At 47.1% G+C, this 115,343-nt stretch carries 102 protein-coding genes and 3 pseudogenes (1 of these 105 running past the window's edge); 53 read left to right on the forward strand and 52 right to left on the reverse strand.

The window, feature by feature from the left end; all coding sequences use genetic code 11:
* Positions 1–2,296, forward strand: a 2,296-nt coding sequence (locus ABWW03_RS18250) for a vWA domain-containing protein (RefSeq protein WP_353410797.1), incomplete at its 5' end; no start/stop codon positions are given.
* Positions 2,297–2,323: 27 nt separating this feature from the next.
* On the opposite strand, the gene ABWW03_RS18255 is transcribed toward ABWW03_RS18250, so the two are convergent.
* Positions 2,324–3,052 carry a TetR/AcrR family transcriptional regulator gene (locus tag ABWW03_RS18255; protein ID WP_353410799.1) on the reverse strand — a complete coding sequence of 243 codons (729 nt, stop codon included), beginning with the start codon at positions 3,050–3,052 and terminating at the stop codon, positions 2,324–2,326.
* 220 nt (positions 3,053–3,272) lie between these two features.
* On the opposite strand from ABWW03_RS18255, the gene ABWW03_RS18260 reads away from it, so the two are divergent.
* Positions 3,273–4,418, forward strand: a complete 1,146-nt coding sequence (locus tag ABWW03_RS18260; RefSeq protein ID WP_353410801.1) for an acyl-CoA dehydrogenase family protein — start codon at positions 3,273–3,275, stop codon at positions 4,416–4,418.
* A gap of 158 nt (positions 4,419–4,576) precedes the next feature.
* Here ABWW03_RS18260 and ABWW03_RS18265 read toward each other — a convergent pair whose 3' ends face one another.
* Together ABWW03_RS18265 and ABWW03_RS18270 are read right to left on the reverse strand one after the other, a co-directional pair.
* Positions 4,577–5,974, reverse strand: coding sequence for an aminotransferase (locus ABWW03_RS18265; RefSeq protein WP_353410803.1), 1,398 nt, complete (start codon positions 5,972–5,974; stop codon positions 4,577–4,579).
* A 196-nt stretch (positions 5,975–6,170) separates the two neighbouring features.
* Positions 6,171–7,001 (reverse strand): helix-turn-helix transcriptional regulator, encoded by an 831-nt coding sequence (locus tag ABWW03_RS18270; RefSeq protein WP_353410805.1) that lies wholly within the window; start codon positions 6,999–7,001, stop codon positions 6,171–6,173.
* 139 nt (positions 7,002–7,140) lie between these two features.
* On the opposite strand from ABWW03_RS18270, the gene ABWW03_RS18275 reads away from it, so the two are divergent.
* A complete protein-coding gene (locus tag ABWW03_RS18275) occupies positions 7,141–8,646 on the forward strand; it encodes a PQQ-dependent sugar dehydrogenase (RefSeq protein WP_353410807.1) in 1,506 nt (501 codons plus the stop codon).
* A 93-nt stretch (positions 8,647–8,739) separates the two neighbouring features.
* Here ABWW03_RS18275 and ABWW03_RS18280 read toward each other — a convergent pair whose 3' ends face one another.
* The 8 genes from ABWW03_RS18280 to ABWW03_RS18315 form a co-directional block, all read right to left on the reverse strand.
* Positions 8,740–9,885, reverse strand: a complete 1,146-nt coding sequence (locus ABWW03_RS18280) for an acyl-CoA dehydrogenase family protein (protein WP_353410809.1) — start codon at positions 9,883–9,885, stop codon at positions 8,740–8,742.
* A 159-nt stretch (positions 9,886–10,044) separates the two neighbouring features.
* A complete protein-coding gene (locus ABWW03_RS18285) occupies positions 10,045–11,205 on the reverse strand; it encodes an aromatic ring-hydroxylating oxygenase subunit alpha (RefSeq protein ID WP_353410811.1) in 1,161 nt (386 codons plus the stop codon).
* 35 nt (positions 11,206–11,240) lie between these two features.
* On the reverse strand, positions 11,241–11,861 hold the full coding sequence (locus tag ABWW03_RS18290) for a TetR/AcrR family transcriptional regulator (RefSeq protein WP_353410813.1): 621 nt from the start codon (positions 11,859–11,861) through the stop codon (positions 11,241–11,243).
* Positions 11,862–12,181: 320 nt separating this feature from the next.
* Entirely contained in the window at positions 12,182–13,465 is a 1,284-nt protein-coding gene (locus tag ABWW03_RS18295) for an NAD(P)/FAD-dependent oxidoreductase (RefSeq protein ID WP_353410815.1), read from the reverse strand.
* 229 nt (positions 13,466–13,694) lie between these two features.
* The gene (locus ABWW03_RS18300) at positions 13,695–14,546 is read right to left on the reverse strand and encodes a haloalkane dehalogenase (RefSeq protein ID WP_353410817.1); all 852 of its coding nucleotides are present in this window, start codon (positions 14,544–14,546) and stop codon (positions 13,695–13,697) included.
* 37 nt (positions 14,547–14,583) lie between these two features.
* A complete protein-coding gene (locus ABWW03_RS18305) occupies positions 14,584–15,360 on the reverse strand; it encodes an enoyl-CoA hydratase/isomerase family protein (protein ID WP_353410819.1) in 777 nt (258 codons plus the stop codon).
* Positions 15,357–15,995 (reverse strand): TetR/AcrR family transcriptional regulator, encoded by a 639-nt coding sequence (locus ABWW03_RS18310; RefSeq protein ID WP_353410821.1) that lies wholly within the window; start codon positions 15,993–15,995, stop codon positions 15,357–15,359. The genes ABWW03_RS18305 and ABWW03_RS18310 overlap by 4 nt, the downstream gene beginning before the upstream one ends.
* Before the next feature lie 118 nt (positions 15,996–16,113).
* Positions 16,114–16,845 carry an SOS response-associated peptidase family protein gene (locus ABWW03_RS18315; protein ID WP_353410823.1) on the reverse strand — a complete coding sequence of 244 codons (732 nt, stop codon included), beginning with the start codon at positions 16,843–16,845 and terminating at the stop codon, positions 16,114–16,116.
* Positions 16,846–16,947: 102 nt separating this feature from the next.
* On the opposite strand from ABWW03_RS18315, the gene ABWW03_RS18320 reads away from it, so the two are divergent.
* The 7 genes from ABWW03_RS18320 to ABWW03_RS18350 all read left to right on the forward strand — a co-directional run bounded on the left by ABWW03_RS18320 (position 16,948) and on the right by ABWW03_RS18350 (position 23,053).
* Positions 16,948–17,622 carry a hypothetical protein gene (locus ABWW03_RS18320; RefSeq protein ID WP_353410825.1) on the forward strand — a complete coding sequence of 225 codons (675 nt, stop codon included), beginning with the start codon at positions 16,948–16,950 and terminating at the stop codon, positions 17,620–17,622.
* A complete protein-coding gene (locus ABWW03_RS18325) occupies positions 17,607–18,092 on the forward strand; it encodes a hypothetical protein (RefSeq protein WP_353410827.1) in 486 nt (161 codons plus the stop codon). The genes ABWW03_RS18320 and ABWW03_RS18325 overlap by 16 nt, the downstream gene beginning before the upstream one ends.
* A 40-nt stretch (positions 18,093–18,132) precedes the next feature.
* Positions 18,133–18,543: a lactoylglutathione lyase gene (gene gloA, locus ABWW03_RS18330; RefSeq protein ID WP_353410829.1), complete on the forward strand. Its 411-nt coding sequence runs from the start codon at positions 18,133–18,135 to the stop codon at positions 18,541–18,543.
* Between the two features lie 4 nt (positions 18,544–18,547).
* Entirely contained in the window at positions 18,548–19,267 is a 720-nt protein-coding gene (locus tag ABWW03_RS18335; protein ID WP_353410831.1) for a response regulator transcription factor, read from the forward strand.
* An 88-nt stretch (positions 19,268–19,355) separates the two neighbouring features.
* Entirely contained in the window at positions 19,356–20,627 is a 1,272-nt protein-coding gene (locus ABWW03_RS18340; protein ID WP_353410833.1) for an ATP-binding protein, read from the forward strand.
* A 205-nt stretch (positions 20,628–20,832) separates the two neighbouring features.
* Positions 20,833–21,465, forward strand: a complete 633-nt coding sequence (locus ABWW03_RS18345; protein ID WP_353410835.1) for a hypothetical protein — start codon at positions 20,833–20,835, stop codon at positions 21,463–21,465.
* A gap of 34 nt (positions 21,466–21,499) precedes the next feature.
* Complete coding sequence (locus ABWW03_RS18350; RefSeq protein ID WP_353410837.1) at positions 21,500–23,053, forward strand: hypothetical protein; 1,554 nt, start codon at positions 21,500–21,502, stop codon at positions 23,051–23,053.
* A 56-nt stretch (positions 23,054–23,109) separates the two neighbouring features.
* On the opposite strand, the gene ABWW03_RS18355 is transcribed toward ABWW03_RS18350, so the two are convergent.
* The 3 genes from ABWW03_RS18355 to yghU form a co-directional block, all read right to left on the reverse strand.
* Positions 23,110–24,105 carry a CobW family GTP-binding protein gene (locus tag ABWW03_RS18355; RefSeq protein ID WP_353410839.1) on the reverse strand — a complete coding sequence of 332 codons (996 nt, stop codon included), beginning with the start codon at positions 24,103–24,105 and terminating at the stop codon, positions 23,110–23,112.
* Between the two features lie 45 nt (positions 24,106–24,150).
* The gene (locus tag ABWW03_RS18360) at positions 24,151–24,546 is read right to left on the reverse strand and encodes a MerC domain-containing protein (RefSeq protein WP_353410841.1); all 396 of its coding nucleotides are present in this window, start codon (positions 24,544–24,546) and stop codon (positions 24,151–24,153) included.
* A gap of 245 nt (positions 24,547–24,791) precedes the next feature.
* Positions 24,792–25,634, reverse strand: coding sequence for a glutathione-dependent disulfide-bond oxidoreductase (gene yghU / locus ABWW03_RS18365; protein ID WP_353410843.1), 843 nt, complete (start codon positions 25,632–25,634; stop codon positions 24,792–24,794).
* 374 nt (positions 25,635–26,008) lie between these two features.
* On the opposite strand from yghU, the gene ABWW03_RS18370 reads away from it, so the two are divergent.
* Positions 26,009–26,674 (forward strand): hypothetical protein, encoded by a 666-nt coding sequence (locus tag ABWW03_RS18370; protein WP_353410845.1) that lies wholly within the window; start codon positions 26,009–26,011, stop codon positions 26,672–26,674.
* 458 nt (positions 26,675–27,132) lie between these two features.
* Positions 27,133–28,191, forward strand: coding sequence for an AraC family transcriptional regulator (locus ABWW03_RS18375; protein ID WP_353410847.1), 1,059 nt, complete (start codon positions 27,133–27,135; stop codon positions 28,189–28,191).
* 124 nt (positions 28,192–28,315) lie between these two features.
* Here the strand turns inward: ABWW03_RS18375 and ABWW03_RS18380 are convergent, their stop codons facing one another.
* Entirely contained in the window at positions 28,316–29,518 is a 1,203-nt protein-coding gene (locus tag ABWW03_RS18380) for a serine hydrolase domain-containing protein (protein ID WP_353410849.1), read from the reverse strand.
* A gap of 168 nt (positions 29,519–29,686) precedes the next feature.
* The gene (locus ABWW03_RS18385) at positions 29,687–30,676 is read right to left on the reverse strand and encodes a helix-turn-helix transcriptional regulator (protein ID WP_353410851.1); all 990 of its coding nucleotides are present in this window, start codon (positions 30,674–30,676) and stop codon (positions 29,687–29,689) included.
* Between the two features lie 318 nt (positions 30,677–30,994).
* Here ABWW03_RS18385 and ABWW03_RS18390 point away from each other — a divergent pair, with 318 nt between their 5' ends.
* Positions 30,995–31,375 carry a hypothetical protein gene (locus tag ABWW03_RS18390; RefSeq protein ID WP_353410853.1) on the forward strand — a complete coding sequence of 127 codons (381 nt, stop codon included), beginning with the start codon at positions 30,995–30,997 and terminating at the stop codon, positions 31,373–31,375.
* Positions 31,376–31,379: 4 nt separating this feature from the next.
* Here the strand turns inward: ABWW03_RS18390 and ABWW03_RS18395 are convergent, their stop codons facing one another.
* Entirely contained in the window at positions 31,380–33,173 is a 1,794-nt protein-coding gene (locus ABWW03_RS18395; RefSeq protein WP_353410855.1) for a tetratricopeptide repeat-containing diguanylate cyclase, read from the reverse strand.
* Between the two features lie 705 nt (positions 33,174–33,878).
* On the opposite strand from ABWW03_RS18395, the gene ABWW03_RS18400 reads away from it, so the two are divergent.
* Together ABWW03_RS18400 and ABWW03_RS18405 are read left to right on the forward strand one after the other, a co-directional pair.
* Positions 33,879–34,685 carry a hypothetical protein gene (locus ABWW03_RS18400; RefSeq protein WP_353410857.1) on the forward strand — a complete coding sequence of 269 codons (807 nt, stop codon included), beginning with the start codon at positions 33,879–33,881 and terminating at the stop codon, positions 34,683–34,685.
* Between the two features lies 1 nt (position 34,686).
* On the forward strand, positions 34,687–35,466 hold the full coding sequence (locus ABWW03_RS18405) for a hypothetical protein (RefSeq protein ID WP_353410859.1): 780 nt from the start codon (positions 34,687–34,689) through the stop codon (positions 35,464–35,466).
* A 37-nt stretch (positions 35,467–35,503) separates the two neighbouring features.
* Here the strand turns inward: ABWW03_RS18405 and ABWW03_RS18410 are convergent, their stop codons facing one another.
* Complete coding sequence (locus ABWW03_RS18410; protein ID WP_353410862.1) at positions 35,504–36,526, reverse strand: LysR family transcriptional regulator; 1,023 nt, start codon at positions 36,524–36,526, stop codon at positions 35,504–35,506.
* Positions 36,527–36,608: 82 nt separating this feature from the next.
* Here ABWW03_RS18410 and ABWW03_RS18415 point away from each other — a divergent pair, with 82 nt between their 5' ends.
* The 5 genes from ABWW03_RS18415 (at position 36,609) to ABWW03_RS18435 (ending at position 39,955) form a co-directional block, all read left to right on the forward strand.
* A complete protein-coding gene (locus ABWW03_RS18415) occupies positions 36,609–37,775 on the forward strand; it encodes an MFS transporter (RefSeq protein WP_353410865.1) in 1,167 nt (388 codons plus the stop codon).
* 63 nt (positions 37,776–37,838) lie between these two features.
* Entirely contained in the window at positions 37,839–38,372 is a 534-nt protein-coding gene (locus tag ABWW03_RS18420) for a hypothetical protein (RefSeq protein ID WP_353410867.1), read from the forward strand.
* A gap of 95 nt (positions 38,373–38,467) precedes the next feature.
* Entirely contained in the window at positions 38,468–38,869 is a 402-nt protein-coding gene (locus tag ABWW03_RS18425; RefSeq protein ID WP_353410869.1) for a hypothetical protein, read from the forward strand.
* Entirely contained in the window at positions 38,862–39,452 is a 591-nt protein-coding gene (locus tag ABWW03_RS18430) for an SCO family protein (protein ID WP_353410871.1), read from the forward strand. The genes ABWW03_RS18425 and ABWW03_RS18430 overlap by 8 nt, the downstream gene beginning before the upstream one ends.
* A 98-nt stretch (positions 39,453–39,550) precedes the next feature.
* A complete protein-coding gene (locus ABWW03_RS18435) occupies positions 39,551–39,955 on the forward strand; it encodes a GFA family protein (RefSeq protein WP_353410873.1) in 405 nt (134 codons plus the stop codon).
* Between the two features lie 30 nt (positions 39,956–39,985).
* On the opposite strand, the gene ABWW03_RS18440 is transcribed toward ABWW03_RS18435, so the two are convergent.
* Complete coding sequence (locus ABWW03_RS18440) at positions 39,986–41,035, reverse strand: AraC family transcriptional regulator (protein WP_353410875.1); 1,050 nt, start codon at positions 41,033–41,035, stop codon at positions 39,986–39,988.
* A gap of 386 nt (positions 41,036–41,421) precedes the next feature.
* Between ABWW03_RS18440 and ABWW03_RS18445 the strand changes: the two genes are divergently transcribed.
* Positions 41,422–42,939, forward strand: coding sequence for a PLP-dependent aminotransferase family protein (locus tag ABWW03_RS18445; RefSeq protein WP_353410877.1), 1,518 nt, complete (start codon positions 41,422–41,424; stop codon positions 42,937–42,939).
* 89 nt (positions 42,940–43,028) lie between these two features.
* Here the strand turns inward: ABWW03_RS18445 and ABWW03_RS18450 are convergent, their stop codons facing one another.
* Positions 43,029–43,304: a hypothetical protein gene (locus ABWW03_RS18450; RefSeq protein WP_353410879.1), complete on the reverse strand. Its 276-nt coding sequence runs from the start codon at positions 43,302–43,304 to the stop codon at positions 43,029–43,031.
* 380 nt (positions 43,305–43,684) lie between these two features.
* Positions 43,685–44,593: a TetR/AcrR family transcriptional regulator gene (locus ABWW03_RS18455; protein WP_353410881.1), complete on the reverse strand. Its 909-nt coding sequence runs from the start codon at positions 44,591–44,593 to the stop codon at positions 43,685–43,687.
* Positions 44,594–44,662: 69 nt separating this feature from the next.
* On the opposite strand from ABWW03_RS18455, the gene ABWW03_RS18460 reads away from it, so the two are divergent.
* The 4 genes from ABWW03_RS18460 to ABWW03_RS18475 all read left to right on the forward strand — a co-directional run bounded on the left by ABWW03_RS18460 (position 44,663) and on the right by ABWW03_RS18475 (position 49,218).
* Positions 44,663–45,166 carry a nuclear transport factor 2 family protein gene (locus ABWW03_RS18460; RefSeq protein ID WP_353410883.1) on the forward strand — a complete coding sequence of 168 codons (504 nt, stop codon included), beginning with the start codon at positions 44,663–44,665 and terminating at the stop codon, positions 45,164–45,166.
* 55 nt (positions 45,167–45,221) lie between these two features.
* Entirely contained in the window at positions 45,222–46,583 is a 1,362-nt protein-coding gene (locus ABWW03_RS18465; protein ID WP_353410885.1) for an NAD(P)/FAD-dependent oxidoreductase, read from the forward strand.
* A 120-nt stretch (positions 46,584–46,703) separates the two neighbouring features.
* Entirely contained in the window at positions 46,704–48,083 is a 1,380-nt protein-coding gene (locus ABWW03_RS18470; protein WP_353410887.1) for an amidase family protein, read from the forward strand.
* A gap of 181 nt (positions 48,084–48,264) precedes the next feature.
* Positions 48,265–49,218, forward strand: coding sequence for a LysR substrate-binding domain-containing protein (locus ABWW03_RS18475; protein WP_353410889.1), 954 nt, complete (start codon positions 48,265–48,267; stop codon positions 49,216–49,218).
* Positions 49,219–49,224: 6 nt separating this feature from the next.
* Here the strand turns inward: ABWW03_RS18475 and ABWW03_RS18480 are convergent, their stop codons facing one another.
* The 7 genes from ABWW03_RS18480 to ABWW03_RS18510 all read right to left on the reverse strand — a co-directional run bounded on the left by ABWW03_RS18480 (position 49,225) and on the right by ABWW03_RS18510 (position 56,943).
* Complete coding sequence (locus ABWW03_RS18480; protein ID WP_353410891.1) at positions 49,225–50,703, reverse strand: amidase; 1,479 nt, start codon at positions 50,701–50,703, stop codon at positions 49,225–49,227.
* A gap of 50 nt (positions 50,704–50,753) precedes the next feature.
* Positions 50,754–53,033, reverse strand: coding sequence for a TonB-dependent receptor (locus ABWW03_RS18485; protein ID WP_353410893.1), 2,280 nt, complete (start codon positions 53,031–53,033; stop codon positions 50,754–50,756).
* A 144-nt stretch (positions 53,034–53,177) separates the two neighbouring features.
* Positions 53,178–54,071, reverse strand: a complete 894-nt coding sequence (locus tag ABWW03_RS18490; RefSeq protein ID WP_353410895.1) for a polysaccharide deacetylase family protein — start codon at positions 54,069–54,071, stop codon at positions 53,178–53,180.
* Positions 54,072–54,202: 131 nt separating this feature from the next.
* Positions 54,203–54,652 carry an ester cyclase gene (locus tag ABWW03_RS18495; protein WP_353410897.1) on the reverse strand — a complete coding sequence of 150 codons (450 nt, stop codon included), beginning with the start codon at positions 54,650–54,652 and terminating at the stop codon, positions 54,203–54,205.
* A gap of 33 nt (positions 54,653–54,685) precedes the next feature.
* Positions 54,686–55,363, reverse strand: coding sequence for an urea carboxylase-associated family protein (locus tag ABWW03_RS18500; protein WP_353410899.1), 678 nt, complete (start codon positions 55,361–55,363; stop codon positions 54,686–54,688).
* 28 nt (positions 55,364–55,391) lie between these two features.
* The gene (locus tag ABWW03_RS18505) at positions 55,392–56,165 is read right to left on the reverse strand and encodes an SDR family NAD(P)-dependent oxidoreductase (protein ID WP_353410901.1); all 774 of its coding nucleotides are present in this window, start codon (positions 56,163–56,165) and stop codon (positions 55,392–55,394) included.
* Positions 56,166–56,193: 28 nt separating this feature from the next.
* Positions 56,194–56,943, reverse strand: coding sequence for an SDR family NAD(P)-dependent oxidoreductase (locus ABWW03_RS18510; RefSeq protein WP_353410903.1), 750 nt, complete (start codon positions 56,941–56,943; stop codon positions 56,194–56,196).
* Positions 56,944–57,269: 326 nt separating this feature from the next.
* Between ABWW03_RS18510 and ABWW03_RS18515 the strand changes: the two genes are divergently transcribed.
* The 5 genes from ABWW03_RS18515 to ABWW03_RS18535 all read left to right on the forward strand — a co-directional run bounded on the left by ABWW03_RS18515 (position 57,270) and on the right by ABWW03_RS18535 (position 61,315).
* Positions 57,270–58,640 carry a cytosine permease gene (locus ABWW03_RS18515; protein WP_353410905.1) on the forward strand — a complete coding sequence of 457 codons (1,371 nt, stop codon included), beginning with the start codon at positions 57,270–57,272 and terminating at the stop codon, positions 58,638–58,640.
* Between the two features lie 210 nt (positions 58,641–58,850).
* Positions 58,851–59,285 carry a hypothetical protein gene (locus ABWW03_RS18520; RefSeq protein ID WP_353410907.1) on the forward strand — a complete coding sequence of 145 codons (435 nt, stop codon included), beginning with the start codon at positions 58,851–58,853 and terminating at the stop codon, positions 59,283–59,285.
* 266 nt (positions 59,286–59,551) lie between these two features.
* Entirely contained in the window at positions 59,552–60,004 is a 453-nt protein-coding gene (locus tag ABWW03_RS18525; protein WP_353410909.1) for a YybH family protein, read from the forward strand.
* Positions 60,005–60,337: 333 nt separating this feature from the next.
* Entirely contained in the window at positions 60,338–60,574 is a 237-nt protein-coding gene (locus tag ABWW03_RS18530) for a hypothetical protein (RefSeq protein WP_353410911.1), read from the forward strand.
* A 135-nt stretch (positions 60,575–60,709) separates the two neighbouring features.
* The gene (locus ABWW03_RS18535; protein WP_353410913.1) at positions 60,710–61,315 is read left to right on the forward strand and encodes a VOC family protein; all 606 of its coding nucleotides are present in this window, start codon (positions 60,710–60,712) and stop codon (positions 61,313–61,315) included.
* A gap of 63 nt (positions 61,316–61,378) precedes the next feature.
* Here the strand turns inward: ABWW03_RS18535 and ABWW03_RS18540 are convergent, their stop codons facing one another.
* The 10 genes from ABWW03_RS18540 to ABWW03_RS18585 all read right to left on the reverse strand — a co-directional run bounded on the left by ABWW03_RS18540 (position 61,379) and on the right by ABWW03_RS18585 (position 70,220).
* Positions 61,379–62,284: a LysR substrate-binding domain-containing protein gene (locus ABWW03_RS18540; RefSeq protein ID WP_353410915.1), complete on the reverse strand. Its 906-nt coding sequence runs from the start codon at positions 62,282–62,284 to the stop codon at positions 61,379–61,381.
* 168 nt (positions 62,285–62,452) lie between these two features.
* Entirely contained in the window at positions 62,453–63,151 is a 699-nt protein-coding gene (locus tag ABWW03_RS18545; RefSeq protein WP_353410917.1) for a GDSL-type esterase/lipase family protein, read from the reverse strand.
* Positions 63,152–63,230: 79 nt separating this feature from the next.
* Positions 63,231–63,893: an FMN-dependent NADH-azoreductase gene (locus tag ABWW03_RS18550; protein WP_353410919.1), complete on the reverse strand. Its 663-nt coding sequence runs from the start codon at positions 63,891–63,893 to the stop codon at positions 63,231–63,233.
* Positions 63,894–63,964: 71 nt separating this feature from the next.
* Complete coding sequence (locus tag ABWW03_RS18555) at positions 63,965–64,315, reverse strand: hypothetical protein (protein WP_353410921.1); 351 nt, start codon at positions 64,313–64,315, stop codon at positions 63,965–63,967.
* 20 nt (positions 64,316–64,335) lie between these two features.
* Complete coding sequence (locus tag ABWW03_RS18560) at positions 64,336–66,171, reverse strand: DUF255 domain-containing protein (protein ID WP_353410923.1); 1,836 nt, start codon at positions 66,169–66,171, stop codon at positions 64,336–64,338.
* A 57-nt stretch (positions 66,172–66,228) separates the two neighbouring features.
* Positions 66,229–66,681, reverse strand: coding sequence for a TlpA disulfide reductase family protein (locus ABWW03_RS18565; protein ID WP_353410925.1), 453 nt, complete (start codon positions 66,679–66,681; stop codon positions 66,229–66,231).
* A 252-nt stretch (positions 66,682–66,933) separates the two neighbouring features.
* The gene (locus ABWW03_RS18570; protein WP_353410927.1) at positions 66,934–67,608 is read right to left on the reverse strand and encodes a cupin domain-containing protein; all 675 of its coding nucleotides are present in this window, start codon (positions 67,606–67,608) and stop codon (positions 66,934–66,936) included.
* A gap of 123 nt (positions 67,609–67,731) precedes the next feature.
* Positions 67,732–68,502, reverse strand: a complete 771-nt coding sequence (locus ABWW03_RS18575; protein WP_353410929.1) for an SDR family NAD(P)-dependent oxidoreductase — start codon at positions 68,500–68,502, stop codon at positions 67,732–67,734.
* Positions 68,503–68,620: 118 nt separating this feature from the next.
* Entirely contained in the window at positions 68,621–69,193 is a 573-nt protein-coding gene (locus ABWW03_RS18580) for a TetR/AcrR family transcriptional regulator (RefSeq protein ID WP_353410931.1), read from the reverse strand.
* Positions 69,194–69,344: 151 nt separating this feature from the next.
* Positions 69,345–70,220 (reverse strand): LysR family transcriptional regulator, encoded by an 876-nt coding sequence (locus tag ABWW03_RS18585; RefSeq protein ID WP_353410933.1) that lies wholly within the window; start codon positions 70,218–70,220, stop codon positions 69,345–69,347.
* Between the two features lie 111 nt (positions 70,221–70,331).
* On the opposite strand from ABWW03_RS18585, the gene maoP reads away from it, so the two are divergent.
* The 3 genes from maoP to ABWW03_RS18600 are packed head-to-tail and all read left to right on the forward strand — an operon-like array spanning position 70,332 to position 73,778.
* Positions 70,332–70,694 (forward strand): DUF413 domain-containing protein, encoded by a 363-nt coding sequence (gene maoP, locus ABWW03_RS18590; protein WP_353410935.1) that lies wholly within the window; start codon positions 70,332–70,334, stop codon positions 70,692–70,694.
* 23 nt (positions 70,695–70,717) lie between these two features.
* Positions 70,718–71,752 carry a glutathione synthase gene (gene gshB, locus ABWW03_RS18595; protein ID WP_353410937.1) on the forward strand — a complete coding sequence of 345 codons (1,035 nt, stop codon included), beginning with the start codon at positions 70,718–70,720 and terminating at the stop codon, positions 71,750–71,752.
* On the forward strand, positions 71,736–73,778 hold the full coding sequence (locus ABWW03_RS18600) for a flavohemoglobin expression-modulating QEGLA motif protein (RefSeq protein WP_353410939.1): 2,043 nt from the start codon (positions 71,736–71,738) through the stop codon (positions 73,776–73,778). Before gshB ends, ABWW03_RS18600 begins: the two co-directional genes overlap by 17 nt.
* A 120-nt stretch (positions 73,779–73,898) precedes the next feature.
* Here the strand turns inward: ABWW03_RS18600 and ABWW03_RS18605 are convergent, their stop codons facing one another.
* Both ABWW03_RS18605 and ABWW03_RS18610 read right to left on the reverse strand, forming a co-directional pair.
* Positions 73,899–74,213: a hypothetical protein gene (locus ABWW03_RS18605; protein WP_353410941.1), complete on the reverse strand. Its 315-nt coding sequence runs from the start codon at positions 74,211–74,213 to the stop codon at positions 73,899–73,901.
* Between the two features lie 223 nt (positions 74,214–74,436).
* A complete protein-coding gene (locus tag ABWW03_RS18610) occupies positions 74,437–74,703 on the reverse strand; it encodes a hypothetical protein (RefSeq protein ID WP_353410943.1) in 267 nt (88 codons plus the stop codon).
* A 426-nt stretch (positions 74,704–75,129) separates the two neighbouring features.
* Here ABWW03_RS18610 and ABWW03_RS18615 point away from each other — a divergent pair, with 426 nt between their 5' ends.
* Together ABWW03_RS18615 and ABWW03_RS18620 are read left to right on the forward strand one after the other, a co-directional pair.
* A complete protein-coding gene (locus ABWW03_RS18615) occupies positions 75,130–75,405 on the forward strand; it encodes a hypothetical protein (RefSeq protein ID WP_353410945.1) in 276 nt (91 codons plus the stop codon).
* Between the two features lie 303 nt (positions 75,406–75,708).
* On the forward strand, positions 75,709–76,701 hold the full coding sequence (locus tag ABWW03_RS18620) for a serine hydrolase domain-containing protein (protein ID WP_353410947.1): 993 nt from the start codon (positions 75,709–75,711) through the stop codon (positions 76,699–76,701).
* A gap of 40 nt (positions 76,702–76,741) precedes the next feature.
* Here the strand turns inward: ABWW03_RS18620 and ABWW03_RS18625 are convergent, their stop codons facing one another.
* A complete protein-coding gene (locus ABWW03_RS18625) occupies positions 76,742–77,119 on the reverse strand; it encodes a hypothetical protein (protein WP_353410949.1) in 378 nt (125 codons plus the stop codon).
* Positions 77,120–77,308: 189 nt separating this feature from the next.
* On the opposite strand from ABWW03_RS18625, the gene ABWW03_RS18630 reads away from it, so the two are divergent.
* On the forward strand, positions 77,309–79,072 hold the full coding sequence (locus ABWW03_RS18630; RefSeq protein ID WP_353410951.1) for an ATP-binding response regulator: 1,764 nt from the start codon (positions 77,309–77,311) through the stop codon (positions 79,070–79,072).
* 37 nt (positions 79,073–79,109) lie between these two features.
* On the opposite strand, the gene ABWW03_RS18635 is transcribed toward ABWW03_RS18630, so the two are convergent.
* Entirely contained in the window at positions 79,110–79,898 is a 789-nt protein-coding gene (locus ABWW03_RS18635; protein WP_353410953.1) for a hypothetical protein, read from the reverse strand.
* A 112-nt stretch (positions 79,899–80,010) separates the two neighbouring features.
* Between ABWW03_RS18635 and ABWW03_RS18640 the strand changes: the two genes are divergently transcribed.
* On the forward strand, positions 80,011–80,634 hold the full coding sequence (locus ABWW03_RS18640) for a response regulator transcription factor (protein ID WP_353410955.1): 624 nt from the start codon (positions 80,011–80,013) through the stop codon (positions 80,632–80,634).
* A 91-nt stretch (positions 80,635–80,725) separates the two neighbouring features.
* Here the strand turns inward: ABWW03_RS18640 and ABWW03_RS18645 are convergent, their stop codons facing one another.
* Entirely contained in the window at positions 80,726–81,175 is a 450-nt protein-coding gene (locus tag ABWW03_RS18645; RefSeq protein WP_353410957.1) for a RidA family protein, read from the reverse strand.
* A 99-nt stretch (positions 81,176–81,274) separates the two neighbouring features.
* Positions 81,275–82,168 carry a LysR family transcriptional regulator gene (locus tag ABWW03_RS18650; RefSeq protein WP_353410959.1) on the reverse strand — a complete coding sequence of 298 codons (894 nt, stop codon included), beginning with the start codon at positions 82,166–82,168 and terminating at the stop codon, positions 81,275–81,277.
* A gap of 781 nt (positions 82,169–82,949) precedes the next feature.
* On the opposite strand from ABWW03_RS18650, the gene ABWW03_RS18655 reads away from it, so the two are divergent.
* The 4 genes from ABWW03_RS18655 (at position 82,950) to ABWW03_RS18670 (ending at position 87,026) form a co-directional block, all read left to right on the forward strand.
* On the forward strand, positions 82,950–83,756 hold the full coding sequence (locus tag ABWW03_RS18655) for a hypothetical protein (RefSeq protein ID WP_353410961.1): 807 nt from the start codon (positions 82,950–82,952) through the stop codon (positions 83,754–83,756).
* Positions 83,757–83,760: 4 nt separating this feature from the next.
* The gene (locus ABWW03_RS18660; RefSeq protein WP_353410963.1) at positions 83,761–84,540 is read left to right on the forward strand and encodes a hypothetical protein; all 780 of its coding nucleotides are present in this window, start codon (positions 83,761–83,763) and stop codon (positions 84,538–84,540) included.
* 100 nt (positions 84,541–84,640) lie between these two features.
* The gene (locus ABWW03_RS18665; protein ID WP_353410965.1) at positions 84,641–85,111 is read left to right on the forward strand and encodes a hypothetical protein; all 471 of its coding nucleotides are present in this window, start codon (positions 84,641–84,643) and stop codon (positions 85,109–85,111) included.
* An 886-nt stretch (positions 85,112–85,997) separates the two neighbouring features.
* Positions 85,998–87,026 (forward strand): GGDEF domain-containing protein, encoded by a 1,029-nt coding sequence (locus ABWW03_RS18670; RefSeq protein WP_353410967.1) that lies wholly within the window; start codon positions 85,998–86,000, stop codon positions 87,024–87,026.
* A 91-nt stretch (positions 87,027–87,117) separates the two neighbouring features.
* On the opposite strand, the gene ABWW03_RS18675 is transcribed toward ABWW03_RS18670, so the two are convergent.
* The 7 genes from ABWW03_RS18675 to ABWW03_RS18705 all read right to left on the reverse strand — a co-directional run bounded on the left by ABWW03_RS18675 (position 87,118) and on the right by ABWW03_RS18705 (position 93,246).
* Positions 87,118–87,831 carry a phosphate ABC transporter ATP-binding protein gene (locus ABWW03_RS18675; RefSeq protein WP_353410969.1) on the reverse strand — a complete coding sequence of 238 codons (714 nt, stop codon included), beginning with the start codon at positions 87,829–87,831 and terminating at the stop codon, positions 87,118–87,120.
* Positions 87,832–87,998: 167 nt separating this feature from the next.
* Positions 87,999–88,871, reverse strand: coding sequence for a phosphate ABC transporter permease PstA (gene pstA, locus ABWW03_RS18680; protein ID WP_353410971.1), 873 nt, complete (start codon positions 88,869–88,871; stop codon positions 87,999–88,001).
* Positions 88,864–89,718, reverse strand: a complete 855-nt coding sequence (gene pstC, locus ABWW03_RS18685; RefSeq protein WP_353410973.1) for a phosphate ABC transporter permease subunit PstC — start codon at positions 89,716–89,718, stop codon at positions 88,864–88,866. Before pstC ends, pstA begins: the two co-directional genes overlap by 8 nt.
* Positions 89,705–90,532 carry a phosphate ABC transporter substrate-binding protein gene (locus ABWW03_RS18690; protein ID WP_353410975.1) on the reverse strand — a complete coding sequence of 276 codons (828 nt, stop codon included), beginning with the start codon at positions 90,530–90,532 and terminating at the stop codon, positions 89,705–89,707. Before ABWW03_RS18690 ends, pstC begins: the two co-directional genes overlap by 14 nt.
* 33 nt (positions 90,533–90,565) lie before the next feature.
* A complete protein-coding gene (locus tag ABWW03_RS18695; RefSeq protein WP_353410977.1) occupies positions 90,566–91,405 on the reverse strand; it encodes a DUF547 domain-containing protein in 840 nt (279 codons plus the stop codon).
* Positions 91,406–91,563: 158 nt separating this feature from the next.
* Positions 91,564–92,346: a glycosyltransferase family 2 protein gene (locus ABWW03_RS18700; protein ID WP_353410979.1), complete on the reverse strand. Its 783-nt coding sequence runs from the start codon at positions 92,344–92,346 to the stop codon at positions 91,564–91,566.
* Between the two features lie 72 nt (positions 92,347–92,418).
* Entirely contained in the window at positions 92,419–93,246 is an 828-nt protein-coding gene (locus tag ABWW03_RS18705; protein ID WP_353410981.1) for a transporter, read from the reverse strand.
* A 639-nt stretch (positions 93,247–93,885) separates the two neighbouring features.
* Between ABWW03_RS18705 and ABWW03_RS18710 the strand changes: the two genes are divergently transcribed.
* The gene (locus ABWW03_RS18710) at positions 93,886–95,283 is read left to right on the forward strand and encodes a hypothetical protein (protein ID WP_353410983.1); all 1,398 of its coding nucleotides are present in this window, start codon (positions 93,886–93,888) and stop codon (positions 95,281–95,283) included.
* Positions 95,284–95,360: 77 nt separating this feature from the next.
* Here ABWW03_RS18710 and ABWW03_RS18715 read toward each other — a convergent pair.
* Positions 95,361–95,711 (reverse strand): annotated as a pseudogene (locus ABWW03_RS18715) (IS3 family transposase); the annotation flags it as partial.
* 172 nt (positions 95,712–95,883) lie between these two features.
* Here ABWW03_RS18715 and ABWW03_RS18720 point away from each other — a divergent pair.
* From ABWW03_RS18720 to ABWW03_RS18770, 11 genes and pseudogenes are all read left to right on the forward strand, one after another.
* Positions 95,884–96,231: pseudogene (locus ABWW03_RS18720) on the forward strand (leucine-rich repeat domain-containing protein); the annotation flags it as partial.
* 1,112 nt (positions 96,232–97,343) lie between these two features.
* Entirely contained in the window at positions 97,344–97,823 is a 480-nt protein-coding gene (locus tag ABWW03_RS18725) for a competence type IV pilus major pilin ComGC (RefSeq protein ID WP_353410985.1), read from the forward strand.
* Positions 97,823–100,513 (forward strand): putative bifunctional diguanylate cyclase/phosphodiesterase, encoded by a 2,691-nt coding sequence (locus ABWW03_RS18730; protein WP_353410987.1) that lies wholly within the window; start codon positions 97,823–97,825, stop codon positions 100,511–100,513. Before ABWW03_RS18725 ends, ABWW03_RS18730 begins: the two co-directional genes overlap by 1 nt.
* A gap of 251 nt (positions 100,514–100,764) precedes the next feature.
* Positions 100,765–102,117 (forward strand): annotated as a pseudogene (locus tag ABWW03_RS18735) (IS3 family transposase).
* 152 nt (positions 102,118–102,269) lie between these two features.
* Positions 102,270–104,795, forward strand: a complete 2,526-nt coding sequence (locus ABWW03_RS18740) for a hypothetical protein (protein WP_353410989.1) — start codon at positions 102,270–102,272, stop codon at positions 104,793–104,795.
* A 577-nt stretch (positions 104,796–105,372) separates the two neighbouring features.
* Positions 105,373–105,666: a hypothetical protein gene (locus tag ABWW03_RS18745; protein WP_353410991.1), complete on the forward strand. Its 294-nt coding sequence runs from the start codon at positions 105,373–105,375 to the stop codon at positions 105,664–105,666.
* Between the two features lie 247 nt (positions 105,667–105,913).
* The gene (locus ABWW03_RS18750) at positions 105,914–106,177 is read left to right on the forward strand and encodes an ATP-binding protein (protein ID WP_353411005.1); all 264 of its coding nucleotides are present in this window, start codon (positions 105,914–105,916) and stop codon (positions 106,175–106,177) included.
* Positions 106,178–106,377: 200 nt separating this feature from the next.
* Positions 106,378–112,506, forward strand: coding sequence for an RHS repeat-associated core domain-containing protein (locus tag ABWW03_RS18755; RefSeq protein WP_353410993.1), 6,129 nt, complete (start codon positions 106,378–106,380; stop codon positions 112,504–112,506).
* Between the two features lie 202 nt (positions 112,507–112,708).
* The gene (locus tag ABWW03_RS18760) at positions 112,709–113,059 is read left to right on the forward strand and encodes a hypothetical protein (RefSeq protein ID WP_353410995.1); all 351 of its coding nucleotides are present in this window, start codon (positions 112,709–112,711) and stop codon (positions 113,057–113,059) included.
* A 212-nt stretch (positions 113,060–113,271) separates the two neighbouring features.
* On the forward strand, positions 113,272–113,568 hold the full coding sequence (locus tag ABWW03_RS18765; protein WP_353410997.1) for a hypothetical protein: 297 nt from the start codon (positions 113,272–113,274) through the stop codon (positions 113,566–113,568).
* A 1,059-nt stretch (positions 113,569–114,627) separates the two neighbouring features.
* On the forward strand, positions 114,628–115,343 hold the 5' portion of the coding sequence (locus ABWW03_RS18770) for a hypothetical protein (protein WP_353410999.1). Its footprint extends 166 nt past the window's final position; the window shows 716 of its 882 coding nt (coding positions 1–716); its start codon is at positions 114,628–114,630; the stop codon falls past the right edge of the window.

Consider the following 115,343-nt stretch of genomic DNA (forward strand, 5'->3'; position numbering starts at 1 on the left):
TGATAATGCAGTGTTTGCGGTGGTCGTAGGTGATGCTGCATTGAACAGCCAGGTAGAACTTACTTTGATCTCCGGGTCCGCAGATACACCGGCTGACTTCAATGCAAGTTCGTTTGAATACCGCCTTGGTGATAGTGGCCCTTGGTTAGTGGTGCCCGCAAATGGAATCGTTGATTTGCCGAATGGCGGTGATCAATTAATTCAGGTTCGAACTGACACGGTTGCCGATACTGTCGATGAGCCGGATGAAAACTTCACACTGCGCGCGGAGTTGATCAGCAATGGCAGCAACGTTGTTGATACAGGTTTGGGCACTATTTTGGATAATGATGAAGCGCCCCACAATTTACAAGTTACGGCAACAACCGTTTCCGAAGAGGGCATTACTCCGGACGGCTTGACGGATTCTGTCGGGAGCCCGAGCGACATCAGCGATTCACCGACAGCCACTGGCAGCATTAGCTTTGACGATGCGGGAGACAACAATCCATTTAGCTTTATCTTAACCGGGCCAAGTGGTGTGACATCTGGTGGTAATGCCGTTGTTTGGAGTTACGACAGTGGCAGTGGGACATTAACGGGCAGTTACAACGAGGGCGGCTCTAATGTCACGGTGGCGACGGTTGTGCTTGGCACTTTGAGCAGCAGTTCAGGCAGCCACAGTATGGACTATACGGTGACCTTTGAACGCGCTATCGATCATCCTGGAGTGGATCAGGAGGACGTTGTTGACCTGCAATTTGGCATTACGGTTGATGATGGTGTAAATCCCGTTGCGAATAGTAATTTTATTGTGTCGGTAGAGGATGATTCGCCGAGAGTGGAAGATGTCACCCGTCAGGTGGAGGTGCCTCCAGCACAGACCAATCTGATGATCGTGTTGGATATCTCGGGCAGTATGGCCGGCAGCAATCTTACCTTGGCAAAGGAAGCGATCAACCGTTTGATCGACACCTATGAAGCAAATGGTGATGTCAGGGTAACCATAATTACCTTTGATACCTCGGCAAATGTGGAACAGCCTTATTGGCAAAGCTCGTCAACGGCTAAGGATGATGTGGATGCACTAACCGCAGGTGGGTGGACAAATTACGATGGGGCATTGGCACTTGCGCAAACGGCTTTCGATTCTGGAAACAATGGCAATATGTTGCCCAATGCTAAAAACGTGTTGTATTTCTTGTCTGATGGTGAACCTACCGCGGCCGATGGTGATACCTCGGTGTTGGCTAATTCTCCAGTGGTTACCCAGGGTAGCAATCCCGGTCATCCCGACTTTGGTATTCAGGCGGCGGAGGAAAGTGCCTGGATTACTTTCTTGAACAATAATGATGTTGATGCGTTTTCATTTGGTATGGGCCCTGGTCCGAGTTTGGCGAGTTTGAATCCCATTGCTTACGATGGTGAAAACGGTAGCGATAAAAATGCGATACAGGTTGATGATCTGAATGATCTCGATGACGCTCTGCAAAGTACCGTTGAAATTCCTCAGGTACAGGGCAACTTGTTGGGTAATTTGGGAGGACAGTTTGGTGCCGATGGTGGCGTTATTTTGGAATTTATTGACAGGCGCGATACGCCGAATGACACCAGCGATGATGTGCTTTATCGCTACAATCGTTCAACCGATCAAATTACCAATACCAATACCGGAGCCGTAAGCAGCGGACAGTTCCTGGTCATTACCACAGCGTTGGGCGCAACCTTGACCGTCGATATGGTACAGGGGGATTACTCTTATGATGCCAACTATCAAGTGACCAATGATGTCAGTGAATACTTTGGCTTTCGTCTGCATGATACTGATGGAGACGTTTCCATTAATACCGACCCAGGTGCGCAGGACCCCAATAATGCCATGCTGACATTTAATGTCGTCAGATCGAGCAGTGGCAGCAGCCCATTGAGAATTGCCCGGGAAGAATCTCAGCTGCAGAGCGGGCAGGACATTGGCGAGGCAGCATTCCATCCGGTGAGCTTTATGACTCCTTCGGCCGCTCTGTTCGCTGAACAAGCTTTGCTACCAGATTTCGAGCTTCCTCAATTGGCTTTACAGTTCGAAGCCTTTCAGGAATTTGAGGTTCCCGTAAGCTTGGAGTTTGGTGATATCCTGGAGAGTCTCGCGCCGGAAAGCTTAGAGCAATGGCTAAGTGACAGCACGGTGGAAACTGCTGTTCAAAGACAAACGCAGCCGTTTGACGCTACTGACCAAGCCGTGAACAATGTACATGATGTGTATATGTATGAGCACGCAATCAATAATGCCATTATGCAAGATGAGATAGCGTTATTTTAAAAGCGCAGCCTAGGCTGAGTGCCCAGCTTAGGCTTTCAGGTTTGACTCCAAGCGCTCTGCTACGCGCTCTAATCGTTCACAGAGCGCGAGTTCTCGACTGTCTTCAGCGTTTTCCCTAACCTTCATGCTTTCCCATATCGGGTGGCATAAGGTCTTGGCGTACTGCTTTAACTTGCGGTCACTCAGTTGTTTTTCTCCGGGCTCCAATTGAGCCAGCAAGCTTCTCACTCCATATTCCAAACTGCCAAAGAATAAGTCTCGCATGGCGCTCAGTTTTATATTGTTGCGTAATTCGTTTCGGGCGATACCTTCCCGAATGATCCGATCGAAGAGGCGGGTATAAGTTTTACTGTGTTTGAAGATGCTGGAATTCTGATAATCCAAGTAGAAATTGAAATGCTCACTGAAATAAACGGCAAGCAGACGCATCAATAGAAAATTGTCAGCAGCAATTAGTCGAATGTGATTTTCAGCAAGAAAGGTAAATTGCGCGAAGCCGTCGTGTTTTTCGTGCAGTCCGTCTTGAGCGGTTTCGGTCAAGCGGCTGTAGAAGCCCCTAACGATTTCCTCAAGCAAAGCGTTCTTGCTGTCAAAGTAATTGAACACTGTGCCTTCAGACACCCCAGCTGCTTTGGCAATTTGCCGGGTACTGCTGTGGTGGTAGCCTTGCTCGGAAAAGAGTTCAGTGGCCGCTAGCAGTATTTTTTGCTCTCTTTCCTGCTGTCGATTCATTGGTTTTGAGCGTTTAGAGTTCATGCTTTAGCTGCTTGTCAGATGGTTAATATATGCAATTTACCCGGATTTCTGCCTGGAATCGCAAGCGTAGAAGCGGATTTTGTACAGCTTACTTGACGTTGAGCAATGCATCAATATATTGTTGCATTGCTCAAGTTGGTTTTGTAGCGCAACTCACATGAAAAACCAGATGCCTTATTTGGGCACACCATCAAGCATATTTCAGAAAAGAGAGTAGCCCATGATTTTCACGGCGGAACATGAACAACTCAGGGAAACTGTGCAGCGTTTCGTAAGAGAAGAGATAAACCCATATGTTGACGAGTGGGAGAAGGGAGGAATGTTTCCAGCGAAGGTGCTGTACAGAAAGGCCGCTGCGCTGGGTTTGCTGGGCATCAATAAGCCGGAAGAATATGGTGGATTAGGGCTGGATTACAGCTTTCAGGCCATTTTTGCAGAGGAGATTGGTCGTGCAGATCACATGAGTTCTCCACTGGGGCTTGGGGTTCATACCACCATGGCAACACCGGCCTTGACCCATTTTGGTAGCCATGAACTCAAATCAGAATTTCTCGTGCCTGCGATTGCGGGTGAGCGAGTCGCGTGTATTGCGGTCAGTGAGCCTGGAGCCGGTTCGGATGTGGCTCAGTTGAAGACTCAGGCCAAACAAGTAGCTGACGATTACGTGATCAACGGGAGCAAGATGTGGATCACTAACTCCACACAATCCGATTTTATTTGTTTGTTGGCCAATACTTCCGAGGGGCCCGTCCATAAGAATAAATCATTGATTGTTGTGCCCAGTGATACACCCGGTATCAGTTTTTCGAAGCCGCTTGAGAAACTGGGAATGCACGCTTCCGATACGGCGCAGATATTTTTTGACAATGTTAAAGTCCCTGTGCGGCATCGTATTGGGGATGAGGGCAAGGGCTTCTTTTATCAAATGCAGCAGTTTCAGGAGGAGCGCTTGTGGTGTGCCCTGAGTTGCTTGAAGGTTTTTGAGAACTGTATTGATAAGACCATCGAATACACAAGTGAGCGACATATTTTTGGGGCACCTGTATTGCATAATCAATCGATTCACTATCATCTGGCTGAATTGCAGGCGGAAGTCGAGTTACTGCGATCGCTTTGCTATGACGCTGTTGAGAAGATGATGCACGGTGAAGATGTGACACGTTTGGCAACCATCGCGAAATTCAAGCTCGGAAAATTAACCCAGACAATTCCCAATGATTGCTTACAGTACTGGGGTGGCATGGGCTTTATGTGGGACAATTTTGTCGCACGTGTATATCGAGACATTCGCGCGGCTGCAATTGGCGGTGGTTCAGATGAAACCATGCTGGCGGTGTTATCCAAAATAATGGGAACACATCCCTGAATCCTTCACCTCTCGGAGGGATGGAGTTTTACCTTTACACCTTGGCCTGCCAACGATCATGATGACACCGTCCCCTGTGCCTTGAGAAAGTATGCCCCATGTGGGGCATAAAAGGACTTTCAACGAACTGTGTGACGGTTTTGCTAAGCTGCTTTGCGTTACAACAAACCTTCCTGCTTAAGATCTTCGATAGTGAGTTCAATACTCTTACGCAAGGTGCTGACGACAAAATCAACATCGGCCTTGCTCATTGTTAAAGGTGGTGACATCACATTCAGATGCACAATAGCACGGGTAATCAGCCCCAGTTCATCGGCGTGGTTAGAAACGCGTTTGCCGATGTCCTGCTCTTCAGGGAACAATGCTTTGGTCTCTTTGTTGGCTACGTATTCCACGCATACCATAAATTTTCGTCCGCGCACCTGACCGACGATAGGCAGGTCTTCCAGGGTTTTGAGCTGCTGTTCGAAGTAGGGACCAACTTCCATTACGTTTTCCAGGAGCTTTTCTTTCTCCAGGATTTCAATGTTCTTGAGTGCCGCTGCACAGGCAACCGGATGACCGGAATAGGTGAAGCCATGAGCGAAACAGCGACCCGAATCTTCGGCGTTTAATACATCCCAAATGGTGTCAGAAAAGAGCAGTGCGCCGAGAGGTTGGTAACCCGACGTCAGGCCTTTTGCGGAGGTGATCATGTCGGGCACGATGCCGAATTCACTTTCAGAGGCAAACCAGTGACCAAGGCGGCCAAAAGCGGTCACAACTTCATCGGCGACGAACAAAATGTCGTTCTTCTTACAAACGTCGTACATACGTTTGAGATAGCCCTCGGGTGCGACAATCACGCCACCGGCGCCCATAATTGGCTCGGCAAAAAAAGCGGCGACGTTATCAGCGCCTAACTCGGCAATCTTGTCTTCGAATTCCGTCACCAGCTCATCAACAAACTCAGCTTCACTTTGCCCAGCGGCCGCACAGCGGTAATAGTTCGGATAGGACAGGTGATGAATGATGTCGCTGATGTATTCAAACTCCGGTGGATGGTCACCCGGCTTACCGCCAATTGACATCGCTGCATAGGTCGAGCCGTGATAGGAATTCATGCGCGAGATGATGTGCTTTTTCTCATGCTTACCGCGACAATTCTGATAGTAGTGAATCATTCGAAAAGCGGTGTCTACAGCCGTGGAACCGCCGCAGGTGAAAAACACATGATTCAGTGGGCCAGGCGCCAGCTCAGCTAATTTGGCTGCCAATTTGGCGGCTGGCACATTGGTGAGATCCACAAAGGGGCTGGCGTAGGACATCTCATAGGCCTGGGCGGCGATGGCGTCAGCCATTTCTTTGCGGCCCAAGCCGATATTGTTACACCACAAGCCCCCAACAGCGTCGAAATAGCGTTTGCCATCGGTATCGTAGATATAGCAGCCCTCGCCACGGGCAATGGCCAGCGCGCCTTCTTCACGAAAGACATCAAATATTTGCCAGGGGTGCAAATGGTGATCTTTGTCCATTTGATTAATGGCTTGGCTGTCGTATTGCGCTTGCTGGCTCATAGTGTTCTCAATCTTGGAATTATCTTAAATCTTGTAGTGGATAAGGCTAAGCAAAAGCCCCGCTGCTGCCCATACCCCTATAGGGTAGGTTACCCAATAGGGTCAGTTGCGCCAATCAAACATGCGCCAATCAAACAAACGGAGCGTGCCATAAACTGGCCATTACACCGGTCAGTAATACTGGGCGTCGGCGTATTCAGGGCTTTGGGCGCTGGTGGTAGGCTTGTAAAGGATCGCCCATGTCTTGGGGTTCAAGGGTGCTGAGAGAATTCAGAAACAGCGAGAAAAGCTCTGACTGGGAGTTGATGTCCAGTTTATTATAGAGGTTTCGTTTGTGGACTTTCACAGTTTCCATGGAAATGCCCAGGCGCTCGGCCATGGACTTTGTGGAATGGCCCTGCAGCAGCAGGCGAGCAATTTCGGCTTCACGTTGGGTTAGAAAAGATTGCCCAAACTGGGCAAAGGCCTGTTGCAGACGCTGGTGCATATTGTCTGCGTTATCGCCCCGATTCACCTGGCCAACTTCCTGCCACTGTTGTGACATAACCGCCAGCACCCAGGGGCATAGGGTGTTCAGGGTTGCTCTGGCGTCCTCATCAAAAGGCGAGGTACGACACAGGGAAAGGTGGATATAGCCTTGCTCGATACGTTGCAGATACCCAATTTCATCGGCGAAATTGGCGTATTGAAAGTATTGCCGAAAATACTCACTTTGCTCGAAATCATCGGCGGCCAGTTCCTGCAGGCGATACAGGCCCGCAGGACGTTGTTCCTGGCAAGCTTGGAAGTAGGGGTCCAGAAGATAAGCGCCACTCATATAGCGGCTCATGCTGGCTTGTTTGGCGATAACGCCCTGATCGTAGATGTCCAACAGCAATTGCGGACGATCTTGTTCCAGAAAGGCAAAAGCGGCGAGGCTTTGCACCGGACAAATACGCTCAAACAGCTGCATCATGCTATCGGCAAAACGGTCCTGGCCAAGATGTTCTGTGACCCGGGCCATAGCCGGGATCAACGCTTCAAGCATGGTTTATTTCTCATACAGCCCGCAGTTGCGCGCAAAGCAACATTTCATACATTAGGGCCTCAATATAGGGAAATTATGGTAGTCTGCCAAGAACAAGTCCAAGCAAAATAATAAAAGGATTAAAACCGTGGCTTTCATCATGAAATTGATCAAGTGGTTATTACTGCTGCTTATCGTCTTGGCAATCGCGATTGCCGCACTGTTGCAGTTTGGCCCACTTTCTCTGGGCAGTGTAAAAGCCATTCTCAATGTACTGGGCGTTTACAGTGTTGAGGCACCACAGCAGAGCCTGATTGCGAAGCGCTTGAAAGTGCCTGAGGGATTTTCTGTGGGGCGTTATGCCGAGGGTCTGACCAAGGTTCGGTTTATCGAGTTCAGCCGACAAGGTGATTTGCTCGCGGTGTTGTCACGTGATGGCCAGTTGGTGAGATTAAAAGCCGACAAGGACGGGGATGGTCGTCATGATGGAAAAGACATTTTGATGGAGGGTTTGAAAGCCCCCAACGATCTGGAATTCTACGACGATTATTTGTACATTGCAGAATCCAACGCCATTGGCCGCGTGCTTTTTGATCATGACAGCGGCCAATTTGCGGGTGAATATGAAGTGATCATTCCCAACTTGCCCGACGACGGCAATCATCGCAGCAAATCGATTCGTCTGCACGATGGCAATTTGTATCTGAGTATTGGCTCAACATGCAATGTCTGTGAAGAAGCGGATCAACGTCGTGCCACTATCATGCGTTTCGATATCGATGGAAAAAATGGTGAGATATTCGCCGCCGGATTGCGCAACAGTGTTGGGCTCGATATCGCGCCTTGGGACAATGCCCTTTATGCTACCGACAATGGCCGTGACTTACTTGGTGATGATTATCCTGTATGTGAATTGAATAAAATTGAAGAAGGTCAGTTTTACGGTTGGCCTTACATCAATGGCTTTGGCGACCTGGATCCCGATTTTGGTGTCGGGCAGGAAGACCGCCAGGGGCTCTCCACTTCGCCTGTCTTTGGTTTTCCTGCGCACAACGCGCCTTTGGGGATTCGTTTTATCCGTCATGCGAAAGTGCCTGCGGAATACGGAAAAACCGCATTGGTCGCTTTGCACGGTTCCTGGAATCGGAGCAAAGCCGACGGCTACAAAGTCGTGGCTGTACATTGGCAGGAAGATGGCACACTGCGCAGTGAAGATTTCCTGAGTGGTTTTGAGAAGGATGAAGATATTATTGGTCGCCCGGTGGATATCGCCGAAGGTCCGGATGGCTGCCTCTATGTGTCTGACGATTATGCGGGTTCGATTTATCGTGTCTGTCATGGTCAGTCCCAAGACACCTTGGTGGATTTGAACAGCGAAGAAATGAGCGATAAAAGCTATGAGCAACTCAGCACGGAAGAAATGCGTGTTGCGCTGCGTGTCGGTGAAGGGCTGTACCAGGAATATCCCTGCGCGACGTGCCATCTATTACAGGGTGAAGGCACTCAGGGGGGCAAAAGCCTGGATAATCTGAAAGCACGCTACACACTGGATACACTCAGCGACTACTTCCTGCACCCCAATGCGCCTATGCCGACGTATCCCTTTGATGAAGCACAAAGGCGAGCACTGGCTGTTTATTTGTTGTCAGCAAGTGAGGCTTTATAAGCTGACGCGCGGGAAACCGAAGAAGAATGGCGGAGAGGTGTAGATGTTCCTTTGCCCTCAGCCTTACCAGGCTGGGGGCAAAGTTCGCTTTTATTACTTAAACAAACCTCGAGAAATCACTTCCTTCATGATTTCCGATGTGCCGGCATAAATCGTTTGAATACGCGCATCCACGTAAAAGCGTGAGATCGGATATTCCGCGGTATAGCCATAGCCGCCGAACATTTGCAGACATTGGTCCACCACATCCAGTTGCATTTCTGTTGAACTTAATTTCAGAATGGCGGCATCTTCCACGCTCATTTCACCGCGCTCGTATTTGTCCATGTTCTTTTCCAGCAGCGCACGGACCGTCTCAAGCTGAGTTTTGCATTCAGCCATCTTAAAGCGTGTATTTTGAAATTGGCTGATCGATTGACCAAAGGCCTTACGATCTTTCGTATAGTCGATCGCCAGCTCAATTGCGCCATCGGCCGCACCGACGGCTTGGCTGGCAACGCCCAAACGTTCGCGGGGCAATTCCTCCATCAAATAAATAAAACCACGCCCTTCCTCACCCAGCAACGCGTTGGCGGGCACGCGCATGTTTTCAAAAAACAGTTCTGCAGTATCACTTGAGTGTTGGCCAATTTTTTGGATTGATTTACCGCGATTGAAACCAGGTAGGGAAGTATCGACCAAAAACAGGGATACCCCTTTAGCGCCAGCACTGGGATCCGTCTTGGCGCAAACAATCACCAGATCCGCGTAGATACCGTTAGTGATAAAAACCTTGGAGCCGTTCAGAATCCAATCATCACCATCCCGCACGGCACTGGTACTCATGCCGGCCAAGTCACTGCCGGCACCGGGCTCGGTCATGGCAATTGCGCCCAGAACGTCACCGCTGACCATTTTAGGCAGCCATTGTTGCTTCTGCTCGTCCGTACCGATATTCAGAATGTAAGGCATCACAATATTGGAGTGAATATTGTAGCCACTGCCCAAGCCGCCAAAGCCCATGCGGGACATTTCATAGGTAATCATTTGAGCGACGCGGAACGATGCCGCTGCCGCACCGTACTCCTCAGGCAAATCTGGCCCTAACAGCCCGGCGGCACCCAGGGTTTGCCAGATTTCCTTGGGGGTAGCGTGGGCATCTTCCCAGGCCTCATAGTGTGGAGAAACCTCCTGTTCCAGGCAACGTACTGCCATTTCGCGAAACAAACCCAATTCAGAGTCATCAACATTCTGGGACATATCCTGGCCTCATTATTCAACTATTGCTAAATCGAGGATAATGGCAAGAAGCTCCAGGCAGGCCAATAGTATAAGGTGACTCTTTTAGTGTTTATTTCGCTCAAAGTGACAGTAACTCAGCGCCCCTGATCATTGCGTGGGGGACCTTGTAATCAATGATCAGTTAAGTGCTTCGCCGGCAATGGCCTGATCGATATAGTGTTCCAGCTTCGCCAGGCCGCCTTCAAACAGTCCAAAGCGCAGATGACGGTTTGCACCAGACAGAATACCGGACTGAATTGACTCACCCATCTCAAAGTCTTCGTCCAGTGTCATCTCCGTAATTTGGTGATTGCGATCCCAGTGAGCTTGCTCGCGTTGCTCAAATTCACCTTTTGGAATCAGCATCTGAAAGGTAATTTCAACCTTAGAGGCACTGATCGGCTTCATAATAAACATGGCAATGTGATCTTCTTGAACCAAGAGCGCCACATTCGGAAACAACTGATACACGATATGAGTATGGTCGCGAATTCGCCAGTCACTTTGAGCCTGTTCGCGTAAGGTGTTAATGGATTGGCGAGGCAGGATCAAGCGAAAATGAGGTGCAAACGCTTCTATATGTGAAGTGTTGCTGAAAAAATAAGGTGCGATGGTCTTCGCATGTGTTACCTGAAAATGATAGGACTCCAGGCCACCACCGGAAACAATTTTCCAATTGCTGTTCCAGGTTTTAGTCACCGGTCGATAAACCATCATGTCCTCAATGCGGTAGTCCTCCAGATCATTTTCCAGCGGCGCCCAGAACCGATCAAAATCAAACTCCAGGTCTATGGTTGGCAGCACAAAAATAAATCCGTTGCGCACCCAGAGTGATAATTCACTCAGCCCATTGTCACTCTTGATCAGATCAGGAAAACCGTTTTGATGAGGAACGGCTTTCAGTTCCCCTTTGTTGTTAAACATCCAGCCGTGGTATGGGCAGGTGAAACGGTTTTTACAGCCGCTCTCGGCATTTTCCAGGCGAGCGCCGCGATGCTTGCAGACATTAATCATGGCTTTAAAACTACGGTCGTCAGCCCCGTCATTCTGACGAGCGATAATGACGTTGGTGCCGTATAAGTCTCGGGTAATAAAGCCATGGCCTAACTCAATTTCACTGATATGCGCCACCATATTGGGCAGCTTTTTAAAGACGGCTTCCTGCTCCTTTTGGAAGTATTCATCATCATGATATTTATAAACCGGTGACAGATATTCCTGTTCATCGTGTTGAGTGCTTTTGCGGTCAATATAGTTTAAACACTGTTGCAGCAGCTCAACTTGCTGTTGGTGGTTCATATCAGGCATCCATTAGGTGGGTCGGTATTTTTGTGTTATTGAAAGAGCCGTATGGTGATGAGCTCAAGTAGTTCTTCACGTTGCTGTTTTAACAATGCTTTGAAATCACTGGCGCTCAGGATTTGCTTCAGCGTTGGCAGAGACACAACAAAGTAATGTTGTGCGCCGATCATGTTGTAGAGGAAAGCCATAGGCTCGAGGTTCTTAAAATGCCCATTTTGTTGGCCTCGCCGAATCAGTTCACACAACTGTTCCAACCATGGGGCTAAATACCAATTGTGAGCTGACGCGGCCCGTTGAGGGTTATCCAGCATTTCTCTCAAGATCAGTATGGCTTCGTCAGGCCGTTCTTTGCCCCAGCGGTAAAAACCGTCCATCACATTCAGCAATTGCTGTTTTTCGTTTTCAGTGCTGGCTATGGTGTGTTCCAGGTCTGCCATCAAGCGGCTGGAGACCTGTTCCAGTACCGCGCCATACAGTTTTTCCTTGCTGGAAAAGTGGTGGAGCAGGGATGGCTTTTTAATTTCTACGGCTTCGGCAATGCTGTTGATGCTGGTACCGTAAAAGCCGGTTTCTGAAAATGCTTGGGTGGCCGCCGCGAGGATTCGGCTTTTGGTATCCCCGCTGGGCGAGCTGACAGAGCGAAGTTTGGTCATGTTTTGTCTCAGCTATGTTGATTACCGTTCTTTCAAGGCTCGTTGTATGGGACTCATTGCATAGGGCTTGTTGCCATCAGTCAGCGGGAAGGCCTTGCCTGCTATCTGCCTATTAACTTTCTCTTTTAGCTTCCCTTTTAATTTTCCCTTCCCCTTTTCTCATGCAAGGCTACCGACCGGTTGGTAGGGTGAATATAAGACAAAAAATGGCGCTCATCAATCCTTTTTGTGCAAAGAGTGAGCGGCTGGAGCCGAGACAGAGTCAAAATAGAGGGAAAGGCTTTGCCCGGAGGATGGGATCCTGGCCGGGCTTGGCGGGATTAACGAAGTTTTTCCAGCAGCTGGTAATACCACATACCCAGCACCAGCGCTTGATTGCCAAGCCAATCGTTAATGGGAACGCGCAGGTGCTTGAAAGCGGCGAAGGTATCAAACTCTTCCATATGACCGGCAATAGCATTGGACATGATTTCAGCCATGATATGAGAACAGGCGACACCATGCCCGGAATAGCCCTGGCAGTAATACACTCGATCACTGACCTTGCCAAGTTGGGGGATTCGATTGATGACGATGCCGGCCATGCCTGTCCACTCAAACTCAATCTCAACACCTTTGAGCCTGGGGAAGGTGCGCTCCAGAGCTGGACGTAATTCAGTGGCAACACTGGCTGAGTCTTTACCGGAATAATTGGTACCGCCGCCAAACATCAATCGCTTGTCCGCAGTGAGGCGATAATAGTCCAGAACAAAACGGCAATCGTAAACGGCCAGGTCATGGGGGTTGAGTGTGTTGGCCAGTTCGTCGCCTAACGGGACCGTCGCCATATTGCCGAGGGAGGCAGGGAAGAGCATGCCGCCCAACTTGGGGCGCCCCAGCTTATGATAGGCATTGCCGGCGATCATGACGCGGTCGGCAAAGACCTTGCCGAGCTTGCTTTTCAGAACAACCTTGTCACCTTCTTCCATGGACAGCACTGGGCTGTTTTCAAAAATGCGGACACCCAGATTGCTCGCTGCTTTGGCTTCTCCCAAACAGAGATTCAATGGGTGGAGATGCATATTTCGGCGATTCAGTAAGCCACCATGGTAAATCGGGCTGTCGAGATAATCGGGGATCTCGGCAGCTGAAATCATGTGCACCTCGTCTGACATGCCACGAGACACCGCTTCGTCATAAAAGCGGTGCAGCTCATTCATATGACTGGGTTTGTAAGCGGTTTGCAGATGGCCGAATTTCAAGTCGCAATCGATCTGGTATTTTTCGACCCGCTTTTTGATGATGTCGTGACCTCGCCAGCGCAGTTGCCATACGAATTCTTCGGCATCGATACCCTGCTGCTTGCGCAGTTGTTTTAACATGGCTTGATCGCCGGAAAGGCTGCCGGTTACTTGCCCGCCGTTGCGTCCGGTGGCTCCCCAGCCAATCTTCTGGGCTTCCAGTAGAACCACTGAAAAGCCTTTTTCTGCGAGTTCCAACGCGGTTGCTACTCCGGTGAAACCGCCACCGATTATAGCGACATCGCAGTGTTGTTCGTCATGTAAACCGGGGTAATTGGATTCTTGGTTAATGCTGGCGGAATAGTAGGAATGGCAGCGGCTCATGCTATCACTTTTAGACTCTCTTTAAGGGCAGTTTATGGGAATAGGCTATTGGAAATAAAAGTCGCAGCATAACCAGTGGCGATTGTGCGGGTATATAACCCAAATGGTGCAGGCGACAAAGGCGGTAAAAACCAGCGTGAGTAGACATGGCGTTGAGGATTGAACGAGATTATGCGTATGAACCCGCTGTGGAGCCTGTGCAGCAGCAGCGGGTTAGTGGAGGTGGGAATCAGTCTATAGCGTTCAACCAGTTCGCGATGGCATCGCCAATTTCACGGCCGGAATCTTCTTGAATAAAATGCAGTCCTTTCACGGTGACTTCTTGCTGATTTGGCCAGCGGCGACAGAATTCTCTTTGTGGGCCTACGAGAATGGACCCGGGTTCGGCGTTGACAAATAATTTGGGCAGTGTGTTTTCCGCCATCCAGGCGGCATAACGGCTCACAACATCCACCATATGTGCTGGTTCGCCGTCAATGGGAATATCTCGTGGCCAGTCGAGCATAGGGCGACGATCTTCTTTATTTAAAAATGGGCGACGGTATTCATTGTGTTCTTCTTCGCTGAGTGTGCGAAGGATAGAACCGGGTAGCACCCCTTCGATGAACATATTGCGTTCCAAAATCAGGTCTTCCCCTTTTTCAGATCGAAAACCTTTGAATATACCGCGTGCCGATTCAGGCCAGTCGGCCCAGCTCACCGCTTTCACAATGCCTTCCATGTACGCAATGCCTTTAATGGCCGACTGGTTTTGGAAGGCCCAGTGAAAACCGAGAGCGCTGCCCCAATCATGGATCACGAGAGTGATGTTCCGATCCAGATTCAAAGCGGACATGAATCCACTGAGATATTCGTAGGCGCTGTTAAAACCGTAAGCGTCTTCGTTAGATAACTTGTCGGAATCCCCCTGGCCAATCAAGTCCGGGGCAATCAAGCGGCCTTTGCCGGCCAATTGTGGTATGACATCTCGCCATAGGTAGGATGACGTCGGATTGCCGTGCAAAAAGACAATAGGGTCGCCCTGACCTTCATCAATATAGGCGATACGTTTTCCCTGCACATCGATATAGTGTTTGTTCATGCTCGCTCCGTTTTTGTATTTGTTGCCAATCGGCCGTTTATTGCTTGCCGCTGAAATCGGGTTTCTGTTTATTTAAAAAAGCCTGGATGCCGGCTTGTCCGTCATTGCCCTGGGCATTGGCTACGATGTGTTGGGTTTCCAATTGCATCTGGGTGTCCAGGCTTTCAGTGCTTGAGCTTTTGATCAGGCTTTTCACGCTTGCAAACGCTTGAGTAGGGCCTTCAGCCAGCGTATGGGCCAGGGCCTTGGCCTGTTCAAACCCGTCTGCATGGCTGTGTAGTTGATTAACAATGCCCCAATCCAACGCTTCTTCGGCACTGAGTTTACGGTTGCTGAACATCAGTTCTTTGCTTCGGCGTTCGCCAATAATGCGAGGAAGAAAATAGGTGGAGCTGCCATCGGGTGATAAGCCCGCCGCGGTATATGCCATAACAAAACGGGCGTTTTCGCTGGCAATGAGCAGGTCGGTGGCCAGGCATAAACTGAAGCCGGCACCGGCCGCCGTGCCGTCTACATAGGCGATAACCGGAGCCGACATATTATTAAAAACCGACAGAGCGCCGTGTAAATAGGTTGTCATTTCGCTTAGTGCGACACCGAGGTTTTCCTGGCTAGCAAAAAAGGCCAAATCGCCTCCGGCGCTGAACAAGCTGTCTTCGCTGAAAATCAAAACCGCGCGTACGTCATCGTTGTGCTGGCAATGAATTGCAGCATGGAGCAGCTCCTCGGCCATCTCCAGATTCAATGCGCGGCGTGTCAGTTGTAAATAGGCGACGTTATTGTCGATACTTAGCGATAGATGTTCGAAGTTCATGTGTTCTCCTTTTGGCTATGGATGCCCAGCATTTTTAGGCTGTTGTTCAGAATGCTTTCCAGTTCCTGTTGGCTGCGCCCCTGCCGACTGGCAACGCGTAGGCCTTGATTTAGAGTCATGCAAAGCTGGCCCAGGTCTTCTGCGCTGGCGTCGGTATTAAGGGTTTTTCCGGCCTTGGCTTTGGCAAAGCACCGAATAAAATACTGTTCAACTTTGGTCAGCTTTTCTGAGGCCAATGCGCTGAGTTCTCGATCTTGTTCTGCCATTTCTAAAACGGTGTTCACCAACAGACAACCACACGCCCGTCGCTTCTTGGGCACTTGCAAAATGGTGTATCGAAAAAAGTGTTCAATCGATATCAGACTGTAATCACTGTTTTTATCACCTTGGTTTTTCGTTTCTCGAGGTTGAGACGGCGTTTGGCAGAGCGGGTTAAAAGTGCGCTGAAAGAACAAGTCCAGGCACTCAATAAATAACTGTCGTTTGTCGCCAAAGGTTGCGTAGAGGCTGCTGCGGCTGATGTTCATGGCATTGAGCAAATCGGGCAGGGCACAGGCCTGGTAACCCCGCTGCCAAAAGAGAATCATCGCGGCTTCCAAACTGGCGGTTCTGTCAAAACTCAGGGGTCTTGCCATGGTGTACCTTTTATTCTGAACTGATCAGTCCAGAACTATCGCAAAAAGTCGCTGACGTGAAAAGAGAATATTGCTATTTAAACCTTTTTTGGTTCAAGAGTGACAGTAACTGTGCAGCCTAGGTATCGGCTTCCAACAAGACGGGGTCGCCTAGGGCTTTGCGTTCGCCGGGTTTATTGATAATTTGAGCGGTTAAATTCTGTCTGAGCTGAGGCTGCAGCAGAGGGGCAAAACGCTCGACATCCTGTACCTGTGGATCCAGCCACTGTTCCAGCCAATCCCCTTCTAAAGGCAGGATCAGCGGTGAGGCATTACTTTGGTAGGCGTGAAGTTTGGGGTGAGGTGGCAGCGTGATGATGCTGCAACTGTTGATAATATGCCCGGTTTCGGGGTGTTGCCACTGGCGATATAAACCACCCAGGGCAAGTGCCTGTTCACTGCTGAAGTTGGTGTAGCGAATGGGTTTTTTCTTGCCATTGATACGCTCATGCTCCGTTTCCCCAAAGCCACTGGCGGGTATGATGCAGCGGCTTTGGCGATAGGGGAGATACGCCGCCGAGCCCTGGGCGTTCAATTTGTCGTAACGGCTGTTGAAGGAGGTAAAACGTGAAGGTTTATATTGCTGGTCTTTGTAGTCCAGTAACAGCCACCAGATCGCGTCTTCGAGCACGGTACATTCACCCACATTGTCTTGGCCGGTTTCTTCCTGTAGACGACAAATAATACTGATGGTGCTGCAGGCTCGGTGGTAATCGCTGATGCGAATAGGCCAGTTATGGGTATCAATGCCGAGGCGCAGCAGTAACTGCTTGACCGCTGGAGAATCGCTGACATTAAATCGACCACACATAGGGTTTGGGCCTGTTAACTCGTTTCCGGCTGCTTATGGTAAAGTTGAGTCATCAATGTCGCAAGAAAGACCTGCGCCCGGCAAGATGCTTAGGATTTAGCTATGCCCGATTCGCGAACCCTGAAATTTGTCAGTCTTCATATCATCGTTGCTACTATTACTCTGGCTTGCATCTTAATGAACGGCCCGATGCGAGCAGGTTTACCCGTGGACAACAGCCTACTGGAACGCGTAGGCTTTATTGCGGCTAACACGGGTTTGTGGACGGCCTCCTGGATGGTCTGGATGGCTTCGGCATTGGGCCTGTTCGTATTTTGTTCTATTCTCGCCTCTGAATTGAACGACTCTTTGAGTGTTCGGATATCCTTGATGATTGTGGCACTGGGCATTGGGCCGGACTTGATAGCTGAAGTCATTTACGCTTTTATCATTCCCCAAATGATCGCCCAGGGATCCAGCCTTGATATGGTGCAGAGCCTTGAGCTGATCGCGAGTCATTTGACCGGTTTTTTAGGGAATGGTTTGTATAATTTGGGTGGCCTGGGGCTTACCCTGATCGCTTGGCGCCAGAGAGTATTCCCGCTTTGGGTTTTTCTCTGGGGACTAACTTCCTGGGGGTTGGGTTTATCACTGTCCGTCTCGATCGCGTTGGCGAACATGAAGGCGGCGGAAGTGTTTACGGCCAGCAGCATGGTGCTCAGCACCAGCTGGATGTTGATCTTTGCCTATTGTCGATTTGCACCGGAGTCGTTGCGTAAGCGATGGATTACACCCTAGTTAAAATACTGCACATCGGTGCCCTGATCATGTGGTTGGGGCCACCCCTGGGGGCGTGGTTGATGTTGCGCCAGGCCAAGGCGGCCTGTGAGGATGACACCCAACTGTTCGAGCAGTACCGTTTGTTTTACCGCTTAATTGCTTTGGAGCATGTTGCGCTGCTGTTTTTACTGGGCAGTGGTCTGTGGCTGGCCAGCCAATATGCTCTATGGCCTTCGCCCTGGCTGCAGCAAAAACTTATCCTAGTGTTCGCGGTCTTAGTGCCGATTGAGTTAGTCGACCTTGTGTTGGCCAATGTGTTGCTGCCGCGTATTCATCAAAAGCAATACGATGGGGGGCGACTGACGACCTGGCAACAGACGCTGCAGTCGGTTTACCATGGCCCGTTTACTTACTTTGCCGTGTTTGTCATACCGCTACTGACCCTGAGCATTATGTATTTGGTGGTAAGTAAACAAACACTGTTTTAGCGTTAACCGCTAACGGACATAAAAATGATACGGAGTGATTATGCCTCAACTTTTACACACTATGATTCGGGTTGGTGATCTGGATCGCAGCATCGATTTTTATACTCGCATTTTAGGCATGACATTATTGCGCAAGTCTGAGAATAAGGATTACCGCTACACCTTGGCCTTTGTCGGTTACGGAGAAGAATCCAGCGGTCAGGCGGTTATCGAGCTGACCTACAACTGGGATACGGATCAGTATGATTTGGGCAGTGGTTTTGGCCATCTGGCCATTGGTTTTGAAGACATCTACAGCACCTGTGATGCGATTCGTGGAGCTGGCGGTGAGGTGGTTCGTGAGCCGGGGCCGGTTAAGGGCGGCACGACGGAGATTGCCTTTGTGCGTGACCCAGATGGTTACGCCATTGAACTGATTCAGCGCAAGGCCATGGCCCAAGGCCTGGGATAAGACTGTGTCGCCGGCTGCACAAACGTCCATTCTGCTGGTGGAAGACGACCGGAAACTGGCTGCCATTCTGAGTGAATACCTTCACGGGCAAGGTTTTCAAGTGTCTTGTGTGGAAGATGGTGCGCTGGCTCCCGAGCGTATTCTGACGCTCAAACCAGATTTGGTGCTGCTGGACTTGATGCTGCCCGGTTTGGATGGCTTGAGTATTTGTCGAGAGGTGCGCAGCCAGTATGCCGGCAAAATCCTAATGCTGACCGCCAATGATGATGATATGGATCAGGTCGCTGCTTTGGAGTTGGGGGTGGATGATTATGTCTGCAAGCCATTGCAACCCAGAGTATTGCTGGCGCGCATTCGTATGTTGTTGAGGCGTCCCGAGGCGGTTCCATCTCCGACGCCGCCGACCCGTAATGAAAAGGAACGGTGTTTCGCGGGCCTGCGGTTGCATCTGCCAACGCTGCGGTGCCAGTTGAATGGCCAGATCATTGAATTAACGCCGGGAGAGTTTGAGTTGCTGTGGATATTGACGTCCAAACCGGATCAAGTCTTCAGTCGCGAGGCGCTTACCCGGGCTGTACGAGGGATTGAATACGACGGTCTCGATCGAACCGTTGACAATCGTGTGGCCAGCCTGCGCAAAAAACTGGCCACTGGTCAGGGTGCGGCATCAGGCATTACCACGGTCAGGGGCAAGGGCTATCTTTTTGTCTCGGATCAATGGTGATCAATACAATCCCATACAAAAGCCCACAAGCTTCTCTATTTTATCTGTGGAAGAATGTTCAAACTTGTCATCAAGGTGAGCGGATTCCGTGAAACGTCAGTTTGTAAAACTTTACTGCGGCTTGATCGTCAGCATCGTGTTGGTATTGCTGTTGATGCAGACCTTTTTGCTCAATGTGTTTGGAGACGCTCAAGATGAGTTGTTTCAGCAGCACATGGCCAGTTACCGTTCCCTGGTGCTTGAAACGACAGCTCAGCCTGAGCGGCGCATGCAGCGTATGTTGCAATTGGCGGAGGATATGGGCGCCGAGGTTCTGCCGGCTGAAATGGATGAATTGTACGAAGACGAGCGAGATCGAGTTTGGACCGAAGGCCTTCTGGTGCTGAATTCTGACGAAGCGCTTTGTTATTTCGTGCTGCCGAATGACCCTAAGATATATCGTTTACAATATCGCGACGACAATCCTTTTCTGGATCAATTGTATTTCACTGAGAACATAACCATTTTGACCCTCTTTGTTGCGTTGGGCCTTGTATTGGCTATGTGGCTCTATGGTTTCAGTCGACGTCTGACGGCTTTGGATCAAACCGCTAGAGCGTTCGCGGAAGGTGATTTCTCTGTGCGTGCATCAACCGCGAGTGATGCTGAAGTGGGCCGCCTGAACAAAACTTTTAATGTCATGGCCCAGCGTATCGAAGCATTACTCAGCAGCCAAAAGCAACTCAGTAATGCCGTTGCCCATGAGTTGCGCTCCCCCATTTTCCGCTTGCAATGTCAATTGGATATGCTCGCCGGCAGTGAAGATGACGCCAAGCGCCAGAATTATATTCAGGGCATCGAGGAAGATTTGCAGGAATTAAGTGATCTGGTGGAAGAGCTCTTACAGTATGCCAGAATGGAAAGCGCTGATCTCCAGATCGAACGCAAACAACAGGATGTGGTTCACTACTTGTATGAGTTGACGGAACATCTGCAATTAGAATCCAACAAAACGATTCGTTTCTCCCACACCGTACCTGTGTTTACCCTGGGTTTTGATGCCCATCTGTTGCAACGGGCGTTGCAGAATCTCTTACGCAATGCCCTGCGTTATGCCGAAGCCGATGTAGAGCTTAGCTTGAGTGTAGAGCGTGAACAGCTGCTCATTCATATCGACGACGATGGTCCAGGCATTCCCGTCGACAAGCGTGAAGACGTATTTCAGCCCTTTTTGAGATTGGATGCATCTCGCACCCGTGAGCAAGGTGGCTACGGTTTGGGTTTGTCCATTGCGAAGCAAATTATTGAGTTGCATCAAGGTGAATTGAGCATCGGCGATTCCCCATTGGGGGGAGCACGCTTTACTGTGACAATGGTTTAATTCGTATCCAACTGTACATTGGCTTGCTCAATCCATACAAAGTCTGACAAAACGATACCAAGACGTTCTTAATTCCCCTTCTCTCAGGCGAGATACTGGAAACTCTCGAGTATGGAGTTTCTATGTGATGAATCTTACCCACGTATCGACCGCTTCAACAATGTACCCCCACAGGCTAAAACAGTGGACCCGGGTGTGTGTATTAATGAGCCTGATCCTCCTCGCCGGTTGTGAGCATTTAATGTTGCTGCGGATGAACAGTCAGGAGCTGACGGAAACCAAAGTCGACGGTAATCGCTTGTATCTGAAAGGCCTCATCAACGCGAAGAGTTATTCGCAGATCAAACAGGTGATCCATGACAACCCACAGCTCGACACCTTGGTGCTGACGGTAATGCCGGGCAGCATTGATGATGAAGTGAATTTGAAGATGTGCCACTTCATTCGTCAACAAGGGCTGCACACTTACCTTCTGCACAACAGTGTGATCGCTTCCGGTGCAGTTGATTTATTCATGTCTGGCGTAAGTCGCGAAATGGAAGAGGGCGCCTTATTGGGTGTTCATTCCTGGAGCGATGGTGTTAATGAGGCGCTGGATTATCCCAAAGATGCCGAGGAGCATGCGCCCTATCGCTTTTTCTATCAAAGCATGGTCGGCAATGACGAGTTTTATTGGTTTACCTTGCGGGCGGCCAAAGCCGACGATATTCACTGGATGAGCGATGCTGAAATCAAACACTATCCGGTGCTGACCTCGGCGGTCAAAAAGCCCAGCGCTGAGGCGCCAGTCTTTGCTGATTTAGATGCGTATCGCGAGGAGGTGATCAGCGATGAATAGTATTGATTTGTTTGTTAACGGGAGACTTACGAAAATGAAAACAATCGCCATGTTGGTATGTTTGAACAGCTTATTGTTTCTGTTTACCCCTCAAGTGCAAGCCACGGACAATATGAGTGATCTCAGAGTCGTTGAGCTCAATAATGTGAGTTTTGGTCAGGCCTTTGAGGTAGAAGTATTTCCGGGGGATCGCTCCTTGTATCTGTCTGGGCGAAGTGACGCCGCGGATACGGAAATTTTGGTGCAGCAGATTAAAGATCCCTCTGGCAAGGTTATATACTCAGCTGCGGTCAATGGTGACAACGTTTCTGTGACTGGAAATGTCAGCTCCGAGGCCTTGTCGAATGTTGGTGACTTTGCATTGTTGATGCCTGCCAATCCCCATGCGGACAGCCAGCTCAAGCCCGGTGTTTACAACATTCAGGTGATGGCCAATGGCAGTACGGGGGCTATTCGGGATTTGCGAGCGGTATTCAAACAACACGTCGATACTACGCAGGCAGTTGATATCAACATTATGGTGTTGGATCGAACCGCCAGTACACGCAATCGCAGTTTGAGTTCGGCGTTTAAAAATACCCTGCTCAAGGAAGTGAATCGCCTGTTGAATGCCCACCAAATGAGCGTTGGCCGTTTGAATATTGTTGATGCCGATGCGGCTTTGCGCACGCAGTTCGCGGCGATTCAGGAAGACAATATTCCTGTGCTTTGCCAGAGTTTGAGTCAGCATTTTGGTGCGGGCAGGGCGTTGAATATCGGTTTGGTGGAAACGATTTCTTCAAGTGAAGTACAGGGTATCGCCGGGGTCTCTCCCGGTTTGCCGGCAACGGTTATGCATCCCAATTACCGCAACAGCTGCGTATTGATGTCCGAACGAGCGTATGGCGCTAATGTCGCGTCTCATGCCGCGAACCTGGTGCATGAAATGTCTCACTTGATGGCGATACCCCATACCACTGAAGAATCCGGTTTGAAACACGACAGCTTCAGCGACACTTCGGAGTGTGCCTTGGCGCGTTTTGATGGTCGTTCTAATCTGGGAGTCAGCGGTCGAGCGGGTGACAAGGCGGTTGATGATTTTGAGTGTGGCCGAGATGGCGGTGCCGACAACTATATGTTTTACAGTGGTGTGGAAGATTTTATGCCTTTTCACATGACCGTACAGCAAGCGACGGTGCTTAAAAGCCACCCGTTGTTCTATCCAGTGATCGGCGGGCAAATGAGTGCATCCTGGTATAACCCCCAACAATCTGGTCATGGTTTATCAGTTGAGGTTTTGAATGATGGGCGAGCGATTATCTACTGGTATACCTTTGATCAATCCGGAGCGCCTTACTGGATTGTGGGTACGGGCACGGTCGAGGGTCAGAGCATCGCGACAGATGCCATCAGCGTCAATGGCGGATTTTTCCCTCCGGCTTTCGATGCGTCAAAGGTTCAACGGGCACAATGGGGAAAATTGTTTCTGGATGCGGACCCGAACGATTGTAACCTTGCCACACTGCGTTGGGAGAGTGCGAGTTTTGGAAATGGCAGTTTGCCGATGACCCGTCTCAGTAACTTGGCCGGGAACAGCTGTCAGCCCTAAGGTGTGAACGGTGCCGTCCCGAGTGGTGACACCGTCCAGTATCCTGGTCCAGCTTCTCAAGAGGGTAATCGACAATCCTTCAACTGCGTTTCCCAATTGGGGTCGATAGCGTTGGCGATGATTTCAAAACGGCTTTCGAGGCAATCGTCCAACTCCAATTCCTGCAATCCGTCCGGGGTTTTATTAAAGCCCCAGACACCGTCTTCGGTAATGCAGACGGCTTTCATGCGCTCGACCACAAGGTCGGTGGCCCAGCGATACAGTTTGGAGTGGTTGAACACGGTATTGGGCTCGAAGCGCCAACCGATGGTGGAAAAGCCCTCTGACCGATTGCTGCGGCTGAGAAAGCCGGATTCGGGCAGTGGTGCTTCGTCAAACCCTGTTGCTACCTCGCTGTCCGCTTCGGGCAGATGCAATAGGTCCAAATCCCGGTTTTCAAAACGGCTGGCGCCATTCAGAACGTCGAGGGGAATTTCGCCGTGTGCGCTCCACACAATAGGACAATCCTGTTGGCCGCGTTGGAGTAAAAAATGTTCGAGCAACTGACGAGTTTCTGGGCGATAAAGATCTTCTTTGTTGGCGACAATGACATCCGCTATATCGATCTGCTGTAAAAAAATCTCATGCTCGGTGTAGCGTTCGTCACTCAGTTTGCGAGCATCCACCAGTGTGAGGCATTGCTGAATATCCAGAGCATCCCGATAGAACTCGGAGTGCAAAACCTGCATCACTTCTCTGGGGTGACCAAGCCCGCTGGGTTCGATCAACAGGCGATCGGGTTTGGCTCGCTGCAGCAGTTGATTCAAGGCGATATGCATGGGAAGGCCTGCAGCACAGCACATGCAACCACCAGGCACTTCGCGGATAAAAACCTGTTCCTGCTTGTTGGAATTGAGCAGGCTGCCATCGATACCAACCTCGCCAAATTCATTGACTAACACGGCCCAGCGTTCTTCGGTTGGCTTTTGTTTTAGCAATTGCAGGATGGTGCTGGTTTTACCGGAGCCAAGAAATCCCGTAATGATGTTACAAGGTACTGAGCGAATAGCCATAAGGTCCTCGTGGTTAAATCGAATGCCAATCTTGACGAGCAGGCTCTAGTCGCATGAGCAATCGTATTGTTGGCAAAGGCGGTAATTTTGCCAGTGAGCGCCCGCGATGAAAAGTGAGGCCAGCAGGCTGACTGCTCGTTCCATCGTTTCCCCTAAAACCTCGTGATCAAACACCAAAAGCGTCAGCATTAAAACAATGCCAATGATGCCATAGAGCAACACCGAGATACTTTGATGTTTGCGGCAGCCCAGGCCTAAACTCAAGATACTGCAGGGCACGACGGCAAGAACAAGCCAGCGATGAAAACCCTCATCCAACAATACGAGCCCTGTCAGGGAAGGCACTAGAGTCAATAAGACCGGCGTCGCAAGGCAGTGGATACTGCATAAAGCCGAGAGGCTAATCGCGAGCGTATCGCCGAAATGGTTGGGTATGTTCATGTCGTGAATCCAGAACGTTAAAAACGGAATCGTCTTGTGTGAAATGTGGGAAATAATCTATAAGGCAATGTTATAACATAACATTGCAAAGTTAAAGGTGTGTACCGAATCAAGGGTGTTTGGGGCGAGAGACAAAAAAAGAGATTTAAAAAAAGTAAAAAAGAAGAGAAAACAAGGAAAAGGGGAATGCCCCTGAATCATCGCAAACGTCAATGTCAGCGCTAGTCAGGGGAAATGACAGGAGATTAATCGAGGTCGCTGGCCTGGTGTCGTTCACGCAACTGAGAGCTCTCTTCGCCCCAGACTCGATTCACTCGACGACCACGTTTTACGGCAGGGCGTTCAGCAATTTCATCGGCCCAGCGTCTGACATGGGTGTAGGACTCGACATCCAAGAACTCGGCAGCCTCGTACAATTTACCTTGTACCAGTGCGCCGTACCAAGGGTAGTTGGCAATGTCGGCAACGGTGTAATCATCACCACATAAAAAGCGGCGCTCTTCCAAATTGCGATTGAGCACATCCAGCTGGCGTTTCACTTCCATGGTAAAACGATTAATGGGGTACTCCATTTTTTCTGGGGCATAGGCGTAGAAGTGACCAAAGCCGCCACCCAAGTAGGGTGCACTGCCCATCTGCCAGAATAACCAGGAAAAACACTCAGCTCGGGTGGCCGGGTCTTTGGGCAAAAAGGCATCGAACTTTTCGGCCAGGTGCATCAAGATCGCCCCGGACTCAAACACTCGGATTGGCTTGTCTTCACTGCGATCCAGCAAAGCCGGAATTTTTGAATTGGGGTTCACCGAAACGAAGCCGCTGCCAAACTGGTCCCCTTCCATAATATCGGTGATCCAGGCGTCATATTCGGCGCCGCTGTGGCCCAAAGCCAGTAGCTCTTCCAGCATCACGGTGACTTTTACGCCGTTAGGTGTCGCCAGGGAGTAAAGTTGAAATGGGTGCTCCCCAACCGGCAGTTCCTTGTCGTGGGTAGGGCCCGCAATAGGACGATTGATGCTGGCAAACCTGCCGCCACTGCCTTCATCCCAGGTCCAGACGGCGGGCGGGGTATAGCTATTGTTTTCACTCATAATTCGGCCTCGGTATTAAAGCGTAATCGGACATACTAGACACTATGTGGGTATGTGCCTAGTGCTGGAAAAGACGCGCCCAGTCTATATTTACCCTGCTGCATCTTTTCAACACCCTTCCTGCCAAGAGAGTTATGGCCAGGGTTCGTCTTTTTCAAGGTTCTGGAACATAACTTAATTTAATAACGATAGAACGAATTAAAGATTGAATTTTGACTGATTTACCAAGCATGTTTGCGATTCGCCATTTTGTTGACTATATAAATAAGTGTTGAGTATCGCGGCGTGATTGTACGCGAATGTTCAAATGGAGGGGTATCTTCAAGCGAGGAGTGATGATGAAAAAATAAAATAAATTGTTTTAGGGTAGTATTATGCGATTACTTGCGACCACCGCAATTCTCTTCTTTTTTTCGGCCGTTCCGGCCATGGCAGAGGTTCGCCTCTGGCGTTCAACAACAACAACTTCAGGCGATATGGGCGGACGTGCTGGTGCCGATGCCATATGTGATGCCGATGCAAATCGCCCTGCAGGTTTATCGAATGTGCGTGCTTTTATCAGTCTCAGTGGCAGCGATGAAATTCGAGATATGGCGACCAATTACGGTATTCCTACAACAGAAGCCATCAGGAATCAGGACGATAGTTTACAGATAAGCAGTGACTTTTCGGGTTTATTGAACGCTGGGACGGTTAACCTTGATAACTCAGTTGCATCGGGTGGTGGTGGTGCATTGCCGTGGACATTCAGTGATGCCGATGGTGCTCTCAATGCCAATAACTGCACAGGGGGAACATCAACCGCGGGGATCGGAGTACAGGGCCACCCACTACAAGTTGATGGCCGATATTTGAATAACAGCACAAACAATTGTACGGCAGGCCAAGCTTTGTATTGTCTGTCTTGGGAATCTGCGGCGATGTCTTCCGGGGCTCAGTCCGTTCCAACGAATACGCCTTGGTCATTTGCACTTACTGTATTTTTTGTCATGGCGTTGTTGCAACAGCAGAGTCGGAAGCGACAAAAAACAAACGTTTGATTTTCGTCGAGCCTCGCGTTACTGAAGTGCCTGAGTCGTCTTTTGGGGATTGTTTCTGGAGGTAAAGTGTTTCCTTTTTTCTCAAAACGTTTCCAGTCGGCTGTGGCGTTTGTGCTCAGGGAAAAGTAATAAAAAATGTTAACGCAATGCGTACTGGCAGTTTTGTACAGGCATTGTTGAGGCGCTTGATGCCGTAAGCGCTTGCACGACGTTGAACTGTACCAAAAGGTTCGGTACTGCAAGTAATCTAACTGCAGCGAGAATGCTTCATTACGTAACTTTTATTAGTTTTTGGAAGTCAGTATATAGTCATAAATTTTCAATTATGATGTCATTTTAGCTTTCATTCTGATAAAAAAGTATGGCAATTTAAACGTCAGGCGAAAAAATAGATACTGTTTTTCTTTTGGGGACATATTTGTTGTTTTGCAGGACGTTCGGTTCTGGGTAGAAGTACTATGAGTTATTCTGTACGAATTGGTGGCCTTAAAGGCTACTCTGAAGTGGTTACACGATTGGGAGGCGATCCCAAGGAATTCTTAGAGCGTTGTGACATCCCGTATGATGTTTTAGATGATGAAGAAAATACCATTCTTTATGCGAATATGGTTGCGCTCATTGAGTACACCGCCAAGTGCTTGAAAAAGCCAGACTTCGGTCTCTATTTGGGTCAGTATCAAAAAGTGGATATTCTTGGCCCGATGTCAGTTGCTATTCAAACCGCTGAGGCTGTCAGTGATGCGATGAAATGCATGGCACGATTTCTACACATTCAAAACCCTGCGCTTCAATATTATATTGATGATGATCATCCGGATTATGTTCGAGCGATTATGAATGTCAGTCTTCCCAATCTGTCACATCGGGATATGCCTCAAACCGTCGGGCGTGCCGCAGCGCTGGGGCAGGAAATGTTCATGCAGGTCGCGAGAGAGCATTTCGAGATTATTAAAGTTGAGATACCTCATGAGCCCTTGCTTCCTGTCTCTATGTATGAGTCTTATTTTAACGCAGCTTTAGAATTCAATTCTGAAAGTGTTGTTTGGCATATTTCCAAAGAGACTTACAATGCAAAGTTGCCGCTTCACAGTGACCGCTTGCATCGTTTTGCGTCTCAATACCTCACTGAACAATTTCCGGCCCAGGCCAAACGTTTATCGGTGATGGTGGAGAGGGAGCTACGGAAGCTGATGGAAAGCGGAAGTTGTACTCGAGATACTATCGCTGATCTCTTAAACTTGCATCCCAAAACCATGCAACGTCGACTCGCGCAGGAAGACTGCAATTTTGAAGGCATTCGAGACAAGGTACGCCGCGAGCGCGCAAGTTATTATTTGTGCAATACCGATATGCCGTTTAGCCAGGTAGCGGATCGGATTGGCTACAGTGATCAGGCAGCCTTAAGTCGAAGTTGCCAGCGTTGGTTTTCACGTTCACCGAGAGAAATTCGCAGCGAAAACAAATCGCTGGTTCAATCTCAACACTCTTCCAAAATAAAACCGGAGTTGTCCAGCTGATGAGGTCGCTGCGTCGGTGTTTGTGGCATTGCTCTGACGTGTTGTCTTGTCGTCCCAGTGCTGGAACGGCCGACGGTTATTGACGATGTTCTTCTGCGGTTGCAGAAGAACATGCCTGGAACGTTTACTGCGGGAAACGCTGACCGATAGCACGCAGGAATTCGATCGTTTCCATTTCCCGGTTGGAGGCTTCATCATTACTTGTGCCATATCTTGGGTTGGCAGACAGTTTGACGATCACCAAATTGCGACTGGGGTTGATGTAAATAAACTGGTTATAGACCCCAATGGCCAAATACTCGCCCTCGGAGGATTCGGGGATCCACCATTGATAGCCATAGCCCAAAGGAAAGTCTTCGTGGACACCGGGCATAAGATAAGGGGCATCGGGTTTGGTGGCTTTTTCAACCCAGTCTTGGGAGACGATGGTTTTCCCCTGCCAACGGCCCTTTTGACGATACAGCTCGCCGATTTTAGCGTAGTCACGTGCCGTGGCATTCAGACCGGCGAAAGCCATTTCCATATCGTAATCATCCACAATCCAGTACGCATCGGATTCCATTCCCAAGGGATGCCAGAGTTTGTCCTGCACATATTGGGTTATTGTGGTGCCAGTGGCCGCTCTTAGCAGCATGCCCAATGCCTGGGTGTCACCGGAATTGTAGCGGTTGGCGGTGCCGGGTTCCCACTCGCGGCTCATGCCTTGAACAAATTCGTCCATAGAGCCCCCCAATGCCATCACTCTCCCCAAGCGCATCACGTCGGATTCGGGGTTGGCATAATCTTCACTCCAGGCTGCGCCAGAGGACATCTGCAGTACGTCTTTAATTTTGACGCCGTCATAGGCCGATCCTGCCAGCGAGGGGACGTAGTCGGTCATGGTTTTTTGGATATCGATCCGCTTTTCGTCGACAGCGATACCGATGGCCGTTGCGATAACACTCTTGGCCACTGACATGGACAGCCAGTTCACCTGGCGACCGCCGCTTAATCGATAATCTTCAAATCTGACTGCGCCATCGGCAACCACAAGAAGCGCACTGGTGTCGGTTTCCTGTAAAAACGCTTCAGTGTTAACGGTTTCCTCTCCGAAGGTGAAGTGCTCGGGGAGGTGAATGGGCGTGCCTTCTTCAAATTGAAACGGTTTTTGAGCAGCTGTCATCGTGCTTACGGGCATAAATTCAGCAACGCGACTGAATTTATGATATTGCCGTTCCCCATTAAACAAACTGGTCGCAAAGGTGGCGCGCTCAATCTTATCCATATACAACCATCCTGCGATGGCTATGGCGATAGATAGGGCGATACCGATATACATCTTCTTCATGTTGTTGATCTCAGCAATGAAAACGGTCAGCCTCTTTGGGCATGGTCGTGAAGGCGCAGCTTAGCAGAGCTCGTGAGGGAGTTTTTATTCCGTATTCCGGAAATTCTATGACAGATGACGGAAAGGGCGAGGAAGAGTGAAGGAGTGTGAAGAGGAGCGAATGGACGCTCAGGAAATTTCTGATGGAAGGTTGCGACTGTTCTTTTGAAAGTTCTTGGGTGTCATGCCCGTATATCGTTTAAAGGCTGAGGTAAAATTGCTGGGGTGTTCGTAACCGATTTCCAAGGCAACCTGGGTAATGTTCAGTTTACGTGCCGACAGCAGTTGTTGCGCCTGTTGCATTTTAAGGTTCAAGACATAGTCACTCATGGTGCAGCCATAAATGATTTTGAAGCAGGAAGTGAGCCGGCTTTTTCCCAGACCCAGTTGCTTGACCATGTCGGTCAGGGTGGGTGGTTCTCGCCACTGCTGATTCAATAGGTCCGCAGCCTTCGAGATAATGCCCATCTCTTTGTCGCTGATCTGAGAAAACGTCCTGCGGGATTCTTCGCTGAGAATATTGCGCATGGCCAAGCAGGCAATCTCGATGGTTTTGGCCTGAAGAAAGGGACGGCTCCAAACGGGGTCATTCAGTCCATCGAGCAGTATGTACACGGCCTTGGTTAAGTCATTACTCATTTGAAATTGTTCATTGACCCAGGTATTTCCCGAGATTGCCTGCTCAATGCAGTTGGGAAGTTGATCGATACTGAGATCAAAAGGTTCCTGCACAAAGACGTCGGCATCACACATGAGCATGACCAGTAAGTAGTGATCGCAAGGGCCAGATGATTCCAATAGTTCCATATCGTTAACATGATACGCCACCGACAGTTGGCCTTCGTTAAAGGCACTGGAGGTGACGCCCTCAAGGCTGATTTCGCTGTTGCCTCGCAGTTTACATGCAAGCATCAGTTTTTTTCCGGGCATCGATACAATGGCATCGCCGCCTTTGATGTTTTTGAGGTCGAGAATGCGAACCATCATACCCGCTTGAAACTGAAACAATATTTCGTTACCGGTTTCATTGTTATTGTCATGCCGAATGGAGAGGCGCTCCGAGTGGAAGCGAAAACGCTTCAAATCGTTAAAAGGTAGGTTGAGATATTCTTCAGTCATAGGTGCAAGCAGCAGACGTGGGTTGCTGAAATATACCGTTGTAGCGGAGGCTCATTCAGGCACTCTAACAAGATTCCGCGCTGAGACCAAATGCGGGCGTATGAACCGTGTGTTTGGTGGATGCGTACAAAACGGTAAAAGATCACCTAAGACGACCGATAAACTGGTTCTTCGACGATCTGCGAATGATAGTGAGATTCGGCAAGCAAAGACTTGATACTGCCGCTGTAAGTCAATACATTAATCGGCAGCTGGCCGCAAAATGGATTCTGTGGACAGGCTAAACATCCGCTTCTGCTTATCGATAGGGAAATGACTATGTCCAAAGCGATTACATGTTGTCTGTTAATTGTTGGCCTGATTAATTTTGTGCCGGTTCTGGGGGTGTTGTCTGCACAACATCTGCAAGAGGCCTATGGCGTTGTGCTGTCCTCAAATGATCTGATCATTCTTATGCGCCACAGAGCGTTACTGTTCGGTATTTTAGGAGGGTTCATACTGTTCTCGGCGTTTAATAAGAGTTATCAAGTCGTAGCTATGATTCTGGCCGGTATCAGTATGATCGGTTTCGCTGTTTTGGTTCACGGTGTGAATGGCTTCAATGCGTCCATCCACAAGGTGTTGTTGGCGGATTATGTGGGCATCGCTTTTTTAGGGTTGGCTCTGGGACTCACGTATTTCGACACGCGAAATACGTGATGTTTTAAATCCAATTTCCTGAGGAGGTATTTTTCCCTTCTTTTTTGGAATCATATAGAAAGCGATCAGCCGAACTGATGATCTTATCCAGGCTGAATTCACTTCGATCTTTTAATATGGAATAGCCGATTGAGGCTGTCAGGGACAAGGGGTTACCCTCGTAGGTGAAATCGTTGCTGGCAATCTGGCAGCGAATGCGCTCGCACAATGCTTTCAAGGCTGGCACAGGAATATCTTCGCAAATGATGACAAACTCGTCGCCTCCCCACCTTACCAGAATATCCGAAGGGCGAATAATAGTGTCAATCACCTTGACGAGTTCGACTAAGACATAATCGCCCGCAGAATGACCCAGGGAGTCATTGATCGGTTTGAAATTGTCGCAGTCAATCATAATGGCGGCAACAGAGTTCTCAGATTCTTCGGGAATCCGACTTAAACGGCTGTTGATGGCGGCGGCCTGTTCGATGAGGTAACCCCGTCGATACGCGCCGGTGAGTTGATCTCGCAGGGACAAATCCAGTTTCACCTGGGTGAGCTTGGATTTGTAATAGAAAATAACAATCAAGCTGCTTAATAACAATCCAATGCCGATGAAAATGGATACCTGGGTTTGGTTTCTTTTTTCAGCATGGCTGAGTTCCAGTTCCTTTGCGAGGGATTTCTTCTCGAGCATCAGGATTTTGGATTGCTCTCGTTGTGCCCGCAGAGAATGCTCGATGGATGTCGCCAACTCGTAGATGCGGTGATCGCTCACATCTTTATCGGTATTGACGGCTTCTTTCAGATGCTCAAAAGCGAGGCGCTTTTCTCCCCGTCGTTCGTGGATTTCACTGAGTAGAAAATTGAGGTCTCTTACCAGTTGTGAATGCGCCATTTTGTGGGACAGAGCAAGACCTTCGGTCGCGGTTTGCAGAGCCTTATCCAGCTTATTAGAAATCAAATACAGGTTGGTTTGTTCTCGGTATACCCGAACCAGAACGGGTTTGTAGTTCTGATTCAGGGCAATCTCCGCGGCGATATCGAGATATTGCGCGGATTTTTCATATTCGTTCAGGTAGAGGTAACTGACACCCAGCATGCGGTTGATGTGGGCCACGGCTCTAGGCGATGGGGCTTTTTCATACAGTTTTTGAGCCTTAATCAGGCGATCCAGAGATTCCTGTGGGTCATAGCGATGGGGTGCCTGCAAGCGGTTCGTTGCAGAATTGAGCAGGATTCTGGCTTCATATCGAATATCGCCAAGTTCCCTGAAGATCACAATGGCTTTATCAAAGGCGTCCTCTGAGAGTTCGGTCAGCCCCGTTTCAAGGTAGGTGGCTCCCATCAAGGCGTATGATTTACCGACATAGAGCTGATGATTTTCTTCCAGGCCAATATCCGCCAGTTGCTTTGCCAGAGGAAGGGCGTTCAGGAACTCTCCGAGCCTTGCCAGGGCGATGGCCTTTGACTCCAGATAGGTCATCTGAGCCTCTGCATTTGAAAGCTTGTCTGAAAAGGTTTCAGATTGTGCAATGCAGGCTTTTGCCTGCTCGACATGACCTAAATACGCATGCAATCGGCCGCAATAAATATAATAAAGTGCCGATTCGTCCGGAGTTGATTGGGAGTTGAGGGTGTTTCCAAGGGTTTCAATAAGGTGCTGGGCGTGTTCCAGCGCCTTGAAGTCATGTTGTTTTATTTGCTGAATAATTTCCCTGCTTGATGCGTTCTCCACGACCTTGTGTTGCAAAGAGGCACTGTTCCCGGTGCTTGCGAGCAATACCAGGCTCAAAAATAGGGTTAAATGTGTGTACATACTAAGAAACAATCTCTTGTTTTTTTGACCGACAATTATGTAAGAGATTTCTAATATTGTGTGATTCCCACATGGCTTACGCTCTAGTATAGAAGGTTCTGGGAATAAGCCCACTTTTCTTCATCAATAAACGTTGGCTACCAACGCCGTTAGTTTACCGCCCTCCCTGAGTAAACTTTCCAGTCTGATTGGATTATCAACCTGAGTGGAAGATATGCAAGAGCGATATTGAGATCATCTATTGGTAAATCCGACGAATGGTAAGGTGCCAATCAGCGTTAACATGGATTTAAAAAGAGCCGCAATTTTTCATTAGGTTTCGATTCGGCTCTCAGTGGGATGAAAAATCCTGGCGGTTTCAGCGATTAATATTCACCCAGAGCGCCCCCCAATTGATCTAAACGACATTCATATTGTCGCGATCAGCCTGTTTCCTGATGGTTGACAAATTTTGGCACTTATTTGTCCAGCTGGACAAAATTCTATTTTAATCAAATTTGATAAGTGCCAAAAAGCAAAATCTGACTTATTTCCAGACAAGTTGTGGGGCGTTTTCATTCATTTCTCAGTCATAATTCGTTCTGATAATGGCGCCCTCAGTGATTGGAGCATTCAATCTTCGTTGGCGCATTCAGTCACCCTCTCATTTTTTGAAAGTCATGAGTGATAATTTTCAAAAAAGACAAAAATAAGGAATCGAAAATCGTGCGAAACCTAAAGCTTAATTGTTGGCAACAGAAACTCATTACGTTCCTGCTGTTCTGTTGCTGCATGAACGTTCGAGCATTTGCCAGTGCGTCGGTGGTTGATGTTCACAATATCGCTGAAATTTGTACCAGTGTTCAAACCGTGCTCAAAGATTATGCCTTGGTGGGTATGGGGGTTAAATATGATGACCCAGAAGGCCATCTGAAAACCACCATTGAAAAAATCGACAAGGATTTTGCGGCCCTTAAAGAAGGGCATCACCTCGGTCCAAAAATCGATGCACTGGTCATCGAGAAGGAAAAAACCTGGAAGAAGATACGCGAAATTGTGGTGGCCGAACCGCGACAAGATGTCGTTATGGATTTGCATATTGCCATTGAAAAGTTTGATAAAGAATGTTGGGAAATTGCGGAAATGATCGCCCTTGAAACCCATGTGGAAGGCGAACACTACGTAATCGTGGCATCTGAATTGGGAATGGAGGTTCAGCGTCTGGCGGCACTTTATATGATGCGGGCCTGGGATGTGTCGAATCCACATTATTTCGAGGAAGTGGAAACTATTCTGGAAGAATTCGAAAAGTACTATCACGAGTTAGCTGAACAGGCCTATCCGAAGTACATCGGTGATGCAACGAAAGCTAAGTTGGATAAGATCGAAAAATCTTTTTTGGTGTTCGAACACATGGCCGCGAGCAAATCTGGACGCTTTGTCCCCGCCTTGGGTCAACGTTCCGCCACTCGTCTTATTGTTCAAATCAATGATGTAATCAATGACGTTATTACTGCTGTTGAGAAGAAGTAAAATGTTGTATTTAAAGTTATTAAACAACCGTCGATTCGGTTCTGTATTTTCTGTATTGTTGATCATCTTATGCGTTCTCCCCGTGGAAAAAGCAAAGTCGGCCAATCTTGAGGCTCTGACTGCCGCCGAAGATATTGGCATTCTGAGCCAAAGTATCGTGAAGAACTACTTTTACCTGGGTGAAAATCTGAATGCTTCACGCTCCGGTCAAAAACTGAAAGAGCACATCCAGAGTATTGATGGCCACCTGAACCTTCTGAAGGGCTCAAATATTGCGGGTAAAATTGAAGATGATCTCATGTTCATTGAGGTGATCTGGGCTGATCTGAAAGACACACTTGCCCAAGAGTACACTCGTGATACCGGTCTTCTGGTTGTGGATATGGGGGAGGTTTTGCTCGAGGGTTCGGAAAACATCGCTAATGTTCTTTATGATAACGACATTAGAGAAAACGGCATGATTGACGTTATTGAACACCAGCGATATCTCATTGAACGAATGGCCAAACTGTACATTATTTCCATTGCTGGCTTTAAGGACTTCAACGTTGTGAAGCAGACCAGCAGTACTGTGGAAACCTTTGATCAAGGGCTGGCTAAGATCGAGCGAAATGAGTACCCGGAAACCGTATCCAAGAAAGTTGAACGTTTGCGTAAACGCTGGGATTCATCAAGAACATTTTATCTCAATGTTCAGGAAGGTGATTTACCTAGAACCATCTTCTTTAATACGGAAATGATTGAGCGTTTGCTGGCCGATATTTTCGATCATCACAAGTGAGGTCTGTCCAGCGCTGATTCAATCTTGCGAAGGCCGCTTAAGCTTTGTTGCTGGGCGGCCTTTTTTCATTAAAGTCGATCATGGGTTTCCAATGTTCGGCCCAGCTGTGATTCGCACCTTCTTGCATGCGGCTCAACGCATCATTTAAGAAATCAATAAACACACGGACTTTCGCTGGTAAATAATCCCGCTTAGGGTAGATTGCGAATACGCCGCTCTCGTCCTGGGGAAGGCGAAAGTGAGGGTAAAGAGAAATCAGTTTGCCGCTGTCCAAGCCCTGCTTTGCCAGAAAATGGGGAAGCTGCGCAAAGCCCAGGCCGTCTTCGCACATATAGGCCATGGTTTCCCCATCGTCGGTTATATGGCTTCGTTCGAGTTCATACAGCGAATATTCTCCGTGTTCATCGGGCAGAAAAATCGGTTGAAGTTGCTGGGTTTCCTTAATGCGAAAACCGATCCACGGATGTTGTTGAAAATCTTCAGGACAGCGTGGCACATCGTGGTATTTTAAGTAGTCGGGTGACACACAGGTAAAAAAGTCCATGGGACTGAGTCGCCTGGCTACCAGGCGGCTGTCTTTGACATAGCCTGTGCGCAAAGCAATGTCGATATTGTTGTCGATAATGTCGACATGCATATCGTTGATGTCGAGTTCCAGTCGTATAGCGGGGTATTGCTGGCAGAATGATCGAAGCAAAGGGCGAAGATAAAGATGGCCGTAACACACCGCGGAATTAATCTTAAGGGTGCCGCTGGGGGAATCGTTCAGCTGTTTTAATTCTTCTTCGCAAGAGGACAATTCACGAGTCATTTTACGAACGGTTTCAGCGTAGTGCTTTCCCGCTTCGGTGATGCGCAGTTGCCGTGTTGAACGCTGAAAGAGCGTCAGTCCCAGTTGGGCTTCCAAACGATTTATGGCTTTGCTGACGGTTGAAGGGTCTGTGTTACAGGCTCGAGCGGCCGCAGCAAAACTCCCCTCATCGCATGTGGCCAAAAAGATTTCCAATGATCGCAATTTATCCATCGAAGGAGTATAGCAAGTCAGTATCGTGAATAACATTCACGACTCAAAGGGGGTTCGACCGGTTTTTAGAGCGAAAAATCTTCGTAGACTGTGGGCATCTTACTATTGAGTCCGAATTATGTTGAGCAGATTGTCCCCGCAAAGCCATGTGTCTTATGTCTTGTTTGCCTGGGTGGCCATGGCAGGATTGGCCTATATTAATTTTTTGCCCGCAGTAGTGAACGCGCTGGCAGGGAGCATCGGCTTCACGGGAAGCGAAGCCGGCCAGATCATTGCGCTCAATGGTTATGGGGCCTTGGCGGGAAGTACGATCGCAATATTTGTGGTACGGCGTATTCAATGGCGAGGAGCGCTGCTCGGCTTCCTGCTTGTGCTGGCCGCGCTTGATGTGGCGACGGTCTGGATTATCGATATGCATGTAATGCTTGCCTGGCGATTCATCGCCGGGGTTCTGGGTGGCTTGAGTGTCGGCATTGCCTTTTCTGTGCTGGCTCGCTTGAACAAACGAGATCGAGCGTTTGGCCTATTGTTGTTCATCCAGTTTGGGCTTGGCTCCCTGGTCATCTATCTATTACCGGGTTTGGAGCGCCAGTTTGGTGGCTACGCGGCGTTTTATGTGATGGCGAGCATCTCACTTCTGAGTCTGTTCGTTTTGGCGTTTCTTCCCAATGTGCAGTCCGATCCAGTACCTGCGCACCTTGATCAATCCGTATCGAAATCTGTGGGTATAAGTCTGCGAACCTTGTTGGCCATGTTCAGCTACCAATTGGCTGCCAGCGCCATCTGGGCTTATGCCGGACTGATTGGCTCAGGTGCGGGCCTTTCGAAAGACAGCATCAGTGTGTCTATTGCGTTAACCGGTCTTCTCGGATTGCTTGGGGCAATGCTGCCTATCGTCGGCGGTAATGATCCTGGCCGGTTTAAGTATTTGCGCGGTGGCATCGCGATTTCAATGTTGTCCGCGATGCTCTTAAATTACGCTGATACAACCTTGTTCTATGTGGCGTCTTTAGCGTTGTTGTTTCTGTCTTGGCCCGCGGTTCAGTCTTATCTGCTTGCCCAGGTGGCCGAGATGGACAGCAGTGGCCAGCTGTCTACGGTGGCGGCACTCATCTCCTATGGTGGGTTGGCGTCGGGCCCTCTGCTTGCCTCGCAATTGATGAATCCGGAAGATTTTTCCGTGCTGCTGTTCAGTTGTGCTGCCCTTTTTCTATTGAGTGGGTTTCTGACGATTGCGAGGTTCGGAAAACCAGAGCGAGCGATGGTCGAAGGTTCGCCGTCCTAACGGTCGTTTTCAGGTCGGCATCTACATTACTTTTGCGTCAGGATATGAAAAAAGGTACACGATATGATTAAACAGCTTTTTAATCGGGCATTGTTAACGATGGCGGATCGATACGATTACGATGTGACTTATATGCAGGACATACTGCATGCCGACTTCATGGCCTTCCTCAAATACATGGGCTTTCAATGCATGTCCACCCATCGCGGGACCTTGTCTCCCGAATGTCTATACGCCGCCAGATTGCGAGCGATCTTAAGGGAAGACTGTGGCCCCTGCGCCCAGCTTATGGTCAACATGGCATTGGAAGAGGGCGTGGACCCAGACGTCGTTTGTGCCCTTGTCGATAACTCATTCGGTACGCTTTCAGACGAACCTGCTCTTGTGGCGCGATTTACCGAATTAGTGCTGGATCGTGATCCTGAAGCCGATACATTACGAGAAGACATTGTGTCCTTGTGGGGCTCGAAAGGGCTGACCGCGATCGCGTTCAGTATCAGCGCCAGTCGAGTGTACCCAGCCCTTAAATACACTTTGGGCTATGGCAAGGCCTGTTACAACATTGAGATCAACAATGTCTCGCTCAAACCCGGTTGATCGTAAGACCCAGTTAATAAGTGGCCCAATTAGAACGTGGCCTCAAAAAGTGGGCAGAGAAGGTACATCAGGATAAAGGAGAATAAATCCGTATCATGAACAACAATGTTATTACTGGAATCGCCATTCTGCTTGGCCTGGGAAGTCTGGCCAATGCCGTTCTTATGATCGCAGCGCCCGAATCCTGGTATTGGGTGGTACCGGGAGTACCCGACAGGGGGCCGTTCAATCAGCATTTTGTTAGGGATATCGGGATCATTTACCTGCTCATTGGTGCATCGTTCACTTACGGCGCCGTTTACCCCAAAAATCGATGTGTTCTCTGGCTTTTTCCTACGGCTTGGCTTGCGGGGCACGGTGTATTTCACATCTGGGAGGTCATAGTCGGCATTTGTGGGCCGGAGTCGTTGCTGGAAGATTTTGCGGGTGTCACTTTGCCCGCGTTGCTGGCCAGTGGAATATGCTACGCAAGTTATACAAGCGACGGCCGTGAATAGATCTCGGTGGTTCGCTGTCCTGATCGGCCTGGGTGTTGCTCTGGGGGCGATGTTGATCGTATTGACGGTGGGCCATCAACGCCCCGCGGTAATCGAATGGTTGGACCCACCTCGTCACACTGTGGATTTTGAGCTGCGATCTGAACATAAGGTATTCACTCAGCGCTCACTTCTCGGGCAATGGACGATTGTCTTATTCGGTTTTCTGCACTGCCCGGATGTCTGCCCAACCGCTTTATCGGAAATGGCGGATGTATCACAGCGATTGCAGGCGGCGGGCTTTGGCAAGAACATTAACTATGTCTTTGTATCCGTGGACCCCGGTCGGGATTCATTGGAGGACATAAGTCGTTACGCCGAGTACTTCGATCCCTCCATTCTTGGGCTTACTGGCAGTGAAGAGCAACTTTTGCGCTTCAGTAAGCCTCTGGGGATCCGCTTTAAGGTTACGCCTGATGAAGACAATTACCGTGTTGCCCACTCACTTACCTTCTCTTTGATTGATCCCGAAGGTCGCTTGCGAGGGCGTTTCCGTCCAGGCTTTAATCCCTCCGATTTTGTGGAAGAGTTCACGCATCGGTAACGGTTCCACTGGAAACAGCAGATTGAATAATTATAGGATGAATGCACTCAGGCACTGAGCTCTTCACGTGTTCTGAAAGAAAAGACAAGGAGAAGACGATGCCAATTACGGGTGAGTGTTTTTGTGGCAGCATCCGCTACCGGATCGACGGCCAATTAAGTGATGCACGTTCCTGCCACTGTTCGAGATGTCGCAAGGCATTCAGTGCTCAAGCTTCGGCGTATGCCGTTGTGGAGCCTGGAACATTTGAGTGGACTCATGGCGAAGATAAGCTGACCGCGTACATTGGTGAAATGGGTTTTGGTTTGTCGTTTTGTTCGCAGTGCGGTTCGACCTTGGCAGGGGTATTCAATGGTGACGTCCACGGTGTGACACTGGGGTGTGTGAATGGTGATCCGGGTGTCTTATTGAATCGACATATCTTTGTGGGTTCCAAGGCGCCTTGGGAGACTATTCCTGAAGGGGTGCCACAGTACGAAGCAGCCCCTCCGGATGATCGCTGAATCACAAGGCAAAAGAAACAGATCAGTGTGTTATTCGGCTATTTCAACGTCATGGGCTCGATGCTGGTAGGCTAATTTATTCTCGCCGCGTATCTCCCTTGGGGGCTTTGAAAACCAACGCTGACAACTTCGACTTAACGCGGCTTGGTCGCTGTAGCCGATCAACTCGGCAATTTTTCCAAAGGGCATTTCGGTATTGCATAAGTAGTAAGTCGCCCGTTCTTTTCGAACCTGATCGCGAATGCTTTCAAAGTTGCAGTTCTCTTGTGCGAGTCGGCGCTGCATTGTTTTGGGGTGCAAACTCAAAGAAGCGGCAATGCTGTCTCGGGTGCAACTCTCTGTTTCCATGAGTTTCCGTAATTCCCGTTCAACCAAAGCGGAAAGTGACATGGCTTGCCGAGGATAATGCTCACGCAGGTAATCACAAGTGAATTGATGAAGCTTGGCGTTGCTCAATGGCAGTGGAGTGTCAAATGTCTTTTTGGAAATATACCAAGCGATGCTTTCCGTGTTGAATTCAATTCGCGCGTCGAAATAAGTCCCATAAATAGACGTAGGATGCAAAGGCTCATGCGGCACTTCAACTTTCAGTAGTTGAAAATTATCGCTTGCCAATTGTTTCCACACAGACTGACCGACTGCGATAGCGTGATCAACCGCTTGGGGCATATCACGATGCGGCACACCGGGAAAATTAACGTTCATCACCGCGCGAATATAACCGGGGTGTTGGTCATCAATATGGTAATGAATCGCGGAACTCTGAATGTGTGAGAATTGAGCAAAGCACTGCATTGCATCACCGACGGTTTCCGCCGTAAGAAGCGCGATCGAAAGCGGCCCCAAAGTATCAACGTTTTGAGTGCTGCCCAGATGAAGACCGAAATCTGGCTTTTCCAAATGTATGGCGGTTAATTCCAAAAGCTCGGCTAGCTTGGAATAAGGAATGGTGTTGTCTTCGTCTTCAAACACTTCGATAGGGATGCTGCATCGATTGAATAAAAACTCAGGATCGCCACCCAATGTCGCTACGACTTCTTGGTAGCCTTTTAAACTGCCTATTCGTACGGAATGACCCATAGTACCTCTGTTCTGGCTGCATGATCCCATGGGTTAAGTAATGTGTCCCCATTGGAAAAAAGTGCGCAAATTTTCTCTTTGTGAATTGTTATTTGATCTTTGTCAGGAGGACTTAAGTGAAAAAGTTCATCACGTATAAAACAATTTCCAATAAAAATCCTGACGCAAAAAATTATAAAGATCAGTATTTAGTTTTATTTATTGCGCTCGATCCAAAATTCTATGGTTAAACTTCTTGCCCCGAAAGAACCACATTCTTATTATGGTTAGTACCAATTTATATGGATGTGGTTGGTTAAGGAGTTGGAGACCGTATTATGGAATGATCAATATTGGACTCTTCAACAAAAGATTTGCCGCTATAATTCATAATTGAAAACGATCTTATGCAACGAGCCGATTCCCTACTTGCCGATTTTTTGAAGTTTAATCCCGAGTCTAAACAACCTTTACATAAACAACTTTGCCAGCAATTACGTCAGTGTATTCTTGAAGGCACGTTGTTACCGGGAAGCGTTCTACCGGCAAGTCGACAATTGTCAAAGGAGACCGGGCTTTCAAGAAACACTGTTATTGCAGCGTATGAGCAACTGATTGAAGAAGGTCTTCTGGAATCGAAACACGGATCTGGCACAAAGGTCGCTGAAAACTTGGCTCAGTTTCAGAACAAATCTCTTGTTGAAAAAGATGGAGTAGATACCAAAGTTTCGGTTGCTTCGAGAATGGATGCGCTTCCGTCTGTTCCATCTTCTGTTGTTCTTTTTGGTGGGAATGCACTTTTGGCTGGATTTCCTGATCTCAAAGAATTTCCGACAAAGGTTTGGAATCAGGCTTTCTCCCACGCGAGTAACCGTTTGTCTTCCTTGCTTCCAGAGCTCGATATTTTTGCGGGCCATGTCCCGTTGCGCAAAGAAATAGCACAGTACCTTCGTGTATCGCGTGGAGTCAAAGCCAGTTATGAGCAGGTTTTCATCACGGCCGGTGCCAGTCAGAGTTTGCAATTGATTACTCGTGCATTGACCAACGTGGGAGATGTCGTGTGGTTGGAAGATCCGGTTTACTCAGTGGCAAAGATGGCTTTTCAAATCGCCGATTTGGAAATCAGCCCGGTGAATGTCGATGGGCAGGGTGCCAATCCAGAAACGCTTCCGGAAACATCGCCTTCGTTGATTTATCTGACAACCTCGTATCAGTACCCATTGGGGTACACCATGCCTCCTGAACGTCGAGCCAAGTGGTTGAACGTTGCGGCAGACAACGGGGCTTGGATTATTGAAGACGATTATGATGGTGAGTTCCGGTATTCGGGGAACCCGATTCCTGCTTTGGCGGGGTTCAAAGACAATCGTCAAACTCTCTATATGGGAACCTTCAGCAAAACCTTGTCTCCATCGCTCAGGATGAGTTACTTGGTTGTGCCTCCGGATTTGGTCGACAGCCTCAGAAAAATATACCCCATGTTAGGGAATGAAAGCTCTGTCATCACCCAGGCAGCGCTCGCTGAGTTAATCGGTGGTGGGGTGTTTTTTCGCCATGTGAAAAATATGAGAAATTTGTATGGTGGAAGGCGAATGGCTCTGGAGGAATCGCTCGCGGGCATTTTGGGTTTAAATACTCGATTCACTGAGAACCAAAACGCGGGCTTGCATATACCGGTTTCTTTAAGTGTTCCAGATCAGGCGGTCGCGGGGCAGGGGGTAGCTGCAGGCCTGGGCTGCACGCCTATTTCAGGATGCTTCCATTCGGACCACTATCAAAATGGACTCCTGCTCGGTTTTACGGCCCGCAATTCGGAAACCAATCGGCGGGCGATCGAAGTGTTAGCCAGGGTTCTTGAAAAAGATAAAGCAACCATCGGTAATATGGCCGTAAGTGCCCCCCATACGCGCCGCGTTGATGTTTAGTCGCGTAGGCTGTTGCTGAAGAACGAAGGAGAAGGTCGAACCGCTCTTTTGTTCTGTCAGGTGGATAGGCACTGACGGCGTCATTTTACTTACTGCAGTTTCGCAGTACAGGCTTGGGCAATTTTCATTGCGTTTTCCTGGATCTGCTTGGTGTTTCCAGAGGTTTGCGCCTTGAGGACGGCCTCATAGTCCGTTTTTTCAGCGCTGCATACACAAATCTTCTTGGCTTGCTCTTTCATATTTGCTGGCATATTGGCCGATTGAAGATCGCAGGCCTTTAACGCGGCTTCCTTGAGTTGTTTGGCATCCATTGCGTGGCTGATTCCGGAAAAAGCCAGCAGCGCTAAGATCAATATATTCTTCATACAAAACCCCAAAAGTTAAATTGAACGTAAAGTCATTGTTTGACATACCAATGGTATGTTTTTACCTGTTGGTATGTCAACGGACTTCACGATTAAAAGTAGAGCTCTGGGGTGAACGGCGTACTTTTCGTTATAGGCGGTATCAGGGGCGGTACAGTGAGCACGACATTTGCGGCAGCTGCCTTGAGGAGAACTTGCACCTATAAACTCGAAGTTGAACGGTAGAGTGATTGAGAGAGTGATTGAGAGGATGAATAGTGTCGAGGCAAGTCAGTGGAAATGGTGAGAGAGTAGGGTGTTCTCAGAGTTGAAGACCCAGGAGCGCGAGACGATCAGCAGAGGTGTTATGGAAGGGGATGGGTACGCTTGCCTTGAATGGCTCACTTACCCAGACGTTTTTTAGCCTCATCACTCAGGGCTCCAGAGATAAAGTCCTCGAGTAGCCGCAGCAACTCTTCCCCTTTTGCTTTTCTGTCCCGTGCGCCAACCAGGCTCATCATCGAGTGAATCAAAATGCCGAAAATCGCATCTGCTAGCAGGCTTACGTTATATGGCTTAAGCAAACCACTGTCGACCAAGCGGGTAACGCCTTGGGTTAACGGCAATAGCGTATGCTCCTCGTCGAGCTTACGCCATTTTTCCCAGCCGAGTACGGTAATGGCTTCCTGGATGGGGATTCCTGTGGTTTTCGATGTCTCGAGAAACGCCTTACTTTGATTGACCATGTCCTGCCAGGGATCCTCTGTCAGGGGAATCTTCCTGACATAAGACGAGACCTGATACGCCTGCTTGCTGTAGCAAGCGGCGAAAATATCTTCTTTATTCTTGAAGTGATGATAGATGGCACCTTTGGTAAGACGCGCGTCTTCGGCGATCTTTCCTAGAGAAGTCTTGCTGAAACCATGCTTTCCAAATAGGGCGCTGGCTTTTTCAATCAGCACTTCCTTAGTAGCTTCAGCATTTTCATCTCTTCTCGACTTTATCGTCATGACTATACCCTGATGGCAAAAACGAATGCCTTTACGTAAGGCGTGACGGTGTTTGTGGGTCCCCACAATATACAAGATGCGCGCATTGTAAACCCTCAATATTTGCTGGACAGACTTAAACACACACTCTCTTACAGTATGTGGTTGATCCGTTGCTTCAAATGTTTGCGTTGGAAATTCTATGTTAATCAAAGGTTTATGTATTGTGCAAGCTTGCGGCTTGGAGTGAGCTGGCTTTTTGTTTGACATACCAAAAGACTTTAACATACCATTGGTATGTGAATTATTGATCAAAACCATTGACAACACCGTCATCAATTTTTCGATTCACTGGCGAACTAATTTCGATCTGCGTAAGGGAGTAATGTGATGAAAAAATACACTCAAGCGGCACTCATCCTGTTGGTTGTTTTTGCTTTATCCGCGTGTGACCTTCTGAATAAGGTGTCGCTTGGTCCCGATGCTAAAGCCTACGGCGAGGCCTGGGACTCCCGGGATGTAGATAAAATTCTCGCACTGCACCATGAAGACTCTCTCTATCAACTGCATGTTGCCAATCAAGCGGTCGCCAGGGGAAAGGCGGAAATTCGAGACGCATTTGCGACCATTTTTGAATTCTTCCCGGATTACGATTCTACGTTGCAACACATTTCTTTCGGCAGTCAATCGGTCACCATTCGCTTTTCCCTGTCGGCAACACCTACCCAGCCTTACATCATTGGCAATAAGCGCTTTATTCCAACGGGTGACACTTTTTCCATGGATATGATGGATGAGCTGATATTTGAAAATGGTCTGGTAAAAGAGAAGCACAGCTATATGGATATGGAATCTCTTTATCTTAACAGTAAGCGTGTTGAAGTGATCGACTGATGGGTCAGAAAGACAAAGCGAGACACTCAGTTCATCGCACGCCATGGAAAACACTATGAAAAACTCAACGATCCGATCGTTCAGCTCTACCAGTTTTTGGTTTGACAATCTTGACCCGCCGCCATCTTCCTTTCCTTCGCTGGAAGGCGATCATAGTTACGATGTTGTGGTGATTGGAGGCGGGTTTACGGGTTTATCGACGGCCATTGCACTTCGCGAGCGCAACATTCGCGTTGCAGTTGTTGAAAAGGGACTGGCGGGTTCGGGGGCAAGCGGGCGAAACAGCGGCCATGTGGGTTGTTCTTTGGGCATGCTGCCTCTGCTCACCTACAAAAACTTTGGTGAAGAAAGAACGCAGCAATTGTCACGTGTAGTGAATAAAGCCGTCGATAATGTTGCGTATATGATCGAGCAAGGTGGCGTCGATTGCGACTACAATCAATGCGGCAACATCATGGCGGCGGTAAGTCGAGGGGAGGAAAACAGTAAGATCGAGAAGTACGCGGCCCTATTCGAAAAAATGGGTATTGAAAATGAGCTTCTTGATGAACGCGCTCTCCAGAGAAAGGGCATTCCTGAGTGCGTTGTTCAAGCGGCTCATTGGAAGAAGGGCGGTGTCATTAATCCCGCGAAGTACGCACGTTGCCTCACTAAGATCGCTCTGGAAAAAGGCGTGGATCTGTTCGAGAACAGTGAGGTTGAAAGCGTTGTGCCTGGTAAAAAAGTGCTGATCAAAACCGGGAAGGGCCGTGTTTCCTGCCATCATTGTGTGTTGGCGACTAATGCGTACTCAGGTGAACTGGGTTTTCTCAAACAAAAAATTATTCCGATGTCGGTATCCGTCTTTGTTAGCGATCCGCTTACGCCTGAGCAACGTTCCCGGCTTGACTGGTATGGTGGCGAAGGCATCACCACTGCGCACATGGCTTTGGAAAATATACGCCTTACGGCAGATAATCGAGTGCTGATCGGGTCCAAGTCGGCTCGGCTGGGTTTTGGAAATTCCCAGCCAAGGCCTAATGACTCGCTTACTTTTTCAAAGCTCAACACGGTATTCAGGGACAGGTTGCCTGAACTGAACGATGTGAATATCGATGTAGGCTGGACCGGACGCGTGGCTATTTCCTCGGATGGTGTACCGAGTATTGGCACCTTAAGCAAACACAATAATATTTACTATGGTGTCGGCTATTCCGGCCATGGTATCGCGATGGCGAGCAACGCTGGAAATGTCATTGCTCAGCTGATTTGTCAGGAAGACCTGGAAGACGCCGGGATTTTGGTGGATCGGAAATCCTTACCTGTGCCGCCTGAGCCCTTTCGTTGGCTTGTCGGTCGGTCTGTTATGGCGGCGATGCGACGTATCGATAAAAAAACTGACCGGCATGCCCAGTTGGAGAGACAAGCGCGAATGTGAACCGGGTAGCGATGAAATGAGGAAAAATATCTCATGCGATAGGTGATTACCCTTCTTTTGTAATTGCATTCCCCGTGATCGAAAATAAGGCGTCCCCTAATAGTAGGAAGCCCCTATCGCATGCGAGAAGAACCAAAGTTGGAGCAACTCAGGTATTTTGCCAGAACGTGCAGCGCCAATGCACTTGTGTCCGCATACCGTGCCGGTATATGCAGCCCTAAGGATGTCAGCAAGGCCATCCAAGCCGACTTTTCCGTGTCCAGCGGCGTGTTCACCAGTTCGTGTGTTGAAATGGCCGAGGAAGCTTGGACTCAAAGTGATTTACGTCATCGTTTGAAGCGTGATCTCGGCCCGTTAGATGGGGTGCCGATTGTCATCAAGGACAATTTTCATCTGGAAGGGTATGTAACCAGTAATGGCTCGGCGGCCATGGAATCTGAACCGGCCACCATCAGTTCCAAGTTTTGTAGGCAATTGTTGTCACATGGTTTGATTCCCATGGCAAAATCGACCATGAGTGAATTGGCTTTTTCCGGTGTTGGCATCAACACCGTATTCGGCACGCCTGAGAATGTATGCAGCCGTACGAAGCGTTATATTCCGGGTGGTTCCTCAAGTGGTTCCGCTGCGGCGGTGGCACAGGGACTCACACCCATCGCCATCGGAACCGACACTTCCGGTTCAGTGAGAGTTCCCGCCGCAGTTCAGGGGGTTGTTGGTTTCAGACCAAGCTCTGGCATTCACGATATTTCAGATATTTTGCCACTGTCTCCTACATTGGACACCGTGGGTTTCTTTTCCAGAGGCGTCAACGATTGCCTCACGATTCACACTCTCTTGTCGGATGCCAGCTCTCAAAATCCGGATCTTCAGGGGCCGGAATCGATTGAATTGCTGATACCGGATCACGAGGTCAGTAATGAGCTTGATCCGAGAGTTAAATCCAAGTTTTCATCTCTCATTACAAGTTTGCGCAACGGTGGATTGAACATTCGCGTTGAGCGTCAGCCTCAGTTTGAGGCGGTCAGCGAATTGTTTTCCAAGTACGGTACGCTAGTGTCTTATGAGGCCTATGAGAACTATGGCCATCTGTTGAGTCAGAGTACGAGTGGCTTACAGGAGTTCACTCAGCGACGTTTGTCAAAAGCCGGACGGCTTAAGGCGTCGGGAAAGGACAAATTACTGAGCATTCGGAGTGAACTCATTGAGAGTTTATCGACATTACCTGAACATCAGTTCTTCATGTTTCCGACCGTTCCGGTTGTGCCGGTCGAGGCGCAAAGCGTGTTGAACAACATTGAATTCTATGAACGCTATAATCAGCGAATTTTAGGCAATACTATGCTGGGCAGCTTTTTGGATATGCCGGGTGTATCGATCCCTCTTAAACCACCGGGCGGAGGACTGCCTTTCGGACTCATGTTGTCGTCCCCTCGAAATCGTGACGACGCCTTGCTAAAAGTGGCGAAGTTCATTGAAAAGACCCTGGCGGGGTTGTAGTGCCCGCCTAAAACCTATTGTTAGTGATGGCTTTTATCGAAAAATGGTGTAAAAAATCAATATCAGCTTATACTATATTGGCTTTGGATTTGTACCAGGCAAGGTCTAGATCAGCTCTAGTCGTAAGCCCATTCGAGTAGAATGTTTTTAATGACAATAAGAATTCGCTTGAGAGACGATAATGGACAGACTTCCTCAGCTTAGGGGGGTTCAGGCTTTTGTGGTCGCCGCTAAGCATCTCAGTTTTAAAAAAGCTGCTGATGAGTTGAACGTAACTCCCACAGCAATAAGCCATAACATTAAATCGCTTGAAGAAGAGCTGGGTGTTAAACTCTTCAACCGGCTTACTCGTTCATTGAGCCTGACCAACGAAGGCAAAGTCTTTGCGCCCTTGGCCAGTGAAGCGTTTTTAAAACTGCACGAAGCGGTCAATGCGTTATCGGTGAGTGAGAGCGAAGGACCGCTTATTGTCACCACCACAAAATCGTTTGCGACCAATTGGTTGTCTAAACGAGCGCACCGATTTCGTAGCCAATACCCTCAATACAGTTTGAAGATTGATGCCAGTGACAGCGTTAAGGAGATTACCTCCAATAACGTTGATATCGCAATTCGTCATGGTAAAGGAAACTACGACGGGTCTCACTTTGTTTGGGTTCTCAACAACTTTGTTGTGCCAGTGTGTTCCCCCAAGTTGCTGGAACACAAAGAAAGCAAGAAACTTAAGCCGGAAGAGTTGTTGGAATTTCCGCTGATCGTTTATGAGTGGACTGAGAATCAAGACCCCGACGATCCCACTTGGGAAATGTGGTTTGATTTATCGGGGACCTCATCGAAAAAAGCCAATTATGCTGAAACTTACAGCGATGAATATATTTGTTTGCAGGCCGCTCTCGATTGCCGCGGGGTAGCTCTGTGCAGCACGTTGTCAGCGTCGTCTTATTTGGAATCCGGAGCCCTGGTTGTTCCCACCAATGTGGACTATTTCCTGAAGGATAAAAGTTACTACTTGGTGTGTGAAAAAAGCCATTCCAGTAAACACAAAATTGTCGCGTTTCAGGATTGGCTTTTGGATGAAGCAGATCGGTATAGAGACACTCCAACAGCGTCTCTAATCAATACCGACAGTTACTAGTCTTCGTTACAGGGGGCGGGAGTCGCAGTTTTCATAGTGTTGCTCCCAGGGCGCTACTTTTTCCAAGGCTTCGCTAAGGGCAATGACTGTTCCGTCCTGGCCAGATTTACCCATGATATGCAGACCCATAGGCAGACCTTCAGAGCCGAGTCCAGCTGGGATGCTGGCGGCAGGGTGACCTGTAAAGTTGGCCAAATAGGTAAGGCACCAACCAATCAGTGGCTCCACTTTTTCGCCATTCAGTTCCGTGGGTCCTTTGGTGTCGCCGTTGGTGTCATTAGGAACAGGGAAGCAGGCCAGGGTTGGGGAGATAATCGCGTCATAGTCTTCGAACACGCTTTGCAGCTTCTCGAAGATCTCAGATCGAATGCCTTGATCGCGATAGTAGTCACGCATGCTCATCGTGTTGTTGACGTAATCGTTCCAACGCCGCAAATCGGGGGGCAGCTGCTCAGGGTTTTCAAGCAGATCCACACCTGCCTGCTCCAGACTATCGAGTACATGTGTATTCAGCGGGGCCATCAGGCGGCACCACAATTCACCTAGCTCGAAATGATCGTACCCAAGATCGATATCCACATTTTCAACGGACACGCCAGCTTGCTTTAACTTCTCTGCGGTTGCTCGTACGCCTTCGCGGATTTCAGGTTCGACGGGGAACACGCCGAAATCTTCGGTGAAGGCTACTCTCAAACCCGTGACATCTTTTCCAAGGTGAGATTGCAGGTCTTCTTTCGGTACAACGGTGAGGGGATCCGCTGGGTGTGGCCCACACAGGATGTCGAGAGCGATCACGGCATCTTTAACATTTCGTGTAATGGGGCCCATATGAATAAATGGTGTAGTCGCGCCGAAGGCATTTGGGCGAATCAGAATCGGCGATCGGCCGAAAGAGGGTTTGAAACCGTATGTATTGCACCAGGCTGAAGGAATACGTATCGAACCGCCCGCATCGGTGCCTTCCGCCAGGGAGACGAGACCGTCTGCTACCGCTGCCGCGCTGCCACCAGAAGAGCCACCGCTGTTGCGGTCGAGATTGAAGGGGTTTTTGGTTGGACCAAATACAAAATTATCACAGGTGCCGCGAAATCCAAAAGTAGGGCTGTTGGTTTTGCCCACGATGATGGCTCCCGCCGCCTCCATTCGTTCGGTAAACGCGCATTGGTTTTCGACCACGTTGTTTTCCAGTGCCTTGACACCGCCCAGGGTAGATACCCACCCAGGTTTGAAATCGAACAGGTCTTTCATCGCGACAGGGACACCGTGCAGAGGGCCCAGAGGGGCGCCATCTTTCACCATCTGATCGGCTTTCTTGGCAGCATCAAGGGCGTCATTGAATCCGGTAATGACAAAGGCATTCAATGAGGGGTTGCGTGCTTTGATTCGATCGATGGTTTCTTCCATCAAGGTCAGAGCCGACAACTCTCCGGTGCGGATCAGTCTAGCGAGCTCGTGCGCGGGTTTATATGCGTGAGTATGTTTCATTTTTACCTACCTGAAAGAAGGCCAGCGTAAACGCTGGCCGGTTTTCGTGTTTAGAAATAAATAGACGCAGAGACGCCAAAGGTGCGAGGTTGGCCGTAAATATTCAACAGCCAGCCTAAGGTTGGGAGATCGTTTACGTAGGTGCGGTATTCTTTGTCAGCAATGTTGTGACCATACAGACTGAACTCATACTTCCCGTCGCTGCTGGACAGCGTGACGCGAGCATTGTGCAGCCAATAGTCTTCTTGCAGGTTGGAAGGCGCATTTACCGTTTCCAGGTACTGGTCGTCTCTCCAGCTCCAATCGGTTGAAAATGCCGCCGCCCAGTTTTCGTTGATGTCGGTTTCATATCGCAGCAAGCCGTTGAAGGTATACTCTGGCGCGTTAACTGGGGTGTTTCCATTCAAGCTTTGACCGCCGGCGGTAATATTACTGACGATTTCAGAATCCAACCAACCAAAGCCCAGTTGCAGTTCCAACTTTTCAGTCAACAGGAATTGTCCATCAATCTCAATACCCTTGGTATCGATTTCGGCTGCATTCACAGCGATTGGCAGTGGCGCATTCTCGTTGTCTACATTTACGATGCCGTTTTCAAACTCGTAAATAAAACCTGAGACATTAAGACGTGCGCGGCCATCCCAAAAGGTCGTTTTAATGCCACCTTCGTAGGCTGTGATTTCTTCAGGCTCTAGCGAAGTAAAGCCTTCCTGTCGGGAAACGAACGTTGCGTTGAAGCCGCCAGAACGGAATCCAGTGGAGTAGTTGATGAAGGCCATAAACTGGTCGAACTGATCCAGTTCTGGCTCCCATTTGGCACCCAGCTTATAGGTTACGTTTTCATCGTTACGCTTGCCGCCGCCAGCAACTTCGGATGACACTGCGGCAGTACCGACAATGTTTTCTGGAACATCACGACCGCCTAGTGAGCGCACCAGACCTGTACCAAAATCCGTTCCACCATTGATCTCGACATCTTCTTCGCTCCAGCGTACGCCGAGCGTCAGAGCCAGGCTTTCCGTCAACTGGAAATCGTTATGGGCAAACAGAGCCACCGCTTCACTGTTCTGATTGAACTCAGTGAAGAAACCTGGTGCGGCACCGCCTAAAATACGAAGGTATTCAGCTTGATAAAATTCATCGTCCAAATAGTAAAAGCCCAGAACGTAGTTCCACATGCCGTCGTTATCAGACGTCAATCGAAGTTCCTGACTAAAAGTTTCAACCAGGTCGTAGTAGAAAATCTCTACTCCGCCGCCCGGTGTGCCGTCGGCGTCTTCCTGCTGATCACGTACAAAATCCTGATAGGAACTGATCGAGGTTAAGGTGGCCCAACCAAGATCATGGTCAATGCGGAGCAGGGCATTTTGAGCTTCGTTGTTCACGATGTGCTCGGTACCGCCGTTAGACGTAAACGGGTCATTGTCGCCCGGATTCAAACCATCGATACCGCGAACACAATTTGCCGAACCACCAGTGACAGTGCCACTGAGGTATTCGGAGCAGAATTCAGGGGCTCCGGCAGCCAAAGAGTCGGGTGTGAAAATACCGGCACCTTCATAAGGGATAAATGAGGAGCTGTCTTCACCGTAAGAGAGAGATAAATTCACATCGGTAGAGTCGAAGGACCAGGCCAACTGTGAACGGAGTGCCCACTTGTCGATTTTGCCCTCGTCATCGCCACGAGTGAGATTGTCATAGTAACCTTTGTTTTGCTTGGTGCTGAAGCCGGATAAGCGAAAATTCAAACCGTCGGAAAGCGGTGTGTTGATGTAAGCTTCGGTTCGCACGGTCTGGTAATCGTCATAGCCGACCTGCAAACTGGCTTCAAATTCATCACCAGGTTTGTTGGTAAAGAAGTTGACCGCGCCGCCTGTGGCATTTCGACCAAACAAAGTACCCTGAGGGCCTTTCAGTGCTTCCACTCGTTGAATGTCAAAGAGCATTAAGCTGGTTGTAAAGCCTTTGGAAATGTAACCTTCGTCCAGGTGAACCGCAATAGGCGAATCCAGATTGCTGGAAAACTCGTTCACGCCAAGGCCACGAATATTGAAATTGGTTGGGCCGAAACCGTGGTTGACCTGCACGTTGGGTACATTGGCCGCGATCTTGGTAATGTCATCGACATTGGCTTCTTTAAGCTCGTCCCCAGTCAGGGCCGAAACCGTCAGGCCAATACTCTGCACAGACTCGGATCGTTTCTGAGCGGTAACCACAACTTCTTCCAGTGCGAAGTCCTGCGCATTGGAAAATGCCGATGATCCCATAATGATGGCACACGATATGGCGGTTGAAAGTCTATATTTTTTATGTGTTATTAAGCTGGACATATTTATTCTCCTCTTATGAACTTAATCATTATTGCTATAGCGAGATTTAAAGTTCGGATTCAAACCCTGCAATTCAAATATATATAAATTGGCGATTCAGACATGCGAAATAATTTCAGCCTATAGATGAATAAAATTTGCACGTTAGAGTTTTGGAATTTGAACATCCTGGTAATAGGGGAGTGTGTCCTTTCGAATGTTTTGTTGTTTGTCTCGATCTTGTTGTGCAACGTACTGTGCAATTTCAGACAGAGGCGCAAACCAGCAGTCGTTACGGGAAAGAACGGACTCCAGCCATTTTTCGACCTGTGCCCATCGCGTCAGCCGGCCGGTTAAAAACGGGTGCCAGATAGACATCCAGAATCCTGAAGCTTCGTATTGCGCTTCAAATTCTTCCCAGAAGCCTGCGAGACCAGTGGAGGCGGCTTGCACATGCATCATGTAGTCAATTTCAGGGTAGTGTGCAAACGGAGGCCAGTCGTCGTTGGCCCAGTGAACTGGAATCTCAACCAGTTGCTGGTCGCCTTTTTGCAATAGATATGGAATATCATCAGCCATCATTGAGCTTTCGTATAAAAACGAGTGCTTCAACAGTAAATCTATAACTGTATCGTTGACGTTGTAGACAGGCGCTCGATAACCCAGAGGTTTGCTGCCGGTCATAGATTGGTGGACTTCAATGGCTCGTTCAAACCACTCTATTTGCTCGTCGGCCGAGTGTCGGGTTGGGTCTTCGTGAATATAGCCGTGATGGCCAATTTCGTGTCCGCCTTCGAGTATGCGCTCCACCATCTCTGGGTATTGAGACATGCACCAGGCAGGAATAAAAAAGGTTTGTTTAATACCGAACTTTTTGAAGGTGTCCAGAATTCTTGGGATGGCTACAGTAGGGCCATACTTTCCCATGGAGACCGGGCACAAACGATCAAAACCGTCTTTAGGTCGGGATATATGTATCAAACTGTCTGCATCAATATCAAAGCTTATTGCGCAGGCGATTTTTGCCCCATTGGGCCATTTAATTGGGTGTGCAATCATCGTAGGCTCTCCTGTCTTGGAGCCTACGATGCTCGTTCAGCTATCGAATTCCTACAAACTAGATTTCTTTAGCTGATGCCAGTAAATAGCTCATCTATGGGGCAGGAGCGATGTTACGGGCAGTGTTTTGCTCAGGAATTTACGCCGGCAATTTTATTCTGGCCGACAGGCATTAAACCCAACTGGGTGAACAGGCCCATGGTATCTTCATGGTAGTAATACTGAACAACTTTGCCGTCTTTGAACTCAAAGATTTCTGCGCCCAGAATGTCAATTTTTCGCCCCGTGCCTGGGATACCATAGAAATCACCGAGATGTGTGCCGGTCAGGCGGAATCGGCTGGCTACTTTGTTGCCTTCGGCAATCAGCTCCAACGCTTCTTCATGAATGTCTGGGAAGGCTTCTCGCCAAAAAGACACCAAGGTTTTAAAGCCTTCTTTCCCTTTCGGCCACTCTGGCAGAAATTGATCGTGCTCAACATTATCATCAAAAATGTTATCGATTTCATTCATGTCGCCGTTATTCCAGCAAATGCCGTAAATATTAGCGACGGCCTGTTTGTTTTGCTCTGGAGTGCTCATATGATTTTCCTCATGTGAATCGCTTGTTGATGTTCAATTTGAAATACTGAATTCCAAATGGCTTGGGTTCTTCCCCTCGCCATTTACCGGGGTGATGTCTTGTGGGCATGCAGACATGACCAACAGGCAATCACCGTGAATTCTGAGCAGAACACGGCTGTTCTCACTAGACACCGGCGGCTCAAAACTCACTGTGTTGGAAGGAGAGATTGGGACATTCATCCAAAGATTGAATGGGTCGGGAACCAACGGAATCTTTTGTCCAATGGCTTGCGTTGCCATTCTGAGATTGTCGGTACAGTTATCGTGATAAGCGTGAACACCGAGCTGTTGATAGCGGTGGTGATCGCAGGCGGCAATGAGGGTGTCATGGGAGATGGGTGTGTCGCTGCTCTCCAGAGTTACCATATTGCTTCTCAGATTGCTGACCAGTGTATCTCCAAGCTCAGGGATAAGCTTTCCCAAGTGGGTTCGACTGTGGCTCATCGACAAATATTCATTGAGATTGTTCAGGCGAAAGGCCCAAAAGTCACACACCTGATAGCCACTTGGATTGTTAATGTTCAGGAGGTCGCCGTCCTTCGCAATGACGGCCACGCCGCATCGCGCAGGAATTCGGTATGTTTCACCGTAGACGGGTGTTCCCGTCGCGGAAACCGCTGAGTGGATGGTGGCATTGGAACCATCGGGAATATGAGGGTGATAGGTCATAATCTGCTCTCAATAAGGAATTGGCGGCTTAAACCAAGAGGGCGCCGCGATCTGCATTGATCGCCTGCCCGGTTACGTTGATGGCGTATCTTGATGTCAGCATGAGATAGGACAGCGCAACGTCCTCCGGCGACTGCACATCTCCGAAGCATTGTTCTTCGCTGAGTCTTTTCAGCAATGATTCTTCGCTGCAACCTTTTTCCCCGGCCATGATTTTCAGTGATTCCATGGCGGGCCCGGTTTTAACCCACCCCGGGCATATGGCATTGACGCGTATGCCTTGAGGGCCCAGTTCTTTGGCCAAGGTCCGCATCAAGCCGAGGTTGGCATGTTTGCTGGCGTTATACGCGGAGAAGTCCGGAACCGCTGTTTTTCCCCAAATCGACGATGTGATGACAATCGATGCACCGGCGCTCATTTTTTTGCGGGCAGAGGCTAGGGTCAAAAACGTCCCGGTAATGTTGACGTCCATGATTTTTCTGAAGTTTGCCAGGCCAGCCGCCATGGGCTCATCAATCGGTGTGGCTGCTTCTATGCCCGCGTTGGCGATAAAAATGTCGATAGCGTCGATTGTTGAGAAGGCCTCGTTAACACAGCTTTCTACGCTGATATCGCAATGCAGGGCGATAACCTTGGCTTGGGTTTGCGCGGCGATGGCGTTGGCTGTTTCAGCGACTGCGGGATTGGCATCGATGAGAAACACGTTCGCACCTTCTTGGGCGTACGCCGTTGCGACGGCCTTGCCGATGCCGCTGAACCCACCAGTGACGACGACGTTTTTGTTCTTGTATTCTTGCTGCATAGACTGACCTTTGTGCAGAGTTCGAGCTCTAGTACATTGCTGCGCCGCCATTGGGGCCCAAACATTGTCCTGTGAAATAAGATGATTCGTCCGATGCCAGGAACACCGCCGTCGCCGCAATTTCGCTGCATCGCCCAAAACGTTTCATTGGATTGTTGAGCTCCATAGCGAGCTCTTCCTCGTGCATGATATTGGGGTCACACATTCGCGTACTGGTTGGACCCGGAGCAATCGCATTCACGCGAATTTTGGGGGAAAATTCTCTCGCCCAGGAGCGAGTCAGTCCGATAAGGGCGGCTTTTGAGGCACAGTAAGCGCTGTTTTTCGCGCGCCCCAGATACGCCAACTCAGAGCTGATGTTGATGATGCTGGAACTGACTGTGGCCTCGAGCATACTGGGAATGGCGCAGCGGCTCATATTGAAGGCCCCCCTCAGGTTAACGCTCATCAGGTCATCAAACTGGTCCATGGTGGTTTCAGTCAGCGGTGCATTGTGTGCGACACCGGCGTTATTGATCAGTGTGTCGATGCTGGAAAAACGAGACAATGTTTGTTCCACGCAGCGTTCAATGTGCTGATTGATACGCACATCGCATTCAACAATAAGACACTGCTCTTTGTAACGTTGCAGTATGCCCAGGTCTTCTGTGCTCAAAGGATCCTTTGCCAGATAGCTGAGCACCACATTGCTGCCTTCGCTCAAAAATCGTTTGGCAATGGACAGACCGATCCCCCGTGAGGCCCCAGTGACAAGGGCCGTCTTGTTTTTTAATTTCATTTCTATAAGTCAAATATTGAACGTGAATGATTGCGAGCTGATCTTCTGTGGGCTCTATATACACACTAATGCTAGCCCCTGATCTCGCTTCTTTCAGTCAAATTTTTCTCAGCCTCTTGATGAATGACTTTCATCTGCGTGTCGCGAAGGCAGGGTGTAAGATGCTTGAAAATGATTAACAACTGATGCGAGGTCGACATGAATCAAGAAGTTGTAGAAGCCGGTCGGGTTAATAAAGCCGATCACCTGATCCTTTTTTTCCTGTCTTGCATTCCCTTGTTGGTGTCTTTGTTTGTGGTGTGTGCCGATTAAAAAGAGGTTTGAATATGCAAACGGTTACTGAAAATACATTGGCGCCCATTTCTCCATCGGATCGAGACGCTGGTTTCATTTCTCTGGTGCTTCTGTGGGCTGGAGGGAATATTCTGCTGGCGACCTTCATGGTGGGAAGTTACTACGCAGAAGGGCTGGGCCTCTGGCCAATGGTGTTGATTTCGATTACGGCAAACTTGTTTGCGTACGCCGTTTGCGCGGTGTCTTCTCAAAGGGGCGCTCGGTATGGCCTGGATGAAGTTGTGGCTTTGCGCCCGGCTTTTGGGATGAAAGGTGCCTATTACGGTGCTTTTGTACTGATCTTTATCAACTTTGGGTGGATAGGTTTGCTGTCCTCAATGACCGGCACGGCTGCGGTTAATGCGAGCGAGGTTTTCCTGGGAGAGTCCTTCTCGTTTTCCGGAAATTATACGGTTTACGCGGTAGGAGGCGGTCTGCTTATTCCCATGTTTCTGGTTATGCTGACCCCGAAAGCGAGCTTCTATCTTTCGACAGTAACGGTGCCTGTCCTGGGTGGTTTTTCTATTTATATTCTGTTCAAAATTATGAATAGCGAACATATGGCCGCCGTCAGTAACTTTAAGCCTACGGGTGCGGTAGGTATCGCCTTTGCCGTTGAAACTTGTGTGGTTTGGGCGGTGGCTTGGCAACCTTATCTGGGTTCTTGGAACAAGTTTGCTTCATCTGAACGGAATGCTTATTGGGGGACCTTTATAGGCCTGGCGGTTATTGGCATTATCTTCGCAATTACCGGGGGGATTGCGACCTTGGCGACCGGCGAAATTGATCCGGCTGTTTGGGCAGTGAAGTTGGAATTAGGTCTGATTTCCATGATCATCATTATTTTAGGCACAATCACGACCAGTTCTTTGCTTTTATATTCCGGGGTTATGGCGTTCATGTCGATATTCCCCAAGTTCAATTACAAGTTGACCACGGCTATCGTTGCCTTGCCTTCTTTGGTCTTTATTTATGATGCCGAACTACAGAACCTGTTTGGCATCATTCTGTTGTTTGTCGGCTTATTGGCAGGCCCCTATTGGGCAATATCAATAGCGGACTATGTCTTTTTACGAAAAGGCATTATCAATGTAAAAGAATGCTATGAAGAGCATGGCATTTACCGCTTTTACAACGGTTTTAATGTGTATGCGTTTGCTGCGCAACTGTCGGGAATGCTGTTGTGGTTATTCCTGGGCGGTTGGTTGTCTGGTTACTCTATCCTAAGCTTTGGTTGGGGAGAGTCGGCATTCTCATATATCAGTGCTACGGTCCCCTCAATGCTTGTCGCTGCCGGTGTATACGTAACTCTGGTGAAAGTTTTTCAGCACCGATCCGAACGGCTTGTCAAATCCTACGAGTAACCGCATTCCCGTGAAGCTCCAAGCAGTAGAGCGTTCTTTGCCGCCATCCATTGGCGGTTTTTTTTGCCATGAATTTGGCGGTTGTGTTGTGGGCTTAGAGCCGGGGCTTATGAGGAAATAGTACCGATCGGCATTTTATCGGTATTTGATCAAGCTACGAACAGACTTTTGACAAGTGTTTGAGAAAAATACAACAGAGAGGTTAATACCATGGCAACTGACAATGACGACATTCTGGCGCTTCTCCAGAACCAGTATTCCGGCTTATGCTGGAACGAAGATAGTGCTCCGAATTGGGGGCTTTTCCTATCCGGTTTTCACCCTGAAGGGCGTATAATTCCATCCGCCAGACCCATCAAGACGATGACGCCCCAGGGCTTTATAGAACGAATGTCCGAGCTCAGAACGAGTGGTATTCTACGGTCGTTTTCGGAAAAAATTAAGTTCTATGACATACAGGTATACGGGAACGTAGCCTGCGCTACTGTGGGCTGCGAAATGACCGAAAATGAATCGCAGGTGACCCATGATATTAGCGTCATTAATCTGGTGAAAGAAGAAGATTGGGCGATCGTTTCGCAGTCCTGGGCATCGGTGCCTGGAGAGGATTGTCATATGTGCATGCCTTGCCGTGCATTCTTCTAGTTCAAGGGCATCTGTTCCCAACATCAACGTGGCATGAATTGCGGTCCAGATGGCTTAGTTTTTTTCATGCGTTTGCTCAGAACATTTCAACCAAGCTTTACACGGCAAAGCCCTATAATGATTTCAACAAATAGAGCGTGCTTTGCCGGTGTGATTCTCGGTAGGTTTTTAGCATCTGATCGAATCAACGGCTTTGAAAACATCTATCCTATTTGTTTTCATTAGCCAGCCAGTTATTTCAATCCATCAGACAATAGGTGTGCATCATGAAAATGCTTAAAATGATTACAATTTCGGCCATGACCTTTTTACTCGGTTCGAGTTTGGCGTTCGCTGAGTTAACGCTACATCAGACGATTGACAAGCATAACAATGTGCTGGCCGAGGCCATCATGCAGGGCGACATCGAACGCCTCAGCGATTCCCATGCCTATACAGATGACGCTTACGTTTACGCTCCCAGCACGCCAACCGTTCATGGCAAGGAAAACATCCGCGAGTTTTGGGAGGGTGTGATTCAGGCTGGTGCCAAGCATGTCAGTCTCGAGATTCATGATGTCCACAATTCAGGTGAGCTGGCCTATGCGGTTGGAACGTTGAGATTTGTTGATACGAGTGGACAAGCGAGCGACAGTCGCTATCTCCTCGTGTTCAAGAAAGACGGTGAACAATGGAAACTTCACTTGGATATGTGGACCCCATCCGTCACTTCAAAATAGCTTTATTCGCTCATCGAGCAAATTGACGGTTAAGGGTCACTTAGTTGTCAATTTGCTCTCAACACCCCTCTGGCCGACATCGCGTTTCATTTCGCACACTGGCCTTCTTGTAAAAAGAGAGAACTCAATGAAATTACCCATGACCCCCGAAGATGTCGATTTTGCACTTGTGCAGGCCTTTCATGATGGTGACCTTGATGCGGCATCGAGCTGCACGAGCCCGATTGTGTAACGTGGGTGCTGCCCCACGAAGGAGCCTGCTTGTTAGAAGGGCGGGATGCGATCAGAGCGGGGTTCGAGAATGGCCTTTTTTGCATCAAAGGGAAAATGAACTTGATTGTTCGACATATTACCCGGATGGGTGATCTCGGTTTGATGCATTCCAGCTGGCGTGTTGTCGGGAAAACCGAGGACGGCATGGATGTAGAAATTGGGCATTCGGGGATTGAAGTCGTACGACAGCAAGCCGACGGTTCCTGGAAGTTCGACATTGGTCACCCATGGGGATGCAACCCAAATGTCAGTGATCATTTTGCGTCTCCTCCGATTCCGGGTGAAATTTTCAAGTAAGCAGTGGACCGGACGCGAGGTGTATTCGCTGTAGCGTAACGCTTGGCCCCCAGGTTTAAAACCTAAGAACCGTAGGTATAACTGATTCGCCTTGCCTGATTGTTATTTACAGTGGGGAAGGCCTTGGAGTATTCAATGACCGAATTTGATGAACTGGAGTTGCCGATATCCAAATCGGAGATGACGCTCTCGAATACATTTCTAGGTGATGCAATTGAGATCGCCATCGTAACCCCCAATGCGGATAAAACCATGGACGGTCTGGTTAAGCTGGGCATCGGCCCTTGGCGGGTTTACACCTTTTCTCCGGATAATACCACTGAGCAGACCTATCGAGGTCGTCCGGCGGAATTTGAAATTAAGGTTTGCTTTGCCCGCAGTGGGAATGTCATTTGGGAATTAATGGAGCCCTTGTCCGGCCCAACCATATTCGATGACTATCTGCAGAGAAATCCTAAGGGTGGCATTCAACACATTGCATACGATTGTGGTGATATGCCAATGGATGCGCGGTTGGCAGAATTCGAACGCCGGGGTTATCGCTGTATTCAGTCTGGAAAATGGATGGGTAAAAATCACTTCGCGTTCTTTGATACAGAAGATGACACGACGACAGTCTTTGAAACCTATTATTTCCCGGCAGACTTTGAATACCCAGAGCCAGAGTATTGGTATCCATCGGCACCGCCTGAAGTTGACAACAAAGTATACAGCAGTGGTGGCTCTCCAAAGAAAGACTGACCTTTAGCAAGGTAGTGGTTGGGCTGGCAGGCGTGAGAGACTTCACTTCTGTCCAGCCTTTTTTTATTCGCTTTGATGACGCTGAGTTTCTACCCAATCGATAAAGCGTCGCACGGATGTTTTCTTGGCTGTGGATATGTTTTGGATCAGACGATAGTGATAGCCGGGTAGAACCGGGCCTTTGATGCGTGCAAAGCGATCAGAAAATTCCTCAGATTCCACGATGGTTCGGCTGAGCAATGCTGCACCGTATCCTCGTGTCAGGCTGTCAAGTGCGAGGTTGTAGGCATCCAACGACATGCGTTGAAATGTTTCATACGTCGAAATCCCGGCGACATCAAACCAGCGCTTCCAGGTGGGGGCATTTAAGTCTGAGCGTTCCCAGCGCACATCGATCAAACGCTTTCCATCGATGGCGTTAATGTCTTGCTCGTTGTCATCAGTGCGTAACAGCTCACCACGAATCACTGGGATATAGTGTTCTTGGAACAGATAGATCGAGCTGTCATGCTCGGATTTTTCTCCATAACGTATGGCAATGTCGATTTCGCTGCTGTCGAGGTCAACACATTGTTCGGAAGAGAAAAGATTCACACTGTATTGAGGAAAACGCTCATAAAACGCACCGAGTCTCGGCTGCAGCCAGTAACGGGCGAATTCTCGGGTTGTGCTGATATTGATGGTGTTGCCGCTTTGGGCGTTATAGGTATCATCAAATGCCGATGCGAAGTAATTCATTCCCAGTGTCACGTCGGGCAATATTCGGCTGCCATGGGCCGTCAGTTGTACATTGCGGCCCGAACGGTCAAATAATTTTACCCCGAGTTGGGATTCTAAATGACGAATTTGATGGCTGATTGCTGTTGGCGTGACAGACAGTTCCTTTGCCGCATCGCTAATACTCAACAGGCGCGCGGCAGATTCAAATGCTCGAATAGCATTCATTGTGGGAAGGCGTCTTTTGCTCATTTCCAAACCAGCGTGTTGTATTAATACTTCGCTTACTCTTTTGCGAGAGAAGCATTATATGGCAAAACACGCTGAATTCGAATGACTCTGACGGCGCTGAGATGACTTGACTGTGCGAGCAGTAGACGGGGGGCTTCGGCACTAAGTGGGTATTAAGTCGGTACGGTACTAAGCGAACATATCTTTGACCGTTGTAGCGATATAATTTCCCAGTATTTTGTGTTGCTGCAGATCCAGGTGAAGGCCGTCTACTGCAGCGGACACTCCGACGATCTCAGCGCTGTCGACCACGGCAATATTGTCAGCACTTACTGCTTGTTTAATCGCATCGGGCAGGGCACGAGATTTTTCAGCTGCACCTGAAAATGCCGCTCGAAAATCCTCATTGGGTATGTCTCCGATGAGAGCCGGGGTAACAATGAGAACTTTGGGGGCAAGATATTCATAAGCAATGCCGTAATCGCTTGCATTCACCAGTGCGACCAAGCTCATAATCGCTTCGGCAATGTGCTCAACGTCACGTTCAAATTCGGCTTTCAGATCGTTAGTGCCGAGTGCCAGAATGACGAGATCCAGCGGCATTTCCCGAGCAATAGCTTGAGGTAAAAGGCGAGCACCGTTGAGCATTTGTGCATGCACACTGTTCCAGTCTGTACTGTCATCTAAGTTTGTTGAACGCGCGGTCAGCCCATCAACACTGATCTGGTAGTTATCTCCCAGAGCGTTGGCCATAACACCTGCCCAGCGTTCATCATCCCGGTATCGTGTGCTGGGGAAGGCGTGGTCAACGCCAATCCAACCCCAGGTGTTGGAATCCCCGTAAACCAGAATGCGTTTTGGGGCAGGGCGGTTGTCAGGATTACTCATGTCGTTACATTTCCTGTTGGTGTGTCATCTTTATGAAAAGAGAGGCTTTCGGTTGGACGCTTCATTGCTGTTGCTCGTATTACCCTATTTGCATAGCCAGCTGGCGAGCTGCACGTGCGGTATTCTCACGGGCTCTCTCCACAGACGCCAGCCAGCGTTCGTCTTTAAATTCTTCGTATTCCGCAATGACTGAGGTCATGTTCTCTGGGGCGGCGCCGAGGTAATGAGCGCAGGCGCGCAGTGCTGGGTCCAGTCCATTCAGCCTGGAGCGTGAAGCCCCTTCTTCAAACCCGAACTCACCTCGTGAGGACAGCACCAGCAGTTTTTTGTTTTTCAAAATAGCTTCGATGGGATAGTCCCCGCGGGCAAGGTCAAATGAAAAGGTTTGGCCAACGCGGGCAATGAGATCAAACCAGGCTTTGAGCGGGGCGGGCATGGAGTAGTTGTACATCGGAACGCCTAGCACGATGATGTCGGACCGTGCGATTTCATCAATGAGTTGATCGGATTCTTTCAGTATGGCTTTCTGTTCAGGGGTTCTTTGATCTTCGCTGGTAAAGGCTGCCGATATCCAGGCTTCATTAATAAATGAAGGCGGCTCGAGCCCTACGTCTCGGTGGATGACGCGGGTTGCCTGGTGAGAGCTGAAGGTTTCCAGAAACAAAGCTGTGAGCTCACGGGTGATTGATCGGGTTTGTCTCACACTGGAGTTAATGATGAGTATATTGGTTTCATTGGACATGGTTTTATGTTCCACGAAGTTTATATGAATAGCGAAAATTGCGTCGGTATGTATTACATTCTTTTTTCAACTTATTGCTGTTGTTCCGTGAGCGAGTGAGGTTTGCCGGGGTTTGGCGTCGACTGCTGTAGATTGGAATAACGAATAGAAACGCTATCGCGGTCGATCATAGCGAGCAACTTTTGGCTACGAGCATCGTGGTTAAACTTTTCGAGACCTGTGTTTGCCGAGTCCCGGTCGTTCCAAAAAACCAGTTCAACCCAAATGTCATTTCGTTTTGCGATATGGCGATAAACAAAGCCTTCGGTTTCGTCCAGAATAGCTAAGGTTTCATCGAGTGCATCCAGAACCTGATGGTCTGGAATGTCCGAGAGGCATTGGAATTCGACATATTCCAATACCGTTGCGTTTTGATAGTCCATCACACGTTTATGTCCGCTGATTAGTAGGTTTCTGCTATACGTTCTATTTCTGCACGGGTTTTCAGTGGCAGAGAACATCGGTTGGGGTTGCATATGAACATGACCGGTTCACCCAAGTCGGGATAACGTCCAGGCGGTTCAAAATGAATGACTTTCCTTGGGTGGTTAAAAGCTAAGCCAGCTTGGTAAAGCGCCTGGCTTCGAGCGTCAGAGACATCTGTGCTGACAACCGTGAATTCGACATACTCGGCAGTGAGTAACTCTGCGAGCAAAGCGGTTTCTGCCGTTGCTTTACCTTCTCTGGATAGAACCTGATGGCTTGCAACCGCTCGAAGCGTGGCCTCTGCGATGCCCTGATATTGCGAGTCTTTGCTCAGGACATGGAGTTTGTAAAAAAATTGGCCGGCGAGGGCATTGCTCTCCAGAGGTTTACGCGGAGGAATAGGGTCATCAGGGTGAAGGGGAAGTGCCCAAAATCCACCGACTTTTTTGTCGTACAAATGTGTCAACATGGCGTTCGCCAGCTGCTTGCTCATATTGAGCCAATGCCGATCGGCTGTCTGCTGATACAACTCTATAAACGCGATTCCAAAACGAGCTTGGGCAATCAACAGCGGTCGGTCGATCAAAGCCAGAGGTCGTAAGCGCTCATCGTTGGTGACTGCCTCCGATGGGGTTGTTTGAAGTAACCACCCCTCAGGCGTCATCTGGGTGGCAACAAAATGATTGGCCGCTTGTAAGGCTTTGTCCAGATATTCTGGTTTGCCTACAGCCTGATAGGCCGATAAATAGGAGAGGATGATTTCAGCATTTTTGTCGGCGTAGACAGCATGATCTACGGGGGGAATGCCATAGCGTCGACGTTCCTTATCGCTGCTGAGCATCCAGTAATCTTGTGGCCACCAATCGTCCGGCAGTTGCGGTGGTGTATCTTTCTGGTTCGAATACCACTGCCCGACGTCGTTTCGCATCCAGTTATCCAAAAAACGATCGACATTGTTGATTGCGTGTCGGTATTTGGGGTCATTGGTATGTCGATAAGCCCATGCAAAAGCATTCATGGCGTTGGCCTGATTGCTGATGCGTTTTTCGGGGATGGCGAGCAGACGTTGAAACTCTTCCGGTATATCAGGTGAACCTTCGGTGATGTTAGCCTCGTAGGCGCCTCCCCAAACCGGGTCGAGGGTGTGAATGAAGGTGTCGCTGACGTTGAGTGCTCGGGACAGAAGTTCCTCGTCTTTCAGCAGGTGCGCTCTGAGATAGAGATGCGCCAGTTTGGCGCCATCTGACTCGGCGTTCACACCCCATTGATTCCAGCCATTAACGCGGGCATTAAATACGCGATCAATTTGATCTCGTAAACGGTCGCGCAGCATGGTGAGTGGTGATGTTACGGGTTCAGGTTGCGCTGCGTAAGGTGAATCGGGATCTTGCGTGAGTGTGCCCGTTTCGTGCTTTCTGATCAGCTCGTTTAAAATAGGAATGAAATTTTGGGGGAATCGATTGCCTGCCATTGCAAACACTTGTTGCCCATCAGGCATGAGAAAAACCGTTGCAGGCCAGGCCCAGTCAGAATAACGCTCTCCAATGTCCGGGCGAGCCTGAGAGTCTACGGCAATACTGATAAAGTGTTTGTTTAACAGCTTTATCACATCAGGGTGACGATAGCTGTGTTGCTCCATTCGATTACAAGCTGTGCACCCTTCAAGGCCCACATTGATGAGGATCAATTTGTTTTCTCTTCGGGCGGCATCGAATGTAGTTTGGCTCCAAGGTTGCCAAACCACTTCGGCCGTGCTTTTAACGTTGAAGAGCAGTAGGGCAAACAGTAGAGATCGGTGTAGCTTTCTCATCATGTTTTTACTCTTTTGTGTGATACCGAAGAGACATCTTTTTCAACGCCGTTCGAATGCTTATTGTGGCTTGGGTATCAGTAGGGTGTTCAGCTGAGTTTCAATTTTTTCTTTCGTTTTAGGGTTGTACCCTGGATAAGAGCCAACGAGCTTACCCTCCGTGTCATAGAGGAAGCTGGTCGGCATGCCAATCAGTGGGTAGCGCGAGGATAAAGTTTTATCCTGATCGTGGATTACGGTGAATTGTGCAGGATGTTGATCGAGAAACGAGTTCATCGCCTCTGAGGAATCATCGACACTGACTGCAATAATGTTCAGGCCTTTATCCGCGTACTTTTTATGAATCTGATTCATCCACGGAAAAGATTTCTTGCATGGAACGCACCACGATGCCCAGAAATCCAGATACACAACCTGACCCCGATAGTGAGACAGGTCGAGAGAAGACGACCATAGGCTATGGCTGAACAGGAGGATGCTCATGACACAAGCTGCGAAAGTGGGTGTTTTCATATCGAATTCTTGACTGAGAAACTGAATAGAGTGTTTGGAAATTCTAATATGAGCAAAGACGCTGGTCTGCTGAGAAAATATTCACGTAAGCTGAGAATTGCTTCACTACTGATGTCACAGCGGCATTGAGACAACATCAGAAGAAAAGCTAAAAGCTTGAAAACCCAAGTAATCTTGAGCCATAAAGCCCAATGCGGGGAGGGGGTGGAGGCTAAGAGCAACTTGCCTCCTTATCGGGCTCAGTATCCCGCCTTAGGGTGCGGCGTTCAAATGTCCGGTTTTCACATAGATCAACGCACCATCTTCTTTAGTGTAGGGCGTGTGCTGGCTTAAGTGGGGGCTGCGTATCCACGTGCCCTGGGGATATTCACCATGTTCATCAAAGAAGGTGCCGCTGAGCACCAGAATTTCTTCGCCACCCCAATGTTTGTGCGCATTGAAGCGGGTGTTCGGCGCCCACTTCACCAGTGCAACCTGTTCGGCGTCGTAGTTATGCAGCGGTAACACAGACAGTCCGTCTACCAGACCGGGAGACCATTGGGCGGTTGGTGTGTGCTGGTGTTTCTGTTCCGTATCCTGAGAGGCAAACTGATGAAGCTTTACAAAAATCGTTGCACCGTCAGGTCCAACCTTTGGTGTGTGTCGTGTACCGATTGGGTTTCTCACATAAGTTCCAGTCGGGTAATCGCCATGTTCATCGCTGAAGATGCCTTCCAGTACCAGAAACTCTTCGCCGCCGCTGTGGATGTGTGGAGAGAATTCACTGTTCGGGGCATAGCGTACCAGAGACGTCGTTCTTCCCACTTCGTCGCCGATACGATCGAGCATCATTCGCTCAACGCCGGGCATGGGTGAGTCGACCCAGTGGTAATCGCTGGGTCTAATGACGACACGGTGATCGAAGTCATTGTTGATGGTCAGGGCCATTCGGAGCCTCCAGAGTGTTAGATAACCAGTATAAAAGTTGATGTCGCCCATAGGGTTTCTGGCAACATCGTTTCAACAGAATGCACGCCTCGTCGAGTGATGATTTACGAGGCGCTTGAAGAGTCAGGCATTACGTCCAGCAATCACACCGCCATCGACATCCCAAATGGCGCCCGTAACCCAGCTGGCCTGATCAGATAGCAAAAATTCAATCACATTGGCGACATCCTCGGATTGACCAATTCGGCCAATGGGATGGAAGTCATTGAATCCGGCCAACGCTTCTGGAATTTGTTCCTCTTCGATAAACGCTTTGTAAATCGTAGTTTGAACAACAGCGGGGGATACCGCGTTAACCCGGATGTTATGATCCGCAAGCTCCATTGCCAAGTGCTGAGTTAATGAGTGAAGTCCCGCTTTCGCCATCGAATATGCAGAAGATGGCGTCACTTTAATGGATTGTTTTGCCCACATAGAACCAATATTGACGATGGCACCACCGCCGTGCGTTTTCATGTTCTTCGCAACAGCTTGTGTAATGAAGAAGGTCGAATGGTTCAGTTCAGACTGAATGAAATAATCTTGTTTACTGTGTTCCAAAAATGGGGTGGGTTTAAAGTAGCCGGCTGCATTGACCAGGTAGTTTATGTGGCGTTCGTCGTTTTCAATGGTTTTAATCAACGTGTCAACAGCCGACGGTGAGTACAAATCCACAGAACGGGTTTCCACGGTGACATCACTGATATCCGCAATCTCACTTTGGGCCCGCTTGAGGCCGTCTTCGCTTCGCGCCACTAATATCAAATTGATGCCTCGTTGCGCCAACTGCTTGGCGGTATCCAGAGCCATTCCCTTGGAGCCGCCGATAAGGAGTGCGGTTTGTGATGGAGTCATGGTAATTACCTCTTTATATATCTACTCATAGGTAGATAGATTGGTGGTTAAAAAAGACGCTTTGCGTCATTATCTATCTACCTATAGGTAGATTTTAAGGGTAAAAAAAGGCCAGAAATCAGCCTTTCATTTGCATCAGTGCTTCACTGATGATGTCTTCAAAGTATTCGGGTCGTTTTTTGCTTCGGGCAATCAACATTCCGCCTTCTAACGCGGCGAGGAAATGAGCCGCTGCCGGGCGGCAATTGATGGTGTCTTTGATGTGTCCTTGTTCTTTGCCAAGCTCAATCGAAACCGTAACCCAGTTTTCCATAAGTTGGAAAAACTCAACGAGTTTGTCGTTCACTTCATCTGGCAGGGCCAGCATATCGCTTGCGAGCATGCCGCACATGCAGAACTTGCCTTCTTTAACGACGCTCACGTACAGTTGCCCGAGCGCTTCCAGTCGCGCTATGCCTTGACTCCGCTGCTGGGCAATGTCATCCAGCCGACACCGAAAATGCTCGATATACCGCTCCGTCATGCTGAACGCCAGGTCCTGCTTAGTCGGAAAATAATAGTGGATGCTGGAGGTTTTTACGCCCACTTCGCGCTGCAGGTCTTTATAGCTGAAGGCGTTAAACCCTCGGGTCTGCGTATAGCGCTCAGCGACATCCAGAACTTTATGGGCGGTTTCGTTTAAATCTTGCATTGGAGAGCTCTTCATCTACCTGTGAGTAGATAGTACGCCAGAATGTCATTTTGTCAACGACTATCTACTGAAAGGTAGATGATTGCGGCTCGCCCACGAAACTCGCCGCTGATCTGTCGGTCCTGCCTGGTAAATTGTGTAAAGGCTCGTCTTATTGCTCCTGAAGCGGATCCTCAGGTTTGATATCCAGTTCTTCAATAAAGCGTATTGCTGGACCTAGGGGGAGAGATTTATCAGCGTCTCTCGCGTAGACCATGTGAACATCCTGACGCATCTCGAATGCGTTTTTCACTTGGTATAGGTGCTGTTGCTTGAGATATGGTTCTACCAGTGCTCGAGGCAAGTAGGCGGCTCCTTTGTGGCTTAGTACAAATTCAAGCGCGATATGGCTTTGCCCGGTGTTAAGGATGGGAGCCACAGGTTCAGCAAATAGACGAGCTTGTTGTAAATTGAACGCCGTGCCCCAGTCAACAAATACATGCCCAATCGCGGGCACGTCAGCCAGTGATCGGTCCGGCAGATTACACACCATGATCAGTTCCAGGTTTCCAATTTTTCTGGATTCGAGATCAATATTGGTGGGGGCATCCAAAACCACAGCAATATCTAAACGCCCACCCAGGAGTGACCGAATAAGGTGCTGGGATTGGTTGATCTCAGTACGCATATACAAATTAGGAAAATGGGACGCCAGTTTAGGTAACACGGATTGCAGGAACGTATCCCAGAGATTGGAGGTTCCTCCAATGGAAAGCTGCATATCTTGCTGCCTGGGGGCCCCCACTTCCTGAACTGCAAGTTGCCAGGCCGCCAACAGGTTTTCAGCATGAGACAGTAGTCTTTCACCAGCGGGTGTCAGCAATATGTTGTTCCGTTGACGTGTGAAGACCTGCACTCCGACAGTGTCTTCCAATTGTTTGATGCGAGAGCTGACAGCGGATTGGGTCAAGTAAAGGTTTTCCGCCGCGTGGCCAAAATGGCGTGTTTTCGCGACCTCAAGGAATGTTCTCAGCAAATCAGTATTCATGAATAATCCGAGTACGATCAAATTTTTCTATCGATAACTAGAAAAATCTATCATTTTACAGCTTTCAAATACAAGTAAATAATCGCCCGAAGTGGCATTTAACGATTGAAGATGTTTATTGATATGAAATCCTTATCTTTTGTGTGCAAAACAAAGTTTTACGCTCAGGAGTACTTTCCGTATGGCTTGAGCCGAAGTGGTGAATTCACGCGCGAGCAGGTCGAGCTGTTAGAGAACCACGGGCGCGCGTATCAGGCGCTACACACGGGCGTTCGCACGGCGACTAATGGCGAAGAGGAAAATTTTGTCCGGGCGTGTCGCGGAGAGCGTGAGCCGACCACAGTCCATGAAAAGGCTTGGGCGAGATTTTGTGAAAAGACCAGTCTCACAGTTGCTGTTTCTTCTCCAAATAAAGTAGACAGTTCACTATTGGATATGAGTTTTTCTGAACGTTCTTTCGATGAAGATCTCTAGAAAAAAGGTAGAGATTAAGTGATATGAAAATTTGTTTTTTAATGTACCCCTGGGATCGTATTGAACCAGAAACGGACAGTACGCTCCGCCTGATCCACGAGGCTGCCTCCCGGGGTTTAACTGTCGCTATTACTACGCCTCATAGCCTGACCATTAGAGACAGCGTGGCTTATGCCTACTGCAATGTACTGAAACGATCAGCCAAAGTGAGTGGAAGCATCCCTTCTTTTTACAAGCATGCTGATTTTAAGCGGTGCAAACTGCCTCTTGCCGGGTTCGATGCCATTATTATGCGCGCAAATCCACCGCTGGATACTACGGCGCTTAATTTCCTGGATTCTGTCAGAAACGATGTTTTCATTATGAATGACCTCGACGGACTGAGAATTGCGAACAACAAGCTGTATCCGGCGTCATTCAGTGGTGAAGCTGCTCGTTTTATTCCGGTCACTCACGTGTCGAAAAGTCAGGAATATCTGGAGCAGGTTCTTGAGGAGTCGTCGACGGAACAAATGATCATGAAGCCTTTGAGTGGCTTTGGGGGACAGGGCGTGATTGTCGTTGAAAAAAGCGCTCAAAGAAGCTTTCGTTCGCTACTCGATTTCTATATTGGTCGAGATCAAGGTAACTATGTCATCTTGCAGGAGTATGTAGAAGGTGCGTCCGAAGGTGATGTTCGAATCCTGATGCTTAATGGCGAGCCTATTGGCGCGATGAAGCGTGTTCCCTCAGAGAAGGATATTCGCTCTAACATTCATGCCGGCGGCCGTGAAGTGAAACACGCTTTAAGCAAGGAAGAGAAGGCTCTATGCAAGGCTTTGGGGCCTCAATTGGTGCGTGATGGACTTTACCTTGTTGGACTGGACGTAATCAACGGAAAGCTGATTGAAGTGAATGTCCTGAGCCCGGGAGGTATTACCCGAATTAATAAACTGAACCGTGTTAAGTTACAGAAAACGATTTTGGACTTCGTCGAAAATGTTGTGTCCGCACGTGAAAAGGTCATAGAGCGGAAAAACGCTTTTCGTAAGGTCATTGAAGATGCTGAAGTTATCTGAAGCCGAAATCATTGATCGAATCGCCTCTGGCGAATTGTTCGAGTGTGAAATAGAAGATGGCAGCTTTCTGCTAAAAGTTGAGTCTTACACTCCGACCATTTGTACCGCTATCCATGCAGGGCATCGCTTCCGCTCGAAGCTGCTGGAGGTATGTGCACTTGATGAGAGTGAGAGGTTATATGAAGAAGATCCATATACTGATCAGTTGATTCAGGCAATGCCAATCACGCTGATTGCACAGGATTCCCGCTATGAATACGACCTCAATCGGCCGATCTCAAGCTGCGTGTACAGCACGGCTTGGGGGCGAAAGGTGTGGAAAAGAAAGCTGAGTAACAAAGACCGAAGTGAAAGCATAAGAAAACATCAAGCATTTTATCGAGTCTTGGATGCATTGATCTCCGTGGTTGAGCAGCGCTTTGGTGCGGCACTTGTTTTCGATGTCCACTCCTATAACTTTCTACGCCAAGAGAGTGTGAGTCCAACGTTTAATTTAGGCACTGAACAGATTGACAAGGAACGCTGGAAGAGCGTTATTGACTTTGTATTGTCAAAATTATCCAAGGTTGAATTGCCTAATCTGCCGGTCGATTCAATGGAAAACACCGTATTTTATGGGCGAGGGTATTTGATTGCACACGTAAACAGCCGCTTTCAAAACAGCCTGGTATTGCCATTGGAAGTCAAAAAAGTGTTTATGGATGAATTGAATGGTGAGCTGTATCCCTTGGTTATGCAGTCACTTAGCCAACAATTTAAGAGTTGTCTGGCTGAAACATCTGCGTTTTTCGCCCGTAGGTTTACCTCGAAGCGTCGAACCAAGAAGTCAGACATGCTTACAGAGAGGATGGATCCGTCAATCGTCAAAGTGGATCGTGCGCTCCATCGCCTGGCCCGAGGCTTGGAAACTCTGTTCTACATAAATCCAATTAATATCCCGGCGGAAAGCAAGCAGTTTTTTAAGAGTAAGGGGCGTTACCACCCCAATTTTCGTTATCGTCAGTTGGATATTGACCCCTATCTTTTTCGGGAGAAGTTATACCGACTGCCCGTCGATAGTATTCGAGATCCGAGCATTCAATCACTTTATCGCGATGTGATAGATGGTTTGAGCGAAAAAATAGATCTGCTGGTTAAGGCTGGTCAGCCAGACTTTTTATATGAATCCCTGAAATACTATGGCGAGCCGAGCTTAGTAGACGAACAAAATGCTCGATTCCTGCTTCATGCTGGGGGATTTGAATCAGACAATGCTGACTGCGTGACAACAGATGAACTATTGTCTCGTTTTAAGCACTTTTCCGCAGAATGGGGGATGACCTGTAAAGTTGAAACCAGTGCAAAGCTGGTTGCTTCTGCCATGGTTTCAAACAGTCGAAAGGCCGTGCTCATAGCCAAAAATTTACAGCTTTCCAATACCGAAGCGCAGAGCCTGGTACACCATGAATTGGGTGTGCATATGGCAACAACATTAAACGCCAGCGCACAACGCTTAAAGGTTTTTTCTTTGGGACTGCCAGGAAATACGTTGACCCAAGAAGGGCTTGCTATTCTGAATGAATATCAATCGGGAAATATGACACTGACACGTCTTCGTGGCTTAGCGCTTAGGGTACTGGCCGTAAAAGAAATGCTGAAATACAGTGATTTTCGCCACACTTACGCTTACTTGTTTGAAGAGCATAAGCTTTCCCAGGAAGACGCCTTTAAACTTTCGGTAAGGGTTCACCGGGGGGGAGGATTCACTAAAGACTATTTATACCTCAATGGTGTAAGTCTTGCTCTAGAAGCTATTAAAAATAAAGATATTAGAAATTTATACGTCGGAAAAACGGGTTTTGCCTATTTGCCGCTTATTAATGAGATGGTAGAGCGACAACTCGTATCTGCTCCGAAGTTTTACCCGGAGTTTCTTTCTAACCCTGTGTCGAATTCACCCGTACTGGACTACCTAATGAGTTGCATTCGTCCAAGTGAGCCCGGCGTGCTTAAGGCGTATGATCGTTCAGGAGGAATTGCCGCTTGAGCGGATGCTCAAAGCTAAGGTCAACAGTTCAACATGTGTGTATCGAGGAGCAGAAGGGCGAGGGTGTCCTAAGGCAGGGAACGCCAATGAAAGCCGCTCATGGTTCATGGGCGGCTTTTTTTATCCCATAAGACCTATTTCAGCTTCAATAAGGCTATACACGCCAAAACTTAATAATAAGAGGGGGAGAAGGCTTATCGAAAAGTAGAAAACAATATTGCTCAACTGCTTTTTTAAGGCCAGGGGAAGAACAAAGGAGTAAAGGGCTGGAATCAAGCCGAAGGTGAAACCATGGGCCACCCCAAGGCCACTTAAAAAACGAAAGGAGCTTTCTCTATCGATGTGAAACAAGTAAGTAAAATAAAGAGACAGGCCAATAAGTATTCCTGCGACCAAATTGCTTAACATTATGGATATTACAGCGATTCTATTCATTGATTCCTTTGTGAGTAAAATCTAAAGTTTTGAGGTTTAGGGGAATTATGTTCAATGGCTACGAAGCCAGCGAATTTATCGTGCCATCCTTACTTTCTTTTGTCTATGCGCCCTCAAATCAGCCTCACCGTAAGGATTTGACTTGCACGGATACATTTTGGCGAAACTCCTACTCTCGTCGTTCAAAAAAAGAACCGTAATTTACTATCGGAGCGGACATACATTACGGTTTCTTTCTGGCTTTTGCGATTGCCTTCGTGAGCTGACGAAAACTGCTGGTGGGGCGCCTGCCGGTCTCAATGTCTAGAGTGATCGCTTCTGCGGCTTCCAGAAGATCGGGAGCTGCGGAAATCAAGTGTGCATCTTCCAGCGTATAGGTCCACGCAACGCAGCCATTTTCCGGTGCCTGAATCTGATACTTTCCTGACATGCTGATGGACCAGGGCCCACACGAATACTTACTCAATTTATCACCTATTTCATCTTTCATAGTGTCACACACGGCGACAGCTGGCCTTCTGAATCCCAGAAAAGCCGTCAAAATCAAACTGTAAAAAAAGCCGCGGTACCGCTGCGGCAAAGAATATCGGTGCTTTATGCACTGGGCACAAAGAGGGGGTATGTCCAGCTTACGCTGGCGCACCAATGATTGTCGGCAGACAATGTGTTTGGATAGCTCAGTATTCTAGTGCTTTTGGCTTAACGCTGTATGAATAATGAGCAAAGAAACGTAAGGACAGTCGGTAGCAGCAACCCAGCGAATAAGTCAAAATTGAGTACACGGAAAGCGAGCAAGCGATGTATAAATTAAGGGATCCGAATCACACTATTGAGGTTGTGTTGGTGATCATAGCGTTTTTCGGTCATTATGCCTGTTGCAGGGACATACCAGTGACAGCATTGATAAATGAGATTTATGATGATTAAGCAGCAACTGAGTGGGAAGGAAACCCGTATGGAAGGGAAGTGGCGCTTTGTGTTGATAAGGGGAGTGCTTTTTTGGGGCGGAACTATGTTTATCGCAATGGCCTTTATTAAAAAGCCTTTTGCCGGTGGCTTTTTCACCGCTCAAGCGATAACTCACTGCGTGGTTTGGCCGCTCCTCGGTCTCTTGTATGGCATGCTCTGTTGGCGATTTTCTGAAAAACCTTACCAAAATGCACTGAACGAAAGTGACCGCGAAAGTGCTTAGGTGAGTCAAACTCTCAAGCCATGCCGAACGGGTAATTAGATGGAGTAGTCGGGACTCCATCCTACCCTTTTCTTTAGAGGGCTTAACCTAGCCTGCTATGCCCCTAAATCGATCATTTACAATACGCATCTTATGCATATTACACTTCTCAGTAATGTGCAAAATAAAACCATCTTTCTTGGGCATTTCAACCGTAATCACTTCCGATAAAACCCGGAACTGAATAGTTTTAAAAATTATATATACAATTAAAAATCATGCCTCTACCATTATTCGACACTTAATATAGAGCCAGTGTGATACATGATGTGTGAAAGAGGAAAGGGATTAGAAGCATTAATTCAGCAGGAATATTCGAATATATCGGGTCTGGCAATCTCCATAGGAGATCAACTTGAGTATGAATATTACGCTGATGGATATGCCCAAGATAGCTCGACTCATATTGCATCAGTAACGAAGAGCATTTTATCTCTGCTGGTTGGTATTGCAGTTGAACGTGGGGCTATAAAAAGTATCGAAGACCGTGTGTTGGATTACTTTCCCTTTTATCAATTAAAAAGAGGTGAAAAAACCATTCAGCAGCTAACAATTAGACATTTGTTAACCATGGTTGCACCGTACAAGTTTCGATCGGAGCCGTACACAAAAGTATACACAAGTAATGATTGGACTGTTGCCGCATTAGACCTTTTAGGTGGGAAAGGAAACGTTGGTGACTTTAAGTACACGACCGTTGGTCTTCAAGTGTTGTCAGGAATTATTACACACGCAACCGGCCAATCAGTCCTCGAGTTTGCCAATAACAATCTTTTTGAACCTCTCGATATCAAAGTGTCACAGAATATAAGAATTCAAGACAAAAGCACTTATTTGTCTTTTCTTAAAGAGGCTGTAACCAGTGGGTGGGTTATTGATCCTGCAGGCGTCAATACAGCAGGCTGGGGGCTGACCCTAACCACAGGTGATATGGTTAAAATTGGTCAGTTGTGTCTTAAAAAAGGAACTTGGAAGAATAAGAAAATAGTTTCTGCCGAATGGATTAATAACAGCGTAAGAAAACACAGTTTTTTGGATAAAAAAGCGTATGGGTTTTTATGGTGGATTATTGATGATGTCAGTGGCACTTATGCCGCTATAGGTGATAGTGGGAATATAATCTATGTGTCAACCCAACATGAAATGGTCGTGGCGATCACATCTCAATTTAAGCCACGAGCCAAAGATCGAATTGAGTTAATCACAAAATACATTGAGCCTAAATTTGTTTCAGGCCGCGAACCACTTGCCGTCTAAAATGGGGCACGCACTGGTGAGCTGGGCCCCATTTTAGTTCTTATTTGGTTTTGAACGCTCTGATTTCATCGAGAATGATGTTTCCAGCTTCAACATTTCGGCTTTGCAATGCATTCAGATCCAGGATAAGGCCTTGATATTCAGAGGCAAGATGAGGCGTCATTTTCATCAATTCCTGTGTGATGTCCGGATCTTTATTCTGACCGATGATCTCGATGGCAGCTTTGTAACTTTGCCCAATTTCTGCAATTCTTGCTTCAGAGGCCTTTGCCTCACTAATAGTGGTTATTGCAGACAGCAGTTTGCGCCCTTCTTTTAAGTTCGACAGTGCTGTTTCCGCTGCTTCAAGAGATGGATCTTTGGCATCACTGCAAGCGACGAGAAAAATACTTAAAAAAAGAAATGTCATCCATTTCATTAACTTATTACCTTAGATTGGTTGGTTGAATACGAGCGCTGCATTTGACCATAAGTAATGGAAAAGTGTAGATTTTTGGTACTTTGGTATCATCAGACAATCTGAACACTTTTTTATTAATTCCGTTGCCACCTTCCTCTTTCTCTGATCCAATTGCCGTCTTTTCATTTACTGGCACCCACGTAATTCATGGCAAAAGAACTGATTGAACAGGCTTTCCTTTCAGCATGGAAAAAGGATAAACACGCTTCTGAGATTGATGAAAAACGCCATCAAACGTTTATGAAGCTGGTTAGGCCTCATCTGATCGTGGGGGGCGTCACCGCGGTGTTGATGTACCTGCTGTTCAAAGATTACGCGATACCGGGTGCAGCCATGATATGGGGGACGTGTAACCTCTTGACGCTGGTCTTAAGTTATCTTCTGTTTTATGCCTACGACAGCGGAGAGAAAAACTTTTCCGGATCCTTTTGGGGGAGGGCTATTCTGCTTATGTCGTTTTTGTGGGGAGCCTGTTGGATGTTGCCCTCAATGATCTTCTTATCTGATGCGCCCACTCTGTATGTGGGGGTGATGTTTATCATTATCATTTCGCTGATTTCATTACCGGCACCGGCCATGTCATTCTACCCTTATGCTTATTTTGCGTTTATGAGTTTGCCGCTGTCGGCGCTGGCGTATCTCGTATTTGGCTTGGAGGAAGAGGGGCGAGATCTGCTTATTCTGATGACCCCATTTCTTTGGGGCTCTCTTATTTTCTATGGTTGGGATCTTCACAGCTCTTCAATGACGTCAATCAAGCTGAGAATTGAGCTTGAAGAAGCGTATACCGAAGCGAAAAATGCGAATTTTGAGAAATCAAAATTTATTGCGACGGCCAGTCATGACATTCGACAACCTTTACAGGCGTCGGTTTTTATCGTTGAAGCGATGGAATACACAAATAGTGAAAAAGAATTTAGCCGCTTCAGGGACAACTTAAAGAAAAGCCTGGGGAATATATCTAATATCCTGAATGGCTTGTTGGATATATCACGATTGGAGTCAGGCGCAATGACGTCCAGTCTTTCCCACGTTTCCGTGAAAGACCTCTTCGATGAACTGGCGAATGACTATAGAAAGCAGGTTGAGGCGAATCCTGACTTGAGTGTTCGGTTTGTCTCGAATGATTTGACCGTTTATGCCGACCCACTGATGCTCCGGCGGGCGACAGAAAATCTGTATTCTAATGCGATTCGCTATACGGCGAGCGGGGAGATACTTATTGAAGCCGAAATGGACGGTGATACCGTCATCATTCGCTTTAAAGATACGGGAATTGGCATTGCGCCAGAGCATTTGTCGAAAATATTTGATGATTTTCATCAAGTCAAAAATCAGGAGAGAGACTTTAAAAGCGGTATGGGACTTGGCCTCTCCATTGTGAAACGAATATGCGACTCTCAGAGCTGGTCAGTTCAGGTATCGAGTGAGCCATTGCTCGGGAGTTGTTTCACATTACAGCTGCCACTGGGTGACGCGTCGTCGATTGAGCGTCAAGTAGAGACAGTGGATTTCTTTGCGCCGTTGTCGGGCATGACGGTGCTGATTTTAGACAATGAAGATCTGATCAGGGAAAGCTTGTCGAGCTTGGTCAGAGAATGGGGCGCGGCTTCCTATTCGGCTAATTCTTTATCGGAAGCGCAATCTTTAATCGCAGATGACGCACTTGATTTGGACCTGCTAATCGTTGATTACAGACTGGAGCAAGATATTACGGGTGTAGACGCTATGAGCGCGTTGAGAGATGCTGGTCTGGTCTCTTTTGAGACCATAATGCTCACAGGTGAAACCTCAAAAGACACTCTGAAACGTGTCGCAGAAGCCGATGTGACACTGCTGCATAAGCCAATACAAGCAGCCAAGCTTAGATCTGCAGCGGTAACATTGATGATGGAAAATAGCGCGGTTTGAGCGCCGCGCTAAAATGTCCGGCAGGCACGATACTCGATTAGTTTCTGGTACGTAAGTACTCGAAGGCAAACAGGCTCTTGCCGCTATCAGAGTTATAGTACTGGCAATAGACCTTTTCCCCGTTTGCTGGGGCCAGGGTGCTGGTATTGCCGTGAACACTCAGCATGGTTTTGCCCCGTTTCTTCAAGCGCTCAGCGTTTGCTGTGGATCGTTCGCTGTTGCTTCCCTTGGCGCAGGCCTCGACATTTTCCTGGCCGTGACCGCAGTGCAGCATCACGTCCTTCCCGCTCAAATAATCGGCTTTGTACGGGTATTCAGACTTAGGTTCCTTATCACCCAGCGCGCCCGCACCTGGGTCGGCGGATTTTACGCACTGCATTTCCCAGCTTGAGCCCAGAGACTGCAGTTGTTTGCTGTCGACTTCCATGTGAATGACTTCTCTGGAGTAGATAGACGGTAATACACAGCCGTGCTGAACAGCGCCCTTGCGACGTTTAATAAACCCTGAGCGTTCTTCGTTGTTAAAGCCATTTTTAAATGTGTAGTCGCCTACAACACCAACCATAACATTGCTGATCTCCAGGCCTGCACATTGGGTAAATGAACGCAGGTTTTCACTTGGGCCATCGCCCAGGTCGGGCTTTTTGCTGGGGATGGGTGAGTTTTTGGCCTTTGTGACGTCCGATCCCTTGGTTTTCGAAATAGCGGCCTCAGCTTTCTTCTTCAAGCTGTCAAACAGTTGAGCATTAACGCTCGTACTGACGAGTGCGGTCGCGCACAACATTGCACAAACGAGTCCGTTTTTTCGAAATATCTTATTTTCCACCTTGTAAACTCCTGATATTATTCGGATTTTTCGAAATATACTCTTTTGCTAATTCGAATTGTTATATTTGATACTTTAGTACTACAAGTAAATTGACTTACGCGTGCATCAAATGAAAATTCTCAGTCTGGATGACCACCCCATCTTCTCTGATGGCTTAGTAAACCTATTATCAGTACGAAACCCCCATTTCAGAATCACGTCCTCATCTAATACCGTCGAGGCACTTGATCAACTTGCCAGTGAACCTTTTGACCTGCTGATTCTCGACATATCCATGCCGGTCATTGATGGTCTCTCCTTTATTCGGGCCATGCACACCCGAAACGTAGTCGTACCTGTTTTAGTGTTAACCGCCCTGGAAGAAGTCTCCATTTTCAGAGAAGCCTTAATGCTAGGTGTTTCAGGGATCGTTCTGAAAAGCTCCCCGATCGATGAAGTCGAACAGGCCATTCTTTGTATATCGGAAGGCAAGCTTCATATTTCCTCAAAGATTGAAACGCGAGTTGCGAGCGTCAGCAAATACAGCTTTGAGAATACCGAATCGGTTTTGAGTAAAAGGCAGCTTGAAATTGTCAGGCTGATCAAGCGAGGATTGACGAATCAGGAAGTCGCCGAAGCCTTGTTCATCAGCCCGCGCACCGTGAAATCTCACCTGCAGACAATATTCAAAATTCTGGGGGCCAAAAACCGAGTGGAGTGCATCGAAAAAGCGGAAGCGGAAGGGGTGGTTTAACTTCGCTTCCCAAAAGGCATCCCCTATAAAAAAGCGACTGTTTGCGTCTCGGTAAGTATTGGGTTGAGTGCGTTGTTCTTATATTTCTGTTTTAGAGCAGTCTTGCATATCGATTTTTTTCAGATTCAATGGAAGGGCAGTCGTGCAGTTTTTTACTGGCTAATCCCTCAATCTCTATCAACCATGTTTCGTTTACCAGGCCAGAAACCAAAAACGTGGTAACGGCGGGTGAAACGCCCTCCATGACCTGCTTTCTTATCTTGGTTAATGCGGCCACATGTTCTCGGTCAAGGATATAAAACCGCATATGCACCAAGTCGTTTATATCCATATCTGCGGATTTTAACGTGGCCTTTATGTTTTCAAAGGCTTGCCTTGCTTGGTCTTCAAACGCATTTGGAAGGATTCCATCGGGCCCGATACCGATTTGTCCTGAAATGTGAAGCTGTCTAGAGTTGGGCAGAACTTCTACTCCATGGGCATAAATACCATCGTAGGGCTCGGCTACGGGGAAAGGGTTGTGTCTGTGGTTGGATGTCATACTAAGTGCCCTCTGAGCGAGTGTTTGTGCAATTCTATGTTTATCGAGGAGGGACTATTAGTATCTGAACCTAAACAGGCGGTTTCCGTATGTAAACAATTATTTTGAGGCGTCAGAAAAGTGTTCCTCCACGAGCTCAATAACGGATCTTAATTTGAGAGGGAGCGGTGATTGGAATGGAAATGCCAGGTATACCGGCCACGGTTCACCATGGAGGCCTGGTAGTATAGGTGTTATCTCTTCTGAGCCTCGTTTAATGCCATGGCAATAGTTTGGAAGCCAGGCAATATAATCACTTTCGAATAAAAGATTTAGGGAGATTTGAAACTCATGTATAAAAATGCAGTTTTTAGGTTTTAATGCAAGCGAATGTCCGTTTTCGAATACTCTAATCTCTGAGCCGACATTTCCCAACTCGTTAAGAAGTAGAGGGGCATTTTCGAGAGAGCTCACTTGAATATCTTTGTATTTTTCAATGTTGGATGAGGACGTAAAAAAGGATTCATGAAAATACCCGATTCTTTTTGCGACAAGAGAATCGTCGACGATATTTCCTGTTCTGATTGCCAAATCTATGTCTGATTCGAGCAATCCCAGGTTTTCATTCGTTGGAATCAATTCAAACTGTATGTTAGGAAACCTAGCGTTTAGTTTTAGAATAAGAGGGGATAAAATGGATGAGGACAGCGACACTGGTGCGGTTATACGGAACCTTCCCGATAAGCTGCCTTTCTCTTCTCTGGTGTTTTTCTCCAATATCGTTATTTCGTCAAGAACATTTACCGCTTGTTCTTTGAACTGTTTTCCGACCTCCGTTAAATATATTGATCGGGTACTGCGTTTTAATAACTTTTCACCAACTCTCTTTTCGAGCTTGTTTATTTTTTTGCTAACGTTCGCTTTTGAACAATTTAGGAAGTTGGCGGCTTGAGTTATGGATCCAGTTTTGCAAACAGCGGCAAAACACAGGATTTCTTCGTAATTTGCCAGCATTGCGTATCCTTGTTTAATGCGTTTGAAATAGAAATGAACAGAGCGCTTCCAAATAGAATCGAGTATAGATCTTGCTTGCCTGCACTGACCATTGAGTAGTATATGGCTTTTGGGGTGGACACACCTATGTCAAATTTGACTGGTCTTATGAGATGACTATCGAGTCCCCTCACTACGCCTAGGATAGCGCTTTAGGTGCGCCATAGCGGCTGTATGCAAAGTGCATCATCCAGCGATGGTTCGGATTGATTCCGTCGCGTGAAGCCGTTATTGCTTGTCATTCTTGCCAAGTTTGGGCTGTCATACATTAATCGAGTGTTTCTTTCGCTTAAATGACTCAGCCAAGCCAAAGAGCCCGCCGACAGCTTCAATATCCCCTTAGCGTGTTTGGTTATATCAAACACGAGATCAATATCCAAAATGCGTCCGAACTTCTGCTTTTCTGGTATTCGTACGTACTAACTTCCGCCATTTCGCAAAGTTTGACGACTGGCGCGTTAATTTAACCGTAAATTTCTCCGCCTTTGCTCAGTAATGATTATTTTGACGCCAAGCAAAATTTATATCCATCGGGTGAATGCCAAATACTGAATCGATTGATATGGGTGGCTTTAGAGGCTGTCCAGCTTCAATCGTAGAGGTTTGGTTCAAATGTCGCGAGCCCTTGGGCGTGCCTTGTGGGGAGAGTTGAAAACGTCTTCCGAGAAGTAAGCCGCCTATATAGGAACGTTGAAAAAACCGATTGTCACAATCGAACCGTTAAGTCATGGGAAATGAATCTGTGAAATTTGTTAAACAACTCAATGCTTCACGTAGAGTGTCGGCTCTCATAATGCTCTTCTATTGTCTGAGTCTCCGAGTCAATGCAGAAGCCTCTGTCGAGGACGTTCACAATATTGCTGAAATTTGCACCAGCGTCCAAACAGTGATGAAGGACTACAGTCTTGTCGGAATGGGCGTCAAGTTTGGTGATCCTCCGAATCATTTAAAGGAAACCATCAGGAAGGTTGATCAAGATTTCGCCAGCCTGAAGAAAGGGCAGCATCTAGGGCCGGAGTTAGATGCCTTGGTGTCCCAAAATGAAGCCATATGGAAAAAGATCAGATCTGTCCTTACCCAAAAACCCGAGCGAGAGCTGGCGCTTCAACTTCACCTGGATATAGAAACTTTAGACAAAGAGTGCTGGAAGATAGCAGAGCTCATCGCGAAAGAAACCCATATAGAAGGTGAGCATTACGTAATCGTTGCTTCTGAGCTTGGGATGGAGGTTCAGAGGCTCGCATCACTTTATATGATGAAGGCCTGGGACGTCTCGAACGAAAACTACTATGAAGAGGTGGATAACATTCTTGTTGAGTTCGAAGCTTATTACCACGAGCTGGAAACAGACGCCTATCCCAAATACATAAGTGAAGACACTAAGGCCAAGCTGGATAAAGTCGAGAAAGATTTCTCTGTATTCAAATATATGGCGGCAAGTAAATCAGGAAGGTTTGTTCCATCCTTAGGTCAGCGTGCCGCCAGAAAGTTAGAGAAAGACATCAACGAAATAATCAAGCAAGTCATTTATGCAATTGAAGGGGTGTGAGGTCATGAAGTTTTTTAAGATATCTGTTTCGGGTTTATTACAGTGGGTGCTGTTTGGCTCCCTTACACTGCCGTCACTCCTTGTAAAAGCGTCGGATGAAAATTTTGAAGCACTGGTGGCAGCGGAAAATATTGCCATTCTTAGTCAAAGCATCGTCAAAAATTACTTTTATATGGGGAATAACCTCAATTCATCAGCTTCAGAGAAAAAGCTGTCTGAAGAGGTCAGAAAGATTGATGGAAGCCTGGCCTTACTGGCTGACTCTTCAGGTTATAAGAACATTCAGGATGACTTTGAATTCGTTGAAATGATCTGGTCAGATTTCAAGGATAGCCTGCTTGAACCCTATTCAAGGGATAACGGATTGCTAATTATTGATATGGGCGAAGTCATGTTGGAAGGCTCAGAGAATCTGGTGGGTGTTCTTCGCGGCAATGGGGTTAAAGATGGTGATCGGGTGAGTGATGTGGAGTTGCAACGATACCTGATTGAGCGAATGGCAAAGCTTTATATTGTTTCCATAGCCGGTTTGAAAGACTTCAACGTTGAAAAGCAAATGAAGTTGGCAGTGAAAAACTTCGATGACGGGATGAGAAAGATAGAAGATCAAAGTTACCCACAAGATGTGAGTGTGAAAGTAAATAGACTCAGACAGAGATGGGATGCATCACAGGATTACTATCTGAACGTAAAAGAGGGCGACCTGCCCAAAACAGTCTTTTTCAATACCGAGATTATTGAAAGATATCTCATCAGTATCCTCAACTACTATAAAAACCGCTAAATAGGCTTGTTTCATAAATAAAGCGGGCTTTAGCGGCCGTGTTGTCTGGCTTAGCGCCAGTTTCAAGGCTGAAATGTTCAAATTGGATTGTGAAGAAAAAATGAAAAATAAATTGTTGTCTACAATTGTGCTGACCACCATCATTCAGGCGGCGCCGTCGTTTTCTGGTGGTATAGGTGAAGTTAAGCATATTCCAGGCATTTTTATCGGGGCTACCACCACGGATGGCGAAACCCATTCTTCCTATGGCTTGGAGTATGAATATAAGTTTTCTGAGCGTTTGGGTGGGGGCTTTTTGTATGAAAAAACCGAAGACGCACACCACGGTGATGGTGTGGAAATAAAACTTGCGGCTTTATACCTACACCCTTGGAAGGGATTAAAATTAGGGGTGGGTGCTGGCAAGGAAGACATCGGTGGCCATCATCCACACTCAGAAGATTTATTCCGTGCTTCCATCAGCTATGATTTTCACATCGGTGATTTCGGTATTGCGCCTACACTCGCATTGGATCTTGTTGACGATAAAACCTCGACAGTATTGGGTATAGCTATAGTTCGGCCGTTTTGATATATGAAGAATTAGCGTCATTGTAATGAGACTTACTGGAAGGTTTGGTTGGGTGCTTCCTTCAGTTACAACTTCCAGGCCGAACTCACCAATCCCTCCGGCTTAAAGCCCTGCAGTTTGGGGCTTTTTCAGCAAGGCTTGCGAACGTCGATTAATCCCATTTTAGGCGCATAGAGCTTACCCTTGGTGAAGCGCCCCAACGGCTCCTCCGCAACAAGGCGATTTACCGCTTTGACTCCCGCATCTGGGAAACAGGTATACGCAGGCAGCGCCTGATAATCAGAATATCTGAGCTGCAGAAATACCCTCAATGCTACATTGTACGCTCATAATATCTCCTTCTTTATCTATAAAATCCATCAAACTCGCCCCCCCCAATAGACAAGTTTTTAATACTACACACGTAACATAAACACTCAATGGTTTACATAACCCATTGTTTTATATAGATTTTAGTTCGTCATCAAGATCCAATGTTTGGATGGCCGAGAAGCAAAACACTATGCATACAATCCTAGATAACAGGGGCACGACCCGGGCCTCGTTCCCACTCGTGTGTCCCTCCCCAAGGCAAGGACACGCTCACTGTGCCAGCGTGTCACCCATTCCACTGAGTTTGATATCGCCCACGTCTTCGCGGCAAAAATACCTGAAAAAGTAAAACTGAAGCCCAGAAAAACGAAACGCTCGCTGGATCGCAAATATCTTTGCAGAAAGCTACCTCATGTATTCCTATTGAACCATCTGTAGCGGCTTGTCATTTTTCTTCCGATTCAGATATATCAACATCGACTCTTTGCTAGTTAAAGCTATTATTTTTTATAATTGAATTCGTTGTACCGATTGAACCAGCGCTACCGTATTCCAGTAGCGTAAGGGAGTAGTAATGGAAGATATTCGTTTCGTGCCCAATGACCATGGAGCCATCCTGAAGATCAATAAGCATCGCAAACAACTGCTTTACACCATCAACTTAATTTGTTTTTTTGCTATCGTGCCCTTTGCCATCCTGGCTTTTACAAGTGGTCAATTCTGGTTGGGCAGCTGCCTACTCACTTTTGTTGCAACTCTTGCTTTTAACACGGTGTGCGTTATTCGACGAGGACGCGAGTTCTTCCATTATTCCATTGTGGTCAGTTTTTTGATCGCCGCCTTAACACTCGCTGTACATCACAAGGGTGTAGAATCCGTTTTCTGGGTTTTCCCTGTGGTGGCCACCTCTATTTTTGTACTACCGATGCGAGTGGCCTTGTTCTTTTCAATCTCACTGACCACTTCAGTATTCGTGTTAATGTTTTTGGAAATGAGTGCTGCGATTGCATTGAGGGCCTCTCTGTCTCTTGGAATCACCATCGCCATTAATTGTGTTGTGGTATATATCATCCAAGAATTGCAAGATAAACTCCGAAGAGTCTCTCAGGAAGACCCTCTTACTGAACTATCCAATCGCCGCCTTTTGGATGATGAACTCGCAACCGCTATCGAGCAATATAAAAAGAAGAATATTTCCGCAGTAGTTTTACTGATTGATGTTGATTGCTTTAAAACCATCAATGATAACTTTGGCCACGACATCGGGGACAGAATCATTAAGGCCATTGCCGACACCATTAAGCGCAACACTCGAAGTCAGGATATGATATTCAGATTGGGCGGTGATGAATTTTTAGTCTTGCTCAATGGCACGCAGTGGCCTGAAGCAGAGACGATTACCGAGAACATTCGAATGGCATCACAAAAGTTATCGGAACAGGAGGATTTCTCGGTTTCAGTGAGTATAGGGGCGAGTGAGATTCATTGTGGAGTCGACAAATCGGCCTGGATGAGAGAGGCTGATATGGCTATGTATCAAGCTAAAATGGGAGGGCGAAACTGCGCTCATCTCTATAGGAGAGGAACTCAATACGAGCTTTGAAATGTTTCAAACTTGTCATGTGGCTTCTCCTATACTTGGCTTATTTTAATATTGAAAATGTGTCTATTTACCTGGCCCTTAATAAGCGTTTTTAACTACCCGCTAAGGTGCCGTTGATATAGTGTTGGCTGATCGCTTCTTTGGCTTGGGTGAACATTATTTCTGTAGGGCCAGATTCAACAATGTAACCGGTATTGTCTTTCACCCAGCAGACCGCGACTTTGTCGGAGATTCTTCTAGCTTGGGCGAGATTATGGGTAACCATAAAGATGGTGTAGTCACTTTTCAGTTTGGTGATTAAGTCTTCTATTCGCGCGGTGGCTATGGGGTCAAGTGCGCTGCAGGGTTCATCTAAGAGCAACACCTTAGGAGAGAGGGCGAGAGCCCTGGCTATGCATAAGCGCTGTTGCTGGCCACCAGATAGTTGTAGGGCGGAGTCATTCAACCTGTCTTTGACCTCATCCCATAAACCTACCTGTTTTAATTGATGTTCCAGTTTTTCGTTGAGCGTGTTTTTGTTCTTGATGCCGTGCTCGCGCAAGGGGAACTTTATGTTCTCGGCGATGGACAGTGGAAAAGGGTTGGGTTTTTGAAAAACCATCCCAACCTGCTTCCTCAGTGCGGATACTGAAATATCATTGTCCAGTATATTTTTACCATCTATTTCAATCTCGCCCGTTGTCCTAGCTTGTTGCAAATCGTTTAAGCGGTTTATGGAGGCGAGTAGGCTGCTTTTTCCACTTCCGGATGGGCCAACCAAACTGCTTACTGTGCCGGCTTCCAGGTCAATGCTTGCGGCTTTCATGGCACATTTTGAACCATAGTATACGCTAACTTGTTTTAGGCCGACGCTTGAAGCCCGCTCCTTTCTGAAGCTGGCGCTTGTTGGCTCGCTACGTTGTATGTGGGTGCGGCGAGCAGAGCCTGCGAGTTTTCCGAGCAGGCGATTAAAGGATTGTGCCATTGAAAACATCATAAGCGAGCCTTAAAACGAGCAATTACTATCTTGGTAAAAAAATTCAGCGCAATGATCAGAGCGGTTAATACCAGAGCAGAGGCATAGGCCTTGTTGTCACCACCAGTAACATTCATGCTGAGATCAAAAATATGAACAGACATCACTCGCCCGGGGTCCAAAACGGACTCGGGCATACGTGTAACATAGCCGCTGGTAAATAACAGTACGGCGGTTTCTGCTAATGAGCGGCCAATACTTAACACCGTTGCTGTGATTAAAGCTGGAGCGGAAACTGGCAGCAGTATGTGAAAGATAAATGCACTGTGTGAGATGGCCAAAGCGGAAGATGCCTGACGTAAGCTGGAAGGCAATGAGCGAAAGTCTTGCTCCATAGTGCCAATGATCAAAGGCAGTGCCATGCAGGCAAGGCTCAAACCACCTGCGAGCAAGGAATAACCTAAGCCCAAAATTTGGCAGAAAAACACAAAACCAAACAAGCCAATAACAATGGAAGGGATGCCTGAGAGTAGGTGAATCAAACGTCTTAGCCAAGCAGCGATAGGCCGAGTTTTACTGGAATCACTGAACTCGGCCAGCCAGAGTGCAGTCGCTACGCCGAGGGGAATGGCAATGAATAGGCAAATCAAAACAACCGCTAAGGTTGAAACAAGGATCGATAACACGCCGCCTGCACGGCCTGAATCCAGCGGGTTTTCTGTCAGAAAGCTGAAATCAATATGACGCCAACCCTTGATTGCGATATCTGAAAGCACAAAACCGAACACACATAATGCGAGTAACACAGCCGCCGCGATCAGGCCGTGTATTAAGCGGCTTTTGGTAAGTGAAAAACGCGGTATTCCTTTGTATAAAGAGAACTCAGGCATGGCTTCTCTCGGTAAGGTTGGGCCTGCTGAAGCACAGTAACGCTGTTACTAGTATCAATAAAATTAAGCCGGTGCTGTACAGGGCAGCACGGTGGTCACCCATGGCATAGGCCATTTCCAAGGCGATATTGGCACTCAGTGTTCGGACCGGTGCGAATAAGCTGTCTGGGATTGCGACAATGTTGCCACAAACCATTAGTACGGCCATGGTTTCACCGAGTGCACGCCCCGCTTGAATGATCAGCGCATTGATTAGGCCGGTTTTACTGGCCGGCAGGGCGATGGTCTTTACCATGGCCCATCGGCTTAGGCCTAAGGCGGCTGAAGCTTGGCGCCATTGCTGGGCGGTGTTAGCTAAGCTTGATCTTGCGAGCAATGCACCGGTGGGCAGTATCATAATGCTAAGAATAATAATGCCGGCCAGTAAGCTGGTGCCTGGACCTTCCCAGCTGCTAATAACTGGAACCAGAACCACCAAGCCCCATAAGCCAAAAACAACGGAAGGGATACCGGCGAGTAACTCCAGTATCGAAGATAGGGCTTTGCTTAGGTAAGGCGCGGCGTAAAATTCACAGTAAATCGCGAAGGCAATGCCGAGTGGTGCGGCTATGGCAAGGGCTCCCAATGTTGCCAATAGCGTGGCAACAACCATGGCTGAAACATTGTAGTATTCTTCGCTAGGGTGCCAGCTAGGGTCGGTAAACAGTCTGCTGGGTGATATTTTTGACAGCAGGGGCCAAGATTCTTGTAATAGAAATAAAAATATAAAAACCACCAAAATACCGACCAATGCCGTTAGCACGGCCAGGCCATGGTGCAAACTCAACTCAGCTTTAAAGCGGAACAAAATATTGCCGTTTTATCGCGCTGTGAGCTTGGGGCGATTGGCTAAAATCGATAAAGCTTTGGGCGAGAGTGGAAGGCTCGCCTCGCGTTACCAGGTTCAAACTTCGGGCTAAGGGGAAAGAGCCATTGGCAACGTTTTCAGTGCTGGCGACAATTCCATCATTTGCAAGCAGCTTAATCGCCACACCTGTACTCGCATTGTATTCGGCCGTACCAATGGAAACATAGGCAATTGCAGCTTTGTTGGCTAACACTGTTTTAATGGCGTGTTCGTTGTCACCGATAATCGCGTGGGCCTGAATGTCGGAGCTGTTAAGGTTGAAGTAGCTTAAAAACAGTTCAAGAGTTGAACGCCCATCGGCCTTGCTAACCACAGCTATGGTTTCATCTTTGCCGCTTAGCTGCCGCCAATTTTTAATCTTGCCGGTGTAAATGTCGATAATTTGCTGCCGGCTTAATTCACTAAGGCTGTTATCTTTATGCAAAATGATGGCGATACCATCACGGGCAATAGGGTGAGGAGTTAGATCACTCTCACTGGGTTTTAGCGCTCGGGAAACCATTCCAATATCAGCCAGGCCTTGACGGCTGTCTGCGATACCTCTGGCTGAACCACCTGTTTGAACATCAATTCTGACATCAGGGTGATTCGTCTCATACTGCTGTGCGAGCTCTAGCAGCAATGGAGCAATAGTGCTGGAGCCCGTAATCTGCAAGCGTTTTGTATCTTGGTCGCCATTACAAGCGATCAGACCAATGCTGCATAGCAACACAAGGCTGAGTGTTTTTGCTATCCGATATAGCGTGTATTGCACAATATTACTCCGTACGGCGCCAAACTTAATTGCTTACTTTTGGTTAAGGTTCCAGTCGTAATCGTGGTTTATGCCACCGCTGTAGTTGTTGAGTTGTTGCTTCAACTTCGGTGATGCGTAGTGCTTTAGGTGTTCGATTAGGCTTGCATCTTCACCGCCGAAATCAACAGCGTACCAGTGGTAAATGCTTGATACTGTTAGTTCGCCGTCATCGAAACGAACACCACGCTCGTGGTTGACATAAGCCTTGGCCGATGTTTCCAACAGGAATTCGGTGTTTTGAGCGGTGTAAGCATCACCTGCAAGGTTCGGGCAGCTGATGCTGGCACAATTCACGGCGTAATGGATTCGGTTATCGTTCCAGATGGGGCGTAAGATGCCGTGTTCGATATCATTGAGAGTGAGGTCTTTGCCATCGACAACGGCAAGCTCATCATCCCATGGACCAAAACTGAAAATCCCTTCACCTGTTTTGGTGATGGATTCAACGGGGTAATTATCCAGGATAACTTGTACCGTTAGCGCATTATAAAAATTGATCCAGTAGGCTTTTTGTACAGCTTTGGAATAGCTGCGAGGGTCAATATTTTGCAAGGTATCGAGGTAGTTGCCTAAAATCTTTTGGTCTGCTTGGCTAACAGAGGCGTAATCGAATAGGTTTACCTTTGATGGGTGGTTATCATCGAGGTATCGATCCAATATATTTTGCCAGGCACTGTGATCAATGGTTGCTGTATTACTTTCGTCGCTGGCTCGCCAATGTTCAATGGCCTCTGGTTCCGGTGCTGCAAAGGCATTGAGGCTGGCTGCGGTAAGTAATGTTAGGCCGAGCTTTATTCCAGCACTGTCTCCAGCAGGTGTGTTGTTCACCATGGGTTTTGACCTTTCAATTGGGCTTCGTTTGTGAAAATCTAAGGAGCTTGATGGTCGTGTTGTAAACATAGTCTACCTTTGATGTTTAATTTCTTTCGGTTTGCTTGAACAATCAGTCTTATTAGGGCGTAGTGTTGTTTGCGCTTATACGGGTTTAATCAACTGGCGCTCTGCAGTTTTGTGCGAGCGGGAAGGCAGCATTTTCTTTTTCGAAACTGCTGCCAGCGAAGTTTAATGATCATACCCAATATCCCCTTTGCTGCACCGATAACGCCCGATAGAGTACCACTAATCTTTGAGGTGCCGATTCGCCGAGTCGAGTCGACTGCAACTTCGGCAACATTCATGTGCTGTTGTAAGGCTTTTATTTGCATTTCAATTGTCCAGCCAAAGCGTTTATCTTGCATTTGCAAAGAGTGAAGCGCGCTGTAGCGGATAGCACGGTAAGGGCCCAGATCTGTTGCGGTGCTTCCCCAAAAATATCCCATAAGCGAAGTCGCAAGGCGATTACCAAAGCGCTGGCTTAGGGTTAACGCCCCAGCTTCAATCCGTCCTAGTTCTCTAGATCCTATAACCATGTCAACGGAGCTACTGCCATTTTCATGCATTGAAAAAGGCTTTAATAAATCAATGGCCTGAGATGCCAAGCAGGAATCATCGCCGTCTACAAACAAAACGATTCCATGGTGCTCTAGGGCTGCAATAGCTGTGAGGCAGGCAATTCCGTAACCCGGCTGTGGTTGGCATACAACGCGAGCACCATGGGCCTGTGCAACTGTGGCCGTGTTGTCGCTGGAGCCGTTGTCGCAAACAATGAGCTCATCGATGAGGCGTTCGCCATCGGAGTTTGCTTGGGAAAGCAAGCTGGCGACAACTTTGCCGATGGCTTTTTCTTCATTGAGCGCGGGAATTACAACCGACACAGTGTCTTGAGCAAACATTCGATAACCTATGGCAGATGATATGAGGCGGCTCTTGTGAGCCGCCAGCAAACTTAACAATTGGCAAAGCGTTTAGAAGGTAAAGCCAAAACTAGCGCTGATAACATCGCTTTTGGGGGCGTTTTTTCCTTCAAATAATGAGCCGTAGCTAACCCCAAAACTAAGGTCTGAAGTGATGGTGTAATTAATGCCGATCTCATATAGGTCGTAATCTTCTTCAACTTCGGGGAAGCGCGACGGTGTGAAACCAGGACCACCGATATCTAGGCCGTCACGAGCATCAACTTTATGGTATGCAATTGAAGTGCTTAGCTTGTCATTGATTGCATAATAGGCCGCTAGATTTAAGAAGGCCTCGTTTGCTACATTTGAGTCGCGATAGCGGTAACCAATGTCACCGGATACGGCGAATTGGCTGGTAAAGGCTTTGCCTAAAATAATCGAAGCTTCAACGCCTGAGGCTCCATCGCCGATGGCGGTTATCGCGCCGGTATCGTAGTCACCGTCAATTGTGGCCGCTACCCGAATGGCGGCGCTGGGTGCGTTGCTCTCGGATAAAAATTCATCATGAAATCGCCAGGTTAGACCGATCGTGGTGTCGGTAATGCCGTCTTGGCCGCTACCACCGTCGATGTCGGTATCTGAGTAACCAGCGCGAAAATCAATTTCCAAATCATCATTGATACCATGACTGAGGGATATCCAATAGGTCGATTGTTCTAAATCACCACCGCCGGGAATGTCGACTTCGTTATCGCCTGCGAATAGGCGGTCAGCTTCTTGGGAGACATAAGACAGTTGCACTCTGGTTTCACCTGGACTTAATAACCAGGGGCTACCTTCAGCAAGTAAGGTGACAGGTGTGGCCATCAACATGCTAGCTAAAATTAGTTTTTTCATTTTTTTTCCAAAATAAGTTGTTTACATATAACTTTGTGAAGAAGTTTGAGCGTTGGCCAAAGGGCCGAGTCTTAACTATCTGATCTTGTAACGCTTCTTCAGATAGTAAATAACCGCTTTCTTCTCTTTGGATTTCAGGTATGCGTTCTGTCTGGATGAAGATTTAAGACTATCGATCAGCTCTGATGCGGAGCTCTTGTTTAGGCCCTTGGACGGTGAGGGGCAACTAGAGCAACTCACTTTTTTGTGATAAACAACTTTTCCTAAATTGTACTGATCCTTGGGGCCAAAGCCGGCTGGGCCGAATGAGCCTGATGCATTTGCGCTAACTGCCAGGACACTTCCTAGCAAAGCTGCGCTAGCGACAAATAAAGGCTTAATACGATTTCTACTGTGAGCTGCTTTTGATTTGTTCACTGTTTTCTCCGTCGATTAATCGATGCTTTAGGCATCTGATGTGTGTCGAGAAAACATGTTAGTGAAAGCCTGGCTCCAGATGTCACCGAAATATCACATCGTCATTCTAAATGTTTATCGATTTATTAATTATTAATTTTTCGGAAATATTCTTTTTGAAAATGATTTACTCTGTTACTCACTGAGTTTGAGTCATTCTTTTGTATGAGATTGAACGGGATATTGAAAGTTGCTGAAATGGGAATATACAAAGAAGAAAACATTGTATCGTTTTTGAGTGCTGCTGGATTCTTGTCGGCCTTGCTTTATCTGGGCTTAGGTTATGGCAATGAAAACCTGTGGGGATCTAATCCTGTCGCCTTTCTAGTTGTCATGTCGTCTCTGGCTTCTATTAGTTTTTGGGTGTTCTGGTTTTTAAGCAAGGTGGACACAGGTAATATACCCCGCGAAGTAAGCCCAAAAAACTATATTTGGATTATTGTTGGCTGGGCAATCGTCTTCCGCTTTATAGGGCTGTTCTTTGACCCCATTTTTGAAGACGATTTTTATCGTTATCTATGGGATGGATTTTTGTTTTCCAAGGAGGGAACGCCATACGGTAAAGCACCGAGTGAATATTTTGGAGACAACTCCATAGCCCAGCAAATGCAGCCAATATTGGACGGAATAAATTATCCCGATGTCGCCACTATCTATGGTCCTGTTTTTCAGTATAGCTTTCTTTTGGCCCATAAATTTCTACCGGCTGATGTTCTAGCTTTGCAATCTATTTACAGCGTTGTCGATGTGCTTTTAATTTTGGTGTTGTCGCGTTTATGTAAGCCTCAGCTATTGGTCTTGTATGCTTGGTGCCCCTTGGCTATTAAAGAAATAGCCTTTACGGCCCACCCTGATGGCTTGGCTGTATTTTTGCTTATGGCCGCTTATTTGGCTCTAGTGAGGAAGCACGCACTAATTGCTGTGATACTCATCGCCTTGAGTGTTTGTGCAAAAATATTCGCGTTATTATTTGTACCGTTTGTTTTGCTGCGAGTACACCTTAAATACTGGCTGGTGTTTGCTCTAATACTTGCCTTGGTTTACGCCCCGTTTCTGATTTCTAACTCTGCCGATATCGCTGTCTTATTCACCTTCGCTGGAGGTTGGCAATTTAATGGTTCAATACATCCGCTGCTGCAGTCCTTTTTTCACTGGTTGAGCCCCGAGTATGTCGCGACCTTAACGTCGCTGTTATGCGGGCTGTCGTTCCTGAGCTTCTATATGATTCTCGGTTGGACATTTTTCAGAGATAAAACCGCTTTGATACCCAGAGGAGACTGGGTTTTGGGAGTGTTCTTTCTGCTCGCGCCGGTTGTGAATGCCTGGTATCTGATATGGCTTTTGGCCTTCGCCACAATCTATCCAAGCCGCTGGGCCTGGGTATTGTCGGTGTCTATTTTGTTTTCCTACATTACAGGGTACACAACCGGATCCCCTGAATTGGACCTATACCAACAACCGCTGTGGGCTCGTGTGCTCGAATATGGTGTTGTGTTCTTTGCGGTGTATTTTGATGTGAAGGCAGCTAGGGGCAGGCGGCGGGAGGAAACGATGACGCAGGAGGGAAGAGCGCTCTCCTGACTAAGGCTTTATTGGCTTCCAGCTCAGGATAAGTGGAAGCCGTGGGTTTTATTCAAAACTGAATTGCCACCAGTTCTTTAGATACCTGTCAGCCTTTCTTGATAACGCTGCTCATACTCTACAAGTAACAGCTGATTATTAAAACCATGCCGCCGTTTTGTGTTGTAGAACATCTCTATGTAATCAAAAATATCGCTGCGTGCTTCATCACGATTTACATTAACCTTTTTCCTAGCTCGCTCTCGTTTCAATAACTGAAAGAGACTCTCGGCAACTGCGTTATCATGGCGGCTACCACGATAACTCATGCTACCTTCCAAACCGTGTGCTTTCAGAAAGTTATCCGAATCATAACTGGCGTACTGACCATCTTGATCCGAGTGCACTACAACCATTGACTGTGGGAAACGCCTCCGTACGGCCATTAGCTATATCTGCCGGCAATGTGACAAATATTGGGGCTCGGACATTTCTAGAGAACAGTATTGTTGGTACGAATCTACCCGTTGGTCTTCAGGTTACTGAGGCTGAGGCATTCCGGGAAAATAGTTTGACCAGCATTACTTTGCCAAACACCTTGACCACTTTGGGGGCTTTGCATTTTTGAGTAATAGCCTAAGCAGCATCGATATCCCTGATGGAATTACAAATTTTGGCACTGGAGTGTTTCAGGGGAATAATATTTCCAGTTTTACATTGCCTACTGGAATGACACAAATACCGGATCGCACTTTTAGTGCTAATTCGCTGACCTCTATTAATATGCCTTCTGATATTACTCATGTGGGGCAATCTGCGTTTGCAGGAAATAACATCACTAGCTTAGCCCTGAATGATGGTCTGGTTGATATGGGGATCGGAGCTTTTGCCAACAATCAATTGATGACTGTAGATATTCCTGAGACGGTAACTAATATAGGTTTTTTGCATTTTCAAATAATAATTTGACCACTGTTCATTTTAACGAAGATCGCCTGGGTTTGGAGGCTTCTGGAGCTTTTGAAAGTTTTGGTGTTAATGCCGGACTTACCACAATAACGTATTTTGCTGGGCGAGCGGCTTGGCCGGACTCAGATATCAGTGGTGTAACACCAACGGCAGATTCCTCTGCCCACAGCCGACGTAAGGCAGGTGCCGAGTATGAATTGGGTAAGCTTGCTATGCTTGGCTGCTTTGCTTTTTCTGTCTGGGCAGATGGGGCTTTTTCGTTTTAAAGATACATTTAATTAATGCGTTTTTCTAAGGATTGCTTGTGTTTGAGTGGCGTGGGTCAGCTCTATCGGTTTACTAGTTATGCGCTTAGAATTAGTGTGTCGAGGAGCTAAAGGGCAGGGTGTCCATGGTCAGGAAGGCCGCTAAAGCCGCTCGCTAATACCGAGCGGCTTTTTCTTTTCTGTTAGGTTCTGATTTGTCGGTGTTCTTATGAGTGTTTTTATTAATGGTAAGCCGATTATTAAAGATAGTGGGCAATAATATGAGCATTCAGCAAAAAGGGCCTGCGGTTACTAACCTACCAGTCCTTTCGGAATAGCGGTAGCTAGAGGGGACGGACCTGAACCGCCGCCCTGTCCCTTGATGGTGGTTTTGTATCGATGTGATAGGGGCTTCAGAGGTGTTTACAGCCTCAAATTGCTTCAATTCGTCTGCAAAAGTGGACAGTCCAGTGGAATTTTGCCTGATTTGCTATTCAACTCTATATCTAGGAATCCATCTCATTCCCATTACAAGCTAGGTGGAAATTCACTTATTGAAACGTTTTGGTTACTAGTGAAGCATCATCGGTATTCCTCTTCACAAAGGTTTGGAAAATCGAGTGTGCTATCTGGAAGCTATTTTTCAATGATGACGAAATCTAATAAGCCTCAAGCTACTATTCCTTAGTAGTATTTAAGTTTTCCCTTATTGATTGCTAATCTAGGCGACATCCTTTGTTGATGATGTTTTTTGACTGTTTGTTAAAGCCTTTTAGTTGATTGGCTTGGCTGCTTTCTATCCAGTTCCCGTAAAGAAAAAGAAGATTTAGGCGATATATAGAATAATAACTCTCTGGAACCCTCGAAATGTCTAAACTGAGAATCTATCTCATCAACCCTCGATGCGGTGGGTTTAGCTTTCTTGAATTGATTGTCACTGTAGCTATTATTTCTGTATTGGCGATGTTTGCGTTTGATTCCTACAGAGAGCGTAGAGAAAAAACCGATAGGCTTCGGGCAGCAGCAGATATTGCTATGATTCAAAGTAAAGTCAATAATTACTACATGGAGACTATGGAGTTACCGGATAGCCTTAATGAAATAAACATAAGTGGAATTGAGAAAGATCCATGGGGAACACCTTATGTATATGTGAAGCTAGCAGATATTAAGGGAAATGGAGGGGCTCGAAAAGATAAGAATCTGGTACCAATAAACACCGATTATGACTTGTATAGCAAAGGACCCGACAAAGAAAGTAGAAACGCTTTAACAGCGAAGGTGAGCAGGGATGATATTATTCGAGCGAACAATGGAGGTTTTATAGGTTTAGCTGAGGATTATTAATGCGCCCGGATATTGCTAAGACTTTTAACACTAGCTTTGCAAGTCGCCTTTTCAAACTGATTGTTCTTTTATCTGTATTACCTTCCTTTGTAACAATTTCTTCGGTAGCCTATAACGAAAGCGAACGTGTACAAGAAGTAGAGAAAGAACTTAATCATCAAAACCTGAAATCCATTGTTCTTAATGGCTTGAAAATATTGGAATTATACAGATCAGATTCTTCTAATATTCTTAGGGAACATTATCTGCAACAGTATGAACTTTCAAAATCTCTGGCTGAAAAATCAAAGTTTAAAGACATAATTATATTTGATGGGGAAAGCTATTCAAATTTAAAGAAGGGTCAGGAGAAGAATGGTAAATATTTGAATTCAGGAAGGGTAGAGATCGATGATCATATTTTTCTTGAAGGAAGACAGGAAAGATTTTCAGAAAGTATTTTTAATATATCTGTGTCTCTAAATTTATTTGATATTTGGCATCATACTGTTCTTGCGGACAGTCAAGTGCTGTGTGTTTTGACAGATGAAAAGTCTAGTGTTTCATGCACTAATTCAAATGGTCTAATTTATTCTGGGAATATGAATAGTGTTTTTGAGGGGGCAGCGGTACTCGCCTCTTGGAATTTGTTCATGCCGGGGTATGGGGATTCTGAGCAAATATCATTTTATCTATTGTCTACAAGATTACCAAGTGTATCTATACTTCCATCGAAAGCGTTTAGTTATACTGCCCTGTTTTATATTCTTTCGAACTTGGTTTTCGTATTCCTCTTAATTCAATTGCTGAGAAAGTATACTAAGCCTATTGACAGAATAAAGGATATTCAAAATCAAGTTGACCCTAATTCCTCAAATTTGATGGATAATGAATTGAGGGGAATAGGCGACTCCTTGATTAGTATGAATAGCGCGTTATCCAGAAAAGTTGAGACGCTGTCAGTTATTAAAGAGGTTAGTGAGGCGTCGTTTCAAGAAAAGTCGAATTTATCTGAAAATCTAATCGTCGGCATGTTGGCAATGGATTCAATATCTGCATGCGCATTTTTCGAAATTGAAAACAACTTGCCCAAATGCCTATACTTTTTAGGTGAGAATTCAGGTTTGGAATTGCATTTTGAGGATCTTGATGAAAAGCTAAATCGTATTGAAAATTTTGGGATAAATTCACCTCTAATTTCCCGGGAAGTAGGAGAAGCTTTAGGATGTTCGGTTTTCTCTTCATCGAATTCAGTGGAAAAGTTTGTCGTTAATTCTGGCAACTCACAATACGGCATATTGTTGTGCGAGCTTTCATCACTGATGAATGATGATTCATGGCATCATATTTATGATGTTATTGGATACTCAAAGCTGGCATTCCAAGCAAAGGATCGAGGGGATCAGCTTAAATATAGAGCGAACAATGATGTTTTAACAGGTCTTTTGAATCGGGAGCGTATGGGGGAATTGGTTACTAAAAACCTCAAGGATCATAAAGGACTTTCTTGTTTTATCTTTATAGATTTAGATAATTTCAAATTTATTAATGATTCTAAGGGGCATGCGGTCGGAGATAATGCATTAAAAATTGTAGCCAGCTTGTTACGTACTTGTCTCCATGGGGAGGAAGCGTTAATTTCTCGATTCGGGGGGGATGAGTTTAATGTCTTTCTAAAACGGGTCAATTCAGAAGCCAAGGCTCTTTATGTGGCCAGACTAATATTGGATGAAATTTTAAATTATTCCGAAATAGAGAGTATAAAGCTTTCTGCTAGCATGGGAGTAGTTTTGAGTGAGTCAGAATCAACTTACGAAGAGCTATTAAGGCAGTCGGATATAGCGATGTATTCGGCTAAAGGACATGGAAAATCTCGCTTTTCTGTATACACACCTCAACTAGACGTCGAGGCGAAAGAGCGTGCTGAATTGGATGGCTTTGTGGGGGCACTTGATTGTCGCACTCAGTTGGATGTTGTTTTTCAGCCTAAGGTCGATCGAGCTGGATTAGTTTCTGGTTTTGAAGCTTTATCTAGGTTTAAGTCGGATAGTCGGGATTGGCCCCCTTTTGATGTCATTAGCCATGCAGAGCAAACCGGGAAAATTATGGATATTGGTTATGCGGTGTTTAGAAGAGTCTGCTCTGAGCTCGTAGACTGGAAGAAATTTGACATTCCATGTGTTCCAGTCTCCGTGAATGTTTCTCCTGTTCAATTGCAAGACTCTAGTTTTGCTAAATCTGTGTTGAATATATGTGTAGATCAATCAGTTCGGCCAAATCAGATTGAAATTGAAATAACTGAAAGTGAGCTAATCGAGTTGGGTGGGCTTGCTTCTGCATCCATACGGGAGCTACATCAGTTCGGGTTTAAATTAATTTTAGATGATTTTGGTACAGGCTATTCTAGTTTCTCTTATCTATCAGAGCTACCATTTAGCGGTCTGAAAGTTGATAAATCTCTCACCGAAAAGCTTATAGAAAGCGATAAGCATCGAACGATATTGGAGGCCATTGTCAAAATGGCTCATCATATGAATATGAAAGTGACTGTTGAGGGGGTCGAGTCGGAGAGCGAAAAGGATTTGGTGAATAAAGTTGGCTCCGATGACATTCAAGGCTACTTTTTTAGCCGTCCTCTTGATGTTAGTTCTGCTCGGAATTACTTAGTCGATGTGGGTGCAGCCAATATGACTGATGGTGTGTGCCTGTAACTAGCCTAGCGATACTGGTTGGATAATAAAAAGGTATACGAAGAGGAAAAAATACAACACTAATATAGTAGCTGAAAGCGCTTAGAGTGTTTGCTGATTTTTTAAAATGCTTTCAATTTTATCTAATCTTTCTCTTAGTGATTTGATTTCCGAGCCTAACTCGAAACTGTATCCCGTCAGCCCCATGTGGACCAAATAGCCTGATTGCTTAAGAGACACATTTCGTTCATCGTTAACCCCAAGAGGATGTAATGATGACTAAGAAAAGCAGCGTTGAAAAAACCGTAAGGGATATCCGCCGCCACACCCGAAAGAAATACTCAGCAGAGGAAAAAATCGTATCGTACTCGAAGGCCTTCGTGGTGAAGATACGATTGCAGAACTTTGCCGCAAGGAAGGTATTAATCCCAATGTTTATTATCGTTGGTCAAAAGACTTTATGGAGCTGGCAAGAAGCGCTTATCAGGCGATACTGTTCGCGAAGCAAACTCAGAAGAAGTTAAAGAATTGCGTGCTGAATCAGCTGCTCTAAAGGAAACCCTGGGCGAGCTCGTTATGGAGAACAAGCTACTCAAAAAAAGCGTGCTCGGAGATGGGGAGGACGGTATATGAGGTACTGCGCTGCTGATAAATACGAAATTATTCAACTGGTACAAAACTCTGATTTGCCGGTTCGCCAGACGCTGGATCGTCTGAATATTCACAAATCCACATTCTATAATTGGTTGGGCCGTTATCAAGAACACGGTTTTGATGGGCTTGAGGATACGAAGCCGATTCCACAAACCGTGTGGAACAAAGTCTCTGAGGAGCATCGTGCTGCGGTGATCGACTTAGCACTGGATAGGCCTGAATTGTCACCTCGGGAGCTGGCTGTACGCTATACCGATAAAAAGCGCTACTTTATCTCAGAGTCCAGTGTTTATCGGCTGCTCAAAGAGCATGATCTTATTACAAGCCCTGCGTATATCCTAATGAAAGCTTCAGATAAGTACCAGAAGCCAACTCAGAAAGTCAATGAAATGTGGCAAACAGACTTTACCTATTTCAAGATTATCGGTTGGGGTTGGTATTACCTGTCCACCGTACTGGATGATTATTCTCGTTTTATTGTGTCATGGCGTTTATGTAAAACCATGAGCGCTAGCGATGTTAGTGAAACTCTCGACGATGCATTACGCTTCACAGGCCTTGATAGTGTAGAGGTGGATCACAAACTACGCTTATTGAGTGACAATGGCCCTTGCTATGTCTCAGGTGAGCTTGCAGAGTATCTAAAAGACCGAGGAATGTCGCATACGCGAGGCAGGCCCTACCACCCTCAAACTCAGGGTAAGATTGAGCGATGGCATCGTTCAATGAAAAATCAGATTCTGCTGGATAATTATTACTTTACCGGCGAGCTGGAAGAGCAAATTCGAAAGTTCATTAGCTATTACAATTATGAACGCTATCATGAATCACTAAACAATCTGACACCTGCCGATGTATTCTACGGTAGAGCTAATGAAGTGTTAGATGAGCGAGAACATATTAAGCAAAATACAATGGCACTGCGAAAGCGGATGCATTACGATAAGCAGCGATTGAATTTAGTACAATAGATGAAGGAAATTGTCTCTTAGATTTTCCAGTATTGAGTCCAAAAGGTTCTGACTATATACAGGCTGGATTACAAGGTGTCGTTCGGTACACTCGCGAGTTAATAAGCTTTGCCGCTGACTGCTTTCTATTTGGGATTATGGCTAGAGTGAATATGGATATCATCTTAAATCTATATATTTTATTAAACAGTGTTTTAGAGGCTACTTGCCATGGTTTTTCATCGCTGGATCCGCACGTAGTAAGGGAGTTTATTCCCCATAGCTACACTCTCATTGCGGGGTTTGTTGCCATAGGTATTCCTCTTGGAGTCCAGTCGGTTTCCCGTGCCGTTGAAAAATACAAATCTGAGTATCTAGTTGGATATCTTACCTCTTGGTATAGGCTTAATCCTACGCGGATTTACTGGGCTTCATTGTTGTATGTATTGTTGTCTACTATTTTTCTTTTTGTTATTCCTGAGTCGGGAGAGCATGAATCTTACCAATGTCCTAATTGGGTTTATCTCTTCGCATGGCTGATCGCTGGTGGTTTCACTCTTTTTTTCCTATTCATGGGGGGATGGTATGCCCACTTGATAAAGCAAACACAAAAGAAGCCTTCGGAGATATTTGATGAACTGCTAGAGGAGTTTCCGTCGACAACAGGTGGAGAAAAAAATTTAAATCCAATGTGCAGGGATAAATTGCAGGCTAGAATTAGCCTCTATCGAGAAGTGGTGCGAGACAATCCGGCTGAAGCTCAATTTGGCGGTAGGATTGATTCATTAATACCATACGTAATAACTTTGCTGTATTTCAACAAGAGTTGGGTTTCGCCTTTGGGAAGGCAGGATTGGTCTGTGTTTATTTTTGCTATCCGGACCTTTTTTCATTTATCAAATTTTGGAAAGAGTAATGATAGGGGGCTTTATTTTTCATCGCAACGAAGGAGTTTCGAGCTTTTAGGGCTGCTCCTTAAACACCCCGATTACTCCAATTTGTGTGAGCCATGGGTGAGTGATTGGAAGCTGGAAATATTTCAAATGACTAGTGAGATATATGACCAGGCGGAGAGACAAAACTATTCACCCAGCTTGAGTGGTGACTTATTTGCAGAAGGGGAGTGGTGTCGAGACTTTTTTCATATTGTATCTACAGATGTTATGCCTCACTCCCAGGGATTGCGGGCCGGTTTGAATCTATGGGAAGACATATGTAGATGTGCTGCAGAAAAACACCCTCATAGGCTTAAACCTCTTTTTAGGAACCTTAGAGAATATTGCACTAGCAGTACTCGTGTTGCCATAAGACCGCCTATCTTCTATGGGCCAGAACCTGTTTGGTATGGCCAATGGCTAGAATTGTTCAATGAACTACCAGATTGTAATGTTGATTCTTTAGATGGTTATTTAGCAGCCTTTCAATCTTTAGATGGACATATAACAGGCGCGGAGGGTTGGGACGCCGTGTCTGTTCAAGTCACGGGAGAAGAGCAACGAATAGAAAGTACAGTTGTCAATTTGAATGATCTGTATAAAGAATGCATACAGGTTTCGGCTTTTGATTCCATAGCAATTTTCTTTGGTGAATGTGCAAAGTGGGGCCGGTGGAAAGAGTTAAAATCTTGCTGGTATGTTTCTCGCCCCAAAGAGAGTGTCGCGTCGTATTGTGATCATGATCTGTTTAATAGAAATCAAGGGGCGTTGCTTTACTGGATGAGTAATCACTTAGTATCTAGAAGTTTTTTCGGTCAATCGTTTGATAGACGGGATCTCTCTATTTTCGTAAACAGAGCTTGTGTTGTGTTGATTGCTGATCTAATTGACTCCTCTGGTGACATCAGTGCTAAACTTTCGTTGTCGACGGTTCGGAAGTTTAAAGATGCTAGCAGACTCGTTGGCAATCTTATCTTTGCTTCAGAGGTTTTGTGTCACCCAGAGGTGCAGGAGGCTTTTGGGTGGAGTTGTGAAAAGTCAGTAGACTTGAAGTCTAAACTCGATTGTTATCTTTCAGCTATGCAGTCTGATATTGAGAAAGGTTTGCAGGCTGAGCTCAACAGTTGTGTCCCGAATATCAAGGCGTGTCGTAAAGACAGAAATCTGTATTATGATGCATGGATGACAACAAATAATTTATTTTGGGAAAAGTTCGAACTTGCTAAGCTTTTTCGTCCGCACTTCGGAAAGTGTCTTCAAGATAATCTTATTTCTACTCCGTTTGATGTTGGCAAATCTCATTATTTTTCCTCGCGTAGTGATTCGGTAGTGGTAAAGCAGAGTTTTGGTGGGGAGGAAGTTGCGGTTAGTTTGACTGACGAGATAGTTTCAATTTTGGCTGAAGTAGCTTCTGGTAGTGTTGAGGCCATAGAGCCTGATGATGTATTGCTTATTCCATATGAGGACTTGAGGAACGACTTTTTTCAATATCTTTCAGAGTCTTTTAAAGTTAATGTTCCTAGGGATTTGGTGGTACCCATCTCATCTGGCGATGCCTTAGTTGTAAAGCCTGGGGCAGTAACCTTAGTTCTTCATGAATGGAAGGGTATGCCTTGGTCTGAAGGGGCTGCGAATAGAATTGTCGTTTACGGGTATGCTGATTTTAAGGGGCACGTCGAGGGTGTAATGTCGCTGTATTACCGATTGGAAATACACGACCCTTCAAAGATTGCAGTTCTGCCCAAACCCTTGCTGGCTTGCTGATAGGAGAGCATCAGTACGCTGTTTCTCCTTAGGCTGTTGTTTTCCGTTCACTGATATTGTTCGGTCCTGGCTTTGTTAGTCGATTTTGAATGTCTTGGTTTTAGTTTATGACGTTGCTTATAAGCAACGATACGTAGCCGCCGTTTTGAAGGTTGATTGATTAATTTTCTCTTTTAATTTAGAAGCTTAAAGTAGAAAAAGCAATTTAAGCAATTACCAATTTTTCTATATCCTTTTTGATACCCCGTCCCCGGTGAGGAACATGAAGTTTGCGCTAATAAATGTGACAAAGGTGAATTATTCGCCTGACAGGAAAGCGCCAACGATAAAGCTGACTTTCAGACTCGCTTATTCTTTGGTTTGGCAGCTGTTTCTATTGTCTGTTGGGTGAGTAGATGAGAATAATATTCACAAAGAGTATTTTTAGGGGGGGAGGGTAAATCTCATAAGTCTATTAAGGCATGACCGAAGCCCTAGTCGCGTTTTTACACCAGGTAAAATTTTTAGGGGGGGTTAAGGAGTGAGTTAATAAGGATGGTCAGACTGATTAATCAGGCCTTCAAAAGGAGGTGAGAGGATGAAGAAGGGAAAGCAGAATGTATTGAGGGAGTGCCGCAAAGCTATTAGTGGACTCCGGTATGATCTCAGGCAGTTCGAGTACAAGACTTTATTCAGGGCTAAACTGGATTTTGAGGAGGAGGGGCGAGTTCAGGAGTTGGTATTTATCGAGGAAGAAATCAGTAAAAGGCCAGAAGAGGTCGAGCGCCAAGCCAAAGCGGATAGTCGGATCAAAAGGGAGAGGGTGTTTGTGATAGCTAGATTTATCTGCAATTTGTATTCAGCAGTCAAAGCATTTGTTAGGGGTGGCTAATTTTTGAGCTAAGCGGAGCCGAAATTGTGCTAGGTGTTAGACGGGAGATTGGTTTAGATATAAAAAAGGGCTTGCTAACCTGCAAACCCTTTGAATAGTGGTAGCTAGGGGCGGACTATCTACCATACCCGTAAACCTTTGATTTACGGTCAAATCCACCCCTACATATTAGCATTTTGTAGCAGTCTTTGTAGCAAAAAATTATCAACTTACTAAGCACAGGCTCCGAATTGTTTAAACTGGTGGGATTCCATACTCATTCCTCCGCACCCTATCGGACGCTCAGTGGCAAGATCTTCTTGAGATTACCGAACAGGCCGAGTTTCCCCGATCAACTACCAGCCAACTTCCGATTGCCCAATGGCAAGATTTTATGGGAGAACCCACCATTCTCGACGCTATTTTGGATCTTATTGTCCATCATGCATATACCTTCAACCAAAAAGGCGAACCCATACGGAAAGTTCATTCTCAAATGAAGGCATCAGCAAAAGAAACGCGTATGAAGTGATTTGATATGGTTTTTATAAGATTATACAGGCGAAGCAATCAGTAGCAGACTATAGAATTAGGCTGCTCTGTTTTGCCCCAGCATTCGATTCCATCAGCTTTGGGGTTGTTTTTTATGCCACAGCATGAATAATAACCACTCTTAATTGGTTCGCCACTAGGATGAGCTTCATTGGTAACGCAGTATTTCAAGGATAGATCATGGCCTTTCGTGTCTTGCGCGCCCTCTGTGCGTCTGTATTTGCACTTCTTTCCAGTAGTTTTGTGTTTTCAGGTGGAGCTTTGGCGGCTCAAACCTCAGCGCCCCCTGGATTGAGTCTCCCAAGTATTAGCCTTGAATCAAATCTTGGCGGTGTATACCGTGGAGAATTGCCCGGCCAAGCTCGCGTAGACCACTTGGGAGCGGCGGTCTACGAAATTCCCTTGGAAATCCCTGGGCATATAGGCGCCTTGCGCCCTAATCTGAGTATTTATTACAACAGTAATTCTAATGATGGCCTTCTGGGGCGCGGATGGACAATACGTGGGCTCGAAGACACTATTGAACGTTGCCCTATGACCAAGCTGCATGATGGACAGGTTGGAACAGTTCGTTATGACGGTAACGATCGCTTTTGTTTGAATGGCCAACGTCTAATTGCGGTACAAGGTGCCTACGGCGCAAACGGAACCGAATATCGTACTGAGAATGATCGCTTCGCTCGCATCACTTCGATTGGTCAAAAAGGCAGTGGCCCGGCATCGTTTAAAGTTGAAACCAAATCCGGTTTGGTGAAGCATTACGGTACTGAAACGGCGAAGTATTTGACGTTCGATCAGAATAACGTGGTGACTTGGGCGTTGAGCACCGTAGAAGATCGCTTGGGGAACATGTACAAATATAGGTACGAGTCCATCAGTAGTGGTTTTCAAGTTCGACAAATTGCATTTGGACACAATGGTGTAGTCAGCAGCCGACAAACAATAGAGTTCACCTTCGGTGGGCGAGCGCAGAGAAATTACCAAGGTGGTTTCTATAAAATGGCGGCGCCTCGTTTTATTACCCGTATAAAGAGTCATGTAGATTTTCGGAGAATCTCCTATTACGAGTTTGAGTATGATTTTGCTTCTACTCAGGCTATTCCTCAATTAAAAACAATCCAGAAGTGTGGTGAGAGTGGTTGCCCTTCGCGATTAAATGTGGAGTGGGCTGGTAAAAGTATATTAGCCGCAAGTTCCCAGACACTGGATGTACCCTACGAGCCTTTTAAGTCGACAGGCCCAAATTATTGCCCGAAAGTGATGCAAAAATATCCACGGTGGCATGACTTTGATGGCGATGGCCGTTTGGACTATCTGTTTCTTGAGCCCCAAAGCTCGTTTAGCTTTAATGCGGCTTCAGTTCTCAACACGAAGCTGTGGGTAAGTAGTCGCAATGCGATTGAAACTTGGCCCAGCGATGCGGCTAACGATGTTGAAAAGTTGATCTTTGGTGACATCAATAATGATGGTAAAGCCGATATTGTTAATATTGACAAAGATGTGTCAGGTAATATTGAAGTTTCCCTATCCACTGGAACGGCATTCAGCACTCAAAACTGGGGTTTAGCCCCTATCGATCAAACTGTAACAAGCTGGCAAAGTCAGTCATATACGCAAGCTGCGCATGACATTGACTACAGTTTGCGCGATATGAACAATGATGGGCGTGCTGATCTCGTCACAATGTTCACATACTCGACCAGTAAACCGTACGGTTCAAATACGGTGACTTACTATTGGGTGGATGTATATGTAAGTTTGAATACGGGAGCAGAGTTTTCTGCTGAAGTGAAATGGGCTTCGGGTGTGGCCGGGGCTGCTGATTCCGGTACCTCTTGGACAGACGTCAATAATGATGGCCTTGTTGATTTGATCGGTGTCGATCATACGTTCTTCATCAATGACGGCACTCAGTTAACTGGGGAAATGTGGGCTAATAACAACAACACGAGCTATCCCGTGAGCCCGGGCGCGGGTCGAGCGCGATTCATGGATGTGAACCGTGATGGACTTCCTGATCGATTGTTGTATACGAATGTGAATGGACAGCTCGGTTGGTTCGTGAGGCACAACAACGGTATCGGTTTTGAAACTTATGACGGCTTCTTTAGCAGTTCTAGCTCAGGGTTTATTCCCGATATGAATGGTGACGGCTTTTTGGATACGTCAACATTCACCGTAAATGGCCCTATTCATGTTCATGGCGGAAACAGTGTAATCAACCTTTCCTCCAGTAGTTATGTAGCCAGTGGATCTGTGTCGGCGCACGCTCCGCCTTCGGAACCTTATGCCAGTGGCTCGTTTAATATGTTGAGCGGGCTCCCAAGTGGGTTCAACAGTCAAGGGCACAAATTCCACCGTGAGTTTTTAGATTTTAATAATGATGGCAAGTTAGATCATGTGATTTCACTAGCGGGTGTCTGTCACAATGGCGCGCAGTTTAGTTATCCAACAATGCAGTTTGCTGAAAAAGGAAAAATGCTTTTGCAAATCAACGCCACAGTTGATGCGAATAAGGTTAGCAAGATCACAAATGGTTTGGGTGCCTATACACAGTTTACCTACGATTCGATTGCCAATAGTAGTGTTCATACAGCGACCAGTGGGGCGGCATTACCAATAAAGGATGTAACCGGTGGCCAAACCGTTGTTCACACCCTAAAACAACCCAATGGTATTGGTGGTGAGTGGACCAAAACTTACAACTATCAAGGGCGCAAATTAAGTATCGATGGTCGCGGCGATTTAGGTTTTGAACAAATTACTGTGAGCAACTCTAAAACGGGTGTTGCGACAAAGACGAGTTATTCCCAAGCCTTCCCAACGACGGGGCGACCTATTGAAATCGAAAAGCAACATATTGTGAGTGGACGTCGCCTGTCTCGCACGCAGTACACCTATACTACCCAAGGGACTGTCGGCAGTGGCCCTGTCTTTCCTTATGTGAGCAGTTCAACAAGCCAAAAGCATGATCTAGAAGACGGTCGCTTGCTTAGCACGAGAATTGTAAACAATACTGTGGATGCTTACGGCAACATAACTTTGTCCAGTACAGAGCTCAATGATCATGAAACCGGTGTAACGTTCAATACCCAAAAGCAGCGTAATTTTACCGTTAACACGGGTACTTGGCGTCTGGCACAGTTAGATCAAGAGCAAGTGCAGTTTGGCCACGGTGGTATATTTGATACCGCACTTACTCGCACGACCAGCTTCGATTACTATACGAATGGATTAGTCCATCACCGCTATCAAGAGCCCAATGCTGGAGAGCCCCTTGAATTAACACAGCGGTTCGAGTACAACAACAAAGGCCGCCCGACTAAATCCGAAATTTCTGGCCCCGGTATTCCAGCGCGAGCCAGTACAACTGTATATGGTAGTTTGGGGCTGTTGCCGTCTTCAACCCAAAATGCTTTGGGCCACCAAACCACCTATCAATGGAAAAAATCTGGGCAACTGATTCAGCAGGTCGATCCCAATGGCATAATGGTGGCTAACAGCTATGACAGTTCCGGGGTACTGAAAACCAGCACCTTACCTGGTAACAATACAGTTCAACATTCATTACGTCTTGACTCCACCAGCCAAAACAACGGGGCGAAATATTACGCGGAGGTTGTGCCCAACGGAAAACCTGCCGTGCGAACTTTTTACGATATTCTGGGGCGTCCAGTGCGTGTCAGAACCCAAAGCTTTGACGGGCGCTACGTGAATCAAGATACCCAATACGATGCCCATGGCCGCCCGTATAGGGTCTCCGAGCCCTATTTCGATGGCGCTACTCCTGTTTGGAATATTACCCATTACGATGCCTATCACCGAATCAGTTCGATCGATACGGCCGATAATGTTTCCGATACCACGTTTGATTACGACGGTTTTGAGACGGGTGTGAAAGACAATGCCAATCGTCGTCAGGTGGCAAAAACCAATGCCAATGGTTGGTTGATTGAATCTGTTGACAAGGCGGGAACCAAAACTGACTTTAACTATAACGCAGCGGGTCAGCGCACACGCGTGCGCAGTGCGGTGGGGTTAAGCAAACAGTTTTCAGTGTTGTATCAATACGACCGATTGGGGCGTATGACGCAGCAGGATGACCCGAGCCACGGGGTGTACAGTTACGAGTACAACGCGTTGGGGCAACGAGTCAAAGAAGTCAGCCCGAAAATGTGGGCGGCCAGTCAAAGTGTGCAGTTTGCTTATGACCTTTTGGGACGTATGACCCATCGCTATGAACCTGAAGGCACAACCACATGGGAATATGACAATACCGCCAATGGCAATATGGGCCTGGGTAAATTGCATCGCGAAAGCATGACGGGTTTCAGTCGTCAGTACGCGTACGCAGCCGGTCAGTTTGGTCGTTTAACGTCAACCACTACTCAGATCCAAAGTGTGAGCTACACCGAGGGCATGAGTTATGACAGTGAAGGTAATCTGGAAACCATAACGTATCCGGTAACTCCGGGGAGTCCGACGGGGTGGAAAGCACGTTATCAATACAATGATTTGGGCTTCCTGGAGCGTGTTACGAACGATGCGGATACCGAGGTGTATTACCAGCTGGTCAATACGGATGCGGCAGGGCGCTTAACCGAGCAATGGATGGGCGATGGCAGTACCTTAACTCAAACCTACGCTGCGAACAGTTTGCGAGTGACTTCGCAGGAAACGGTAAAGGCGGACAATAGTGCCTTACAACATTTTAACTACGCCTACGACAATCTGGGCAATATGACACAGCGCCAGGATGTGACGCGTAATCTAAGTGAAGCTTTTACCTACGATAACTTGGATCGTTTAACCAGTGCTCAGGTAGCAGGCCAAACCAAAGTGGATTATGGTTTTGACGAAGCCGATAACATCACTTTGAAATCGGACATCGGCAGCTACGGTTACAGCGCCACTCGAGCAAATGCGGTAATTGATACCGTATTGAATGGCGTGGCCTCCAATTACAGCTACGATGACAATGGCAACTTCTTTGCCGGCGACAATATGCCTGGTGCCACCTGGAGTAGCTATAACAAGCCATTGACCTTAACCGAAGGTAGCCATCGCTATGAGTTCAGTTACGGACCGAATCGTGCTCGCTATCGCCAACTCTATAAAGAGACTGGACAAGCGGATCGTGTCACGCATTATGTTGGGGGTAACTTTGAAGTCATTGCCAAAGGCAGCACAACGGAGTATCGCCATCTGGTGAGAGCCAATGGCCGCGTGGTCATGATGCGCCGAGAGAAAACTGGGAGCACACCAAGCACAGATCATGAATACCTGCACCGCGATCATTTAGGATCGATCACGACGATCAGTAGAGAAAGCGATGGCAGCGCTCTAGGCGAAGTCAGCTACGACGCTTGGGGTAAACGACGCAGTGCCACCGATTGGGTCAGCGCTTATCAGGCACCGGCAAGCTTCGACAACTTTGATCGAGGCTACACAGGTCATGAGCATCTTTCAGGTGTAGATATTATTCATATGAATGGGCGGGTTTACTCGGCTGAGCTGGGTAAGATGATGAGTCCTGACCCTGTGACGGCAGAGCCAGATAATGGGCGGAATTATAATCGGTATGCTTATGTTTACAATAATCCGCTAACATACACGGATCCATCTGGATATGTAGTATGCCCAAGGGGGGGAGATGGTACTTTGAATTGCCCGCTCGTTCACAGTGATATTTCAGGTATTTCAGTAGTTGATCCCAATAGTTTTTTTGGCCAGCACTTAAGTAGCATTTTTTCCGATTATAGCTTGGGGCAGATCAAGGATGCATTAGATAGCTCGGAAAGCAATGACACTCCGAGCTCTGATGACTCATCTGAATCTGAAAAAGAGGAATTTGATTGCAGTCAAGATTCTGGGTCGGCGTGTATAGGAGTTGTGGTAAAGATAGTTGACGTAAATAACTCGTCTGATGCGATTGATCATTACTTTTTTGGTGACGGTGAGGCCGCTAGATTGAGCGACAGAGTTAAGCAGCTTCTAATGGATCATCCAGATATTCTTGAGCAGGTGGAAAAAAATGCTTGGGGGGAAGAAAAGCCTCCAAATAGAATAGATATAGATTTCGAGTTGGATTTGGATTGGGATACGTTTCATATTGGCGACACCAAAGTTAGCTATACAGAAACCTGTGTAAATGGAAAATGTACTATAACTTTTACCGGACCGTTATTTGATAGGGAGGGTAACGCTGATAGATTTGAAGATCCTCTGGATATTGGTACCGAGCTATACGGTGGTGAGCCCTTTGAGTATTTGCCATTTGAATGGACTGTCAACTATGAAAAATACTAAAGACTAGCTACAAAGTTCAGGTTTATTAATCATGATTGCAAGATTTCTAATAGTTCTTAATTTAGCTTTTTTAGCTTTCAGTCTTATCTACCTTAATCCATGGAAGTTATACGATTGTGGTCGATGGTATAGCAAGCCAATATTGCAGTTGGGCCTCTCGCCGACATGGTTTAACAGTAACTTTCAATTCAATAGAGAGAATGTGGAAATCATTTCGAGTTCCAGAGGGAGCTCACCTGCATTAGATGAATGGGTTAGTGGGCATGAATTGTTTAAGGAAATATTGTCTTATTTAAAAGACGATATTCCAGGAAGGATAATTTTTAAGGCCCGAAGCTGGGAAGGTGAAGTTGAAATTTACTCGCTTGGACTCTATGAGAAATCAGACAAATATGAGTACGAGGTGTTGCGCCAGTCTGCCGAGAGCTTCGCTGGAGTTTGGGTGGATCTGTCCAAGTCTAATTGTGCTGTGGGTATCTCAAATTTTTATCTTATTTTGATGCTGATTTTTGTAGTAATTGTGAACATAGCTTTAATTCGAATTAGCAGATAGGACATCCATCTATAGTTGATAGTGATCATTTATGACAGAAAGGCGTGCAGTCCATACCGGAATGTGGACTGCCCTGGGTTTCGTAGACACTTCTGGATTATTATTGAGTTTTTTCCTACCCAAGTTCATCTGAATTTTTATTGACGCGGAACGGTGGGTTAACTTCAATGTTTCAGCTTGCTCTTAAATATAAAAGAAACGTAAATGTCTAAATGAGCATTGAATTGGCGGCTAGGGTGGTGGTTGTAGTTTCTGCATTGTCAGTTCTAGTGAGCGTGATTAAGTTTATTTCTAATTTTTCAGTTTTGGATAATGAGCGGTGGTTAGAGTTGGGTAAACCATATTTCAGTAACGGAGGACACAATGTCTATGTGAAGGAGATAGCGGGATACCATAAGCTGGGTAAAGTTAAAGCTTTAAGGGTCTATTCGAGAGTTTATAGAATTTGCGGCTTAATTACTTTGGGCGCAATAATTATAGGTGGCTTTAGCCAACACAATGGTATTTAGTGCCAGCTAACTTTCTCGATGGCACCTCAGCAGTTATCAATTATGTTCCTGGTGCGTATGAAAATACCGTTGGGATAATAGTTGATGGGGCCTGTTTCTTTGGTGGGTGCCAAGATGAATTTTTTTCAAAAATTGTATGTTAGTTTCTATGTGAACTCACAAAAATTGAATGGTGATAATACACCTCATAATTACTACGCTTGTTTAGCGATGACTATGTTAGAAATACTGCTGTGTCTCAACACGGTAACAATGGTATATGCATTTTGTAGTTTTACCTTTCCGGTTGAGGTTAAGGCGCTTTTTCTAAACAAGATGTTCGCGCCATTGGTCGCGGTTGGGGTTGTCACTGCGAATTACGCTTACTTTACTATAGGCAAAAGGTACCAAAACTTGTTGTCATCGATAGAGCCTCAGGCTCGGCTTGCAATGAGATTTTTGGGGGTGAAATGGTTGCTAACATCCTTTGTATTTGAAGTGGTTTTGGTAGTTCTTATGATTCAAACCAATTAAAGTAAATAACTGTTTTAGTGATTTCTGAGCATCCATACTGACAAAATTTATTGAGTTTTTAATCTATGGAAATTTTGACAGTAAAGATTAGCGAAAAGTTTTCTCGGCTTTTCGGGGTGCTCTGTTTGAATATCATTTCAAGTGTATATTACTTTCGAATGAGCGTTCCAGATCCTGTTATAGCTTATTCGATGGCGGGGTTATTTGTTCTTTTGTTGGCCGAGTTGGGCTTGGTCATTTACCGAGAAGTTAACGGCAAGCCCGACACGCCAAACAGTAGTGAATAATCCTGTTTCACTTTTAAGGCACGCTGCGGTTTAGTTGTATGTTAGGGCGGACTATCTACCATACCTGTAAGGCCTTGAATTACCGTCAAATCCACTCCCATATGCTAGCATTTTGTAGCAGTTTTTGTAGCAATTCATTTCCACTAATATGGGTGGGTGTTTTTTATATAGCTTTCTCTGCCCCGCTTTGAGTGACTTGTAGGGCTTAGGTTTACTGGCGTTTAGGCATGCTTGTCTGTCCGTAGGAGGTATGGTTTGATTGAAGCAAGTTACGTTTATTAACTTTGATACGGAATGTTTGATGGCTGTTGATCGATTTGCAATTGAGTACGCACTTTTTTCACCTTCTTTAAGTGATACTGCAAACGATTGCAGTGTTTCTGATTCCATTAAAATCCCCCCAGCTGATTATGTTCATGCGCAGATGAAGGGGAAAATTTGGTGCCCAGAATGCTCCCAGCCTCTCACTAGAAGCCCTCTAGTTGGCTCTCGCTCGAAAGGGGAGGTGGAAGCGTACTATAAGCATAAGGTTAGTGGTGACGCGGAATTGTGTGGCCTGATAGGTAGGAGGGGAGGTTCTGGAAGAGGCTATCTCCCAGGGGATGTGATTTCGATTGATTTTAGTGGTGGTGTTTCTTTAGATGGTAAGGGAGACCCAAAAGCGCGAGGCGGTAAGAGGCACAAGGGTGATGGCGGTGGCGGTAGTGTTGAGGACGGGCGCACTCCTAGGGTCCCAATTGTTCGAGAGTTGTCATCTATCTGTAAAAAATTAGATGTAAACCTTACCAAGTTTGTTAACTTCAACGACGACACTGAACCGCAGAGACTAAGAGATTTAATTAAAACCAAAAATAATATTGATAATACATCTAGTGGTTACGATATTTACGTGGGTAAAGTAACGGAGTTTGAGGAATTATCATATAAATACTGTATTAAGTTCGAGGGTTATGGCGGCTTGTACCTTTATGCTGA

It is taken from the genome of Pseudoteredinibacter isoporae (assembly GCF_040372805.1).
In the GTDB taxonomy this organism is placed as follows: Bacteria; Pseudomonadota; Gammaproteobacteria; order Pseudomonadales; family Cellvibrionaceae; genus Pseudoteredinibacter; species Pseudoteredinibacter isoporae_A.

Bases quoted from the DNA above. Each gene is read 5' to 3' on its own strand.
- ABWW03_RS18255 (WP_353410799.1), bottom strand. From the start codon at position 3,052: ATGAACTCTAAACGCTCAAAACCAATGAATCGACAGCAGGAAAGAGAG.
- ABWW03_RS18260 (WP_353410801.1), top strand. From the start codon at position 3,273: ATGATTTTCACGGCGGAACATGAACAACTCAGGGAAACTGTGCAGCGT.
- ABWW03_RS18265 (WP_353410803.1), bottom strand. From the start codon at position 5,974: ATGAGCCAGCAAGCGCAATACGACAGCCAAGCCATTAATCAAATGGAC.
- ABWW03_RS18270 (WP_353410805.1), bottom strand. From the start codon at position 7,001: ATGCTTGAAGCGTTGATCCCGGCTATGGCCCGGGTCACAGAACATCTT.
- ABWW03_RS18275 (WP_353410807.1), top strand. From the start codon at position 7,141: ATGAAATTGATCAAGTGGTTATTACTGCTGCTTATCGTCTTGGCAATC.
- ABWW03_RS18280 (WP_353410809.1), bottom strand. From the start codon at position 9,885: ATGTCCCAGAATGTTGATGACTCTGAATTGGGTTTGTTTCGCGAAATG.
- ABWW03_RS18285 (WP_353410811.1), bottom strand. From the start codon at position 11,205: ATGAACCACCAACAGCAAGTTGAGCTGCTGCAACAGTGTTTAAACTAT.
- ABWW03_RS18290 (WP_353410813.1), bottom strand. From the start codon at position 11,861: ATGACCAAACTTCGCTCTGTCAGCTCGCCCAGCGGGGATACCAAAAGC.
- ABWW03_RS18295 (WP_353410815.1), bottom strand. From the start codon at position 13,465: ATGAGCCGCTGCCATTCCTACTATTCCGCCAGCATTAACCAAGAATCC.
- ABWW03_RS18300 (WP_353410817.1), bottom strand. From the start codon at position 14,546: ATGAACAAACACTATATCGATGTGCAGGGAAAACGTATCGCCTATATT.
- ABWW03_RS18305 (WP_353410819.1), bottom strand. From the start codon at position 15,360: ATGAACTTCGAACATCTATCGCTAAGTATCGACAATAACGTCGCCTAT.
- ABWW03_RS18310 (WP_353410821.1), bottom strand. From the start codon at position 15,995: ATGGCAAGACCCCTGAGTTTTGACAGAACCGCCAGTTTGGAAGCCGCG.
- ABWW03_RS18315 (WP_353410823.1), bottom strand. From the start codon at position 16,845: ATGTGTGGTCGATTTAATGTCAGCGATTCTCCAGCGGTCAAGCAGTTA.
- ABWW03_RS18320 (WP_353410825.1), top strand. From the start codon at position 16,948: ATGCCCGATTCGCGAACCCTGAAATTTGTCAGTCTTCATATCATCGTT.
- ABWW03_RS18325 (WP_353410827.1), top strand. From the start codon at position 17,607: ATGGATTACACCCTAGTTAAAATACTGCACATCGGTGCCCTGATCATG.
- gloA (WP_353410829.1), top strand. From the start codon at position 18,133: ATGCCTCAACTTTTACACACTATGATTCGGGTTGGTGATCTGGATCGC.
- ABWW03_RS18345 (WP_353410835.1), top strand. From the start codon at position 20,833: ATGAGCCTGATCCTCCTCGCCGGTTGTGAGCATTTAATGTTGCTGCGG.
- ABWW03_RS18350 (WP_353410837.1), top strand. From the start codon at position 21,500: ATGAAAACAATCGCCATGTTGGTATGTTTGAACAGCTTATTGTTTCTG.
- ABWW03_RS18355 (WP_353410839.1), bottom strand. From the start codon at position 24,105: ATGGCTATTCGCTCAGTACCTTGTAACATCATTACGGGATTTCTTGGC.
- ABWW03_RS18360 (WP_353410841.1), bottom strand. From the start codon at position 24,546: ATGAACATACCCAACCATTTCGGCGATACGCTCGCGATTAGCCTCTCG.
- yghU (WP_353410843.1), bottom strand. From the start codon at position 25,634: ATGAGTGAAAACAATAGCTATACCCCGCCCGCCGTCTGGACCTGGGAT.
- ABWW03_RS18370 (WP_353410845.1), top strand. From the start codon at position 26,009: ATGCGATTACTTGCGACCACCGCAATTCTCTTCTTTTTTTCGGCCGTT.
- ABWW03_RS18375 (WP_353410847.1), top strand. From the start codon at position 27,133: ATGAGTTATTCTGTACGAATTGGTGGCCTTAAAGGCTACTCTGAAGTG.
- ABWW03_RS18380 (WP_353410849.1), bottom strand. From the start codon at position 29,518: ATGAAGAAGATGTATATCGGTATCGCCCTATCTATCGCCATAGCCATC.
- ABWW03_RS18385 (WP_353410851.1), bottom strand. From the start codon at position 30,676: ATGACTGAAGAATATCTCAACCTACCTTTTAACGATTTGAAGCGTTTT.
- ABWW03_RS18390 (WP_353410853.1), top strand. From the start codon at position 30,995: ATGTCCAAAGCGATTACATGTTGTCTGTTAATTGTTGGCCTGATTAAT.
- ABWW03_RS18395 (WP_353410855.1), bottom strand. From the start codon at position 33,173: ATGTACACACATTTAACCCTATTTTTGAGCCTGGTATTGCTCGCAAGC.
- ABWW03_RS18405 (WP_353410859.1), top strand. From the start codon at position 34,687: ATGTTGTATTTAAAGTTATTAAACAACCGTCGATTCGGTTCTGTATTT.
- ABWW03_RS18410 (WP_353410862.1), bottom strand. From the start codon at position 36,526: ATGTTATTCACGATACTGACTTGCTATACTCCTTCGATGGATAAATTG.
- ABWW03_RS18415 (WP_353410865.1), top strand. From the start codon at position 36,609: ATGTTGAGCAGATTGTCCCCGCAAAGCCATGTGTCTTATGTCTTGTTT.
- ABWW03_RS18420 (WP_353410867.1), top strand. From the start codon at position 37,839: ATGATTAAACAGCTTTTTAATCGGGCATTGTTAACGATGGCGGATCGA.
- ABWW03_RS18425 (WP_353410869.1), top strand. From the start codon at position 38,468: ATGAACAACAATGTTATTACTGGAATCGCCATTCTGCTTGGCCTGGGA.
- ABWW03_RS18435 (WP_353410873.1), top strand. From the start codon at position 39,551: ATGCCAATTACGGGTGAGTGTTTTTGTGGCAGCATCCGCTACCGGATC.
- ABWW03_RS18440 (WP_353410875.1), bottom strand. From the start codon at position 41,035: ATGGGTCATTCCGTACGAATAGGCAGTTTAAAAGGCTACCAAGAAGTC.
- ABWW03_RS18445 (WP_353410877.1), top strand. From the start codon at position 41,422: ATGCAACGAGCCGATTCCCTACTTGCCGATTTTTTGAAGTTTAATCCC.
- ABWW03_RS18450 (WP_353410879.1), bottom strand. From the start codon at position 43,304: ATGAAGAATATATTGATCTTAGCGCTGCTGGCTTTTTCCGGAATCAGC.
- ABWW03_RS18455 (WP_353410881.1), bottom strand. From the start codon at position 44,593: ATGGTTTTGATCAATAATTCACATACCAATGGTATGTTAAAGTCTTTT.
- ABWW03_RS18460 (WP_353410883.1), top strand. From the start codon at position 44,663: ATGAAAAAATACACTCAAGCGGCACTCATCCTGTTGGTTGTTTTTGCT.
- ABWW03_RS18465 (WP_353410885.1), top strand. From the start codon at position 45,222: ATGAAAAACTCAACGATCCGATCGTTCAGCTCTACCAGTTTTTGGTTT.
- ABWW03_RS18470 (WP_353410887.1), top strand. From the start codon at position 46,704: ATGCGAGAAGAACCAAAGTTGGAGCAACTCAGGTATTTTGCCAGAACG.
- ABWW03_RS18475 (WP_353410889.1), top strand. From the start codon at position 48,265: ATGGACAGACTTCCTCAGCTTAGGGGGGTTCAGGCTTTTGTGGTCGCC.
- ABWW03_RS18480 (WP_353410891.1), bottom strand. From the start codon at position 50,703: ATGAAACATACTCACGCATATAAACCCGCGCACGAGCTCGCTAGACTG.
- ABWW03_RS18485 (WP_353410893.1), bottom strand. From the start codon at position 53,033: ATGTCCAGCTTAATAACACATAAAAAATATAGACTTTCAACCGCCATA.
- ABWW03_RS18490 (WP_353410895.1), bottom strand. From the start codon at position 54,071: ATGATTGCACACCCAATTAAATGGCCCAATGGGGCAAAAATCGCCTGC.
- ABWW03_RS18495 (WP_353410897.1), bottom strand. From the start codon at position 54,652: ATGAGCACTCCAGAGCAAAACAAACAGGCCGTCGCTAATATTTACGGC.
- ABWW03_RS18500 (WP_353410899.1), bottom strand. From the start codon at position 55,363: ATGACCTATCACCCTCATATTCCCGATGGTTCCAATGCCACCATCCAC.
- ABWW03_RS18505 (WP_353410901.1), bottom strand. From the start codon at position 56,165: ATGCAGCAAGAATACAAGAACAAAAACGTCGTCGTCACTGGTGGGTTC.
- ABWW03_RS18510 (WP_353410903.1), bottom strand. From the start codon at position 56,943: ATGAAATTAAAAAACAAGACGGCCCTTGTCACTGGGGCCTCACGGGGG.
- ABWW03_RS18515 (WP_353410905.1), top strand. From the start codon at position 57,270: ATGCAAACGGTTACTGAAAATACATTGGCGCCCATTTCTCCATCGGAT.
- ABWW03_RS18520 (WP_353410907.1), top strand. From the start codon at position 58,851: ATGGCAACTGACAATGACGACATTCTGGCGCTTCTCCAGAACCAGTAT.
- ABWW03_RS18525 (WP_353410909.1), top strand. From the start codon at position 59,552: ATGAAAATGCTTAAAATGATTACAATTTCGGCCATGACCTTTTTACTC.
- ABWW03_RS18535 (WP_353410913.1), top strand. From the start codon at position 60,710: ATGACCGAATTTGATGAACTGGAGTTGCCGATATCCAAATCGGAGATG.
- ABWW03_RS18540 (WP_353410915.1), bottom strand. From the start codon at position 62,284: ATGAGCAAAAGACGCCTTCCCACAATGAATGCTATTCGAGCATTTGAA.
- ABWW03_RS18545 (WP_353410917.1), bottom strand. From the start codon at position 63,151: ATGAGTAATCCTGACAACCGCCCTGCCCCAAAACGCATTCTGGTTTAC.
- ABWW03_RS18550 (WP_353410919.1), bottom strand. From the start codon at position 63,893: ATGTCCAATGAAACCAATATACTCATCATTAACTCCAGTGTGAGACAA.
- ABWW03_RS18555 (WP_353410921.1), bottom strand. From the start codon at position 64,315: ATGGACTATCAAAACGCAACGGTATTGGAATATGTCGAATTCCAATGC.
- ABWW03_RS18560 (WP_353410923.1), bottom strand. From the start codon at position 66,171: ATGATGAGAAAGCTACACCGATCTCTACTGTTTGCCCTACTGCTCTTC.
- ABWW03_RS18565 (WP_353410925.1), bottom strand. From the start codon at position 66,681: ATGAAAACACCCACTTTCGCAGCTTGTGTCATGAGCATCCTCCTGTTC.
- ABWW03_RS18570 (WP_353410927.1), bottom strand. From the start codon at position 67,608: ATGGCCCTGACCATCAACAATGACTTCGATCACCGTGTCGTCATTAGA.
- ABWW03_RS18575 (WP_353410929.1), bottom strand. From the start codon at position 68,502: ATGACTCCATCACAAACCGCACTCCTTATCGGCGGCTCCAAGGGAATG.
- ABWW03_RS18580 (WP_353410931.1), bottom strand. From the start codon at position 69,193: ATGCAAGATTTAAACGAAACCGCCCATAAAGTTCTGGATGTCGCTGAG.
- ABWW03_RS18585 (WP_353410933.1), bottom strand. From the start codon at position 70,220: ATGAATACTGATTTGCTGAGAACATTCCTTGAGGTCGCGAAAACACGC.
- maoP (WP_353410935.1), top strand. From the start codon at position 70,332: ATGTTTATTGATATGAAATCCTTATCTTTTGTGTGCAAAACAAAGTTT.
- gshB (WP_353410937.1), top strand. From the start codon at position 70,718: ATGAAAATTTGTTTTTTAATGTACCCCTGGGATCGTATTGAACCAGAA.
- ABWW03_RS18600 (WP_353410939.1), top strand. From the start codon at position 71,736: ATGCTGAAGTTATCTGAAGCCGAAATCATTGATCGAATCGCCTCTGGC.
- ABWW03_RS18605 (WP_353410941.1), bottom strand. From the start codon at position 74,213: ATGAATAGAATCGCTGTAATATCCATAATGTTAAGCAATTTGGTCGCA.
- ABWW03_RS18610 (WP_353410943.1), bottom strand. From the start codon at position 74,703: ATGAAAGATGAAATAGGTGATAAATTGAGTAAGTATTCGTGTGGGCCC.
- ABWW03_RS18615 (WP_353410945.1), top strand. From the start codon at position 75,130: ATGATGATTAAGCAGCAACTGAGTGGGAAGGAAACCCGTATGGAAGGG.
- ABWW03_RS18620 (WP_353410947.1), top strand. From the start codon at position 75,709: ATGATGTGTGAAAGAGGAAAGGGATTAGAAGCATTAATTCAGCAGGAA.
- ABWW03_RS18625 (WP_353410949.1), bottom strand. From the start codon at position 77,119: ATGAAATGGATGACATTTCTTTTTTTAAGTATTTTTCTCGTCGCTTGC.
- ABWW03_RS18630 (WP_353410951.1), top strand. From the start codon at position 77,309: ATGGCAAAAGAACTGATTGAACAGGCTTTCCTTTCAGCATGGAAAAAG.
- ABWW03_RS18640 (WP_353410955.1), top strand. From the start codon at position 80,011: ATGAAAATTCTCAGTCTGGATGACCACCCCATCTTCTCTGATGGCTTA.
- ABWW03_RS18645 (WP_353410957.1), bottom strand. From the start codon at position 81,175: ATGACATCCAACCACAGACACAACCCTTTCCCCGTAGCCGAGCCCTAC.
- ABWW03_RS18650 (WP_353410959.1), bottom strand. From the start codon at position 82,168: ATGCTGGCAAATTACGAAGAAATCCTGTGTTTTGCCGCTGTTTGCAAA.
- ABWW03_RS18660 (WP_353410963.1), top strand. From the start codon at position 83,761: ATGAAGTTTTTTAAGATATCTGTTTCGGGTTTATTACAGTGGGTGCTG.
- ABWW03_RS18665 (WP_353410965.1), top strand. From the start codon at position 84,641: ATGAAAAATAAATTGTTGTCTACAATTGTGCTGACCACCATCATTCAG.
- ABWW03_RS18670 (WP_353410967.1), top strand. From the start codon at position 85,998: ATGGAAGATATTCGTTTCGTGCCCAATGACCATGGAGCCATCCTGAAG.
- ABWW03_RS18675 (WP_353410969.1), bottom strand. From the start codon at position 87,831: ATGAAAGCCGCAAGCATTGACCTGGAAGCCGGCACAGTAAGCAGTTTG.
- pstA (WP_353410971.1), bottom strand. From the start codon at position 88,871: ATGCCTGAGTTCTCTTTATACAAAGGAATACCGCGTTTTTCACTTACC.
- ABWW03_RS18695 (WP_353410977.1), bottom strand. From the start codon at position 91,405: ATGGTGAACAACACACCTGCTGGAGACAGTGCTGGAATAAAGCTCGGC.
- ABWW03_RS18700 (WP_353410979.1), bottom strand. From the start codon at position 92,346: ATGTTTGCTCAAGACACTGTGTCGGTTGTAATTCCCGCGCTCAATGAA.
- ABWW03_RS18705 (WP_353410981.1), bottom strand. From the start codon at position 93,246: ATGAAAAAACTAATTTTAGCTAGCATGTTGATGGCCACACCTGTCACC.
- ABWW03_RS18725 (WP_353410985.1), top strand. From the start codon at position 97,344: ATGTCTAAACTGAGAATCTATCTCATCAACCCTCGATGCGGTGGGTTT.
- ABWW03_RS18730 (WP_353410987.1), top strand. From the start codon at position 97,823: ATGCGCCCGGATATTGCTAAGACTTTTAACACTAGCTTTGCAAGTCGC.
- ABWW03_RS18740 (WP_353410989.1), top strand. From the start codon at position 102,270: ATGGATATCATCTTAAATCTATATATTTTATTAAACAGTGTTTTAGAG.
- ABWW03_RS18745 (WP_353410991.1), top strand. From the start codon at position 105,373: ATGAAGAAGGGAAAGCAGAATGTATTGAGGGAGTGCCGCAAAGCTATT.
- ABWW03_RS18755 (WP_353410993.1), top strand. From the start codon at position 106,378: ATGGCCTTTCGTGTCTTGCGCGCCCTCTGTGCGTCTGTATTTGCACTT.
- ABWW03_RS18765 (WP_353410997.1), top strand. From the start codon at position 113,272: ATGAGCATTGAATTGGCGGCTAGGGTGGTGGTTGTAGTTTCTGCATTG.